The 115,343-nt window shown below is 39.4% G+C and carries 113 protein-coding genes, 4 tRNA genes, 3 rRNA genes, 1 pseudogene, 1 CRISPR repeat array and 1 riboswitch (2 of these 123 cut by a window edge); of the genes and pseudogenes, 84 read left to right on the forward strand and 37 right to left on the reverse strand.

Annotated elements, in window-relative coordinates:
- Positions 1-911, reverse strand: partial view of an anaerobic C4-dicarboxylate transporter gene (locus C3V42_RS04905; RefSeq protein WP_106013864.1) — the 5' portion only. Its footprint begins 412 nt before the window's first position; only the first 911 of its 1,323 coding nucleotides appear in the window; its start codon is at positions 909-911; its stop codon lies beyond the left edge, outside the window.
- Between the two features lie 158 nt (positions 912-1,069).
- Positions 1,070-2,119 carry an L-asparaginase 2 gene (gene ansB / locus C3V42_RS04910; RefSeq protein ID WP_106013865.1) on the reverse strand — a complete coding sequence of 350 codons (1,050 nt, stop codon included), beginning with the start codon at positions 2,117-2,119 and terminating at the stop codon, positions 1,070-1,072.
- A 220-nt stretch (positions 2,120-2,339) separates the two neighbouring features.
- On the opposite strand from ansB, the gene C3V42_RS04915 reads away from it, so the two are divergent.
- Both C3V42_RS04915 and secB read left to right on the forward strand, forming a co-directional pair.
- Positions 2,340-2,786 (forward strand): rhodanese-like domain-containing protein, encoded by a 447-nt coding sequence (locus C3V42_RS04915; protein WP_005635667.1) that lies wholly within the window; start codon positions 2,340-2,342, stop codon positions 2,784-2,786.
- Between the two features lie 13 nt (positions 2,787-2,799).
- On the forward strand, positions 2,800-3,309 hold the full coding sequence (secB, locus tag C3V42_RS04920) for a protein-export chaperone SecB (protein ID WP_005629412.1): 510 nt from the start codon (positions 2,800-2,802) through the stop codon (positions 3,307-3,309).
- A 67-nt stretch (positions 3,310-3,376) separates the two neighbouring features.
- On the opposite strand, the gene aphA is transcribed toward secB, so the two are convergent.
- Positions 3,377-4,084, reverse strand: coding sequence for an acid phosphatase AphA (aphA, locus tag C3V42_RS04925; RefSeq protein ID WP_048952901.1), 708 nt, complete (start codon positions 4,082-4,084; stop codon positions 3,377-3,379).
- A gap of 215 nt (positions 4,085-4,299) precedes the next feature.
- On the opposite strand from aphA, the gene hslV reads away from it, so the two are divergent.
- Both hslV and hslU read left to right on the forward strand, forming a co-directional pair.
- On the forward strand, positions 4,300-4,821 hold the full coding sequence (gene hslV / locus C3V42_RS04930) for an ATP-dependent protease subunit HslV (RefSeq protein WP_106013866.1): 522 nt from the start codon (positions 4,300-4,302) through the stop codon (positions 4,819-4,821).
- Positions 4,822-4,928: 107 nt separating this feature from the next.
- The gene (gene hslU, locus C3V42_RS04935) at positions 4,929-6,257 is read left to right on the forward strand and encodes an HslU--HslV peptidase ATPase subunit (protein ID WP_106013867.1); all 1,329 of its coding nucleotides are present in this window, start codon (positions 4,929-4,931) and stop codon (positions 6,255-6,257) included.
- A gap of 70 nt (positions 6,258-6,327) precedes the next feature.
- Here hslU and C3V42_RS04940 read toward each other — a convergent pair whose 3' ends face one another.
- Positions 6,328-7,380, reverse strand: coding sequence for an extracellular solute-binding protein (locus C3V42_RS04940; protein ID WP_106013868.1), 1,053 nt, complete (start codon positions 7,378-7,380; stop codon positions 6,328-6,330).
- A 141-nt stretch (positions 7,381-7,521) separates the two neighbouring features.
- Between C3V42_RS04940 and C3V42_RS04945 the strand changes: the two genes are divergently transcribed.
- The 9 genes from C3V42_RS04945 to C3V42_RS04985 all read left to right on the forward strand — a co-directional run bounded on the left by C3V42_RS04945 (position 7,522) and on the right by C3V42_RS04985 (position 26,149).
- Positions 7,522-8,817, forward strand: coding sequence for an FAD-binding oxidoreductase (locus tag C3V42_RS04945; protein ID WP_106013869.1), 1,296 nt, complete (start codon positions 7,522-7,524; stop codon positions 8,815-8,817).
- Positions 8,818-8,879: 62 nt separating this feature from the next.
- Positions 8,880-11,231, forward strand: coding sequence for an LPS assembly protein LptD (gene lptD / locus C3V42_RS04950; protein WP_065264910.1), 2,352 nt, complete (start codon positions 8,880-8,882; stop codon positions 11,229-11,231).
- Positions 11,232-11,398: 167 nt separating this feature from the next.
- On the forward strand, positions 11,399-12,916 hold the full coding sequence (locus C3V42_RS04955; protein ID WP_106013870.1) for a sodium-dependent transporter: 1,518 nt from the start codon (positions 11,399-11,401) through the stop codon (positions 12,914-12,916).
- A gap of 1 nt (position 12,917) precedes the next feature.
- Positions 12,918-13,013: a methionine/alanine import family NSS transporter small subunit gene (locus tag C3V42_RS04960; protein ID WP_080351522.1), complete on the forward strand. Its 96-nt coding sequence runs from the start codon at positions 12,918-12,920 to the stop codon at positions 13,011-13,013.
- 637 nt (positions 13,014-13,650) lie between these two features.
- On the forward strand, positions 13,651-23,019 hold the full coding sequence (locus C3V42_RS04965; protein ID WP_106013871.1) for an ESPR-type extended signal peptide-containing protein: 9,369 nt from the start codon (positions 13,651-13,653) through the stop codon (positions 23,017-23,019).
- A 128-nt stretch (positions 23,020-23,147) separates the two neighbouring features.
- Positions 23,148-24,734, forward strand: a complete 1,587-nt coding sequence (locus tag C3V42_RS04970; protein ID WP_106013872.1) for a DNA recombination protein RmuC — start codon at positions 23,148-23,150, stop codon at positions 24,732-24,734.
- A 146-nt stretch (positions 24,735-24,880) separates the two neighbouring features.
- Positions 24,881-25,432 (forward strand): TIGR00645 family protein, encoded by a 552-nt coding sequence (locus tag C3V42_RS04975; protein ID WP_065264898.1) that lies wholly within the window; start codon positions 24,881-24,883, stop codon positions 25,430-25,432.
- 139 nt (positions 25,433-25,571) lie between these two features.
- The gene (locus C3V42_RS04980) at positions 25,572-25,859 is read left to right on the forward strand and encodes a type II toxin-antitoxin system RelB/DinJ family antitoxin (RefSeq protein ID WP_240610336.1); all 288 of its coding nucleotides are present in this window, start codon (positions 25,572-25,574) and stop codon (positions 25,857-25,859) included.
- Positions 25,859-26,149, forward strand: a complete 291-nt coding sequence (locus C3V42_RS04985; RefSeq protein ID WP_106013873.1) for a type II toxin-antitoxin system YafQ family toxin — start codon at positions 25,859-25,861, stop codon at positions 26,147-26,149. The genes C3V42_RS04980 and C3V42_RS04985 overlap by 1 nt, the downstream gene beginning before the upstream one ends.
- A 203-nt stretch (positions 26,150-26,352) precedes the next feature.
- On the opposite strand, the gene C3V42_RS04990 is transcribed toward C3V42_RS04985, so the two are convergent.
- Positions 26,353-27,555 (reverse strand): aromatic amino acid transporter, encoded by a 1,203-nt coding sequence (locus C3V42_RS04990; protein ID WP_106013874.1) that lies wholly within the window; start codon positions 27,553-27,555, stop codon positions 26,353-26,355.
- Between the two features lie 185 nt (positions 27,556-27,740).
- Here C3V42_RS04990 and C3V42_RS04995 point away from each other — a divergent pair, with 185 nt between their 5' ends.
- Both C3V42_RS04995 and C3V42_RS05000 read left to right on the forward strand, forming a co-directional pair.
- The gene (locus C3V42_RS04995) at positions 27,741-28,604 is read left to right on the forward strand and encodes a YicC/YloC family endoribonuclease (protein ID WP_106013875.1); all 864 of its coding nucleotides are present in this window, start codon (positions 27,741-27,743) and stop codon (positions 28,602-28,604) included.
- Between the two features lie 9 nt (positions 28,605-28,613).
- Positions 28,614-29,453 carry a folate-binding protein YgfZ gene (locus C3V42_RS05000; RefSeq protein WP_106013876.1) on the forward strand — a complete coding sequence of 280 codons (840 nt, stop codon included), beginning with the start codon at positions 28,614-28,616 and terminating at the stop codon, positions 29,451-29,453.
- 51 nt (positions 29,454-29,504) lie between these two features.
- On the opposite strand, the gene trmL is transcribed toward C3V42_RS05000, so the two are convergent.
- Together trmL and rsmD are read right to left on the reverse strand one after the other, a co-directional pair.
- Positions 29,505-29,987, reverse strand: a complete 483-nt coding sequence (trmL, locus tag C3V42_RS05005; RefSeq protein ID WP_106013877.1) for a tRNA (uridine(34)/cytosine(34)/5-carboxymethylaminomethyluridine(34)-2'-O)-methyltransferase TrmL — start codon at positions 29,985-29,987, stop codon at positions 29,505-29,507.
- Between the two features lie 10 nt (positions 29,988-29,997).
- Positions 29,998-30,579 carry a 16S rRNA (guanine(966)-N(2))-methyltransferase RsmD gene (rsmD, locus tag C3V42_RS05010; RefSeq protein WP_046943119.1) on the reverse strand — a complete coding sequence of 194 codons (582 nt, stop codon included), beginning with the start codon at positions 30,577-30,579 and terminating at the stop codon, positions 29,998-30,000.
- A 96-nt stretch (positions 30,580-30,675) separates the two neighbouring features.
- Between rsmD and ftsY the strand changes: the two genes are divergently transcribed.
- The 31 genes from ftsY (at position 30,676) to rplQ (ending at position 47,667) form a co-directional block, all read left to right on the forward strand.
- Positions 30,676-32,019 (forward strand): signal recognition particle-docking protein FtsY, encoded by a 1,344-nt coding sequence (gene ftsY, locus C3V42_RS05015; RefSeq protein WP_164994221.1) that lies wholly within the window; start codon positions 30,676-30,678, stop codon positions 32,017-32,019.
- Positions 32,020-32,037: 18 nt separating this feature from the next.
- Complete coding sequence (gene ftsE, locus C3V42_RS05020; RefSeq protein ID WP_106013879.1) at positions 32,038-32,694, forward strand: cell division ATP-binding protein FtsE; 657 nt, start codon at positions 32,038-32,040, stop codon at positions 32,692-32,694.
- Between the two features lie 9 nt (positions 32,695-32,703).
- Positions 32,704-33,636: a permease-like cell division protein FtsX gene (ftsX, locus tag C3V42_RS05025; protein ID WP_106013880.1), complete on the forward strand. Its 933-nt coding sequence runs from the start codon at positions 32,704-32,706 to the stop codon at positions 33,634-33,636.
- 319 nt (positions 33,637-33,955) lie between these two features.
- Positions 33,956-34,267, forward strand: a complete 312-nt coding sequence (rpsJ, locus tag C3V42_RS05030) for a 30S ribosomal protein S10 (protein ID WP_001181005.1) — start codon at positions 33,956-33,958, stop codon at positions 34,265-34,267.
- Positions 34,268-34,283: 16 nt separating this feature from the next.
- Complete coding sequence (rplC, locus tag C3V42_RS05035; protein WP_106013881.1) at positions 34,284-34,910, forward strand: 50S ribosomal protein L3; 627 nt, start codon at positions 34,284-34,286, stop codon at positions 34,908-34,910.
- A 15-nt stretch (positions 34,911-34,925) separates the two neighbouring features.
- The gene (rplD, locus tag C3V42_RS05040; RefSeq protein WP_005625901.1) at positions 34,926-35,528 is read left to right on the forward strand and encodes a 50S ribosomal protein L4; all 603 of its coding nucleotides are present in this window, start codon (positions 34,926-34,928) and stop codon (positions 35,526-35,528) included.
- Positions 35,525-35,824: a 50S ribosomal protein L23 gene (gene rplW, locus C3V42_RS05045; protein WP_005625900.1), complete on the forward strand. Its 300-nt coding sequence runs from the start codon at positions 35,525-35,527 to the stop codon at positions 35,822-35,824. Before rplD ends, rplW begins: the two co-directional genes overlap by 4 nt.
- Before the next feature lie 17 nt (positions 35,825-35,841).
- Positions 35,842-36,663 carry a 50S ribosomal protein L2 gene (rplB, locus tag C3V42_RS05050; RefSeq protein WP_005625898.1) on the forward strand — a complete coding sequence of 274 codons (822 nt, stop codon included), beginning with the start codon at positions 35,842-35,844 and terminating at the stop codon, positions 36,661-36,663.
- Positions 36,664-36,688: 25 nt separating this feature from the next.
- Positions 36,689-36,964, forward strand: coding sequence for a 30S ribosomal protein S19 (rpsS, locus tag C3V42_RS05055; RefSeq protein WP_005539416.1), 276 nt, complete (start codon positions 36,689-36,691; stop codon positions 36,962-36,964).
- Positions 36,965-36,975: 11 nt separating this feature from the next.
- Positions 36,976-37,308 (forward strand): 50S ribosomal protein L22, encoded by a 333-nt coding sequence (gene rplV, locus C3V42_RS05060; protein WP_005625897.1) that lies wholly within the window; start codon positions 36,976-36,978, stop codon positions 37,306-37,308.
- A 17-nt stretch (positions 37,309-37,325) separates the two neighbouring features.
- Complete coding sequence (rpsC, locus tag C3V42_RS05065) at positions 37,326-38,033, forward strand: 30S ribosomal protein S3 (protein WP_005625894.1); 708 nt, start codon at positions 37,326-37,328, stop codon at positions 38,031-38,033.
- 13 nt (positions 38,034-38,046) lie between these two features.
- Positions 38,047-38,457 carry a 50S ribosomal protein L16 gene (gene rplP / locus C3V42_RS05070; RefSeq protein WP_005625890.1) on the forward strand — a complete coding sequence of 137 codons (411 nt, stop codon included), beginning with the start codon at positions 38,047-38,049 and terminating at the stop codon, positions 38,455-38,457.
- Positions 38,457-38,648, forward strand: a complete 192-nt coding sequence (rpmC, locus tag C3V42_RS05075) for a 50S ribosomal protein L29 (RefSeq protein ID WP_005625888.1) — start codon at positions 38,457-38,459, stop codon at positions 38,646-38,648. The genes rplP and rpmC overlap by 1 nt, the downstream gene beginning before the upstream one ends.
- On the forward strand, positions 38,648-38,905 hold the full coding sequence (rpsQ, locus tag C3V42_RS05080) for a 30S ribosomal protein S17 (protein WP_005625886.1): 258 nt from the start codon (positions 38,648-38,650) through the stop codon (positions 38,903-38,905). The genes rpmC and rpsQ overlap by 1 nt, the downstream gene beginning before the upstream one ends.
- A gap of 233 nt (positions 38,906-39,138) precedes the next feature.
- Positions 39,139-39,510: a 50S ribosomal protein L14 gene (gene rplN, locus C3V42_RS05085; protein ID WP_005548786.1), complete on the forward strand. Its 372-nt coding sequence runs from the start codon at positions 39,139-39,141 to the stop codon at positions 39,508-39,510.
- A 10-nt stretch (positions 39,511-39,520) separates the two neighbouring features.
- Positions 39,521-39,832 (forward strand): 50S ribosomal protein L24, encoded by a 312-nt coding sequence (gene rplX / locus C3V42_RS05090; RefSeq protein WP_005635734.1) that lies wholly within the window; start codon positions 39,521-39,523, stop codon positions 39,830-39,832.
- 17 nt (positions 39,833-39,849) lie between these two features.
- Positions 39,850-40,389, forward strand: coding sequence for a 50S ribosomal protein L5 (rplE, locus tag C3V42_RS05095; protein ID WP_005625881.1), 540 nt, complete (start codon positions 39,850-39,852; stop codon positions 40,387-40,389).
- 11 nt (positions 40,390-40,400) lie between these two features.
- On the forward strand, positions 40,401-40,706 hold the full coding sequence (gene rpsN / locus C3V42_RS05100; RefSeq protein WP_012055231.1) for a 30S ribosomal protein S14: 306 nt from the start codon (positions 40,401-40,403) through the stop codon (positions 40,704-40,706).
- A gap of 36 nt (positions 40,707-40,742) precedes the next feature.
- Positions 40,743-41,135: a 30S ribosomal protein S8 gene (rpsH, locus tag C3V42_RS05105; protein ID WP_005625877.1), complete on the forward strand. Its 393-nt coding sequence runs from the start codon at positions 40,743-40,745 to the stop codon at positions 41,133-41,135.
- A gap of 15 nt (positions 41,136-41,150) precedes the next feature.
- A complete protein-coding gene (rplF, locus tag C3V42_RS05110; RefSeq protein WP_005625876.1) occupies positions 41,151-41,684 on the forward strand; it encodes a 50S ribosomal protein L6 in 534 nt (177 codons plus the stop codon).
- A gap of 13 nt (positions 41,685-41,697) precedes the next feature.
- Entirely contained in the window at positions 41,698-42,051 is a 354-nt protein-coding gene (gene rplR, locus C3V42_RS05115; protein ID WP_005625873.1) for a 50S ribosomal protein L18, read from the forward strand.
- 14 nt (positions 42,052-42,065) lie between these two features.
- On the forward strand, positions 42,066-42,566 hold the full coding sequence (gene rpsE, locus C3V42_RS05120; RefSeq protein ID WP_046943115.1) for a 30S ribosomal protein S5: 501 nt from the start codon (positions 42,066-42,068) through the stop codon (positions 42,564-42,566).
- Between the two features lie 6 nt (positions 42,567-42,572).
- A complete protein-coding gene (gene rpmD / locus C3V42_RS05125; RefSeq protein WP_005543631.1) occupies positions 42,573-42,752 on the forward strand; it encodes a 50S ribosomal protein L30 in 180 nt (59 codons plus the stop codon).
- A gap of 3 nt (positions 42,753-42,755) precedes the next feature.
- On the forward strand, positions 42,756-43,190 hold the full coding sequence (gene rplO / locus C3V42_RS05130; protein ID WP_005625870.1) for a 50S ribosomal protein L15: 435 nt from the start codon (positions 42,756-42,758) through the stop codon (positions 43,188-43,190).
- Positions 43,191-43,197: 7 nt separating this feature from the next.
- Positions 43,198-44,523, forward strand: a complete 1,326-nt coding sequence (gene secY, locus C3V42_RS05135; protein WP_106013882.1) for a preprotein translocase subunit SecY — start codon at positions 43,198-43,200, stop codon at positions 44,521-44,523.
- A gap of 28 nt (positions 44,524-44,551) precedes the next feature.
- The gene (gene rpmJ, locus C3V42_RS05140) at positions 44,552-44,665 is read left to right on the forward strand and encodes a 50S ribosomal protein L36 (protein WP_005625868.1); all 114 of its coding nucleotides are present in this window, start codon (positions 44,552-44,554) and stop codon (positions 44,663-44,665) included.
- 141 nt (positions 44,666-44,806) lie between these two features.
- Complete coding sequence (gene rpsM / locus C3V42_RS05145; protein ID WP_005625867.1) at positions 44,807-45,163, forward strand: 30S ribosomal protein S13; 357 nt, start codon at positions 44,807-44,809, stop codon at positions 45,161-45,163.
- 16 nt (positions 45,164-45,179) lie between these two features.
- Entirely contained in the window at positions 45,180-45,569 is a 390-nt protein-coding gene (gene rpsK / locus C3V42_RS05150; RefSeq protein WP_005543603.1) for a 30S ribosomal protein S11, read from the forward strand.
- Positions 45,570-45,598: 29 nt separating this feature from the next.
- On the forward strand, positions 45,599-46,219 hold the full coding sequence (rpsD, locus tag C3V42_RS05155; protein WP_005625866.1) for a 30S ribosomal protein S4: 621 nt from the start codon (positions 45,599-45,601) through the stop codon (positions 46,217-46,219).
- Between the two features lie 31 nt (positions 46,220-46,250).
- Complete coding sequence (rpoA, locus tag C3V42_RS05160) at positions 46,251-47,240, forward strand: DNA-directed RNA polymerase subunit alpha (protein ID WP_005625865.1); 990 nt, start codon at positions 46,251-46,253, stop codon at positions 47,238-47,240.
- A 40-nt stretch (positions 47,241-47,280) separates the two neighbouring features.
- Positions 47,281-47,667 carry a 50S ribosomal protein L17 gene (gene rplQ / locus C3V42_RS05165; RefSeq protein ID WP_106013883.1) on the forward strand — a complete coding sequence of 129 codons (387 nt, stop codon included), beginning with the start codon at positions 47,281-47,283 and terminating at the stop codon, positions 47,665-47,667.
- Positions 47,668-47,802: 135 nt separating this feature from the next.
- On the opposite strand, the gene lpxH is transcribed toward rplQ, so the two are convergent.
- Positions 47,803-48,513 carry a UDP-2,3-diacylglucosamine diphosphatase gene (gene lpxH / locus C3V42_RS05170; protein ID WP_106013884.1) on the reverse strand — a complete coding sequence of 237 codons (711 nt, stop codon included), beginning with the start codon at positions 48,511-48,513 and terminating at the stop codon, positions 47,803-47,805.
- A 127-nt stretch (positions 48,514-48,640) separates the two neighbouring features.
- On the opposite strand from lpxH, the gene C3V42_RS05175 reads away from it, so the two are divergent.
- The 12 genes and pseudogenes from C3V42_RS05175 to C3V42_RS08715 all read left to right on the forward strand — a co-directional run.
- The gene (locus tag C3V42_RS05175; protein ID WP_106013885.1) at positions 48,641-49,363 is read left to right on the forward strand and encodes a 1-acylglycerol-3-phosphate O-acyltransferase; all 723 of its coding nucleotides are present in this window, start codon (positions 48,641-48,643) and stop codon (positions 49,361-49,363) included.
- 1 nt (position 49,364) lies between these two features.
- Complete coding sequence (locus tag C3V42_RS05180; RefSeq protein WP_106013886.1) at positions 49,365-50,774, forward strand: multicopper oxidase domain-containing protein; 1,410 nt, start codon at positions 49,365-49,367, stop codon at positions 50,772-50,774.
- A gap of 73 nt (positions 50,775-50,847) precedes the next feature.
- Positions 50,848-51,318 (forward strand): hypothetical protein, encoded by a 471-nt coding sequence (locus C3V42_RS05185; RefSeq protein WP_106014312.1) that lies wholly within the window; start codon positions 50,848-50,850, stop codon positions 51,316-51,318.
- A 112-nt stretch (positions 51,319-51,430) separates the two neighbouring features.
- Positions 51,431-52,042, forward strand: a complete 612-nt coding sequence (locus C3V42_RS05190) for a YigZ family protein (RefSeq protein WP_106013887.1) — start codon at positions 51,431-51,433, stop codon at positions 52,040-52,042.
- A 10-nt stretch (positions 52,043-52,052) separates the two neighbouring features.
- On the forward strand, positions 52,053-53,516 hold the full coding sequence (locus C3V42_RS05195) for a TrkH family potassium uptake protein (RefSeq protein ID WP_106013888.1): 1,464 nt from the start codon (positions 52,053-52,055) through the stop codon (positions 53,514-53,516).
- Complete coding sequence (gene hemG, locus C3V42_RS05200) at positions 53,516-54,031, forward strand: menaquinone-dependent protoporphyrinogen IX dehydrogenase (RefSeq protein WP_106013889.1); 516 nt, start codon at positions 53,516-53,518, stop codon at positions 54,029-54,031. Before C3V42_RS05195 ends, hemG begins: the two co-directional genes overlap by 1 nt.
- Before the next feature lie 334 nt (positions 54,032-54,365).
- Positions 54,366-55,905 (forward strand): 16S ribosomal RNA (locus C3V42_RS05205).
- Between the two features lie 79 nt (positions 55,906-55,984).
- A tRNA-Ile gene (locus C3V42_RS05210) sits at positions 55,985-56,061 on the forward strand.
- Between the two features lie 45 nt (positions 56,062-56,106).
- Positions 56,107-56,182, forward strand: a tRNA-Ala gene (locus C3V42_RS05215).
- A gap of 307 nt (positions 56,183-56,489) precedes the next feature.
- A 23S ribosomal RNA gene (locus tag C3V42_RS05220) occupies positions 56,490-59,386 on the forward strand.
- Between the two features lie 178 nt (positions 59,387-59,564).
- Positions 59,565-59,680, forward strand: a 5S ribosomal RNA gene (gene rrf / locus C3V42_RS05225).
- The 16S, 23S and 5S rRNA genes sit together here with 2 tRNA genes alongside, the layout of an rRNA operon.
- A gap of 327 nt (positions 59,681-60,007) precedes the next feature.
- Positions 60,008-60,187: pseudogene (locus tag C3V42_RS08715) on the forward strand (IS200/IS605 family transposase); the annotation flags it as partial.
- A gap of 258 nt (positions 60,188-60,445) precedes the next feature.
- Here the strand turns inward: C3V42_RS08715 and bioB are convergent.
- The 5 genes from bioB to C3V42_RS05250 form a co-directional block, all read right to left on the reverse strand.
- Entirely contained in the window at positions 60,446-61,444 is a 999-nt protein-coding gene (gene bioB / locus C3V42_RS05230) for a biotin synthase BioB (RefSeq protein ID WP_106013890.1), read from the reverse strand.
- Between the two features lie 120 nt (positions 61,445-61,564).
- The gene (gene thiQ, locus C3V42_RS05235) at positions 61,565-62,212 is read right to left on the reverse strand and encodes a thiamine ABC transporter ATP-binding protein (protein WP_106013891.1); all 648 of its coding nucleotides are present in this window, start codon (positions 62,210-62,212) and stop codon (positions 61,565-61,567) included.
- Positions 62,196-63,812: a thiamine/thiamine pyrophosphate ABC transporter permease gene (thiP, locus tag C3V42_RS05240; protein WP_106013892.1), complete on the reverse strand. Its 1,617-nt coding sequence runs from the start codon at positions 63,810-63,812 to the stop codon at positions 62,196-62,198. Before thiP ends, thiQ begins: the two co-directional genes overlap by 17 nt.
- A gap of 4 nt (positions 63,813-63,816) precedes the next feature.
- Positions 63,817-64,815, reverse strand: coding sequence for a thiamine ABC transporter substrate binding subunit (gene thiB / locus C3V42_RS05245; protein ID WP_106013893.1), 999 nt, complete (start codon positions 64,813-64,815; stop codon positions 63,817-63,819).
- Between the two features lie 51 nt (positions 64,816-64,866).
- Positions 64,867-64,954, reverse strand: a riboswitch (TPP riboswitch).
- A 38-nt stretch (positions 64,955-64,992) separates the two neighbouring features.
- On the reverse strand, positions 64,993-65,226 hold the full coding sequence (locus C3V42_RS05250; RefSeq protein WP_240610377.1) for a hypothetical protein: 234 nt from the start codon (positions 65,224-65,226) through the stop codon (positions 64,993-64,995).
- A gap of 116 nt (positions 65,227-65,342) precedes the next feature.
- Between C3V42_RS05250 and C3V42_RS05255 the strand changes: the two genes are divergently transcribed.
- Positions 65,343-65,720 carry a DUF305 domain-containing protein gene (locus tag C3V42_RS05255; protein ID WP_106013895.1) on the forward strand — a complete coding sequence of 126 codons (378 nt, stop codon included), beginning with the start codon at positions 65,343-65,345 and terminating at the stop codon, positions 65,718-65,720.
- Positions 65,721-65,748: 28 nt separating this feature from the next.
- On the opposite strand, the gene C3V42_RS05260 is transcribed toward C3V42_RS05255, so the two are convergent.
- From C3V42_RS05260 to murJ, 9 genes are all read right to left on the reverse strand, one after another.
- Positions 65,749-66,096 carry a helix-hairpin-helix domain-containing protein gene (locus C3V42_RS05260; protein WP_046942449.1) on the reverse strand — a complete coding sequence of 116 codons (348 nt, stop codon included), beginning with the start codon at positions 66,094-66,096 and terminating at the stop codon, positions 65,749-65,751.
- A 170-nt stretch (positions 66,097-66,266) separates the two neighbouring features.
- Positions 66,267-67,211 (reverse strand): 4-hydroxy-3-methylbut-2-enyl diphosphate reductase, encoded by a 945-nt coding sequence (gene ispH, locus C3V42_RS05265; RefSeq protein ID WP_005634483.1) that lies wholly within the window; start codon positions 67,209-67,211, stop codon positions 66,267-66,269.
- On the reverse strand, positions 67,208-67,723 hold the full coding sequence (gene lspA, locus C3V42_RS05270) for a signal peptidase II (RefSeq protein WP_106013896.1): 516 nt from the start codon (positions 67,721-67,723) through the stop codon (positions 67,208-67,210). The genes ispH and lspA overlap by 4 nt, the downstream gene beginning before the upstream one ends.
- A 69-nt stretch (positions 67,724-67,792) precedes the next feature.
- Positions 67,793-69,352, reverse strand: coding sequence for a phosphoethanolamine transferase (locus C3V42_RS05275; RefSeq protein WP_106013897.1), 1,560 nt, complete (start codon positions 69,350-69,352; stop codon positions 67,793-67,795).
- A gap of 76 nt (positions 69,353-69,428) precedes the next feature.
- On the reverse strand, positions 69,429-72,254 hold the full coding sequence (ileS, locus tag C3V42_RS05280) for an isoleucine--tRNA ligase (protein WP_106013898.1): 2,826 nt from the start codon (positions 72,252-72,254) through the stop codon (positions 69,429-69,431).
- Between the two features lie 26 nt (positions 72,255-72,280).
- Complete coding sequence (locus C3V42_RS05285) at positions 72,281-72,529, reverse strand: DUF2442 domain-containing protein (protein ID WP_005639170.1); 249 nt, start codon at positions 72,527-72,529, stop codon at positions 72,281-72,283.
- Positions 72,513-72,755: a DUF4160 domain-containing protein gene (locus tag C3V42_RS05290; RefSeq protein ID WP_106013899.1), complete on the reverse strand. Its 243-nt coding sequence runs from the start codon at positions 72,753-72,755 to the stop codon at positions 72,513-72,515. The genes C3V42_RS05285 and C3V42_RS05290 overlap by 17 nt, the downstream gene beginning before the upstream one ends.
- Before the next feature lie 2 nt (positions 72,756-72,757).
- Entirely contained in the window at positions 72,758-73,684 is a 927-nt protein-coding gene (ribF, locus tag C3V42_RS05295; protein WP_164994222.1) for a bifunctional riboflavin kinase/FAD synthetase, read from the reverse strand.
- A 46-nt stretch (positions 73,685-73,730) separates the two neighbouring features.
- Positions 73,731-75,305, reverse strand: a complete 1,575-nt coding sequence (gene murJ, locus C3V42_RS05300; protein WP_106013901.1) for a murein biosynthesis integral membrane protein MurJ — start codon at positions 75,303-75,305, stop codon at positions 73,731-73,733.
- 266 nt (positions 75,306-75,571) lie between these two features.
- Here murJ and rpsT point away from each other — a divergent pair, with 266 nt between their 5' ends.
- Entirely contained in the window at positions 75,572-75,835 is a 264-nt protein-coding gene (rpsT, locus tag C3V42_RS05310; RefSeq protein WP_005548279.1) for a 30S ribosomal protein S20, read from the forward strand.
- Positions 75,836-75,889: 54 nt separating this feature from the next.
- Here rpsT and bamC read toward each other — a convergent pair whose 3' ends face one another.
- Positions 75,890-76,891, reverse strand: coding sequence for an outer membrane protein assembly factor BamC (gene bamC / locus C3V42_RS05315; protein WP_065265470.1), 1,002 nt, complete (start codon positions 76,889-76,891; stop codon positions 75,890-75,892).
- Positions 76,892-76,977: 86 nt separating this feature from the next.
- Positions 76,978-77,874: a 4-hydroxy-tetrahydrodipicolinate synthase gene (gene dapA, locus C3V42_RS05320; protein ID WP_065265469.1), complete on the reverse strand. Its 897-nt coding sequence runs from the start codon at positions 77,872-77,874 to the stop codon at positions 76,978-76,980.
- 99 nt (positions 77,875-77,973) lie between these two features.
- On the opposite strand from dapA, the gene bcp reads away from it, so the two are divergent.
- The 4 genes from bcp to C3V42_RS05340 all read left to right on the forward strand — a co-directional run bounded on the left by bcp (position 77,974) and on the right by C3V42_RS05340 (position 80,281).
- Positions 77,974-78,441, forward strand: a complete 468-nt coding sequence (gene bcp / locus C3V42_RS05325) for a thioredoxin-dependent thiol peroxidase (protein ID WP_048952705.1) — start codon at positions 77,974-77,976, stop codon at positions 78,439-78,441.
- A 163-nt stretch (positions 78,442-78,604) separates the two neighbouring features.
- Positions 78,605-79,057 carry a TonB-system energizer ExbB gene (gene exbB / locus C3V42_RS05330; protein ID WP_048952706.1) on the forward strand — a complete coding sequence of 151 codons (453 nt, stop codon included), beginning with the start codon at positions 78,605-78,607 and terminating at the stop codon, positions 79,055-79,057.
- A 3-nt stretch (positions 79,058-79,060) separates the two neighbouring features.
- Complete coding sequence (gene exbD / locus C3V42_RS05335) at positions 79,061-79,498, forward strand: TonB system transport protein ExbD (RefSeq protein ID WP_065265468.1); 438 nt, start codon at positions 79,061-79,063, stop codon at positions 79,496-79,498.
- A gap of 9 nt (positions 79,499-79,507) precedes the next feature.
- Positions 79,508-80,281 carry an energy transducer TonB gene (locus C3V42_RS05340; protein WP_106013902.1) on the forward strand — a complete coding sequence of 258 codons (774 nt, stop codon included), beginning with the start codon at positions 79,508-79,510 and terminating at the stop codon, positions 80,279-80,281.
- Between the two features lie 85 nt (positions 80,282-80,366).
- Here C3V42_RS05340 and C3V42_RS05345 read toward each other — a convergent pair whose 3' ends face one another.
- The 7 genes from C3V42_RS05345 to mutY all read right to left on the reverse strand — a co-directional run bounded on the left by C3V42_RS05345 (position 80,367) and on the right by mutY (position 84,606).
- Positions 80,367-81,191 carry a class II glutamine amidotransferase gene (locus tag C3V42_RS05345; protein WP_048952709.1) on the reverse strand — a complete coding sequence of 275 codons (825 nt, stop codon included), beginning with the start codon at positions 81,189-81,191 and terminating at the stop codon, positions 80,367-80,369.
- Between the two features lie 102 nt (positions 81,192-81,293).
- On the reverse strand, positions 81,294-81,671 hold the full coding sequence (locus C3V42_RS05350; RefSeq protein ID WP_106013903.1) for a cytochrome b562: 378 nt from the start codon (positions 81,669-81,671) through the stop codon (positions 81,294-81,296).
- Between the two features lie 67 nt (positions 81,672-81,738).
- Positions 81,739-81,814: transfer RNA gene (locus C3V42_RS05355), tRNA-Asn, on the reverse strand.
- Between the two features lie 2 nt (positions 81,815-81,816).
- Positions 81,817-81,892 (reverse strand) — tRNA-Phe (locus C3V42_RS05360).
- A gap of 239 nt (positions 81,893-82,131) precedes the next feature.
- The gene (gene mltC / locus C3V42_RS05365; protein ID WP_048952711.1) at positions 82,132-83,205 is read right to left on the reverse strand and encodes a membrane-bound lytic murein transglycosylase MltC; all 1,074 of its coding nucleotides are present in this window, start codon (positions 83,203-83,205) and stop codon (positions 82,132-82,134) included.
- 14 nt (positions 83,206-83,219) lie between these two features.
- The gene (locus tag C3V42_RS05370; RefSeq protein ID WP_048952712.1) at positions 83,220-83,492 is read right to left on the reverse strand and encodes an oxidative damage protection protein; all 273 of its coding nucleotides are present in this window, start codon (positions 83,490-83,492) and stop codon (positions 83,220-83,222) included.
- Positions 83,470-84,606, reverse strand: coding sequence for an A/G-specific adenine glycosylase (gene mutY / locus C3V42_RS05375; RefSeq protein WP_106013904.1), 1,137 nt, complete (start codon positions 84,604-84,606; stop codon positions 83,470-83,472). The genes C3V42_RS05370 and mutY overlap by 23 nt, the downstream gene beginning before the upstream one ends.
- 173 nt (positions 84,607-84,779) lie before the next feature.
- Between mutY and rpmE the strand changes: the two genes are divergently transcribed.
- From rpmE to C3V42_RS05395, 4 genes are all read left to right on the forward strand, one after another.
- Positions 84,780-84,992, forward strand: coding sequence for a 50S ribosomal protein L31 (gene rpmE / locus C3V42_RS05380; RefSeq protein WP_005625828.1), 213 nt, complete (start codon positions 84,780-84,782; stop codon positions 84,990-84,992).
- A gap of 95 nt (positions 84,993-85,087) precedes the next feature.
- Positions 85,088-85,900 carry a glycosyltransferase family 25 protein gene (locus C3V42_RS05385; RefSeq protein ID WP_106013905.1) on the forward strand — a complete coding sequence of 271 codons (813 nt, stop codon included), beginning with the start codon at positions 85,088-85,090 and terminating at the stop codon, positions 85,898-85,900.
- A gap of 3 nt (positions 85,901-85,903) precedes the next feature.
- Entirely contained in the window at positions 85,904-86,875 is a 972-nt protein-coding gene (locus C3V42_RS05390; RefSeq protein ID WP_106013906.1) for a glycosyltransferase family 8 protein, read from the forward strand.
- A complete protein-coding gene (locus C3V42_RS05395; protein ID WP_106013907.1) occupies positions 86,872-87,618 on the forward strand; it encodes a glycosyltransferase family 25 protein in 747 nt (248 codons plus the stop codon). The genes C3V42_RS05390 and C3V42_RS05395 overlap by 4 nt, the downstream gene beginning before the upstream one ends.
- A gap of 38 nt (positions 87,619-87,656) precedes the next feature.
- Here C3V42_RS05395 and hemN read toward each other — a convergent pair whose 3' ends face one another.
- From hemN to C3V42_RS05415, 4 genes are all read right to left on the reverse strand, one after another.
- A complete protein-coding gene (gene hemN, locus C3V42_RS05400) occupies positions 87,657-89,024 on the reverse strand; it encodes an oxygen-independent coproporphyrinogen III oxidase (protein WP_106013908.1) in 1,368 nt (455 codons plus the stop codon).
- Entirely contained in the window at positions 89,024-89,470 is a 447-nt protein-coding gene (locus C3V42_RS05405) for a DUF2489 domain-containing protein (protein WP_106013909.1), read from the reverse strand. Before C3V42_RS05405 ends, hemN begins: the two co-directional genes overlap by 1 nt.
- A gap of 3 nt (positions 89,471-89,473) precedes the next feature.
- Positions 89,474-90,034, reverse strand: coding sequence for a Der GTPase-activating protein YihI (yihI, locus tag C3V42_RS05410; RefSeq protein WP_106013910.1), 561 nt, complete (start codon positions 90,032-90,034; stop codon positions 89,474-89,476).
- A gap of 120 nt (positions 90,035-90,154) precedes the next feature.
- Positions 90,155-91,681: a catalase gene (locus C3V42_RS05415; RefSeq protein ID WP_106013911.1), complete on the reverse strand. Its 1,527-nt coding sequence runs from the start codon at positions 91,679-91,681 to the stop codon at positions 90,155-90,157.
- 248 nt (positions 91,682-91,929) lie between these two features.
- Between C3V42_RS05415 and C3V42_RS05420 the strand changes: the two genes are divergently transcribed.
- The 13 genes from C3V42_RS05420 (at position 91,930) to C3V42_RS05480 (ending at position 109,554) form a co-directional block, all read left to right on the forward strand.
- Complete coding sequence (locus C3V42_RS05420) at positions 91,930-93,087, forward strand: EmrA/EmrK family multidrug efflux transporter periplasmic adaptor subunit (RefSeq protein ID WP_106013912.1); 1,158 nt, start codon at positions 91,930-91,932, stop codon at positions 93,085-93,087.
- A gap of 9 nt (positions 93,088-93,096) precedes the next feature.
- The gene (locus tag C3V42_RS05425) at positions 93,097-94,629 is read left to right on the forward strand and encodes a DHA2 family efflux MFS transporter permease subunit (protein ID WP_106013913.1); all 1,533 of its coding nucleotides are present in this window, start codon (positions 93,097-93,099) and stop codon (positions 94,627-94,629) included.
- Between the two features lie 125 nt (positions 94,630-94,754).
- On the forward strand, positions 94,755-97,046 hold the full coding sequence (locus C3V42_RS05430; protein WP_106013914.1) for a CRISPR-associated helicase/endonuclease Cas3: 2,292 nt from the start codon (positions 94,755-94,757) through the stop codon (positions 97,044-97,046).
- A gap of 48 nt (positions 97,047-97,094) precedes the next feature.
- Positions 97,095-100,655 carry an SIR2 family protein gene (locus tag C3V42_RS05435; protein WP_106013915.1) on the forward strand — a complete coding sequence of 1,187 codons (3,561 nt, stop codon included), beginning with the start codon at positions 97,095-97,097 and terminating at the stop codon, positions 100,653-100,655.
- Positions 100,656-100,740: 85 nt separating this feature from the next.
- Positions 100,741-101,415, forward strand: coding sequence for a type I-C CRISPR-associated protein Cas5c (cas5c, locus tag C3V42_RS05440; protein WP_106013916.1), 675 nt, complete (start codon positions 100,741-100,743; stop codon positions 101,413-101,415).
- Positions 101,412-103,190 (forward strand): type I-C CRISPR-associated protein Cas8c/Csd1, encoded by a 1,779-nt coding sequence (cas8c, locus tag C3V42_RS05445; protein ID WP_106013917.1) that lies wholly within the window; start codon positions 101,412-101,414, stop codon positions 103,188-103,190. Before cas5c ends, cas8c begins: the two co-directional genes overlap by 4 nt.
- A gap of 11 nt (positions 103,191-103,201) precedes the next feature.
- A complete protein-coding gene (cas7c, locus tag C3V42_RS05450) occupies positions 103,202-104,068 on the forward strand; it encodes a type I-C CRISPR-associated protein Cas7/Csd2 (RefSeq protein ID WP_106013918.1) in 867 nt (288 codons plus the stop codon).
- 14 nt (positions 104,069-104,082) lie between these two features.
- The gene (gene cas4, locus C3V42_RS05455) at positions 104,083-104,736 is read left to right on the forward strand and encodes a CRISPR-associated protein Cas4 (protein WP_106014313.1); all 654 of its coding nucleotides are present in this window, start codon (positions 104,083-104,085) and stop codon (positions 104,734-104,736) included.
- Between the two features lie 11 nt (positions 104,737-104,747).
- Positions 104,748-105,905 carry an HNH endonuclease gene (locus C3V42_RS05460; RefSeq protein ID WP_106013919.1) on the forward strand — a complete coding sequence of 386 codons (1,158 nt, stop codon included), beginning with the start codon at positions 104,748-104,750 and terminating at the stop codon, positions 105,903-105,905.
- 111 nt (positions 105,906-106,016) lie between these two features.
- The gene (gene cas1c, locus C3V42_RS05465) at positions 106,017-107,030 is read left to right on the forward strand and encodes a type I-C CRISPR-associated endonuclease Cas1c (protein ID WP_106013920.1); all 1,014 of its coding nucleotides are present in this window, start codon (positions 106,017-106,019) and stop codon (positions 107,028-107,030) included.
- A 3-nt stretch (positions 107,031-107,033) separates the two neighbouring features.
- Positions 107,034-107,327 (forward strand): CRISPR-associated endonuclease Cas2, encoded by a 294-nt coding sequence (cas2, locus tag C3V42_RS05470; RefSeq protein ID WP_106013921.1) that lies wholly within the window; start codon positions 107,034-107,036, stop codon positions 107,325-107,327.
- Between the two features lie 191 nt (positions 107,328-107,518).
- Positions 107,519-109,086: a CRISPR direct-repeat array (repeat unit 32 nt; unit sequence GCAGCCGCCTCCGCGCGGCTGTGTGTTGAAAC).
- A gap of 50 nt (positions 109,087-109,136) precedes the next feature.
- Positions 109,137-109,286 carry a hypothetical protein gene (locus C3V42_RS05475; protein WP_164994223.1) on the forward strand — a complete coding sequence of 50 codons (150 nt, stop codon included), beginning with the start codon at positions 109,137-109,139 and terminating at the stop codon, positions 109,284-109,286.
- A 7-nt stretch (positions 109,287-109,293) separates the two neighbouring features.
- Positions 109,294-109,554: a hypothetical protein gene (locus tag C3V42_RS05480; protein ID WP_046943276.1), complete on the forward strand. Its 261-nt coding sequence runs from the start codon at positions 109,294-109,296 to the stop codon at positions 109,552-109,554.
- Between the two features lie 446 nt (positions 109,555-110,000).
- Here C3V42_RS05480 and ligA read toward each other — a convergent pair whose 3' ends face one another.
- Complete coding sequence (ligA, locus tag C3V42_RS05485; RefSeq protein WP_106013923.1) at positions 110,001-112,019, reverse strand: NAD-dependent DNA ligase LigA; 2,019 nt, start codon at positions 112,017-112,019, stop codon at positions 110,001-110,003.
- A gap of 110 nt (positions 112,020-112,129) precedes the next feature.
- Positions 112,130-113,116 (reverse strand): cell division protein ZipA, encoded by a 987-nt coding sequence (gene zipA, locus C3V42_RS05490; RefSeq protein WP_065249929.1) that lies wholly within the window; start codon positions 113,114-113,116, stop codon positions 112,130-112,132.
- A 152-nt stretch (positions 113,117-113,268) separates the two neighbouring features.
- On the opposite strand from zipA, the gene cysZ reads away from it, so the two are divergent.
- From cysZ to C3V42_RS05505, 3 genes are all read left to right on the forward strand, one after another.
- Positions 113,269-114,087: a sulfate transporter CysZ gene (gene cysZ, locus C3V42_RS05495; RefSeq protein ID WP_106013924.1), complete on the forward strand. Its 819-nt coding sequence runs from the start codon at positions 113,269-113,271 to the stop codon at positions 114,085-114,087.
- Between the two features lie 98 nt (positions 114,088-114,185).
- On the forward strand, positions 114,186-115,136 hold the full coding sequence (cysK, locus tag C3V42_RS05500) for a cysteine synthase A (RefSeq protein ID WP_106013925.1): 951 nt from the start codon (positions 114,186-114,188) through the stop codon (positions 115,134-115,136).
- 154 nt (positions 115,137-115,290) lie between these two features.
- On the forward strand, positions 115,291-115,343 hold the 5' portion of the coding sequence (locus C3V42_RS05505; RefSeq protein ID WP_106013926.1) for an amino acid ABC transporter substrate-binding protein. Its footprint extends 721 nt past the window's final position; the window shows 53 of its 774 coding nt (coding positions 1-53); it begins with the start codon at positions 115,291-115,293; its stop codon lies beyond the right edge, outside the window.

Below are 115,343 nucleotides of genomic sequence, written 5' to 3' on the forward strand. Positions count from 1 at the left end.
ACTGCACGCATACCAGCGTGGAATACAGAACCTTTAGTGATTTCAGTGCCATCAGGTTTACAAGTTAAGATGATTAATGCACCAATCGCTAACATAATGATTTCGATAGTGTGTGCCATCCCCATTGGTTTACCATCAAATACTGGACGTAAAGATGGAACCGCACCCATGATTACAACAAGTAATGAACCAAATAAGAATAAAGAAACAGAAATTTTAGCGGTTTTGCTCACTTCTACTTCTTTAACTGAAGTGGTAGAACCAAAAGTATCAGCATATTTTGGATCATTTAAGCGACGTTGATATTCCGGATCATCTTTTAATTCTTTACCCATTTTGTTTACAAATAAACAAGCAATAAAAATACCTAAGATGGTTGAAGGAATAGTTACCATTAATACGTCGCCAAGATGAATACCTTGAGGTTCAAGGTAAGCCACGACCGCTACAACAGCTGCCGCAATAGGGCTTGCTACGATAGCAAATTGTGATGCGATTACCGCCATTGACATTGGGCGTTCTGGACGGATACCGTTTTGGCGGCTCACTTCAGCGATAACTGGTAATACAGAGTATGCCACGTGGCCAGTACCCGCTAAGAAAGTGAATAACCAAGTTACTGCCGGAGCAATAAATGTAATGTGTTTAGGATTACGACGTAAGATTTTTGTTGCGATTTTGATCATGTAGTCTAAACCGCCAGCTGCTTGCATTGCCGCCGCCGCTGACACTACAGCCATAATCATAAACATAACATCAATAGGTAAACCTGCTGGTTTTAGACCAAAGCCAAAAGAAAGAATAGCAAGGCCTAAACCACCAAATACACCTAAACCGATACCACCTACACGTGCACCTACAAAGATACACAATAATACGATGGCAAATTGTAGTAAGAACATTGCAGACATACTGCCCCCTAAGTTAATTAAAAGAACATCTTTGTTTTATTTGTTAAAACAGCGACTAATATAGCAACAAATAAGTATCGATTCCATAACATGGATCAATAAATTGTAGTCAAAAGTACAGTTATTTCTAACCGCACTTTTGTTTCTTACAATTGCTCTTAGAAGTCTTCGAAATATTGTTGAATTACTTTTGGATCTTTAGTTTGAGTTAAAGCTAATTGCAAGAGTACGCGGGCTTTTTGTGGATTTAAAGTACCTGATGCTACAAAGCCATATTTACTATCATCAACTTCAGCGTCACGAGTTGTATAGCCAGTTGGTACACGAGAAGAACGGACTACAATGACCCCATCTTTTGCGGCTTTTTCTAAGCGCTCTAAGTGTGCAGCATTAACATTTCCATTGCCAACTCCAGCAGATACAATCCCTTGATAGCCAGCATTGAGTAATGAGTTTAATGGTTCAACTGGTGCATTTGAATAAGCATAAATAATCCCCACTTTTGGTAGGCTATTTAATTTTTCTACATTAAACGGAGTGTTGATGGTGTGTTTGCTTTCTGGGGAACGTTCATAGTCCACTTTGCTGTTATGAATATAGCCTAGAGAACCATAATTTGGTGAATGAAAAGTTTGCACTGCGGTAGTACTGGTTTTTGTGACATCACGAGCACCTAGTACTTCATTGTTCATTGCGACTAAAACGCCACGACCACTCGATTTTTTGTCTGCTGCAACGACAACTGCATTGTAAAGATTTAATGGGCCATCAGCACTTTTTTCTGTTGCTGGACGCATTGCTCCTACTAGAACAACTGGTTTTTCACATTTTACGGTTAAATCTAAGAAATAAGCTGTCTCTTCCATGGTATCTGTACCATGGGTAATGACAAATCCATCAGTATTTTTACATTGAGTATTGATGGCTTTTGCAAGTTTTAGCCAGACTTCGTCATTCATGTCTTGTGAACCTATTTTTACAATTTGCTCACCTTTAATGTTGGCAATATTTTTCATTTCTGGTACAGCCTCAATTAAAGTATCAATACTTAATTGTCCAGCTTTATACGCAGAATTTACCGAACTTTGTCCGCTTCCTGCAATGGTACCACCCGTTGCTAAGATTGTAATATTTGGCAAGTTTGCTGCATTTGCTATTGAAATACCTAGACCAAATAAAGTACATAAGGCTAATTTAGTTAATTTCATAGATTTCTCCTAATGAATAAAAATTACTTTCTAATCATCTAACTAAATTGAGCTATTCTGAATAATGAAAATGTAAATTTATGATCCCGATCACATAATTTTTTGTTGATTGTATAACCTTTATACAAGTACGGAATTTAAGCATAATTTTTTTGAAAGATAACCCAAGTGCGGTTATACTTGAGCCCTATTTTGACGTATTTAATCAGTAGAGAAAACAATGCAAGAATTTATCCCAATGGCAACAGAGTTTGCTCAAAAACATACTCTTTTAGCGGTTTCTTGGTTTGCGATTTTCGTGATGGTGATTTATACCTTCTATAAAGGCGCAACGAGTAAATTTAAAGTAATCACTCACAATGAGGTGATTCGTTTAATAAATGCGGATGAAGCTATTGTGGTGGATTTACGTAGTATTGAAGAATTTCAACGTGGTCATATCATTGATAGTATTAATTTACTTCCAAGCGAAATTAAAAATCAAAACATCGGTAAAATTGAACAACACAAAGAAAAAGCAATTGTGTTGGTAGATATTAACGGTGTTTCCGCACCAGCTTCAGCTACACTTTTAGCAAAACAAGGTTTCAACCGTGTGTTTGTGTTAAAAGAAGGCATTTCTGCATGGGCAGCAGCAAATTTACCTTTAGTTAAAAAACATAAATAATAAGGAATAGAAAATGTCAGAACAAAAACAAGACGTTGCAGCAACAGAAGAACAACAACCCGTTCTCCAAATTCAACGTATTTATGTGAAAGATGTGTCTTTTGAAGCACCAAATCTTCCACATATTTTCCAACAAGAATGGAAGCCAAAACTTGGTTTTGATTTAAGCACCGAAACAACCCAAGTTGGTGATGACTTATATGAAGTGGTATTAAACATTTCTGTTGAAACTACACTTGAAGATAGTGGTGATGTCGCATTTATTTGTGAAGTAAAACAAGCGGGCGTATTCACTATTAGCGGTTTGGAAGATGTTCAAATGGCGCATTGTTTAACTTCTCAATGCCCGAATATGCTTTTCCCTTATGCGCGTGAATTAGTGTCTAACTTAGTAAATCGTGGTACGTTCCCTGCGTTGAATTTATCTCCAGTAAACTTTGATGCATTGTTTGTTGAATATATGAATCGTCAACAAGCAGAAAATGCAGAAGAAAAATCTGAAGAAGGTCAAACTAAACACTAATTAAGTGGTAAAACAAAAGGCAAGCTAGGAATCCTAACTTGCTTTTTTGTTGTTAAAGTGCGGTCAATTAATAGCTTGAATTGATTAACACTTCTTCACCATAGCCACCTAAAGTTGGCATTGGTTGATAAGTTGAGTTTGCTGCACGCATTAAACGAATACCACGAATACCCGCTTCTTTAGCTGCTAACACATCATCATCGCTGTCGCCATAGTGAATGCTAACTTTATGCGCAATAATGCCCGGGGTTTTGTTGTATTTAGTTGTGCGCTCACGTCCGCCCATAAATTCAACAGGGTGCATATTTTTAATATCAAACGCTTTTTGTAATACAGGTGTTACGCCATCCACGTTCCCTGCAGTACGACCTGTAATAAAATAAATTTGGTCTCCGCGTTCTTGGTGCATTTTGATCAAATCAGCAGCGATTTGTTTTGGAATGGAATATTTATCACAACCAGCGTTAACTTCATTCCAGAAATCTTGGTTTTTCAAATAGTCTTGTTTACCTGGAGAATATTTTTGTTGACCATAATAGAAACAAGAGCTGGTGAAAAGTACGGTATCATCAATATCAAAGCTGACATTAATTGGGCCTTTGCCTTCTAATTCTTTTTTAATTTGATCTACTGAAATCCAGTGAATTGGTTGCTCTTGCAACATTTCACGCGCATTTGTACCAGATTGTGTATAAGGTTCAGTTTTGCCAGCCATGGCGGGAATCGCTGCGGCAGTTAACAATGCCACTAAAGATAATTTCATTAAATTTTTCATAGAGAATCCTTCTAGGTTGGGTTTAAAATCTGCGTCATAATACGCTTTTTATTGCATCAATCAATTAGAAGCAATCGTTTTCGATGTTAAAATATGATCATGATCACATTTTTTAATTTCTTTTGATGAATAAATATGCAATATATATTTGTACTTGAATTCTGATAATTCATCACCATATAACGAAAAACTTTTCTTTAATAAAGGATAGAACAATGACAACGATTGTATGTGTTCGTAAAAATGGCAAAGTGGCAATTGGTGGAGATGGACAAGCAACACTTGGTAACTGTGTGGAAAAAGGAAGTGTACGTAAAGTGCGCCGTTTATATAAAGATAAAGTAGTGACAGGTTTCGCTGGTTCTACTGCTGATGCTTTTATTTTACGAGACTTATTTGAGAAAAAATTAGAATTGCATCAAGGACATTTAGTTAAATCTGCGGTGGAGTTGGCAAAAGAATGGCGTACAGAGCGCTCATTACGCAAACTAGAGGCCATGATGATTGTAGCAAATGACAGCGATTTTTTACTCGTATCAGGTTCTGGTGATGTAATTGAACCCGAGTTTGATGTGTTGGCTATCGGTTCTGGTGGCAACTACGCAAAATCTGCTGCACTTGCCTTACTTAGAACTAAAAATGATTTAACCGCAAAAGAAATCGTCGCGGAAGCGCTAAAAATAGCGGGTGATATCGATATTTACAGTAACTATAACCACGTTATTGAAGAAGTATAAACTTACTCATGTAGGTGTGAAAAGCGAATTTCATATACAAATATGAAATGGTGATCCATGTTAATAAAAGCATTTCTCCTACATTTTCATTATATAAAGGATAATTTATGTCAATGACCCCTCGTGAAATCGTTTCTGAATTAGATGCACATATTATTGGACAAAATGAGGCTAAACGTGCAGTGGCGATAGCATTGCGTAACCGCTGGCGCCGCATGCAGTTAACTGAAGAACTTCGTCAAGAAGTAACGCCTAAAAATATTTTAATGATTGGTCCAACAGGCGTAGGTAAAACAGAAATTGCACGTCGCCTAGCGAAACTTGCTAATGCACCATTTATCAAAGTAGAAGCGACCAAATTTACTGAAGTGGGGTATGTCGGTAAAGAAGTAGATTCTATTATCCGAGATCTTACGGATGTATCCCTGAAGTTGGTTCGCCAACAAGCGGTAGAAAAAAATCGTATGCGTGCACAAGATGCTGCAGAAAATCGTATTTTAGATGTGTTACTTCCTCCAGCAAAAGATCAGTGGGGAAATGTACAGGATTCTGATAATGCTAGTACGCGTCAAATCTTCCGTAAAAAACTACGTGAAGGGCAGTTAGATGATAAAGAAATTGAAATTGATGTATCTGCTGGAGTATCAATGGGGGTAGAAATTATGGCACCTCCAGGTATGGAAGAGATGACAAGTCAATTGCAGTCGCTTTTTCAAAATTTAGGTACCGAGAAGACTAAAAAACGCAAAATGAAGATTAAAGAGGCGTTGAAAGTTTTAATTGATGATGAAGCGGCAAAGCTCATCAATCCAGAAGAGCTTAAGCAACAAGCCATTGATGCGGTAGAACAAAACGGTATCGTCTTTATTGATGAAATTGATAAGATTTGTAAAAAAGGTGAGCACTCAGGTGGTGATGTTTCGCGTGAGGGCGTACAACGTGATTTATTACCGATTATCGAAGGTTCAAGCGTGAATACTAAACATGGTATGGTAAAAACGGATCATATTTTATTTATTTGTTCTGGTGCATTTCAAATAGCACGTCCATCTGATTTATTGCCAGAATTACAAGGTCGTTTGCCAATCCGAGTGGAATTAAAATCCCTGACGAAAGACGATTTTGAGCGTATTTTAACTGAACCAAATGCATCACTTACATTGCAATATCGTGAGTTAATAAAAACAGAAGGTGTGGAAGTTGAGTTTACTCAAGATGGCATTAGTAAAATTGCAGAATCAGCGTTTAGAGTGAATGAAAAAACGGAGAATATTGGTGCTCGTCGTTTACATACTGTATTAGAGCGTTTAATGGACGGAATTTCTTTTGACGCAAGTGAACGCGCGGGGGAGAAAATTGTGATAGATGAAAAATATGTTTCTGAAGCGTTAAATGACGTTGTTGAAAATGAAGATTTGAGTCGTTTTATTCTTTAAGTATTTTCTTTTCTGATACAAGAAGTGCGGTGAATTTTCACCGCACTTTTTTGTTTTCTAAATTGAGAAATTAATTGGTTTTTAATTTGCTCCAATATTTTTCATAAATATCGACAGCTTCACCAACATCACCTTGCATAATTCCTTTTTCTACTTCTGATGCTGGTGGAAATAGTTTAGGATCGTTGGCAATTTCTGGGCTGAGTAATGCTTTGACTCCTTCATTTGGCATAGAAAAGCCCATGCGTTCTACCACAACTTTGGCATTTTCTGGACGAAGTAAGAAGTCAATGAACTTATGCGCACCTTCAACATTTTTTGCTGTAGTTGGAATCGCATAGTTATCCATCCAGAAAATAGCCCCTTCTTTTGGATACACAAATTGGAGAGATGGATTTTCTTTATGTGCTAAATAAGCAGAACCATTCCAAATCATACCAATTGCAGCTTCACCTTGTACGTAAGGGACTTCTGGCGAGTCAGAGTTAAAGGTTGCTACATTTGGTAAAAGTTTTTCTAAACGCTCATAAGCTGTTTTGATGTCTTCTTCATTGGTGGTATTTGGCGATTTACCATCAAGCAATAATGCTACGTGGAACACTTCACGTGCATCACTGGTCATAAGAACTTTGCCTTTAAATTCAGGTTTCCATAAATCTGTCCAGCTTGTGATAGTTTTAGGATCAATCTCATCCGCATTAACTTCAATACCGGTAAGTCCGTAAACGTAAGGTAATGAATATTTATTTTCTGGGTCGAATTCTTTATTTAATAAATGTTTAGGAATTTGATGAATATTGGTCAATTTACTTTGATCAATCGGTTGAAGCATCTTTTCCTTAATCATTTTATTTACGTAGTAACTTGATGGAAACACCAAATCATAGCCAGAGCCAGTATTCTGAGTAAGTTTGAGTTTCGCATACATTTCTTCGTTGCTTTCAAAGGTAGAATAAATCACCTCAATGCCGGTTTCTTTAGAGAACTGTGCGACTAAATCAGAAGGTACATAGTCTGTCCAGTTATAGACGTAAAGTTTGTTATTGGCAAAAGCGGAAGCCGCGAAAAGTGCGGTGGTGGAAAGGAAAAGATTTTTGAGTGAGTGAGCAAAGAATTTTTTCAATTTATTGACCTCCGAGGGTTATCGTTCATCATAAAACGCACAAATTTTGCGCGCGCGCAGTATAGCATTTTTTTTGTAAAAGGTTTGACATATTTCCCTTTCGGGGTAAGATTTTGCCAATTTTTTCCTAAGAGATTTTTTATGCTTAATTTTGCCTATCAAGAACACGTTCGCTCTTATTATTTCGACTCTCGTAACCAAGATTTTCAATTCCCGCCGTTAACTCAAATTGAACATGCTGATGTATGTGTGATCGGGGCTGGATTTTTTGGTTTATCTGCGGCATTAGAACTGGTGGAGAAAGGAAAAAAAGTCATTGTATTAGAGGGCGCTCGAGTGGGCTTTGGTGCTTCTGGTCGTAGTGGTGGGCAGGCAATTAATGGCTTTGAAGAAGGCATTGATGAATACGTTAAACAAGTTGGCGAAGATAAAGCGCATAAACTTTGGAATATGTCATTAGAGGCCATTGATATTATTGATGAACGTATTGAAAAATATGGCATTCAATGCGACTGGAAAAAAGGCTATGCCACATTGGCATTAAATGAACGCCGAATGGATGACTTAATTGAAATTGAAAAAGAAAGTCATGAGAATTTTGGCTATCAGAATATGCAACTTTGGGATAAGGATAAACTAAAACAGCACTTAGGCAGTGATATTTATGTGGGCGGCTTATTTGATAGTAACTCAGGGCATTTACATCCACTTAATTATTGCTTAGGTTTAGCGAAAGCTTGTGTCGATCTAGGTATTCAGATTTTTGAACAATCTCCTGTAGTGGATATGGTTGAGAAAAATGGTTGCGTTGAGGTTAAAACAGATAAAAGTGCGGTTATTTCTCAAGACGTTATTTTAGCCACCAATGCTTATATTGATGCGCTTCCGAAATCTATTCATCACGGAATTAATCGTAAAATATTACCTGTAGAAAGTTTTATTATCGCCACAGAGCCGTTAAGCCAAGCGGTTGCTGATTCTGTTATTAATAATGGAATGTCGGTGTGCGATAATAATTTATTATTAGACTATTATCGTTTGAGTGCTGACAATCGTCTTCTTTTTGGTAGTGATTCTAGCTCAGAAAAAGATATGGTCGCGATTATGCGGAAAAATATGTTGCGCGTATTCCCGCAACTTGAAAATGTAAAAATCGATTATGGCTGGGCTGGCCCGATTGATATGACGTTAAATTCAACGCCACATTTTGGTCGTATTTCTCCGCACATTTATTTTGCCCATGGTTATTCTGGTCATGGCGTGGCTTTGACAGGTCTTGCGGGACGAATTGTAGCCGAGGCAATTTTAGGTGATGATGAACGCTTATCTATTTTTGAAAGTCTGAAAGTCCCTTCTGTTTATGGTGGTCGAATTATCAAAGATCTTGCAACAAAGATTGGTGTTCAATATTACAAATTTTTAGATCGTTATCGTTAATAATATTCGGAAACACATTTTTCCCGTATAATCGTAGATATTTTTTACAGCAGAACGGCATTATGAATAAAAATCAAACCTTAGTTTCTCTTGCTATTTTCACCGCACTTTACAGTCAGCAGAGTATGGCGGATTTACGTGATCAATGTTTAATGGGGGTACCACACTTTACTGGCGAAGTGGTACAGGGGGACTTAAATACCTTACCCGTCTATATTGAAGCTGATGATGCAGAGATTAATCAGCCTACACAGGCCGTATATCAAGGTAACGTAGATGTAAGACAGGGAAACCGCCACTTAATGGCAGATTCTGTTGAAGTGAAACAATTGGGGAATCATCAAGCCCCACAGCGTTTTGCCTATATACGAGGTGGATTTGATTATAAAGATAATCAACTTAATATGCTGGGGAAAAATGCTGATTTTAATTTAGATAGCCATGACGGCCATGCCACAAATGCGGATTATGAATTGGTTGGGCGACAAGGAAGGGGCAAGGCAGAACATATCAATTTACAAAATGATTATCGTGTAATGAAAAATGCCACATTTACCTCTTGTTTACGAGGTGAGAATGCCTGGGCGGTAGATGCATCAGAAATCCGTCAATATGTAAAAGAAGAATATGCTGAAATGTGGCATGCACGTTTTAAAGTGCATGGCGTGCCTGTTTTTTATACCCCTTATTTGCAATTACCAATTGGTGATCGCCGTCGTTCGGGATTATTGATTCCAAGTGGTGGCTCATCTAGCCGTGATGGCTTCTGGTATATGCAACCGATTTATTGGAATATTGCACCGAATTACGACATGACGGTTACGCCTAAATACATGTCGCATCGTGGTTGGCAATTAAATGGTGAATTTCGCTATTTAACCTCTATAGGGGAAGGAAAAGTTGCAGGAGAATATCTAGGCCGAGATCGTTATGATGAATATATTAGTGATAAACGTAAACGCCATTTATTCTATTGGAATCACAGTTCAAGCTTCTTAGAAAACTGGCGTTTTAATGTAAATTATACACGAGTGAGTGATAAACGTTACTTTAACGACTTTGATTCACAATATGGTAGCAGCACAGATGGCTATGCAGATCAGTATGCGCGAATTGCTTACTATAAACCTAATTATAATTTCTCGCTTTCAGCGCGTCAGTTCCAAGTTTTTGATGAAAATCTATCTATTGGTCCTTATCGTGCGATGCCACAAATGGACTTTAATTATTACAAACATGATTTAGCCAATGGCTGGTTAGATTTTAAATGGTATTCTCAAGCTGTACGTTTTGATAATGACAGTGATCTCATGCCAACGGCATGGCGTTTTCACATTGAACCAAGTTTAGCTTCATCAATGTCAAATGAATATGGTGGCTTGAAAGTAGAAACTAAACTTTATGGCACACGTTATGAACAGAAAAAGGGTTCTGGCGTGAATGCGGAAGAGGTTCAGAAAAACATAAATCGTGTCATTCCACAATTTAAGTTTGATTTACAAACTGTATTAGCTCGGGACACCACTTTCTTAAAAGATTACACTCAAACTTTTGAACCACACATTCAATATTTATATCGCCCTTATCGTGAGCAAAGCAATATTGGTTCAAAACAACGTACGAGTGATTATTTAGGATTTGGTTATGATTCCGCATTGGTACAGCAAGATTATTATTCGCTTTTCCGTGATCGCCGTTACAGTGGATTAGATAGAATCTCCTCTGCGAATCAAATGACATTAGGTGGAACAACTCGCTTTTATGATAAAGCGGGTGATGAACGCTTTAATTTATCAGCCGGTCAAATTTATTATTTAAATGATTCACGTATTGATGATAACCCCGCAAATAAAACGCCAACATCGTCATCAGCTTGGGCTTTAGAGTCTAACTGGAAAATGAGTGATCATTGGCGTTGGCGTGGCAGTTATCAATATGATACGAATACGCACGCAACATCGTTAGCGAATACATCATTGGAATATAATCCTAAAAAGGATAATTTAATCCAATTAAATTATCGTTACGCTAGTCAAAATTATATTGATCAAAATTTAGGGCGATCAGCAAATGCTTATCGTCAAGATATTCAGCAGATAGGGCTTGTTACTGCATGGGAAGTTTCAGATAACTGGTCGGTTGTGGGCAAATATTATCATGATCTCGCACTTAAAAAACCTGTTGAACAATATCTTGGTATTCAATATAACACTTGTTGTTGGGCTGCCGGAATTGGTGCAAGACGCTATGTGACAAGCCGTCAACATCAAGATGAGGACTCTGTGCTCTATGATCATGGTATTGGTTTTACCTTAGAGTTACGTGGTCTAGGTACAAATAATTACCAAAATGGCATTGATGATATGCTCGAAAAAGGTAAGTTACCTTACATCCGTGCATTTAGCCTTGAATAATCCATTCTAAAACCGATAGCGATTGCTGTCGGTTTTCTCATTTTTTTAAACGAAAGCACTTTCACCAAAAATTAGTATAAATTTCACCGCACTTTTATCTCTTTTATTGACTGATGTCAAGATTTCATTATATTGACAGCTTTCATTCTAACTTATAGGAACAATTTATGGCGCAATCTGCACCAAAGCGTGAAACCTTCTCTGGTCGTAACGCGTTTATTATGGCTGCCATTGGCTCAGCGGTGGGCCTTGGTAATATTTGGCGTTTCCCTTATACCACTTATGAAAATGGTGGGGGCGCTTTTATTATCCCTTATCTTATTGCATTATTAACTGCAGGGATTCCTCTTTTATTTTTAGATTATGCGATTGGGCACCGTCACCGTGGTGGGGCACCCTTGTCTTATCGTCGTTTTAGTCCACATTTTGAAGTGTTTGGCTGGTGGCAAATGATGGTGAATGTCATCATTGGCTTATATTATGCCGTTGTGCTTGGCTGGGCTGCAAGTTACACCTATTTCTCAATTAATGGTGCTTGGGGAGATAAACCGATTGATTTTTTCATTGGTGAATTTTTGAAAATGGGCGATATCAAAAATGGGGTGAGCTTTGAGTTTGTGGGAATGGTCACCGGCCCATTAATTGCGATGTGGATTATTGCCCTTGGTGTACTTTCACTTGGTGTACAAAAAGGCATTGCAAAAGTTTCATCGGTATTAATGCCGGTGTTAGTCATTATGTTTATGGCTTTGGTTATTTATTCCTTATTTTTACCTGGTGCGAAAAAAGGCTTAGATGCTTTATTTACACCAGATTGGTCAAAACTATCGAATCCAAGTGTATGGATTGCCGCATATGGACAAATATTCTTTTCTCTCTCAATTTGTTTTGGGATTATGGTGACATATGCTTCTTATCTTAAAAAAGAATCAGATTTAACCGGAAGTGGATTAGTAGTAGGTTTTGCAAATAGTAGTTTTGAAGTGTTAGCAGGCGTAGGTGTTTTTGCAGCATTAGGCTTTATTGCAACGGCACAAGGTCAAGAAGTAAGTGAGGTAGCAAAAGGTGGAATTGGTTTAGCATTTTTCGCATTTCCAACCATTATTAACAAAGCACCATTTGGTGAAGTATTAGGTGTTTTGTTTTTTGGTTCATTGACGTTTGCAGCATTAACTTCTTTCATTTCTGTTATTGAAGTGATCATCTCTGCTATTCAAGATAAGTTGCGTGTTCGCCGTGTGAAAGTAACCTTTATCGTGGGTGTACCAATGATGCTGGTTTCAGTGCTCTTATTTGGTACGACAACAGGATTGCCAATGTTGGATGTCTTTGACAAATTCGTGAACTATTTTGGTATTGTTGCTGTTGCATTTGTATCATTAATTGCAATTGTGGCAAACGAAAAATTAGGGTTATTGGGCGATCATTTAAATGAAACCTCTTCTTTCAAAGTTGGCTTTTTCTGGCGTTTATGTATTGTGTTGACCACAGGTATTTTAGCATTTATGTTATTTAGTGAGGGCGCCAAAGTCTTCTCTGAAGGATATGAAGGATACCCAAGCTGGTTTGTCAATATTTTTGGCTGGGGAATGGCTATCAGTTTATTAATTGTGGCGTTTATGCTTTCTCGCTTAAAATGGAAAAATGATACCCAATTAATCCTTGATGAAAAAAAAGGAGAGTAAAATGAGTTTGAGTGCAATTATTATGATGATTGTGGCTTTTGGCGTTATTTGGGGCGGTTTTATCTACGCCTTGATACGATTACCTAAAGAAAAATAAGTATAGTATTAACCGCACTTTAATCGTGCGGTTATTTTTTAGTTCGCTTGATAATTTAATAACATCAGTGTAACTCATATCATATTATTGGAAGGGGCATAAAATTCATTCATGCCGTAGGGGTTTATCTAAAAAAGCGAATCTTTACATTAATTTATAAATTTTTTATTCTCATTTCCATTAATATTATGTAGAATATGTACCCAATCTGATCTTTAACTTGCGCCCACCTAGTTTGGATTACTAATCGGCAGGTTAATTTGTTGGAGTAAAGTCATTGATTTTCTAGTTGTATTTATCTATGACAGAAAATTCCATTTTTTCTTTTTAAGAATAATAAAAATGTCTCATCCTAATAATGTAACATGGAATGTTGCCTATCATTTATTAACCACATATATTGCATTTAGCATATCAAAGAAAATACATTCATTTCACTTATTAACAATCTTAACGAGTTCTAGGTTTAGGTTTTAATCTTTCTTAAGATGGAATTTCAGAGTGGAAATTTAAACATTCTGTTATTTCTTATTTCCCTTAACAATATAAAGGTATTTATACGCTTTTCCTGAGCCTTTATTTTTTCACTTATCTCACGCCTGAGAGCGTGCATTTAAATTAATATAGGATTATCAATATGAATCATATCTATAAAGTTATTTGGAATACGATTACACAAACATGGGTTGCAGTTTCCGAACTTAGCCGCGCAAAAGGCAAAACAAAATCAAGTAAAACATTAAGTGCGGTAGTTTTAGCGGCAGTTTCTGCTGGGGCTATTATTGGGGATGCAGAGGCTGCAACGAACTTTGTACAGAATCAGACTGGCATTGCAATCACGAGAACAGGAGGTGATGCTCCAGCACAAGCTACAGACCGCTGGGCAATCGCTGTCGGTGATTCAGCTAAAGCAACTAATGAATACTCTATTGCAGTAGGCGGCCACACAAATGCGGCAGGTGAAAGTGCAATAGCTATTGGTAAACAAACTCAGGCTCATGAAACGGGAGCAACAGCAGTTGGACGAGTAACTTTAGCGAACAAACAGTATTCAAGTGCCTATGGTGCCCAAGCAAAAGCAACTGGAAATCAATCAACAGCATTAGGTTATGTAGCTAACGCAGCCGCCACAAATAGCCTGGCAGCTGGCGCCTTAGCTCAAGCTCAAGGTGAGAGCTCTGTAGCCTTAGGTAGAGACGCTCAGGCTTGGGGAAGCGGGGCTAGCGCAGTGGGTGAAGGCTCAAGAGCAAATAACTCGAATGCTTTTGCAGGAGGTAATGGCGCACAAGCAACAGGCTCCTGGGCAACTGCCGTGGGCCCCTCAACGCTTGCATCTGGTGAGGCATCAGTAGCCTATGGTGATAGCTCTCAAGCAACAGGTAAAAAATCTATCGCAACTGGTTCACATGCCTCTGCTTCTGAGGAGAATGCCATTGCCTTAGGAACGACAGCGAGTGCGACTAAAACTAATGCAACAGCAATAGGTAATAATTCAGAAGCTAAAGCTAACAATACGATTGCTATTGGTAATGGCACAAAAGCAACAGATAAGGCTGAAAATAGTTTAGTTATTGGTCAGGGGGCGGTAGTAACTGCAAAAGATGCTACAGTTGTTGGTCCTGTTGCTCAAGCAAATGGAGAAAACGCGACAGCGGTAGGGCGTGGTGCGGCAGCGAATGGCACAGAATCAACCGCTTTAGGTCGTGGTTCGGTAGCAACTGGCAACCAATCTATTGCATTAGGTAAAGGTGCTAACGCTAAAGTAGATAGCGGTGTGGCACTGGGTGATGATTCTGTTGCTGATCGTACTGCACGCAGTCAAAATGGAATTGTTATTAATACTAGCGATCCTAGCAAAAGCACAGGATTTAATACTGAAAACAGTGTTTATGCACCAGTACGTTTAGTGGATGCTCCTGAAGCATTAAATCTAATTAAAAATACTATAAAAGGTAACAAAGGTGCGGTTTCTGTAGGGGATTCTGGCAATACTCGCCAAATTATTAATGTTGCTGCGGGTAGCGCCGATTCTGATGCTGTAAACGTTGCACAATTAAAAGCTGTTGCTGGAGCGATTAAACATTATGATGTTGTTTCACCAAATGGCGATATTACAGTTACTCACCCAGATCCACATGATCCTAATAAAACCGTTTGGAATTTAAATCTTAATCCCGATCGTGTAAAAGAAATTACAAAATGGAAATTACGTGATGTGGAGGAAAATGGCAATCCAAAAGCAGGTCAAACTGATGCTTTAGTAAAAGGTGATGAAACCGTAACCTTTCAAGACACCGATACAATCGATGTGGAACGCGATGGCAGAACCTTAAAATTCAAAACGAAGAAAAATATTAAATATTTCTCTGTTAACTCTAGCGGTGGCACCAATGAAGATAATAAAGGTGCAACTGGGGATAATGCGATTGCGATTGGTAAAGATGCTTCTTCTACCGGCTCTAGTGCCGTAAGTTTAGGCTTAGGAGCTAAGGCTTTAGGAGCCAATAACACCGCCATTGGACCAGGCGCACAAGCAAAAGATGTTAGAACAACAGCTATTGGTTACAATGCTAACGCTTCCGAAGCAAGTGCGGTTGGTATTGGATACGCAGCTAATGCAGCCAAATCCCGTTCTTTGGCAATAGGTCAAGATGCAACCGCCTCAGCAAATAATGCTATTGCACTTGGCTCAAGTAAACAACACGGAGGAGATAAAACTACTGCGAGTGCTGAACATGCTGTTGCCATTGGCTCAGGCGCCGACGCAAACATCGCCAATGGTATTGCTTTAGGCTCAGAATCAAAAACAACTACAGATAAAGGTCAATCTGGCTTTGATGCATCTACACATGATGAGCGAGCAAATCACTATGATGGACTAAAGGGAAAAACGCTTACCTCTAACCTTGCTGGACTATCAATTGGTAATGGTGACAAAACCCGTCAAATCAACCACCTAGCTGCAGGTAAAGCAGATGATGACGCAGTAAACGTAGCGCAATTAAAATCCGTGAACCTTGCTTTCAAAGGTGATAACAACACAAAAGGTGATGTACGTTTACACGATCAACGTTTATCTGTTGTTGGGGTAGAAAATAGTTTTATTACAACCAAAGCAGGTGATAATAAATTAGAAATTGGTACTACACAAGGAACATTCTCTACGACGGATGGCAAATCATCAGCTCCTAAACAAGGTTTAGCTACAACTACCACTGTTGCTAGTGCAATCAATGACAGCGGCTGGGAGGTACGAGCAAAAGGTACAAAAGTTGGCCTTGTAAATCCAGGTGATAAAGTTGACTTCACCAATGCAGATAAAAGCATTGAAATCGAATCATTCGCCGAAGCCAACGGTTTATCTACAATTAAATTTAAAGCAGTCACGGAAACAATCCAAACGGAAGAAAAATCACCAATTACTCAAATTGATGTAAATGGCAGCACTGTTTCTAAAACAACAAAAGGGAAGAATGAGCCTACAGGTCGATTTGTTGTACCAACAGGAGACAAGGCTAATAAATATGCCTTAGCTACAGCTTATGATGTAGCAGATAAAGTGAATCAAACAGGTTGGAATTTATACACCAATGGAGGGGCTCGCTCTTTAATCAACCCAGGTGATTACGTCAACTTTAAGTCAGGCAATGCTACCAATGCCAAGGTTGTGACTGAAGCAAGCGAAGGGGCAACGATTAGCTATGATGTAAACGTAGATAACACCACAATAAAAATTGACTCTAATGGTAATAAGCTTACTGCAAATACCGGAGACGTAGATTCGGTAACAAATACCGAAGGTACTAGTAAAAAAGGACAAGTTACAATTCATAAAGACCCGCTAGAGCCGTCAAAAACTGATTCAGGTAAACTTGCTACTGTTGATACTGTAGTAAAAGCGGTTAATAACGCCAAATGGTTTACTATAGCAAAAGACTCAGATGACAAGGTTACAGGTGAAACTAAAACCAATGAATCTGAAGGTACTGCAATGGCAGCAGGTGAAACACTAGGTTTAAATGCAGGCAAAAACCTACGTTTAAAACGCGAAGCCAACACAAACAACTTTACTTTTGCTTTGGATAGCAATTTGAAAGACCTTGATAGTGTTCACACAAAAGAAATTAAGTTGGGTGAGAGCAATAACCCTATCAGCATTAAAAATGATGGCGACCGCATCACCTATACGACGAAAGGTGGAAATAACTCCGACGTAACGCACAAGGTAGCAAACCTAGAAGATGAGAAACACATCAAGCCAACAACAGATGGCAACGAATATACTGTTGATGCAAGCGGCAACATTACCATGACCTATGCGGACGGCAACAATAAAGATGTAACAAATACGAAAGCAGTAATCAAAGGTGTTGCTAAAAACGATTTATCCAATATTACTAATGATGGTAAAAAGGCTATTACTACTTTAGGCTCGGTAGTAAAAGCGGGTGACAATGTGTTAGTTGACGAGGATACTGATGCAATAACAGGTAAAAAAACTTACACCGTGAATGCAGTTACACCTGTGGTTTATACTGACAAGCAAGGCAATCGTGTTTACAAAGTGAAAGATGGTAATGGCTATAAATTCACTAAAAATGCAGATGGCACAGGCGAGGTTGTAAACAAATCAGACGTGATTGCATCATTCTACGATGGTAACAACAGCACTACTGCAGGCACCATGATTGTGAACAATATTGGTTCAGCAATTAATAATGCAGGTAATGCTGGTGATAATTACTTAACTAAATTAGAGGTTGCTGCATCAGCTACAGGTACACCAAATGCTGCGGTAAATGTTTCTGACTTACACAATACGGCTGAAGCATTGCGTAGTAATGAAATCCATATTGCCCCAACAACTGATAAGGCCGAGGGTAAAGAAGCAACTCACTACAAGTATGATGCCGATAAAAAACAAGTTGTTATGACTTATCAAGATGGTAAGGGTAATGACGTTGCAAACAAAAAAGCCGTAATTGATTTAAGCTCACTGGCTGATTCTGTTCATAATTATGGATTTAAAGCAAATGCAACAGGTAATGGCTCCACTGGTGCCTCCGCTCAAGATGTAGCCAATGGAACAACAGTCAACTTTGATGCAGGCAAAAACTTAACGGTGAAACAAACAGTTGATGCAACATCAAAAAATCACACTTATAGTTTTGCATTAAGCAATAACGTAGACCTAACCAGCGCAGGCTCTATAACAATGGGTGACACCAAAGTTGACAATAGCGGCATTACCATTAATGCAACCACTCCAGCAGCTGGCGAAACCAAAAAACCAGATGTCACCCTAACCAACACAGGTTTAAGCAATGGTGACAATCACATCACGAATGTGAAGGGTAATTTACCAAGCACTCAAAACAACACAGCGAGCGGTGATAACGCCCAAAGTAACGCGACAAAATCAAAAGAAGCGCCAAATATCACAGGTACAGGTGATAATGCTGTAAATGTTAACAATGCAGCTACTGTGGGTGATGTGCTAAATGCAGGCTGGAACCTTCAAGGCAATGGAAGTGAAATTGATTTTGTTAAACCTTACGACACCGTCAACTTCGCAAACGGCACAGGCACAACTGCAACTGTCTCCAACACGGATGGTAAAACTACTACCGTAAAATATGATGTAGCTGTGGGTAAAGGCTTGGAAGTAACCAGTGACAATAAAGTTACCGTTAAAACCGATGGTGACACCATTACCGTTGGGGAGGATGGCAAACTCAAAGCAAGCCTTTCAACTGAAAAAGTGAAAGCCGCTACAGGCGACGACAATATTGCCACCGTTACACCATCTACGACAGATACATCAAAATACGGTGAAAAGGGTGCAACCTATGAAGTCGCAGTGACAAAAAGTGCGGTGAAACAAGTCGCTAAAACAGCAGTAAAAGTGGCGGCAGGCGATAATGTGATTGTTTCATCGAAAGATGACGCAACGAATAATGAAACCACTTACACTGTAGAAGCGGTAACGCCTGTGGTTTATACAGACAAATCAGGTAAGAAGGTTTATGCAGTAAAACAACCTGATGGTAGCTATAAGTTCTATAACAAACCAAATAGCACAAATTCAGCAGATGAAGTTAATCCATCAAATGTTATTGCATCTTTCCTAGATAGCAATAATAGCACCACTGCAGGCACCATGATTGTGAACAATATTGGTTCAGCAATTAATAATGCAGGTAATGCTGGTGATAATTACTTAACTAAATTAGAGGTTGCTGCATCAGCTACAGGTACACCAAATGCTGCGGTAAATGTTTCTGACTTACACAATACGGCTGAAGCATTGCGTAGTAATGAAATCCATATTGCCCCAACAACTGATAAGGCCGAGGGTAAAGAAGCAACTCACTACAAGTATGATGCCGATAAAAAACAAGTTGTTATGACTTATCAAGATGGTAAGGGTAATGACGTTGCAAACAAAAAAGCCGTAATTGATTTAAGCTCACTGGCTGATTCTGTTCATAATTATGGATTTAAAGCAAATGCAACAGGTAATGGCTCCACTGGTGCCTCCGCTCAAGATGTAGCCAATGGAACAACAGTCAACTTTGATGCAGGCAAAAACTTAACGGTGAAACAAACAGTTGATGCAACATCAAAAAATCACACTTATAGTTTTGCATTAAGCAATAACGTAGACCTAACCAGCGCAGGCTCTATAACAATGGGTGACACCAAAGTTGACAATAGCGGCATTACCATTAATGCAACCACTCCAGCAGCTGGCGAAACCAAAAAACCAGATGTCACCCTAACCAACACAGGTTTAAGCAATGGTGACAATCACATCACGAATGTGAAGGGTAATTTACCAAGCACTCAAAACAACACAGCGAGCGGTGATAACGCCCAAAGTAACGCGACAAAATCAAAAGAAGCGCCAAATATCACAGGTACAGGTGATAATGCTGTAAATGTTAACAATGCAGCTACTGTGGGTGATGTGCTAAATGCAGGCTGGAACCTTCAAGGCAATGGAAGTGAAATTGATTTTGTTAAACCTTACGACACCGTCAACTTCGCAAACGGCACAGGCACAACTGCAACTGTCTCCAACACGGATGGTAAAACTACTACCGTAAAATATGATGTAGCTGTGGGTAAAGGCTTGGAAGTAACCAGTGACAATAAAGTTACCGTTAAAACCGATGGTGACACCATTACCGTTGGGGAGGATGGCAAACTCAAAGCAAGCCTTTCAACTGAAAAAGTGAAAGCCGCTACAGGCGACGACAATATTGCCACCGTTACACCATCTACGACAGATACATCAAAATACGGTGAAAAGGGTGCAACCTATGAAGTCGCAGTGACAAAAAGTGCGGTGAAACAAGTCGCTAAAACAGCAGTAAAAGTGGCGGCAGGCGATAATGTGATTGTTTCATCGAAAGATGACGCAACGAATAATGAAACCACTTACACTGTAGAAGCGGTAACGCCTGTGGTTTATACAGACAAATCAGGTAAGAAGGTTTATGCAGTAAAACAACCTGATGGTAGCTATAAGTTCTATAACAAACCAAATAGCACAAATTCAGCAGATGAAGTTAATCCATCAAATGTTATTGCATCTTTCCTAGATAGCAATAATAGCACCACTGCAGGCACCATGATTGTGAACAATATTGGTTCAGCAATTAATAATGCAGGTAATGCTGGTGATAATTACTTAACTAAATTAGAGGTTGCTGCATCAGCTACAGGTACACCAAATGCTGCGGTAAATGTTTCTGACTTACACAATACGGCTGAAGCATTGCGTAGTAATGAAATCCATATTGCCCCAACAACTGATAAGGCCGAGGGTAAAGAAGCAACTCACTACAAGTATGATGCCGATAAAAAACAAGTTGTTATGACTTATCAAGATGGTAAGGGTAATGACGTTGCAAACAAAAAAGCCGTAATTGATTTAAGCTCACTGGCTGATTCTGTTCATAATTATGGATTTAAAGCAAATGCAACAGGTAATGGCTCCACTGGTGCCTCCGCTCAAGATGTAGCCAATGGAACAACAGTCAACTTTGATGCAGGCAAAAACTTAACGGTAAAACAAACAGTTGATGCAGCATCGAAAAATCACACTTATAGTTTTGCGTTGAAAGATGATGTAGTGATTGGTGCTAAAGGCGAAAATGGTAAAGACGGCGTTGATGGATCTATTGGCGTAAACGGTAAAGACGGTTCTGCGGTTGCAATCAACGGTAAAGACGGCTCTATCGGCTTAAATGGTAAAGATGGTAAAAACGGTTTAACCATTAAAGGTCAAAATGGCAAAGTGGGTGTGGATGGCAAAGATGGTGAAACACGTCTAGTTTACGTTGAGAAAGCTGACCCAACTAAACCGGGAAGCTCTGATAAAACTCACGAATTGGCAACGCTTGATGATGGACAAAAATATGCTGGCGATAATTATGTGGCAGCAAAAGACAATCAAGCGGAAAGTAACGTGATTGCTAAAAAAGCAAATGAGCGTTTGGATATTGTAGGCGGTGCAAAAGGCAACTTAACTGAAGGCAATATTGGCGTGAATGCAAAAGATGGCAAATTACACGTTCAATTAGCCAAAGAACTGAAAGGTTTAACTTCTGCCGAGTTTAAAGATGGCGATGATAAAACCAAAACAGAAATTACCCATAATGGCATCACCATTACCCCAGTAAATCCAGTGAATGGCAAAACAGCAGTTACTTTAACTGATGAAGGCTTAAACAACGGCGGTAACAAAATCACCCATGTTTCAGAGGGTGAAAATGACACTGATGCTGTAAATGTGAAACAGTTGAAAGACTTCAAATCTGAGGTTGCTAAGGGCGGATTAACTTTCGCAGGTAATAGTGGTACACCTCATAAAGCGCAGTTAAACTCAACTGTTAATATTAAAGGCGGTGAAGGTAATACTGATGCTACAAAATTTGATAATGGTAAAAATGTAATGACAACAGTAAATGGCGATACTGTTACTGTTTCCATTAAGAAAACACCTGAAGTTGAGGGCATCAACATCATTGATGAAACTGGTACAGTAAAAGTTAAATTAACGCAGACAGAGAGAGGCTTGCAAGTCTCTGGAGCGGATGGTAAAGAAACTAATATTACCAATGTAAAAGCTGGTAAAAAAGATACTGATGCAGTAAACGTCAAACAATTAAAAGCCGCTAAAACAGAGGTTGAAGCTGGCGACGACCATATTGATGTAACATCAACTACAGGTGCTAATGGTCAAACTATCTATAAAGTGAGTGCAAAAGGTATTAATGATACTTCTGCAGCAGTTAAAGCTGGTTCTAATCACGTTGAAGTGACAAAAGCTGCTAATACGCATAAAGATGGTTCAACAACTGTTACTGACTATACCGTTGATCTTTCAGACGAAACGAAAAACACAATTCGTGACACACACAACAAAGTAACAAACGAAGGTTTAACCTTTAATGCAGATCACGGCACTACTGGTGTGAAAAAACTAGGTAGCAAGGTGGCTGTTAATGGTGATGGTAAAAACATTACCACGACTGCAGATGAAAACGGTGTGAAAGTATCGATGGAAGATAATATTAAAGTAAACTCTGTCACAGCAAAAGAAGTGAAAGTGGGTGATGTTAATATCAACGAAAACGGTATCAACGCTGGTGGTAAACGTATTACCAATGTTGCCCCAGGTAAAGATGGCACTGATGCTGTAAATGTAAACCAATTGAAATATGTTGCAGGTAATATCAGCAATCAAATCAATAATGTTGATAAAGGCCTACGTGCAGGTATTGCAGGTGCTTTAGCATCTGGTGGGTTATATCATGTTACGACAGCAGGTAAATCTATGGTGTCTGTTGGTGCAGGTACATATCGTGGACAAAATGCGTTAGCGGTGGGTTACTCTCGCTTATCAGATAATGGTAAAGTTGGGGTTAAATTCACAGTAAACAGCAATTCACAAGGCCATGCAGGTGCAAGTGCAAGTGTTGGCTACCAATGGTAATTAACTTGTAAGTAAAATAAAAACCCGGCGAAAGTCGGGTTTTTTGTTAATTGAGATTATCGCCTTCCAAGGAAGGAGATAGACGGATTTCTATGTTACAATTCAGGCCTTAAATTAAAGGGGGAGTTATGTGGGATATGTCGTTATTATGGGTGATGAGCGTTGTTTCTATTGTCTTGATTTTACTGCTGATTCTATTTCAGCAGAAATATGCTTTACTTCATAAAACACTTCATAAAACCACAGAAGACTATAATCAACTGGCATCAAAATTTGATGGGATAAATAGCCTTAAAAATCAATTAGAACAGCAAATTATTAAAGCTCAAACAGAAAGCCAAGGGTTACAAATTCGCTTGAATGAACGAGATGAAAAAATTTACTATCTTACCCAAGAATTAGATGAGGAGCAGGCTCGCCATTCCGCCATCGCGGAACAAATTACCGCATTAAAAGAACGTTTCGGGATCGCTTCTGCGCAAGCAGAAAGTTTGAATGCCCAGTTGCAACATAGCCAAAGCCAGTTATCTCGTAAAGAACAGGAACAACAACATTTAACCGAAAAATTGACCGCACTTTCCCAAGAGTTAACTGGATTAAAAACAACGTTAGCAGAGAAAGAAAAACATTTTTCAGAGCAACAACAGAACTTTGAACAATCCAAACAGCAGTTGGGCGTGGAATTTCAAAATCTAGCTAATCGGATTTTGGATGAAAAAAGTCGATCATTTAGTCAATCAAACCAAACTGCATTGGAAGCATTGCTCAAGCCTTTCCGTGAGCAAATTGAAGGTTTCCAAAAACGCGTTAATGAAATTCACTCCGAATCCGTGAAAGGTAATGCCGGCTTGGAAGCGGAAATTAAAAAAGTGCTGGAAATTGGTCTGAATATGTCGCAAGAGGCGAGTAATTTAACTTCTGCACTGAAAGGCGAAAAGAAAACTTTAGGTAACTGGGGCGAAGTGCAATTAGAACGAGCTTTGCAATTGGCTGGACTTGAAGAAAATGTGCATTACCGCGCGCAAGCTCATTTTAAGGACGAGCAAGGTGGACGCAATTACCCTGATTTTGTGTTGAACTTGCCTGATGAAAAACACTTAATTATCGACAGCAAAATGTCCTTAGTGGCTTACGAAAGTGCGGTGAATTCTGACGATGATTTTGAACGAGAGCGTTTATTAAAAGAACATATATCCGCATTGAAAAGCCATATTAATGATCTGCATAAAAAAGATTACAGTAATTTGATTGGCATGCGTAGCCCGAATTTTGTTCTTATGTTTATTGCGGTGGAACCCGCATATATTGAGGCTTTAAAATCCGATCCTGCTTTATTTAATTATGGTTATGAACGTAATGTCATTATGGTTTCTTACACCACCTTAATGCCGATTTTACGAACCGTAGCAAACCTGTGGCGTATCGAACGCGGTAATGCTGAGGCAAAAGAAATCGCTGAAAAAGCGGGTGAAATTTATAACCAAATTTGCTTGGTCGCAGAACGTTTAAGTAAGCTCGGCAATACGCTTTCCACCGTCAGCAACCAATACAACAGCACCGTCACCGCACTTGTTGGCCAACAAGGTTTAGTTGGTAAAGTTGAACGATTTAAAACCCTTTCCGCAAAAGCGAATAAAACGATGCCCGATGTGGAGTTATTGAATAATCAGATCGATTTGGCTAGGTTGACGACCTTAGAGCCGGGAGATGAATAAAGAATAGGATTACCCTGCGATTTGATATGACATATAAATAAAATAACAATAACTCGATTTCTTTATTGCTATTTTCAAAAAAACTGCTATCTTCCTGCAGTTTTTTTATTTATTTAACCAACTATTTAATTTAGGAATAAAATCTAATGGAAGAAAACAAATCTGTTGATCTTTATGCGAAATATAACGAACAATCGAATATTATAGCGAAAATAATTTTTGCTAGTCGCTGGTTGCAAGTACCGATCTATTTGGGTTTGATTGTCACCCTTGCGATCTACTCTTATAAGTTTATTAAAGGCTTATGGGCATTGGTGATTAATGTTAATGAGATGGATTCCAACACGATTATGTTGGGCGTGTTGAATTTGATTGATGTTGTGATGATCGCAAACTTGCTTGTGATGGTGACTATCGGTGGCTATGAAATTTTTGTATCCAAATTGCGTACGCGTAATCACCCCGATCAGCCGGAATGGATGAGCCATGTAAATGCGACGGTATTAAAGGTTAAACTTTCTATGTCTATTATCGGCATTTCATCTATCCATATGTTGCAAACCTTTGTGAACGCAAGCAATACACCAGAAAAAACGATGATGTGGCAATTGTTGTTGCACTTGGGCTTTTTGGTGTCAGCAATTGCTTTGGCTTATACGGACAAAATTTTGTATAGCACAAGCCATAAAACGCATTAAAAATTTAGAAGCTGATGTAGACTAGCATACTTGCTAATCTACGTCAGCCCTAATTTTATTCATAAGTAAACAATGTTTTACAATGTAAGACATTCTATCTATAATAATTTGTACTGCATTGTTAGACAGAGGGGTAATTATGGCAATGACACAAAATGCATCTTTTAGCTTTCGTTTATCAGAAAATTTAAAACATGAGGCTTTTAATGTAATTGAAAATTACGGTTTCACCCCTTCGCAAGTGTTTAATTTATTTTTAACAGAAATTGCGAATACAAAAACGATTCCAGTAAACCTTTCTTATTTGAAACCAAATGCTGAAACATTACGTGCTATGCAAGAAGCTGAAAATGGTGATATTGATATCATTAGTGAAGCAAATTTTGAAGCCGACATTATGGAAAATCTATTAAAATCAGTGAAATAATGGGTATGGAATCAGTTAAAACATTAAAAGTAACTGCAACTAAAACATTTCAACGAGATGTTAAAAAGCTCACAGCTAAGCAACAATTTTCAGTAGAGATGACTGAGGTTTTGTATCTTTTACAAAGAAATCGAACGCTTCCAAAAAAATACTTAGATCACTCACTACAAGGTGAAATGCAAGGTTATCGTGACTGCCATATTTTTAACGATCTTGTGCTGATTTACCAAATTATTGATAACGAAGAATTAAAGCTTATTCGTATTGGTTCACATTCAGAAATTTTCTAATAGTAAATATTTTTCCTTCATATTTTTTCATTTATCAGAAGTTATATCAGAGGATATGCCTTTATTGATTCAAATTCCTTGCCATAAAACATTCTGCTTTTAAATCCAAGATTATAAAAAATCTGTACCTTAATTAGTTAGTTATGTAGTACTAACTTTTGGAGTACAGATTAATTGAATGATGTTTTTTGATATTTATATTATTAACCCACAACAAATGGCAAATAACCGGCACGAATCGCAAATGGAATGGATGTAATGATTACGCCCAATACCAATACGATAATTAAAGTCAGATTTCCTCCCCATACTTTGTATGGCAAATTGGTGTGAGCTCGACGAGCTTTCCAAACAAGGCTAACTGGTAATACTACGGCATAGAATGCAAACATTTGACCTGCGTAGCCTAGCGCTAAAATAAAACCTTCAGGATAGAAAAGCGCAAAGACGAGTGGTGGAATGAACGTCATTAAGCCAAGTGAGATACGCCCTGAAGAAATATTAAAGGATCGTTTTAATAAATCTTCGATACATTCCAATAAGCCAAGCCCTACGCCTAAGAACGAAGTAACCAGCGCCAAAGTTGAGAATAATTTTACCGCACCTGCGATAATGTTACTGCCAGTGATAGCAAGCGTTGCTTTTACTAAGCCATTTAAGGTGGCATCTTCTTTTAAAATTTGTAAGAACTCATTTTGTGTGAGCAAGCCATGAGTGGACATTTGCCACAAAATATAAGCGAAAAGGGTAATTGCTGAACCGATCAAAATAGAAATGCGTAATGCTTTTACGTTGCCATCTAAGTATTTATTTAAACTTGGAATAGAACCGTGGAAACCAAATGCCGTGAAAAATACAGGGCTTGCAGAGATAATTAAAGCATTATCAATTGGTGTCGCCATTAAGTTATCAAATTTGATTTCTGGCAACATTAAGCTTAACACCACGGCAAAGGCCGCAAGCATTACAAAAAATAACACACGATTAATTTTATCTACGCTATGTGTACCGATGACGATAAATGAACCAAAAATCACGGTAAATAATAAGATGCTAACTTTATCGCCAAAACTTTCTGGTAATAAATCTTTTAGTAGTGAACCGCCACCGCTGACATAGGCGGCAATTAATGCGTATAAGAAAATAATTAGCACTGCCGTGGCAATAATGCGTCCTGCTTTACCAAAATATTGTTCAGCGAGTGTACCGATACCCGCATCACTTTCCGCAGTTTGATAGAGTTCAACGAATAAAAGAGCGCTAAAAGTTAATAATGCCCAAAGCCCTAATAATAAGACTAAAGTAAAGCCGAATCCGATACCAGCGGAAGTGAGTGGCATTGCCAACATTCCCGCGCCAATCATCGTACCGGCAACGAGAAGTGTGCTGCCTACAGTTTTGTTCATTTTAGCTTCCTTATGGTGTAATTTAAAATTTACACTGATTGTATTTTAAAATTTACATCATGTAAATAATAGAATACAAAATATCTTTATTATTCACCGCACTTTTCTTTTCCCTTTCTGTGTTCATCTCGTTAAAATACTTAGCGAATCAACTAAGACAAAGCTAAGACAAAATAGGAGAGCTTATGATTTACAGTATGACCGCCTTTGCACGCCTTGAAGTGAAAAAAGATTGGGGCGATGCAGTATGGGAAATTCGTTCCGTTAATCAACGTTATTTAGAAAACTTTTTCCGTTTGCCAGAGCAATTCCGAGGATTAGAAAACACGTTGCGTGAGAAACTTCGTCAAAGTCTTACTCGCGGTAAAATTGAATGTTCTTTGCGCATTGAAACAAAAAAACAAACAAATGCTGAATTGAATTTAAATAAAGAGCTTGCGAATCAAGTGATTCAATCTTTGCAATGGATTAAAGCTCAGTCTGGAGAAGGTGAAATTAATTTGACAGACGTGTTGCGTTATCCTGGTGTGGTGGAAGCGCAAGAGCAAGATTTAGATGCGATTAGTCAAGATTTATTGACAGCCTTTGATGATTTGCTGACAGATTTTATTGCAATGCGTGGTCGTGAAGGGGAAAAACTTAACGACATTATTCAACAACGCTTAGATGCCATTGCTGTGGAAGCGGATAAAGTGCGGTCACAAATGCCGGCAGTTTTACAATGGCAACGTGAACGTTTATTACAACGTTTTGAAGATGCTCAAATTAATCTTGATCCGCAACGTGTGGAACAAGAAATGATTTTACTGGCTCAACGTGTTGATGTGGCGGAAGAGCTTGATCGTTTACAAATGCACGTGAAAGAAACTACGAATATTTTGAAAAAAGGTGGTGCAGTTGGTCGTAAATTAGATTTTATGATGCAAGAATTGAATCGTGAATCGAATACGCTTGCGTCAAAATCTATTAATGCCGATATCACGGCTTCTGCGGTTGAGCTAAAAGTGCTTATCGAACAAATGCGTGAGCAAATTCAGAATTTAGAATAGGAAAGCAGAATGTCTCAATTTATTTCTCTTACTCAATATCAACTGATTGAGGCACATGGTGCGGATGCAGAAAAATATTTGCAAGGGCAGTTAACCACGGATGTTGTTCGATTAGCAAGTGGCGCAACAACACTTACAGCTCATTGTGATCCGAAAGGTAAAATGAATGCAATTTACCGTTTGTTTAAAGTGAGTAGTGAACAATTCTTTTTTCTGATTAAGAAAGATCTATTGCCAAGTGGGTTAGATGCCTTGAAAAAATATGCGGTATTTTCCAAAGTGAGTTTTGATTTACGTGATTGGCAAATTATTGGCGTGATAGGTGAAAAATGTGGAAAAATTACACCGCACTTTTCATGGGAAATTGATGGGCAACGTTCAATTTTATTGAATGAAACTGAATTACCTGTGAATTTTAATGGTGATGAAAAAATTTGGGATGTAGCCGATATTCAAGCTGGCTTGCCAAATTTAAGTCCGCAAACGCAAAATGAATTTATCCCACAAGCGCTAAATTTACAAGCTATTGAGCAAGCCATTTCTTTTACCAAAGGTTGTTATATTGGACAAGAAACGGTAGCTCGTGCGAAATATCGTGGTGCAAATAAACGTGCAATGTTTGTCTTTAAAGCACAAACCCAGCTGGAAGTAGAAATTGGCAGTGAAATCGAAATGCAGATTGAATCTAATTGGCGAAAAACCGGCACGATTACAAGTGCGGTCAATTTAGACGGTGTTTTATGGTTGCAAGTTGTGATGAATAACGACACGACAGCTAAACAGAAATTTCGCTTACTAAATGGGGTACCGCTGGAGTATGTTGTATTGCCTTACTCACTGGGTGAATAAGGCAGTTTAAAAAAACGGGTGATTGAGTTGATTTTATCGATCACCTATTTTTTATTTGGCTTCAGGTAAATTGATTGCGCCTTTATAGCCTAATTGTCGCCAAGCTTCATAAACCGTTACTGCGACCGAATTAGACAAGTTCATACTGCGGCTATTGGCTGTCATTGGAATGCGGATTTTTTGTTCCATGGGCATTTCATTTAAAATTGATATTGGAATACCACGAGTTTCTGGGCCAAACATTAAATAATCACCAAGTTCAAATTTTACTTGGCTATGTGCTGGACTGCCTTTTGTTGTGAGTGCAAAGAGACGTTTGGGTTTTTCGCTTTCTAAAAAGGCTTCAAAAGTCTTGTGGCGTTTGATTTCCGCAAATTCGTGATAATCCAAACCTGAGCGGCGTAAGCGTTTATCATCCCAGGTGAAACCTAGCGGTTCAATTAAGTGCAAGCGAAATCCTGTATTGGCACAAAGGCGGATAATATTGCCGGTATTTTGTGGGATCTCAGGTTCATATAAAACAATATCTAACATAATTTTTTCTCTAATTTTGATATAAACGATAACTCACCATTCCTGTCGTTTTTTCTTTCAATAACGTCCAGTTTTCAGGTGTGATGAGCGGTTTGTCTTTCTCTGTTTCTACGTAAATTAACGCATTGGGTTTTAGCCAATTATTTTCACAAAGCAAGTTAATTGCTTGTTCTGCCAAATTAAAATGAAAGGGTGGGTCTAAAAACACCACATCAAAGTGCGGTTGATTTTGAGGCTGTTTTAGAAAATCCAAACTACTTTGATTAATTACTTCAGCCTGTTCTGATGAGCATTTGAGCGTTTGTAAATTCTTTTTTAATTGATTGGCGACGATTTTATCTAGTTCTAAAAAAGTCACCTTTTTCGCTTGGCGAGAAAGTGCTTCAAAACCTAATGAGCCGCTCCCTGCAAAGCCATCTAAACATTCAGACTGGTGAATATAAGGCATTAACCAATTAAAAAGCGTTTCTTTCACTCTATCGCCAGTTGGGCGTAAGCCTTCTGAATTTAATACTGGAAGTTTTCGCCCTCGCCATAGCCCAGCAATAATGCGAACCTCGCCCTTTGCATTTGGCGTTTGTATTTTTTTCATAAAGATTCGATTTTTATTGAAAATTGTGCTTAGTTTAGACGATTTTTTGCTAGAATAAACGACATTTTTATCGGATTGCAGTTAAGAGAGCATTTTATGGCTGAAGAAAATAAAAAAGGCGGATTTTGGGCATCGTTATTTGGACGTAATAAAAAGCAAGATGAATCTAAAATTGAGCCGACAATTGAAGAAAAGATTAAAGATATCGAGCCATCTATTGAAAAACTTGAAACTTATGATTTAGTTGAAGAGCCGTCTGAATTAGAGACAGTAGAAAGTGCGGTGGAGTCTGAGCCGTTTTTAGCTGAAAGCATTGAGACGAATGAAATAGTTGAAGAAGAAAAAATACAGGAAATTTCAACCGCACTTGAGCCGGTCGAAGAAATCATCGAAGCGAAAAATTTAGAAGATGATCTTCCGATTACAGAAACTGTGGTTGAATCTGAAATTGTTGAAGATATTAAAGATGAGCTTCAGCCGCTTGTTGAAATTGAAACTCGTGAAAAGCCAAGTGAAGGGGGCTTTTTTAGTCGTTTAGTTAAGGGATTACTGAAAACTAAACAAAATATTGGTGCGGGTTTTCGTAGTTTTTTCTTAGGAAAGAAAATTGATGATGAGCTGTTTGAAGAATTAGAAGAACAACTTTTGATTGCGGATATTGGCGTGCCGACAACAAGTAAAATCATCAAAAATTTGACTGAACATGCAAGCCGCAAAGAATTACAAGATGCTGAGCTTTTATATCAACAATTAAAAGTAGAAATGGCGGATATTCTTGAGCCAGTAGCACAACCTCTTGTGATTGATACTACGAAGAAACCTTATGTGATTTTAATGGTAGGTGTCAATGGTGTGGGTAAAACGACGACAATTGGTAAGCTTGCTCGTAAATTTCAGGCTGAAGGAAAATCGGTGATGCTTGCGGCGGGCGATACTTTCCGTGCAGCGGCCGTTGAGCAGCTTCAAGTTTGGGGCGAGCGCAATCACATTCCAGTTGTTGCGCAAAGCACTGGCTCTGATTCTGCATCGGTCATTTTTGATGCGATGCAATCAGCGGCTGCACGCAATATTGATATTCTTATTGCGGATACGGCGGGTCGTTTGCAAAATAAAAATAACTTAATGGACGAACTGAAAAAAATCGTTCGTGTTATGAAAAAATATGACGAAACTGCACCACATGAAATTATGCTTACGCTGGATGCTGGCACGGGACAAAATGCTATTAGCCAAGCAAAGTTGTTTAATGATGCTGTTGGTTTAACGGGGATATCTCTGACAAAATTAGATGGTACGGCAAAAGGTGGCGTGATTTTTGCCATAGCCGATCAGTTTAAGTTGCCTATTCGCTATATCGGTGTAGGCGAGAAAATTGAAGATTTACGTGAGTTTAATGCGAAAGAATTTATTGAAGCATTATTCGTTCATGAAGAAGAATAAAAAGAATAAGGAAAAATTGTGATTAAGTTCTCAAATGTTTCTAAAGCCTATCATGGTGCAACGCAGCCAGCGTTACAAGGCTTGAATTTTCATCTTCCAGTGGGAAGTATGACTTACTTAGTTGGGCATTCAGGCGCAGGGAAAAGTACATTACTCAAGCTTATTATGGGGATGGAAAAAGCCAACGCGGGTCAAATTTGGTTTAACGGACACGATATTACTCGCTTGTCTAAATATGAAATTCCATTTCTGCGTCGCCAAATTGGTATGGTTCACCAAGATTATCGTTTATTAACAGATCGTACGGTGGTGGAAAATGTGGCATTGCCATTGATTATTGCAGGTATGCATCCAAAAGATGCGCATACACGTGCGATGGCATCTTTAGATCGTGTAGGATTGCGTAATAAAGCCAACTATTTGCCACCACAAATTTCTGGAGGGGAGCAGCAACGCGTTGATATTGCACGTGCGATTGTGCATAAACCTCAGCTCTTACTAGCAGATGAACCAACGGGTAATTTGGACGATGAACTTTCTTTAGGCATTTTTAATTTATTTGAAGAATTTAATCGTCTCGGAATGACCGTGTTAATTGCTACTCACGACATTAATTTAATTCAACAAAAACCAAAACCTTGTCTTGTACTTGAACAAGGTTATTTACGTTATTAAGGAATAATCATGAGCCGACCAACGGATGCATCCTTTTTTGTTCAAACAGCCTATACTTTGCGTGCAGTATGGGCGGATTTATGGCAACGTAAATTTGGCACGCTACTCACGATTTTGGTGATTGCTGTATCTCTGACAATCCCAACCGTGAGCTATTTAATGTGGAAAAATTTACATTTAGCGACCACACAATTTTATCCTGAAAGTGAATTGACGATTTATCTTCACAAAAATTTAAGTGAAGAAGATGCGAATTTAGTGGTAGAGAAAATTCGTCAACAAGAAGGGGTGGAATCACTGAATTATGTTTCTCGCCAAGAAAGTTTAAAGGAATTTAAAAGCTGGTCTGGTTTTGGCGAAGAATTAGAAATTCTAGATGATAATCCATTACCTGCTGTCGTTATGGTAAAACCGACGAGCGAATTTAATGTTTCAGAAAAACGTGATGAGTTACGTACCAATTTAACTAAAATTAAAGGGGTACAAGAAGTTCGCTTGGATAACGACTGGATGGAAAAATTAACCGCACTTTCTTGGTTAATCGCCCATGTGGCAATTTTCTGTACTGTATTAATGACGATAGCGGTATTTTTGGTTATTGGTAACAGTATTCGCTCTGATGTATATAGTAGCCGATCAAGTATTGATGTGATGAAATTGCTTGGTGCAACAGATCAATTTATTCTTCGTCCTTATCTTTATACAGGGATGATTTATGCCGTGTTAGGTGGGTTAGTTGCAGCAATTTTTAGTAGCTTTATTATCAGCTATTTTACTTCTGCAGTGAAATATGTAACGGATATTTTTGCCGTCCAATTCAGTTTGAATGGATTAGGCGTTGGTGAATTTGTATTTTTATTAGTGTGCTGTTTGATTATGGGATATGTTGGTGCGTGGATTGTAGCAAAACGACATATTACGCTATTAGATAACCATCATTAATTTTAATATGTGAAGTGCGGTGATTTTTCTAAGTGTTTTTTGATGAGAAAATACGGCGATAAATGACCGCACTTTTTATTTGCTTTGAATAAATCCCTTGCAATTTGTTTAACTTTTGTGTAGTATTTGCAGGCTTTCAATATGAAAGCCGTTTAATGTAATCATTTATTAAACGAGCATGACGATATGTCACGCTAAACAATGTTTCCGATTTGGAGACTATATAACAGGTAACTTGCACCTCCTTTTCTATTTTGAAGTTAGAATTGTGATTGGTGTTAGTTTTTTATTAGCTAAATTTTATTGGAGCTCTGGTCTAATGCAGAACCAAAGAATCCGTATCCGCTTAAAAGCTTTCGATCACCGTTTGATCGATCAATCTACTGCGGAGATCGTAGAAACAGCTAAACGTACTGGTGCACAAGTTCGTGGTCCAATTCCTTTACCAACTCGTAAAGAGCGTTTCACCGTGTTGATTTCTCCACACGTAAATAAAGACGCACGTGACCAATACGAAATTCGTACTCACAAACGTTTAGTAGATATCGTAGAGCCAACAGAAAAAACTGTTGATGCATTAATGCGTTTAGATTTGGCTGCCGGCGTGGACGTGCAGATCAGCCTAGGTTAATTAAGAGGTTATTACAATGATTGGTTTAGTCGGTCGTAAAGTTGGTATGACCCGTATCTTCAATGAAGACGGTGTTTCAGTACCAGTTACCGTTATCGAAATCGAAGCCAACCGCGTAACTCAAGTTAAAACTCTTGAAAACGATGGCTATACTGCAGTTCAAGTTACTACTGGTTCTAAAAAAGCGAATCATGTAACTAAACCTGAAGCAGGCCATTTCGTGAAAGCAGGTGTTGAAGCTGGTCGCGGTTTATGGGAATTTCGTACTGAAGGTGAAGAATTCACTTTAGGTCAAGAAATCAATGTTGACATCTTTGCAGATGTTAAAAAAGTAGATGTTACCGGTACTTCTAAAGGTAAAGGTTTCCAAGGTGGTGTTAAACGTTGGAACTTCCGTACTCAAGATGCGACTCATGGTAACTCTTTATCACATCGTGTACTTGGTTCTATTGGTCAAAACCAAACTCCAGGTCGTGTGTTTAAAGGTAAAAAAATGGCAGGACATTTAGGTGCTGAACGTGTAACTGTTCAATCACTTGAAGTTGTTCGTGTAGATGCTGAGCGTAAATTGCTATTAGTAAAAGGTTCTGTACCTGGTGCTATCAATGGCGATGTTATCGTTAAGCCAGCAGTTAAAGCATAAGTCTAGGAGATAGAGATGGAATTACAAGTTGTAGGTGCAAACGCACTAACTGTTTCTGAAACTACCTTCGGACGTGAGTTTAACGAAGCGTTGATCCACCAAGTTGTTGTTGCTTATGCAGCAGGTGCGCGTCAAGGTACTCGTGCGCAAAAAACTCGTGCTGAAGTGTCTGGTTCAGGTAAAAAACCTTGGCGTCAAAAAGGTACAGGTCGTGCTCGTGCTGGTGATATCAAATCACCAATCTGGCGTTCTGGTGGTATAACCTTCGCGGCTAAACCACAAGATCACAGCCAAAAAGTGAACAAGAAAATGTACCGTGGTGCTATCAAAAGCATTCTTTCTGAATTAGTTCGTCAAGACCGTTTGGTTGTTGTTGAAAAATTCGAATTAGATGCACCAAAAACTAAAGTTTTAGTACAAAAATTAAAAGATTTAGCAGTTGAAGATGCATTAATTATCACAGCAAGTTTAGATGAAAATCTATTCTTAGCAGCACGTAACTTATATAAAGTTGATGTACGTGATGTTCAAGGTATCGATCCAGTTAGCTTAATCGCTTTCGATAAAGTGATTGTTACTGTTGACGCTGTGAAACAAATTGAGGAGATCCTAGCATGAGTCAAGAACGTTTGCTAAGCGTGCTACGTGCACCGCATATCTCTGAAAAAGCAACTAACAATGCTGAAAAATCTAACACTGTTGTACTTAAAGTTGCTTTAGATGCGAACAAAGCTGAAATTGCTGCTGCTGTTGCTCAATTATTTGAAGTAAAAGTTGACTCTGTTCGTACCGTGGTTGTTAAAGGTAAAACTAAACGCCGTGGTAGCAAAATGGGTCGTCGCAGCGACTGGAAAAAAGCTTATGTAACTTTAGCCGAAGGCCAAAACTTGGACTTCGTGGACAGTGCAGAGTAATCGGAGGAAATTAGAGAATGGCTATCGTTAAATGTAAGCCGACCTCCGCTGGTCGTCGTCACGTTGTTAAAATCGTGAACCCTGAATTACACAAGGGTAAACCTTACGCACCTCTTCTAGATACTAAGTCTAAAACTGGTGGTCGTAACAACTATGGTCGTATTACTACTCGTCACATTGGTGGCGGTCACAAACAACACTACCGTTTAATCGATTTCAAACGTAACAAGTTAGACATCCCAGCGGTTGTTGAGCGTTTAGAATATGATCCAAACCGTTCTGCTAACATTGCTTTAGTGCTTTATAAAGATGGTGAACGCCGTTATATCTTAGCACCTAAAGGTCTGTCAGTAGGCGATCAAATCCAAGCTGGCGTAAACTCACCAATTAAAGTGGGTAACTCATTACCAATGCGTAATATCCCAGTTGGTTCAACAGTACATAACGTTGAATTAAAACCAGGTAAAGGCGGTCAAATCGCTCGTTCTGCTGGTGCTTATGTACAAATCATCGCACGTGAAGGCAACTATGTAACTTTACGTTTACGTTCTGGCGAAATGCGTAAAGTATTAGCTGAATGTGTTGCAACAATCGGTGAAGTTGGTAACTCAGAACATATGCTTCGCGTATTGGGTAAAGCGGGTGCTAACCGCTGGAGAGGTATTCGCCCTACAGTTCGTGGTACTGCAATGAACCCAGTAGATCACCCACATGGTGGTGGTGAAGGTCGTAACTTTGGTAAACACCCAGTAACTCCTTGGGGCGTTCAAACCAAAGGTAAGAAAACTCGTCACAACAAACGTACTGATAAATATATCGTACGTCGTCGTGGCAAATAATAGATTAAATTAAAGAGGATTAGCCATGCCACGTTCTCTCAAGAAGGGTCCTTTCCTTGACCTACACTTGTTGAAGAAGGTAGAGAAGGCGGTGGAAAGCGGGGATAAAAAACCAATCAAAACTTGGTCCCGTCGTTCAATGATCATTCCATCAATGATCGGATTGACCATCGCAGTCCATAATGGTCGTCAGCACGTTCCTGTTTATGTATCTGATGAAATGATCGGTCATAAGCTTGGTGAATTTGCACCGACTCGTACATACCGCGGTCACGCGGCAGATAAGAAAGCTAAGAAATAAGAGGTAAATAGATGGAAACTATCGCAAAACATCGTTACGCTCGCACTTCTGCCCAAAAAGCTCGCTTAGTTGCCGATTTAATTCGTGGTAAAAAAGTTGCGCAAGCATTAGAAATCTTAACTTTCACTAACAAAAAAGCAGCAGCTTTAGTGAAGAAAGTTTTAGAATCAGCTATTGCAAACGCAGAGCACAATGACGGTGCAGATATCGATGATCTTAAAGTTGCTAAAATCTTCGTTGATGAAGGTCCTAGCATGAAACGTGTTATGCCACGTGCTAAAGGTCGTGCAGATCGTATTTTAAAACGTACTAGCCACATTACTGTGGTTGTGTCAGATCGTTAATAAGTAGAGGAATAGCAATGGGTCAAAAAGTACATCCACATGGTATTCGCCTAGGTATTGTTAAACCTTGGAGCTCTACTTGGTTCGCGAATACACAAGACTTCGCTGACAATCTTGAAGGCGATTTCAAAGTACGCAAATTCTTAAATAAAGAATTAGCAAATGCTTCAGTTTCACGTATTACTATTGAGCGTCCAGCTAAAAGTATTCGTGTAACTATTCACACAGCTCGTCCTGGTATCGTAATCGGTAAAAAAGGCGAAGATGTTGAAAAATTACGTAACGCAGTGTCTAAAATCGCTGGCGTTCCTGCTCAAATCAACATTGCTGAAGTGAAAAAACCTGAATTAGATGCGAAATTAGTTGCAGATAGCATCGCTTCTCAATTAGAACGTCGCGTAATGTTCCGTCGTGCAATGAAACGTGCGGTACAAAGCGCAATGCGTTTAGGTGCTAAAGGTATCAAAGTTGAGGTTAGTGGTCGTTTAGGTGGTGCAGAAATCGCACGTTCAGAATGGTATCGTGAAGGTCGTGTACCTCTACATACTCTTCGTGCGGACATCGATTATAACACTGCAGAAGCTCATACAACTTACGGCGTAATCGGCGTTAAAGTATGGATCTTCAAAGGTGAAATTCTTGGTGGAATGGCTGCCGTTGCGCAATCAGAACAACAACCTGCCGACAAGCCTAAAAAGGCTCCTCGCGGTAAAGGTCGTAAGTAAGGAGAAACGCTAAATGTTGCAACCAAAACGTACAAAATTCCGTAAAGTTCACAAAGGCCGCAACCGTGGTATCGCGGGCGGTACTGAAGTTAGTTTCGGTACTTACGGTTTAAAAGCAGTTGGTCGTTGTCGTTTAACCGCTCGTCAAATCGAAGCAGCACGTCGTGCAATGTCACGTGCAGTAAAACGTCAAGGTAAAATCTGGATTCGTGTATTCCCAGATAAACCAATTACTGAAAAACCATTAGAAGTCCGTATGGGTAAAGGTAAAGGTAACGTTGAGTACTGGGTAGCCTTAATCCAACCGGGTAAAGTGCTTTATGAAATGGATGGTGTGTCTGAAGAAGTAGCAAGAAACGCATTTGCATTAGCAGCTGCTAAATTGCCAGTTAAGACCACTTTCGTAACTAAGACGGTGATGTAATGAAAGCTCAAGATTTACGTACAAAAAGTGTTGAAGAGCTGAATGCTGAATTAGTAAACCTTTTAGGTGAACAATTCAAGTTGCGTATGCAGACAGCCACCGGTCAGCTTCAACAAACCCATCAGGCTAAACAAGTGCGTCGTGATATTGCACGTGTAAAAACTGTATTAACCGAAAAGGCGGGTGAGTAATGACTGATAAAATTCGTAGCGTACAAGGTAAAGTTGTTAGCGACAAAATGGAAAAATCTTTCGTTGTTGCTATTGAACGTAAGGTAAAACACCCTTTATATGGTAAATTTATCCGTCGTACAACTAAATTACACGTACACGATGAGAACAATGAAGCCAAAGTTGGTGATACCGTAGAGATTCGCGAATGTCGCCCTCTATCAAAAACCAAATCTTGGACTTTAGTTCGTGTTGTTGAGAAAGCGGTAATCGCTTAATTCACAATGTAACAATAAAAGGCCAATGGTTAATTCCATTGGCTTTTTTACATTTAAAGTATTGTAAATTTCAACCGCACTTTTAGTAAATGGGTTTAGAGGATAAAGGTAAATTATCATTGCCTTTCTCTTTTTCTTTTGATAAAATCCGCTACCTATCCGCCGTTCTATCCGAGTAGTGCGGATGGGTTCGTCCCGAAAGGGTGTTTTTTTAATCTTAACGGAGCACTAATATGATCCAAGAACAGACTATGCTGGATGTTGCTGATAATTCAGGCGCTCGCAGCGTAATGTGTATCAAGGTTCTAGGTGGATCGCACCGTCGTTATGCTGCGATTGGTGACATCATCAAAATTACTGTAAAAGAAGCAATTCCACGCGGTAAAGTAAAAAAAGGTGATGTATTAAAAGCAGTTGTTGTGCGCACCAAGAAGGGTGTTCGTCGCCCAGATGGCTCAGTTATTCGTTTCGATGGTAACGCTTGTGTAATTTTAAATAATAACACTGAGCAACCAATCGGTACTCGTATTTTTGGACCAGTGACTCGTGAACTTCGTTCTGAGAAATTCATGAAGATCATTTCTTTAGCTCCAGAAGTACTGTAAGGGGAATGTAATGGCTGCTAAAATCCGTCAAAATGATGAAGTAATTGTTCTTACTGGTAAAGATAAGGGCAAACGTGGCAAGGTAACTAAAGTGTTACCAAACGGTAAAGTGTTTGTTGAAGGTATCAACATCATTACTAAACATGAAAAACCAGTTCCTGCATTAGGAAAAGCTGGTGGTTTAGTGAAAAAAGAAGCTGCAATTGACGCTTCAAATGTTGCGATTTTCAATCCTAAAACAAATAAAGCTGACCGTGTAGGTTTTAGATTCGAAGACGGCAAAAAAGTACGTTTCTTCAAATCTAACAATGAAATTATCTAACAAACTGGAGTAATGCGATGGCGAAACTGCATGATTACTACAGAGATCAAGTAGTAAGCGAATTAAAAAATAAATTCGGCTACAAATCTGTCATGCAAGTCCCACGAATCGAAAAGATTACCCTGAATATGGGTGTGGGTGAAGCATTGACCGACAAAAAATTGCTAGACAACGCAGTAGCGGACTTAGCAGCAATCAGCGGTCAAAAACCTTTAGTAACTAAAGCTCGTAAATCTGTTGCTGGCTTTAAAATCCGTCAGGGATATCCAATCGGTTGTAAAGTAACACTACGCGGTGAGCGTATGTGGGAGTTCTTTGAACGTTTAATTACAATTGCTGTTCCACGTATTCGTGACTTCCGCGGTTTAAGCGCGAAATCATTCGATGGTCGTGGTAACTATAGCATGGGTGTGCGTGAACAAATCATCTTCCCTGAAATCGATTACGATAAAGTAGATCGTGTACGTGGTTTAGATATCACTATCACAACTACTGCTAAGAATGATGAAGAAGGTCAAGCACTACTTGCTGCCTTTAATTTCCCATTCCGTAAATAAGGCAGGTTATAATGGCTAAACAATCAATGAAAGCACGCGATGTAAAACGCGTTAAATTGGCTGAAAAATTCTACACAAAACGTGTTGAATTAAAGAAAATCATTTCTGATGTCAATGCCTCTGATGAAGATCGTTGGGATGCAGTGTTAAAGTTACAAACTTTACCACGTGATTCTAGCCCATCTCGTCAACGTAACCGTTGCCGCCAAACTGGACGTCCTCATGGCGTTTTACGTAAGTTTGGTTTAAGCCGAATTAAGGTTCGTGAAGCTGCAATGCGCGGTGAAATCCCAGGCCTTAAAAAAGCGAGCTGGTAATATACCACTTTATTTTGGAATCGGAGAAAAAGTACAATGAGTATGCAAGATCCAATCGCAGATATGCTGACCCGTATTCGTAACGGTCAAGCTGCGAACAAAGTTGCAATCAATATGCCTTCTTCCAAGCTAAAAGTGGCAATTGCCAACGTATTAGCTGCTGAAGGTTATATCGAAAGCGTAAAAGTTTTAGAAGGTGCTAAACCTGAATTGGAAATTACTTTAAAATATTTCCAAGGCAAACCAGTTGTAGAAAGCATCCAACGTGTAAGTCGTCCTGGTCTTCGTATTTACAAACGTAAAGATGAATTACCAAAAGTTATGGGCGGTTTAGGTGTTGCAGTTATTTCTACATCTAAAGGTGTTATGACTGACCGCGCTGCTCGTCAAGCAGGTTTAGGCGGTGAGATCATCTGTTATGTAGCTTAATAGAGAGGTAGGAAAATGTCTCGTGTTGCAAAGGCACCTGTTAATATTCCTGCCGGCGTTGAAGTTAAACTCGACGGTCAGCTATTAACAGTAAAAGGTAAAAATGGCGAGTTATCTCGCAAAATTCATGAATCAGTTGAAGTAAAACAAGATAACGGACAATTTACGTTCACTCCACGTGAAGGTTTTGTTGAAGCAAATGCTCAATCGGGTACCGCACGTGCGTTAGTTAATGCAATGGTTATCGGTGTTACTGAAGGTTTCACTAAAAAATTAGTATTGGTGGGTGTAGGTTACAGAGCTCAACTTAAAGGCAATGCAATTGCATTAAGTTTAGGCTATTCTCACCCAGTAGAGCACACTTTACCGGCAGGTATTACTGCAGAATGTCCATCTCAAACCGAAATCGTGTTGAAAGGTGCAGACAAACAGTTGATCGGTCAAGTTGCAGCAGATATTCGTGCTTATCGCCGTCCTGAACCTTATAAAGGTAAAGGGGTACGTTACGCTGATGAAGTGGTACGTATCAAAGAGGCTAAGAAGAAATAATTAAGGTAACACTATGGATAAGAAATCAGCTCGTATCCGTCGTGCAGCTCGTGCACGTCATATGATGAGAGAGCAAGGTGTAACTCGTTTAGTTATTCACCGCACTCCGCGTCATATTTATGCACAAGTTATTGCACCAAACGGTTCAGAAGTGCTTGCCGCTGCTTCAACTGTTGAGAAAGCAATTCGTGAGCAAGTAAAATACACCGGTAATAAAGATGCTGCTGCTGCAGTAGGTAAAGCTGTTGCAGAACGCGCATTAGCAAAAGGCGTTCAAGCTGTTGCTTTTGATCGTTCCGGTTTTAAATATCATGGTCGTGTCCAAACTTTAGCGGACGCTGCACGTGAAGCTGGTCTACAGTTCTAATGAGGTAAATTGAGATGTCAAACATCGAAAAACAAGCTGGTGAACTGCAAGAGAAGCTAATCGCAGTAAACCGTGTATCAAAAACTGTAAAAGGTGGTCGTATTATGAGTTTCACTGCATTAACTGTGGTGGGCGATGGTAATGGCCGAGTAGGTTTTGGTTATGGTAAAGCACGCGAAGTTCCAGCAGCGATCCAAAAAGCAATGGAAAAAGCACGTCGTAATATGATTAACGTTGCTTTGAATGAAGGTACATTACAGCATCCAGTTAAAGGTGTTCATACTGGTTCACGTGTATTTATGCAACCAGCAAGCGAAGGTACAGGTATCATCGCAGGTGGTGCAATGCGTGCAGTATTAGAAGTTGCAGGTGTACGTAACGTTCTTTCTAAAGCGTATGGTTCTACCAACCCAATTAACGTTGTTCGCGCAACTATTGATGCATTAGCAAACATGAAATCACCAGAAATGGTTGCTGCAAAACGCGGTAAAACTGTTGATGAAATCTTGGGGTAATGAATAATGGCTAAAACTATTAAAGTAACACAAGTTCGTAGCTCAATTGCTCGTTTACCGAAGCATAAAGCTACCTTGCGTGGTCTTGGTCTTCGCCATATGCACCACACTGTTGAGTTAATTGATACGCCTGCAGTACGTGGTATGATTAACCAAGTTTCATACATGGTTAAAGTGGAGGAGTAAGAGATGCGTTTAAATACTCTATCTCCGGCTGAAGGTGCAAAGCATAGCGCTAAACGCCTCGGTCGTGGTATTGGTTCAGGTTTAGGCAAGACTGGTGGCCGTGGTCATAAAGGTCAAAAATCTCGTACTGGTGGCGGTGTTCGTCGCGGTTTCGAAGGTGGTCAAATGCCGTTATACCGTCGTTTACCAAAATTTGGTTTTACTTCAATGAAGGCTGCTGTAACTGCAGAAGTTCGTTTGAATGAGTTAACCAAAGTTGAAGGTAATGTAGTAACCTTAGAAACATTAAAAGCAGCAAATATCTTAACTAAAGATATTCAATTCGCTAAAGTAGTTTTAGCGGGTGAAGTGAAATCTGCAGTAACAGTTCGTGGTTTGCGTGTAACTAAGGGTGCAAAAGCAGCAATTGAAGCTGCTGGCGGTTCAGTTGAGGAATAATTAGCAAATGGCTAAACAACCAGGTTATCAAGCAAGAAGTACTAATAGCGGTAAAGGTGAATTAAAAAACCGATTACTTTTCGTTTTAGGTGCGCTTATCGTTTACCGAATTGGTTCTTTCATTCCGGTTCCTGGTATTGATGCGGCTGTGCTAGCTCAATTAGTTGAACAACAAAAAGGCACCATCATTGACATGTTTAACATGTTCTCTGGTGGTGCATTAAGCCGTGCATCTATCTTAGCATTAGGTATTATGCCGTATATCTCGGCATCTATTGTAATTCAGTTGCTTGCAACGGTTTCTCCTGCTTTAGCAGAATTAAAGAAAGAAGGTGCTGCTGGTCAACGTAAAATTTCTAAGTATACTCGGTATGCGACAGTTGTTTTTGCGACCATTCAGGCAGTAGCTATTTCAACAGGTTTACCAAATATGTTACCTGGCTTAGTGCCAAATGTTGGATTTGGCTTTTACTTCACTTCAGTTGTTAGCTTAGTAACTGGAACTATGTTCCTCATGTGGTTAGGTGAACAAATTACTGAAAGAGGTATTGGTAACGGTATTTCAATTCTTGTTTTTGGCGGTATCGTAGCTGGTTTACCATCAGCTATACTTCAAACTATTGAGCAGGCTCGTCAAGGACAGATGCATCCATTAGTGCTTCTTCTGATCGCAGCTATTGTATTTGCAGTAACTTATTTCGTTGTTTTTGTTGAAAGAGGGCAGCGCAGAATTCGCGTTGAATATGCAAAGCGTCAACAAGGTCGTCAAATTTTAGGTGGTCATTCGACACATTTACCATTGAAAGTAAATATGGCAAACGTAATGCCGGCAATTTTTGCCTCAAGTATTATTTTATTTCCAGCTACCTTAACTCAATGGTTTGGACAAAATGATAAGTTTGAGTGGTTAAATAACTTATCTATGTTGTTGAATCCTGGTCAACCTCTTTATTTACTTGTTTATGCTGTAGCAATTATTTTCTTTAGCTTCTTTTACACTGCAATGCAGTATAATCCGCGAGATACAGCAGATAATCTAAAAAAATCTGGTGCATTTATTCCAGGAATTAGACCCGGGGAACAAACCTCTCGTTATATTGATAAAGTTATGACTCGTCTTACACTGATTGGCGGTCTTTATGTAACGTTTGTGTGTTTAGTTCCTTATATTATGACATCGGCTTGGGATGTTAAATTCTACTTCGGGGGAACATCTCTTTTAATTGTAGTCGTTGTAATTATGGATTTCATCGTTCAGGTTCAGAGTCACTTAATGTCGTCTCAATATGAATCTGCGTTGAAAAAAGCAAACCTTAAAGGTTTTGGACAATAATTGTTCATTTAGTAGAAAAGGATAAGCAATGAAAGTTCGTGCTTCCGTAAAGAAAATGTGTCGCAACTGTAAAATTGTTAAACGTGAAGGTGTTGTACGCGTATTGTGCAGCGATCCTAAGCATAAACAACGTCAAGGTTAATTCATATTTTTTCTTGCAAAGAACCAGTTGAGCAGTTATACTGCTCAACTCATTTATGTCCTTGGTATTCTGTTTGAGTATCCTGAAAACGGGCTTTTCAAGATCAGAATACCAAATTAGTTAAAATAATAGGAGTGCATAGTGGCCCGTATTGCAGGCATTAACATTCCTGATCATAAACACGCTGTAATCGCTTTAACTGCAATTTACGGTATTGGTAAGACTCGTTCAAAAGCTATTTGTGCTGCAGCGGGTATTGCTGAAGATGTTAAGATCAGAGAATTGTCTGAAGAGCAGATTGACAAACTGCGTGACGAAGTTGGTAAATTTACCGTTGAAGGTGATTTACGTCGTGAAGTAACACTAAACATCAAACGTCTTTTAGACTTAGGTTGTTATCGTGGTTTACGTCACCGTCGTAGTTTACCGGTACGTGGTCAACGTACTAAAACTAATGCGCGTACCCGTAAGGGTCCACGTAAGCCGATCAAAAAATAGTCGGGGTAAATAAAGAATGGCTAAAACACCAGTTCGTGCACGTAAACGTGTAAAAAAACAAGTCGTAGATGGCGTAGCACATATTCACGCATCTTTCAATAATACAATCGTTACTATTACTGACCGTCAAGGTAACGCTCTAGCATGGGCGACTGCAGGTGGTTCAGGTTTCCGTGGTTCTCGTAAATCTACCCCGTTCGCTGCGCAAGTTGCTGCTGAACGTTGTGCTGAAATTGTTAAAGAATTCGGCTTAAAGAACTTGGAAGTTATGGTTAAAGGTCCGGGTCCAGGTCGTGAATCTACAATTCGCGCGTTAAACGCAGCGGGTTTCCGTATCACGAATATTACTGATGTGACTCCGATTCCTCATAACGGTTGTCGTCCACCGAAAAAACGTCGCGTTTAAGACGTATATAGGATAGTTGGAGAAAGAAAATGGCAAGATATTTGGGTCCAAAACTCAAGCTCAGCCGTCGTGAAGGTACTGATTTATTTCTTAAATCAGGCGTGCGTGCGATTGATTCAAAATGTAAAATTGATACAGCACCTGGTCAACATGGTGCTCGTAAACCGCGTTTGTCTGACTATGGTAGTCAATTACGTGAAAAACAAAAAGTTCGTCGTATCTATGGTATTTTAGAACGTCAATTCCGTAACTACTATAAAGAAGCAAACCGTTTAAAGGGTAACACTGGTGAAAATTTATTAGTGTTATTAGAAGGTAGATTGGATAACGTTGTTTATCGCATGGGATTTGCTGCAACTCGTGCAGAAGCTCGCCAATTAGTGAGCCATAAAGCGATTGTTGTAAATGGTCGTGTTGTTAACATTCCATCTTTCCAAGTTTCTGTAAATGATGTTGTTGCTGTTCGTGAGAAATCTAAAAAACAAGCACGTATTAAAGCATCATTAGAATTAGCAGAACAAAGAGAAAAACCAACATGGTTAGAAGTTGATTCTGCAAAAATGGAAGGTGTGTTCAAACGTGTTCCTGAACGTTCTGATTTATCAGCAGATATTAACGAACATCTGATCGTTGAGCTTTACTCTAAATAATAGTTAAGCTTAAAAGCAAAGAGAGGATAAAATGCAGGGTTCTGTTACAGAATTTTTAAAACCACGTTTAGTAGATATTGAACAAATTAGTTCAACTCATGCTAAAGTGATCTTAGAGCCGTTAGAGCGTGGTTTTGGCCATACTCTAGGTAATGCATTACGTCGTATCCTTCTGTCTTCAATGCCAGGTTGTGCTGTAACTGAAGTGGAAATTGATGGCGTATTGCACGAATATAGTAGTAAGGAAGGTGTTCAAGAAGATATTCTTGAAGTTCTTTTAAACCTTAAAGGTCTAGCGGTTAAAGTACAGAATAAAGATGATGTTATTCTGACACTAAATAAATCTGGAATTGGCCCTGTTGTTGCAGCGGATATTACCCATGATGGTGATGTTGAAATTGTGAATCCGAATCATGTAATCTGTCACTTAACTGACGAAAATGCATCCATCAGTATGCGTATTCGAGTTCAGCGTGGTAGAGGATATGTTCCAGCTTCAGCTCGCACTCATAGTCAAGCAGAGGAGCGTCCAATTGGTCGCTTACTTGTTGACGCTTGTTACAGCCCGGTTGATCGCATTGCATATAATGTTGAAGCAGCTCGTGTTGAACAGCGTACTGACCTAGATAAACTTGTTATTGAGTTAGAAACTAATGGTACGCTTGAGCCTGAAGAAGCAATTCGTCGTGCTGCAACAATCTTAGCAGAGCAACTCGATGCATTCGTTGATTTGCGTGATGTTCGTCAACCTGAAATTAAGGAAGAAAAACCGGAATTTGATCCGATTTTATTACGTCCTGTAGATGATTTAGAGTTGACAGTTCGTTCTGCTAACTGTTTGAAAGCAGAAACAATTCATTATATCGGTGATTTAGTACAACGTACAGAAGTTGAATTATTAAAAACACCTAATCTTGGTAAGAAATCTCTTACTGAAATTAAGGATGTGCTCGCTTCACGTGGCTTGTCACTTGGTATGCGCCTTGAAAATTGGCCACCAGCAAGTATTGCTGAAGACTAGTTTGGTCATAGGTTAAGATTTTTCTGAGAAGGATAAGATCATGCGCCATCGTAAGAGTGGTCGTCAACTAAACCGTAATAGCAGCCATCGCCAAGCGATGTTTCGTAACTTAGCAAGTGCTTTAGTTAGTCATGAAATCATTAAGACTACTTTGCCTAAAGCTAAAGAATTACGCCGTGTAGTTGAACCGTTAATTACATTAGCAAAAGTAGATAGCGTTGCAAACCGTCGTTTAGCATTCGCTCGTACTCGCAACGTTGAAACTGTTGCAAAATTATTCAATGAATTAGGTCCACGTTTTGTTCAACGTGCAGGTGGCTACACTCGCATCTTGAAATGTGGCTTCCGTGCAGGTGATAATGCTCCAATGGCATATATTGAGCTAGTTGATCGCCCAGAAGTTGTCGATACAGCATCTGAGGAATAGTAGTTGATATTTTAAGAAAAACCCACTTTATAGTGGGTTTTTTTATATATTTAGAGAATTAATGATATAAAGTAGAAGAGCGTTAGTTTCTAATATGTTTTATGGATTTTTAGAAAATTATATAATAGTCCATGATTATTTCTTAAAATGAATGAGAGAATCTTCTCTTAACTCTAAGATAGATGCATGTTCCTTGCGCCAGTCTCCCAGAACAATTCTAGTCATTCCCTCTTCTTTATGAATATTTTCTCTATGGGTATGTCCGTGAATTAGCAAATCCACATTAAACTCCTGCATTTTTTGTATAGTGAATGTTTTATTTACATCCATGATTTTTACTGATTTTTTTTGTTTATCTTGATTACTTTTAGAGCGGATTTTTTCAGCAATTTTTATTCTAAGTTTTAATGGTAAACATAGAAATATTCGTTGTAGCCACTTATTATTAACTTTGTTGCGAAATTTCTGATAGGCAGTGTCATCAATGCAAAGGCTATCACCATGACATAGTAAGATATTTTTTCCGTAAAGATTGATGAGCTTGTATTCTGGTAATAATTTAACTCCTGTTTCCTTTGAAAAACGCTCTCCAATAAGAAAATCGCGATTTCCATGTTGGAAATAACATTGTACTCCTTTATCATGCAAGGATTTTAGTAGGTTCTTTATTTTTATAATTAGTGGGGACTGTTCATCATCACCAACCCAGAAATCGAATAAATCACCTAATATATAAACTTGTTCAGTTTCTGGTTCGATGTTTTGTATAAAGCTTATAAAAAGTGCGGTTAATTCAGGTTTTGTTTCACTTAAATGCAAATCAGAAATAAAATAAGAATGTTTCATAAATATTCCATTAACCTCTTCTAGATAGACGTAAACTATAACTTAATTTGTTATAATTTAAAAAATATAACTATATTTTAGTTTATTAACTATAGATGTGAATTAAAAAATTAAATAGGATCAAGATATGTTAAAACTACTTAGAATTTTTATTGTTACAGTTTGTTGTATTCTGATTTGTGTATTGGGTACAGTTTATTCATTTATTAGATTTAAAAATCCGAGTAATGTAGGGATTATGGCTCGTTGGTTTGGGCGCTTACATCCTTTGTTTGGTTTGAAAGTAGAATATCGTTTTCCAAATTCTATCAATAAATTAAGTCCAGCTATTTATATTGGCAATCATCAAAATAATTATGATATGGTGACGATATCTTATATGGTTCGTCCGCGAACTGTGAGTGTTGGTAAGAAAAGTTTAATTTGGATTCCTTTTTTTGGGATCCTATATTGGATTACAGGTAATATATTTTTAGATCGTGAGAATCGGACTAAAGCTCATAGTACTATGGCACAACTTGCTCACCGGATTAATGAAGACAATTTGTCTATTTGGATGTTTCCAGAGGGTACTCGTAGTCGAGGCCGTGGGTTATTGCCTTTTAAGACAGGGGCGTTTCATGCAGCAATTTCTGCGGGGGTACCAATTATTCCGGTTGTTTGTTCAACAACACACAATAAAATTAATTTAAATCGTTGGAATAATGGAATAGTGATTTGTGAAATGTTAGATCCCATTGATGTTTCATGTTATAGCAAAGATAATGTGCGTGATCTTGCTACTTATTGTCATGATTTGATGGAGAAACGCATTGCTGAATTAGATATGGAAATTGCGAAAAGGAATTAAAATGCAAACTTTCTCTCGTCGTCAATTATTAAAAAATACTACTATTTCAGCTGCACTTTTTAGTTTACCAATGCCATTATGGGCTGCTGTACGTGATAAATTAATTGTTCCACCTTTGATAGAAGTTCGTCGAGGACGTCCAATAGTGCTTACTATGCAGGAAGTTAATTATGAATTAGATGGAAAGCATAATGTAACAGCATGGGGATTCAATGGCAATTATTTGGGGCCAACGATAAAAATCAAATCAACTAATTTTGCCAAACTAAATTACCATAATAATTTGCCGCAATCGATAGCTTTGTCCATTCAAGGGTTGCAGGCTTCAGGGGAGCTCTTTGGCGGTGCTGCTAGGGTATTAAAAAAAGACGAGGCTTGGGCTCCGATAGTACCGATTGAGCAAGCTGCGGCAACGTGTTGGTACCGTTCTTCTATATTAGCGAATTCGGCTTATCAAACATACCGAGGGCTTGTAGGAATGTGGTTAGTTGAAGATGATCAAAGTATTCAGGCGAATATTCCTCATAAATATGGTGTAGATGATATCCCTTTGATTTTACAGGATATGTCATTTAATAGTAATGGCCTTCAACTTTTTAAGCAAAATCAACCAAATTTTGTTGGAAATCGTTTATTAGTTAACGGTATAGAAGCACCCTATTTAAACGTTGTTCGTGGTTGGGTTCGTTTACGATTATTAAATGCATCTTTAGCGCGAGCTTATGATTTACGTCTAGATAATGAGCAGAATATGCTATTGATTGCTAAGGATCTGGGGTTTTTACCTAAGGCAAAAAGTATTCAGTCTGTGATTCTTGCTCCAGGAGAGCGAGTTGAAGTACTTATTAATATGAGTGAGGTTGATTCTGTTTCATTGATTGATGGTAAAAAACGAGGCGTATTAGATAAGGTAAAAAATATTTTTAGCAGTGGTGATGATTTACTGGATAACACAGTTATTGAGTTACGAGCACAAGGTGAAGCTACAGTTTTTAGCAAGACATTAAATCTTACTTTTGATACAGATGCACCAGAAATGTTAGTTCAACCTATAGCGCAAATTCGTGAGTTCAATATTGATGTGACGAATGGGCTAATTAATCAAAGACGTTTTGATCCTAGAAGAATTGATGTAGTGGTTCGAAAAGGTACGGTAGAGCGTTGGATTTTAAATGCTAATTTACCTGTGGGGTTTACTATTCAGGGCGCAAAATTTGTCGTAGAAAGTCAGGATGATCATATTTATCAAGCGGATGAGTTAGCCTGGAAAGATACTGTTTGGGTAAAAGGAAAAACACATATATTAGTTCGGTTTGATCAGGTTTCTTCAAATAATTACCCATTTTTATTTGGTGTATCGAATTTAATGTTAGCTGATATGGGATGTATTGGTGTTATGGTTGTTCAGTAAGTGAAATGAAAGTGCGGTAGATTTTTGTGCGATTTTTTGTATAATCAGTACCTCTATTAAGAGGGATATAATGATGAAAAAAGCTTTAATTATTGCTGCATTATCAGCAAGTCTAAGTGCTCAAGTGGCTATTTCTGAAACGCCAAATACTCAAGAACAACAATCTCGTCTTTATTTAGGTGTTTATGATGTATCAAGTAAACTGCCAGTTTTATTAGATAAATTAGAAATTTCACGTTCTTCCAAAAAACAACAATTATGCTGGCGAATAAATGGCTCATTTGGAAAGAAAGTTCAAGCCACAGAGATTTTTACATCTCCAGCTAAAGCAAATTTTTATATTTCATCTGATATAGGAATGGTAACTTCATCTGAAGATAAAAAAACACATACAATAACGAGTCAGCGCGATTCCTTAAACGATGGGAAATTAGTAATAAATTGTTGGAGTTTTGATCAAAAAGATCCTCGAGGTAAATATACTATCTTTATTAAGTTAGGAGAGATGGAATATGGTCCTTTAGCATTTACGGTTGTGAAATAATTAGACGATAACCCAGGTTTTACTGGGTTTTTTTATTACTGTGAATATATCGTATTTGATAAATTACTTGTTTTAGTGACGGCTGATGTAATCAAAAATGAACAAAAATAATATGTCTGCGTATCTTGTTCCTAAAAGTGCGGTTATTTTTGAAGAAGAAATTAAGAAAAGCCGTTTTATCACTTATTTACAGAGGACTACAGGGATCGCTGAAGCTAAAGCTTTTTGGAAAGAGATTAAACGAGAGCATAGAGCAGCGCGCCATCATTGTTGGGCTGCGGTAATGGGAAATCCAGTAGATTCTTTACAATTTGCTTTTTCTGATGATGGCGAACCATCAGGTACGGCGGGTAAACCAATGCTTAATGTTCTTCAAGGTAGTAATATTGGTGAAATTAGCGCTATAGTGGTACGTTATTATGGTGGAATTTTGTTAGGTACAGGAGGATTAGTTAGAGCCTATAGTAATGGAGTACAGCAAGCATTGAAATTATTAGAAACAGAAATAAGAGTAGAACGTTCCCTTTTTGGTTTAGATTGTCATTATAGTCAATTGAGTCTAGTACAGTTACTTTGTGATAAGTATGAAGTAGAAATATTAGCTCAAAATTTTCAGTCCCAAGTATTTTTAACATTGGGTATTAGTAAACAAACGGTTGAATCTTTTGTTAGAGAATTGAGAGATAAATCAATGGGAAAACTAGTGATTAAATCAATTGAATAGGCGAATAACTGTGCATATTTTATCTATAATACGAATTATTGGTATCCTGATTATCTGTTTTTCCGGAACGATGCTTATTCCGGCATTCATTGCATTGATTTATGGTGATGGAGGCGGAAAAGCTTTCATACAGGCATTTACTTTTAGCTTGACTGTTGGAGTACTGCTCTGGTGGCCTTGCCATCACTATAAACAAGAATTGCGTTCTCGTGATGGTTTTTTAATTGTTGTCGCATTTTGGTTTGTTCTGGGTGGTTTAGCGACGTTACCATTTTTATTATTTGATGCACTAAATTTAACAGTTGCTTCAGCAGCATTTGAAGCATTTTCTGGATTAACGACAACTGGTGCAACAGTAATGAGAGGATTGGATAACCTTCCAAAAGCGATGTTATTTTATCGTCAATTTTTGCAATGGCTTGGTGGAATGGGAATTATTGTACTCGCAATAGCTATCATTCCATTATTAGGTGTGGGAGGGATGCAACTTTATAGAGCTGAAATGTCGGGGCCAATGAAAGAACAAAAAATTAGACCAAGGATTACTGAAACAGCAAAAGTTCTTTGGGTGATTTATATTTCTTTAACTGTTTTTTGTGCATTAGCATATTGGTTGGCTGGGATGGGAGTTTTTGATGCTATAACTCATAGCTTTTCTACTGTTTCAATCGGTGGCTTTTCAACTCATGATGCGAGTATCGGCTATTTTAATAGTCCATTAGTTAATTTGATCACCGTATTATTTTTACTGATTTCCGCCTGTAATTTTGGATTACACTTTCGTGCGTTTTCGACCATTGGCCATGAGAATTTTTTTAAGATTTATCTACGTGACCCTGAATTTCGTTTTTTTATAAGTATCCAGACTATACTAGTAATAATCTGTACATTAGTGATGTGGAGTCATAATTATTTTACTTCATCCTGGAAAGATTTTGAGCAAGTATTGTTCCAGACGGTATCTATTTCAACGACAACGGGCTATACAACTTCTGATTTCACTGTTTGGCCTTCTTTTGTACCTGTTCTTTTAATATTGGCTTCATTTATGGGCGGTTGTGCTGGATCTGTCGGTGGTGGTTTACGTGTTGCGCGTATACTTGTACTGTATTTACAAGGGAAACGAGAACTTAAACGTGTTGTTCACCCTAATTTAGTTTACCCTATCAAGTGGGGAAGAAATGTGTTAGATGAAAGAGTGATTGGTAGTATTTGGGCATTCTTTTCAGCTTATCTTCTAGTGTTTATTATCTGTTTACTTGGTGTCGTTGCTTGTGGTGTTGAGCCTTTTAATGCCTTTAATGCCGTATTGGCAACCCTAAATAATTTAGGACCAGCACTAGGGGAAGTAAATAGTAATATGGTGAGTATACCCGATAGTGCTAAGTGGATTTTAATTATCGCAATGGTATGTGGGCGACTTGAAATTTTTACTCTTCTCGCTTTATTTACACCTACTTTTTGGAAAAACTAATGAAAACGTTAATATTATATTCAAGTCATGATGGACAGACGAAAAAAATTGCTGACTTTTTATCTAGATATATTGATGGAGAGGTTTATGTAGATGCATTAATGGAGAATTATACGATTGAGCCTTTTGATCGTGTAATAGTTGGTGCATCTATACGATATGGGCACTTTAATAAAGCGCTTTATCGCTTTGTTGAAAGCAATCGTTATCAACTTGAACAAAAAAGTGCGGTTTTTTTTGGGGTTAATTTAACTGCTCGTAAAGAGGGCAAAGATAATCCAGAAAGTAATACCTATGTACGTAAATTTTTACAACGTACAGAATGGAAACCTAAATTAGCCGCAGTATTTGCAGGTGCACTCTTTTATCCACGATACAGATGGATTGATCGTGTTATGATTCAGATTATTATGAAAATTACTGGTGGCGAGACAGATCCTAAAAAAGAGATCGAATATACAAATTGGGATAAAGTGAAGAAATTCGCTAATCAAATTAATGAAATGGGCGTTTAGCTTTGGAGAAAAATTTATATAAATTGATTGAGGTTTAATCAAAAGATCATTTTTTTAAATATTTTTACAAAAAAGTACTTGCAAGGGCTTTGAAAATCCCTATAATGCACCGCACACAACGACGCACTGTTGTGAAGTTTTTAAGTTTCCAAGTGCGTCGTTGTTTTTTGCTCTTTAACAATATATCAGACAATCTGTGTGGGCACTTGTTGATTGACTTGTTTTAAAATATTTTTAATTTTGAAGTCTTAATAGGTGCTTAACTGAAAATTCATAATTACTTTTTAAGTAGTGTTTTATTTATAGCTAAGCAGTTTATTGAGCGATTGAACTTGAATTGAAGAGTTTGATCATGGCTCAGATTGAACGCTGGCGGCAGGCTTAACACATGCAAGTCGAACGGTAGCAGGAGAAAGCTTGCTTTCTTGCTGACGAGTGGCGGACGGGTGAGTAATGCTTGGGAATCTGGCTTATGGAGGGGGATAACTACGGGAAACTGTAGCTAATACCGCGTAGTATCGGAAGATGAAAGTGCGGGACCGTAAGGCCGCATGCCATGAGATGAGCCCAAGTGGGATTAGGTAGTTGGTGGGGTAAAGGCCTACCAAGCCTGCGATCTCTAGCTGGTCTGAGAGGATGGCCAGCCACACTGGAACTGAGACACGGTCCAGACTCCTACGGGAGGCAGCAGTGGGGAATATTGCGCAATGGGGGGAACCTTGACGCAGCCATGCCGCGTGAATGAAGAAGGCCTTCGGGTTGTAAAGTTCTTTCGGTATTGAGGAAGGAGTGTATGTTAATAGCATACATTATTGACGTTAAATACAGAAGAAGCACCGGCTAACTCCGTGCCAGCAGCCGCGGTAATACGGAGGGTGCGAGCGTTAATCGGAATAACTGGGCGTAAAGGGCACGCAGGCGGTTATTTAAGTGAGGTGTGAAAGCCCCGGGCTTAACCTGGGAATTGCATTTCAGACTGGGTAACTAGAGTACTTTAGGGAGGGGTAGAATTCCACGTGTAGCGGTGAAATGCGTAGAGATGTGGAGGAATACCGAAGGCGAAGGCAGCCCCTTGGGAATGTACTGACGCTCATGTGCGAAAGCGTGGGGAGCAAACAGGATTAGATACCCTGGTAGTCCACGCTGTAAACGCTGTCGATTTGGGGATTGGGCTTAAAGCTTGGTGCCCGTAGCTAACGTGATAAATCGACCGCCTGGGGAGTACGGCCGCAAGGTTAAAACTCAAATGAATTGACGGGGGCCCGCACAAGCGGTGGAGCATGTGGTTTAATTCGATGCAACGCGAAGAACCTTACCTACTCTTGACATCCATGGAATCCTGTAGAGATACGGGAGTGCCTTCGGGAACCATGAGACAGGTGCTGCATGGCTGTCGTCAGCTCGTGTTGTGAAATGTTGGGTTAAGTCCCGCAACGAGCGCAACCCTTATCCTTTGTTGCCAGCGATTCGGTCGGGAACTCAAAGGAGACTGCCAGTGATAAACTGGAGGAAGGTGGGGATGACGTCAAGTCATCATGGCCCTTACGAGTAGGGCTACACACGTGCTACAATGGCGTATACAGAGGGCGGCGATGCCGCGAGGTGGAGCGAATCTCAGAAAGTACGTCTAAGTCCGGATTGGAGTCTGCAACTCGACTCCATGAAGTCGGAATCGCTAGTAATCGCGAATCAGAATGTCGCGGTGAATACGTTCCCGGGCCTTGTACACACCGCCCGTCACACCATGGGAGTGGGTTGTACCAGAAGTAGATAGCTTAACCTTTTGGAGGGCGTTTACCACGGTATGATTCATGACTGGGGTGAAGTCGTAACAAGGTAACCGTAGGGGAACCTGCGGTTGGATCACCTCCTTACCAAAGACGAGAGACAGCGAGTGCTCACACAGATTGACTGATAGTTGTAGACAAATGAGCAGAAGAAAACATTACCCTTGGGTCTGTAGCTCAGGTGGTTAGAGCGCACCCCTGATAAGGGTGAGGTCGGTGGTTCAAGTCCACTCAGACCCACCACTCTGAGAGTGAGTGATGTAAAGGCGTAATGATTTATGATGAAATGGGGATATAGCTCAGCTGGGAGAGCGCCTGCCTTGCACGCAGGAGGTCAGCGGTTCGATCCCGCTTATCTCCACCACTTATCATCGTTAAGTAAATTTATTCATTTAGTTTATTTAACGATGATAACTGAAAAGTTTTATCAACTGTTCTTTAAAAAATTGGAAACAAGCTGAAAACAAGAGATTTTCGAGAGAAAGTCTGAGTAGACAAGGCAGGGAAGTAAAAGGAGGGGACTGAGAAGGAAACTCTGAAAGCAAACCTGTTTTGTGATAAATCTTGATTGAACAAAAGCAATCAAGTGTTTAGTTGAATGAAAATACGCATCAAATTGACCGCACTTTGAAGTAAAAACTTAAAGTGATTGAAAACATTTGAGGTTGTATAGTTAAGTGACTAAGCGTACAAGGTGGATGCCTTGGCAATCAGAGGCGAAGAAGGACGTGCTAATCTGCGAAAAGCTTGGATGAGTCGATAAGAGGCGTTTAATCCAAGATATCCGAATGGGGAAACCCAGTAGATGAAGAATCTACTATCACTTACTGAATCCATAGGTGAGTGAGGCAAACCGGGAGAACTGAAACATCTAAGTACCCCGAGGAAAAGAAATCAACCGAGATTTCGTCAGTAGCGGCGAGCGAAAGCGAAAGAGCCTGTTAATGATAACAGTAGAGATAGAGGAATAAGCTGGGAAGCTTAGCGACACAGGGTGATAGCCCCGTACTCAAAATCCAGGCTGTGGTACTAAGTTAACGAGAAGTAGGGCGGGACACGTGATATCCTGTTTGAAGATGGGGGGACCATCCTCCAAGGCTAAATACTCCTGATTGACCGATAGTGAACCAGTACTGTGAAGGAAAGGCGAAAAGAACCCCGGTGAGGGGAGTGAAATAGAACCTGAAACCTTGTACGTACAAGCAGTGGGAGCCCGCAAGGGTGACTGCGTACCTTTTGTATAATGGGTCAGCGACTTATATTTTGTAGCGAGGTTAACCGAATAGGGGAGCCGAAGGGAAACCGAGTCTTAACTGGGCGACTAGTTGCAAGGTATAGACCCGAAACCCGGTGATCTAGCCATGGGCAGGTTGAAGGTTGGGTAACACTAACTGGAGGACCGAACCGACTAATGTTGAAAAATTAGCGGATGACTTGTGGCTGGGGGTGAAAGGCCAATCAAACCGGGAGATAGCTGGTTCTCCCCGAAATCTATTTAGGTAGAGCCTTGAGCGGACACCTTTGGGGGTAGAGCACTGTTTCGGCTAGGGGTCCATCCCGGATTACCAACCCGATGCAAACTACGAATACCAAAGAGTGATACTCAGGAGACACACGGCGGGTGCTAACGTCCGTCGTGGAGAGGGAAACAACCCAGACCGCCAGCTAAGGTCCCAAAGTCTATATTAAGTGGGAAACGAAGTGGGAAGGCTTAGACAGCTAGGATGTTGGCTTAGAAGCAGCCATCATTTAAAGAAAGCGTAATAGCTCACTAGTCGAGTCGGCCTGCGCGGAAGATGTAACGGGGCTGAAATATAGCACCGAAGCTGCGGCATCAGACGTAAGTCTGTTGGGTAGGGGAGCGTTGTGTAAGCGGAAGAAGGTGTGTTGAGAAGCATGCTGGACGTATCACAAGTGCGAATGCTGACATAAGTAACGATAAAACGGGTGAAAAACCCGTTCGCCGGAAGACCAAGGGTTCCTGTCCAACGTTAATCGGGGCAGGGTGAGTCGGCCCCTAAGGCGAGGCTGAAGAGCGTAGTCGATGGGAAACAGGTTAATATTCCTGTACTTGGTAAAGCTGCGATGTGGGGACGGAGTAGGTTAGGTTATCGCACTGTTGGATATGTGCGTTTAAGTTGGTAGGTGGGAAGTTTAGGCAAATCCGGACTTCCTTAACACTGAGAGATGATGACGAGGCTCTAAGGAGCTGAAGTAACTGATACCACACTTCCAGGAAAAGCCACTAAGCGAAAGGCTTTACTAAACCGTACTGAAAACCGACACAGGTGGTCAGGTAGAGAATACTCAGGCGCTTGAGAGAACTCGGGTGAAGGAACTAGGCAAAATAGCACCGTAACTTCGGGAGAAGGTGCGCCGGCGTAGATTGTAAGGGCTAGCCCCTGAAGGTTGAACCGGTCGAAGATACCAGCTGGCTGCAACTGTTTATTAAAAACACAGCACTCTGCAAACACGAAAGTGGACGTATAGGGTGTGATGCCTGCCCGGTGCTGGAAGGTTAATTGATGGTGTAATCGAAAGAGAAGCTCCTGATCGAAGCCCCAGTAAACGGCGGCCGTAACTATAACGGTCCTAAGGTAGCGAAATTCCTTGTCGGGTAAGTTCCGACCTGCACGAATGGCATAATGATGGCCAGGCTGTCTCCACCCGAGACTCAGTGAAATTGAAATCGCCGTGAAGATGCGGTGTACCCGCGGCTAGACGGAAAGACCCCGTGAACCTTTACTATAGCTTGACACTGAACATTGAATTTTGATGTGTAGGATAGGTGGGAGACTATGAAGATGATACGCCAGTATTGTTGGAGTCGACCTTGAAATACCACCCTTTAACGTTTGATGTTCTAACGAAGATTGCGGAACGCGGTCTCGGACAGTGTCTGGTGGGTAGTTTGACTGGGGCGGTCTCCTCCCAAAGAGTAACGGAGGAGCACGAAGGTTTGCTAATCACGGTCGGACATCGTGAGGTTAGTGCAATGGTATAAGCAAGCTTAACTGCGAGACAGACAAGTCGAGCAGGTACGAAAGTAGGTCATAGTGATCCGGTGGTTCTGAATGGAAGGGCCATCGCTCAACGGATAAAAGGTACTCCGGGGATAACAGGCTGATACCGCCCAAGAGTTCATATCGACGGCGGTGTTTGGCACCTCGATGTCGGCTCATCACATCCTGGGGCTGAAGTAGGTCCCAAGGGTATGGCTGTTCGCCATTTAAAGTGGTACGCGAGCTGGGTTTAGAACGTCGTGAGACAGTTCGGTCCCTATCTGCCGTGGGCGTTGGAGAATTGGTTGGGGCTGCTCCTAGTACGAGAGGACCGGAGTGGACGCACCACTGGTGTTCCGGTTGTGTCGCCAGACGCATTGCCGGGTAGCTAAGTGCGGAAGAGATAAGTGCTGAAAGCATCTAAGCACGAAACTTGCCAAGAGATGAGTTCTCCCAGATTTAAAATCTGTAAGGGTTGTTTAAGACTAAGACGTAGATAGGTGCGGTGTGTAAGTGATGTGAGTCATTGAGCTAACGCATACTAATTGCCCGAGAGGCTTAACTATACAACGCTCAAGTGTTTTTGGGAAAGAGCGAAACAGAAGACTAGACAAATAAATCAAATAAGAAGACTCAATAGAAAGAAAATCGGATTCAGCTTGTAGCCAATAAGAACGAGTGAAAGGTAGAGTAAGAGCTGAGTAGCGAAAGATAAAAGAGAAAGACAAGTTATCAAAGAATTATCCTGGCGGCGATAGTGCGGTGGAACCACCTGACACCATACCGAACTCAGAAGTGAAACGCTGTAATGCCGATGGTAGTGTGGGGCATCCCCATGTGAGAGTAGGGCACCGCCAGGTTACCAAATACATAAATAAAGCAGAGTAGAATAAAAGATAAGAACCCCAGTTGAAGGACTGGGGTTTTTGTTTATGGATTTTAACTAACAACTATTTATTTGAAGTAGATAAGATAGAATAAAGCAAAGCAGAATAGAGAATAAAATAAAAGATAAAAAAACCAGTCTAAAGGCTGGTTTTTCTATTTTTATAGTCAGATTTTCGTCTGGCTATAAAAAACATACGCTATGCGTATGGAGTCAAATAGCTTAAGCGATTAACAGGAAAAATCCTCGCTATATAATGAACAATTCTGACAACCAAAATTCAACATATAGGAGGATTATAATAGTAAGTAAAGTTAATGACGACTGGAGTCTATAACTTACAAAATGGAATGATAAGTATCATATTGTTTTTATTCCGAAGTACATAAGAAAAGTAAACAGGAGAAAACCAATTTATAGAAGGTGAAGATTAGATATAGGGCAAATATTCGAACGGTTATATGTCTATAAAAATATGAGATAATTGGAGCGTGTATAATGCCAGACATATATTCATATGTTTTTTGCTCTCTTTAAGGGAAGGTAAGAAAATAATTAGATAGATTGTCAATTCTCACAAGCCCTTTTAAGGGCTTGTGAAGTATAGGGCTTTATAAGAGAGCCTAAAAATTGACGTTTTGTGCGGATTGTTATTGGCTACTGGAAAAGTATTATGATATATAGAAATAAAGAAAAGAGTAGATTAATACTTAATTTCTCAGCTATCTAACGCAAACTACTACTTTTTATTTTCCGCATTTTCTGGCTCTAAATCTAATTTTGCCATTAATAACTGATCGCCATCTTCTTCTGGGTTGCCTGTGACAAGTAATTTATCGCCATAGAAAATCGAATTTGCACCCGCCATAAAACACATTGCTTGCATTTCTTCACTCATACCACTACGGCCTGCAGAAAGGCGAACATAACTTTTTGGCATGGTAATACGTGCAACAGCAATCGTTCTCACAAATTCCGTCCAATCTAATTCTTCCGCATCGGCTAACGGTGTCCCTTCAACCTTAACGAGTTGATTAATCGGTACTGACTCAGGTTGCGGATCAAGATTTGCAAGGCTCGCGATTAACCCTGCCCGTTCTTTGCGAGTTTCATTCATCCCCACAATGCCACCACAACATACTTTTAATCCAGCCTTGCGCACTTTTCCTAACGTACTAAGGCGATCATCAAAACGACGAGTACCAATCACTTCTGCATAATGTTCTGGCGCTGTATCAAGATTATGATTGTAATAATCTAAACCAGCTTCTTTTAAATCTTCTGCCATACCGTCTTGCAATAAACCAAAAGTACCGCAAGTTTCTAAACCAAGCGATTTCACTGCTTTAATAATTTCTGTGACTTTCTCAATATCTTTTGGCTTAGGGCCTCGCCAAGCTGCCCCCATACAAAAACGCCCTGCTCCACGCGCTTTCGCAATTTTTGCTTTCGCAACGATCTCATCAACATCTAATAACTGCTGATTTTGTACGCCTGTATGATAACGGGCTGATTGAGGGCAATAACCACAATCTTCCGGGCATCCACCCGTTTTGATAGACATTAACGTGGATAACTGAATCGCTCGAGGATTAAAATGCTTGCGATGAACTTGCGCAGCACGGTAAACCAATTCCAAAAATGGCGTTTCAAATAACGCCTCAACTTTGCAAACAGACCAATATTCAACGCTTGGATGTGGTGTAATGGAGTTAATTTGTAGTTTTTCAGTTAACATATTTTTCCTTTGAAAGTGCGGTGAATAATCACCGCATTTTTGTATCTTATATTCATTCAGTGTATAGGCTAGTATCGATAGCCATTGAATAAATCCATCGGTTATAAAATCTATATAATTTTACGTCTCTTTTTGCAATTGACTTATCTGACCATTTTCCACCAACAATACTCGATCTATCGTACCAATTAATTCCGATGGTTGGTGAGTAACAAGTAACAACGTCAGATGTTTCTCATCACAAAGTTTAGCGATCAAAGCTAGCATTTCTACACGAAGTTTCTGATCTAATGCGGAAAAAGGCTCATCTAATAACAAGATGGGTTTATCTCGCAACAAACAACGCGCCAATGCCACTCGCTGTTTTTGCCCCCCTGAAAGAGAATTCGGTAAACGTTGCAAATAATCGCCCAATCCTACAGAACAAGCGACCTGTTCAATTTTCTCTCGCTCAAGTGCGGTTAATTTTAAAGAGGGTTTTAAACCCAACGCAAGATTTTGCTGTACGGTTAAATGAGGAAATAAATTATTTTCTTGAAATAGCATGGAAACCGGACGCTCGTAAGGTGCGCTACGAGTATGATTTTTATCGCTTAACCAAATTTCTCCTTGATGAGGAAATTCAAATCCAGCGATTAAATTCAATAACGTACTTTTCCCCGCTCCACTTTCGCCAATAATTGCGACACGCTCGCCAGCATTTACGCTCAAATTAAAGCACATCGGTAAGGTTTTATCGTTCAAAATCACATTATTTAGATAAATCATCGGCATCCCTATGTGTGTGAATAAAGGCAAACAATATGCCACAAAGCAATAATAAAATCCCTGCCGTTACAGCGGCATCTTGATTACGATAATTACCTAGCTGCTGATATAACAAGTGCGGTAGAGAAGTAAACTCTTGATTGCCGAACAACGCAATAGCCGTAAAATCCCCTAAAGATAGCGCCAAGGCTAAAGCAAAAGCATAGCGCAATGGTGCACGTAAAGTTTGCCACTCAATCAGATAAAAACGTTGCCAACCCACAATTCCCAGACTATTACACAGATTTTCGTAATAACGCATATTGTTATGAAAAGGGGCGCTCAAAATACGTAAAACAAAAGGCATTGCACTTAATGCATTGCAAAATACAACGATGGCAAACAAATCAACATTCGAAAAATCCCGCTCTTGTAATAATAAAAATAATCCCATCGCAAGTACTAAAATCGGGATTGCCAAAATCACCATTCCAGCATTAATAATAAATTGAGCAATTTTCTGATAATGCAACCATTCTAAACGGCGTGATAAAAGTAGCAAGGAAATTGCCATCATTAATGCAATCAATGCGGATAATGGCGCGATAGAAAGAGAATAGCCTAACGCAAGCCAGAGCTGAGAATTATGCCAAACTGTGAGTAAACTTGGTGAATTCAATGCGCTAATAAGAATGTTCAATACAGGCGAAAAAAGGAAAAATACAAAAACCAGTAAGACAAAAACATGGAAAATTTTGACCGCACTTTTAGGTTTTTCAAACCAAGGATTACGATTACTCAAGCTATTTTGATTAGAAGGAGAAAAACGCGATGTTAAGCTAAATAAAACCAAGCAAAATACAAATTGCAACATGGCAAAAAGTGCTGCTTTTGGCAGATCAAATTCAAATAAAATCGCTTGGTAGATTGCTGTTTCTAAAGTTGTATATTGAGGCCCACCGCCTAGCGTAAGAACAACGGTAAAACTGGTGAAGCAAAGCATAAAAATCAAGCTGAATGTGGGAAAACATTGCTGACGAAAAATGGGCCATTCTACCAATTTAACGAATTGCCAACCTTGTAAATTGAGTTGCGCAGCAAGTTGACGTTGCTGATAAGGGATACTTTGCAAACTTTGTAAGAAAAGCTGCGCTGCGAGCGGGATATTGAAAAAAAGGTGCGCAATTAAAATTCCCGAGAGTCCGTAAATATGTCCCTGCCATGTCATTCCAAAAAGGTTAGCAAACCAAGCTAACCAACCGCTTGAACCATAAATGCCGATTAAACCAAAAATTGCCACTAAAACAGGTAAGACGAAAGTTAACGACATTAATTTTAATAGCCACTTTTTTCCTGAGAATGGTTGATAAAACAATGCTCGAGCGAGAAGCAGACCAAAAAAAATAGATAAAACGGTAGAAAGTAAGGCTTGTCCAAAACTGAAAAGAATCAGATGCTGTAGGTAATCATCCGTAAACCAAGTTTTCCATTGTAACTCATCGCCCAACGCAAATATCGAACTTAACGCGCTACCATAAAAAAGAGTAATAAAGATAATAACAACAACGCCGCCCACATAATGACGAGGGCGGAGTTGTGGATGATGAAATAACGACAACATCAAACTATTTTGTTAATGTAGTTTGCCAAGTGCTAATCCAATTTTTTAAGTGTTCCACATTCACCATTGGATTAATTGGAGTTTGAGTTTTTTGTTGAGCTTTAAGTGCATCAAAGTGAGGTTCAATTTCACCTTGAATGACTGGCAACATAATATTGGCTGTCACAATATGTTTTTGTGCCGTAGGTGAGATTAAAAATGCCATAAAATCATCCGCACATTGATTTGGATGGTTTGCGACTCGAGCCGCTAATTCCACTTGAGTGATATGTCCTTCCGCAAAATCTGTCGCTGCATAATTATCCTTTTTCTCAAAAAGCTGATGATAAAGTGGCGATGTGCTGTAACTTAATACTAAATCCGCCTCGCCTTTTAAGAATGCACCGTAAGTATCTGACCAGCCTTTACCCACTGTTACCGTATGCTTATCCAACGCCTTCCAAGCAGATTGAATTTTGTCTGTAGGATAAATCGCATTCATCCAAACCAATAAACCGCGACCAACACTGCTGGTGCGAGGATCTTGATAAATTACACGGATATCTTGGCGTTCAACCAATTCTTTCAAACTTTTCGGCGGATTTTGTAATTTAGTTTTATCGTACACAAAAGCATAGTTACCGAAATCAAAAGGCAAGAATGTTTTATTCGTCCATTTTGTTGGCAGATCAAGTTGAGTTAAATCTACTTTATTTGGCGTAAAAATACCTGTTTTTTCAGCTTGTTCTAAAACAAAGTTATCTAAACCTAGCACAATATCGGCTTTGGTTTTCTTTCCTTCCAAACGAACACGGTTGAGTAACACGCCACCACTTTCAAAAGGAGTAAAATTAATAGTGCATTGCGGATGTGCTTTTTCAAAATCTTGTTTTACTTTTGGACCTGCTCCCCACTCAGACGTGAAAGAATCATAGCTATATACGTTAACACTTTGCTGTGATTGAGCTAATGCTGCGGTGGAAAAAAGTGCGGTAGAAATTAAGGTTAATTTAAGAAGTTTCATTATTAAATCCTTATTTATATCAAAAGGCAGCAATAATGACGGGAAGGAGATAAGGTTATATTCCTAGTTTCCTACGTCAGTATTAACTGTTTCAGGTTCACGGGTATGATCTCAGCGTATTGCACCCCGACTAGGCTTTTTAGTGTATTAAAATTTATTAGGCTTGCCAACGGATTTTTAAAAAGAAATAAACTTTCTACATTTTCTGAAAAAAATAAAAAAGCCCTGTAAAACAGGGCATCCATAAGCTGTTTTAAAATTAAAAGGTGATTCGATTGGGCTTTCAATGCCTAAATCTGTCTGAGCAATGACTTCAAAACCAAAATCAGCTAATACATCTGCAATTTCTTTTACTTTGCCTTTATTGCCCGTGGCAAGTACAAATCTTTGCTTCGTAATTCTATCCCTCATATCAAACATTGTCTTATTTTAATATCTCACCAAAAATTTTCGGAATAAGTATTGACCTTAACCTTAGGTTAAGGTTTATGATTTGTGCTCATTCAGTTATTACATAGGAGAAAAACATGAAAAAACTTATGACTTTTATCACACTTAGCGCTGCTGCAGTTTCAATTTGTGCCCAAGCTAATGAACAACCGCATCAAGCACACATGAATATGCCAATGCCGACAGGTTCTGCAATGCAACAAGAATTAATGCAAGGTATGAATCAAATGCATCAAGACATGATGGTAGCCATGCAATATAAAGATCCTGATGTTGCTTTTGCAGCAGGTATGTTGCCACACCATATTGGCGCAGTAAAAATGGCGGAAGTTGAATTAAAATACGGAAAAGATCCTGAGATGCGTAAGCTTGCTGAGAATATTATTAACGCACAACAAGCGGAAATTGAACAAATGCAAAAATGGCTTAAAGTGCACAATAAAAAAGCCCTGTAAAACAGGGCATCCATAAGCGGTTTTAAAATTAAAAAGTGATTCGATCACGGTTTCTTTCAAGTGTTGCTTTACCAATTCCTTGCACTTCTAATAGTTGTTCAGCACTCGTGAAATTACCGTGTTTTTCACGATATTGCACTATCGCTTCTGCTTTTTTTGCACCGATTCCTGTTAAGGCTTTTTGAATTTCACTAACGGTTGCCGTATTGATATTCAATTTATCACTCACAGCAGTTGGTGCAACTTGAGCTTCAGTTTGAGTTGCTACAACAGGTTGAACGACCTGCTCTGCAGCTTTTTCCTCAGCAAAAGCCAAAGACGCACCTAGAGCCCCGCACAATACCACCGAAGTAAATAATGTTTTCATTAATTTCATAGAGGTTTCCTTGTAATATGAACATGTTGACGAGCATATCAACACAGTAATTTTTTATGCTTTCAAGAAAACGCTCAAGATTCTTACCGCACTTCTGCGATTCAGATCGCAAAAATTCTTAATTTGAATGAAAAAACAAAGGGCTTATCATTTACGACAAACCCTTAAGATTAGTTAACTTCTTTTATTCTCAGCTCTTTTGGAACTTCAAAGAACATATTTTCTTCTAAACCTTGTAGTTCTTCTATGGTATTCGCACCAAACTCTTTTAAGCGGGAAATAATCGATTGAACTAATTCTTCGGGTGCAGACGCACCAGCTGTAATCCCAATGGTTTTCACATCATTAAACCAGTCAGCTTGAATATCGGAAGGATCATCAAGAAGCTGTGATTTAACCCCCATACGAGAAGCCAATTCAGCTAAACGATTTGAATTTGATGAGTTTTTAGAACCCACTACCAATACTAAATCTGATAATTTAGCCAATTCTCGCACCGCTTCTTGACGATTAGTTGTCGCATAACAAATATCGTTTTTGTGTGGCCCTTGAATAGCGGGATATTTTTCCTTTAATGCAGCAATGGTTTCAGCTGTATCATCTAGCGACAAAGTGGTTTGCGTCATAAAGGTTAAATCATCATTTTCTTGCATTGGCAAACGTGCAATATCTTCTACTTTTTCAATCAAGAAAATTCCGCCATCTTCATTGCTATACTGCCCCATTGTGCCTTCAACTTCAGGATGCCCTTTATGCCCAATCAAAATCGCTTTTGTTCCCTTTCGACTTGCACGCGCAACTTGCATATGCACTTTAGTCACCAAAGGACAGGTTGCATCAAATACTTTGAGATTACGATCTTTCGCTTCTTGTCGAACGGCTTGAGATACACCATGCGCAGAAAAAATAACAATAGCACCATCAGGTACCTCGCTTAATTCTTCCACAAAGATCGCTCCACGATCACGCAATCCGTTCACAACAAATCGGTTATGCACCACTTCATGACGAACATAAATCGGTGCGCCATGAATTTCTAAGGCTAGTTCAACAATACTAATGGCACGATCTACACCTGCACAAAATCCTCGTGGATTCGCTAAAATTATCTTCATTTCTGACCGCACTTTTCTGCTTGTTTCTCTTGTACTTTTTTCTTTTCGCTCTTAAAAGCATCCAATGCCAACAAACCTGCGCCAATACAAATAGCAATATCAGCGATATTAAACACTGGATAATGGTAAATATCCCAGTAGAAATCAAAGAAATCCACGACGAAACCATTATAAGCACGATCCACCATATTCGCTAACGCCCCACCAATAATGAGTGCATAAGCAGAATTTTGGATTTTTTGTTCAGCATTATTTTTTGCTAAAAAATAAACCAACATGCCAGAGATAGCCAATGCTAACAAAATAAAGAAATATTGTTGCCAGCCACTATGATCCGCTAAGAAACTAAATGCCGCACCATAATTGCGAACATAGGTGAGATTGAAAACAGGCAACACATTAACACTTTCATACAAATCAAATTTTTGCACCACAATATATTTAGTGAGCAAATCAACCACAAAAGCTACCGCACTTAACCATAAAAATGAAAGCCCTGATTTTTTGGACATACTATTTCCCTTTTAAAAAAATTCCGCTAATTCTAGCATAAGCCGATAAATGATAAAGCACGATCTCATTTACTGAACGGCTTCGGGTAATTTTGCTGGATCATCAGCCAACTCTTTGACATTCACGACTTTCTTCCAATCGAATACCTTAATTTCCTGTTTTTCCGGACGGAAGAAATCGACGCCTTGTAAATGTTTTTCCTTAATCCCCATCCAATCAGCAAAACCATAAACAAAATTAAATGCAGATTGTGGCGTTTTTATTTTTTCTACCTTTTGGCTATCACTCGAAAACATAACGAAAGGAATTTCATAATCTTGTTTATAAAGATTATTTGGATGCAATGATAAGCCTTTAGAATCCTCATAATGAGCCAGCCCATGATCAGAAAAGTAAATCACCGAATAGGATTCATTTTGCGCCACTAATTGAGAATTTAATTTTTCTAAAAACTGATCCGTATATTTAATCGATTCTAAATAACAAGACATAGATTGATTAATAAAATAATTTTTAACCTCGTAAGGAAGACGCTCACAAAATGCAGGATGAGAGCCCATTAAATGAATCACAATTAATTTTGGATTCGTAATATTTTCTTTTAAGGCTTTATCTAATACAGGTAACATTTCATCGTCATAAACTTTTTTAGAGTTATAACCTAACGGCTTCATAAAAATCGTTTCATCCGCACTTTGACCAATACGAGAGGCCATCGTATCAAATTCACCAATTTTGCCTTGATTAGAAATCCAATAGGTTTTCACGCCCGCTTTTTTGGCTAAAGAAATAATATTATCTGTATAAACCGTTTCCCCTTTATCTGCTCGATATAAGGTGCGTTGTAAAGACGGTTGCGTATTTGGTGCTGCAGAATAATAATTTTCAAAAACTGTGCCTTTCACCCGCTCTAAAAATGGCGTGGTTTTCAATGGAAAGCCATATAACGACATATAATCTTTTCGCATGCTTTCACCGATAATTAAAATATAATTTTTATATTTTGGCGTAAAAGATTGAATATCCCATTGAGAAGGCGCGTTGACAGATTGATTTAGAAAATCTCGTTGTTCTAAATACAGATCATTCATACGATCAAATTCTGAGTAGAAAAGAACCGGATAAAAACGGAATTTATATGCATAGTTCCAATCAGAAAATTGATTGTAAGAAAAAACTAATAATATGCCGATAACTCCCGTATTCAGCCATTTAAATGCTTGTTGTTTAGCATGAAAACTTAATTTCATTAAAGCAACAAACAGGATGAGATAAGTAGCTTGAAATAAAAATATCCAAAAAGGAATGGTTGTATAATATTCCAAGGTTTCATTAATATTCGTTTCATAAACAGAAGCGATAATACCCAAAGATGGGATACCATAGAAAAAACCAGCAGAGCAATAAAATAGCGCGCTGAGGAATAATACAGTGATTAATATTCGCCCAATCCAAGGGGTGGAATAAAAAGAAATCGCCGTGATAACAAATAAAATTGCGTAATCTGAAACGGGAATATTCTCACTTAATACATTACCCAACCCCATATTAGTAAAAATGGAGAAAATAACCAATAAGAGATAAAACCACATTGTTTTTGAACGAATCATTTCTTTTCCTAACATCATCTCTACTTCCTTTTGTACAAAAGTAAAAAAGTGCGGTTAAAATAAACCGCACTTTTCTGTTTTACAACGAATTTAATTATGCAAAATGGCGTACTTCACCATTACCCGCCACATTTTCCACACAACGTGGACAAAGTGTTGGATGTTCTGAATTTACACCAATTTTGTCAGAATAATGCCAGCAACGCGGACATTTTTCACCGTTAGAACGAGCTACATTCACTGCAATACCTTCTAACTCACCCGCAGCTACATCTGCAGGTTTGTCAGCTAATGCTTTCACTTCAGCTTTTGAGGTGATTAACACGAAACGTAATTCATTGCTTAATTGTTCTAACAATGCACGATATTCATCGTTAGCATAAACGGTTACTTCTGCTTCTAAACCGCCACCAATCACTTTGTCGTTACGCGCGACTTCTAATACGCGGTTCACTTCAGAACGAACTTTAATCAATTGTTGCCAGTAAGCATCATCTAATTTTTCATTCTCCCCTAAACCGAACAAGCCTTGGTAGAATTCTTCAGTAAATACGAATTCTGCACGACCACTTTCGGTTTGTGGCAAGTGTTGCCAAATTTCATCGGCAGTGAAAGATAAGATCGGTGCCATCCAACGAACTAATGCTTCAGCAATATACCATAACGCAGTTTGGCAACTACGACGAGCAAGGCTGTCTGCTTTAGTGGTGTATTGACGGTCTTTGATAATATCTAAATAGAATGAACCCATTTCCACAGAACAGAAACGCATTAAACGTTGTACTACTGTATGGAATTGATAGTTATCGTAGGCATCTTTGATTTCTTTTTGTGCATCTAATGCACAAGCTACCGCCCAACGATCTAGGCTAATCATTTCTTCTGGTTTGACTAAGTCACGTTTTGGATCAAAACCATTTAAGTTCGCTAATAAGAAACGCGCGGTGTTACGAATACGACGATAGCTGTCCGCGGCACGTTTTAAAATTTCATCAGAAACGGTCATTTCACCAGTATAGTCGGTAGAAGCGACCCATAAACGTAAAATATCCCCCCCGAATTTATCCATCACTTCTTGTGGTGTCACGATGTTACCGATAGATTTTGACATCTTACGGCCTTGACCATCCACGGTGAAACCATGGGTTAATACTTGTTTATACGGCGCTTTACTGTCTGTTGCCGTAGAAAGCATCAAAGAAGACATAAACCAACCACGGTGTTGGTCAGAACCTTCCAAATACATATCGATATCTTGACCGTTAAATTCTGGGCGATTTGCGACAACAGAAGAATAGGTTGATCCTGAGTCAAACCATACGTCAAGGGTATCAGGTACTTTACGATAGGTTTCGGCATCCGCGCCTAATAATTCTTTTTCATCTAAATCCCACCATGCTTGAATACCGGCTTTCTCTACACGTTTAGCCACTTCTTCAAGTAATTCTAAAGTACGCGGATGAAGTTCTTCGGTTTCTTTGTGCACGAATAAGGTCATCGGCACGCCCCAAGTACGTTGACGGGAAATACACCAGTCAGGGCGGTTTTCAACCATTTTCTCGATACGTGCTTGACCCCAATCTGGAATCCAGCGAACTTGTTTGATTTCGCCTAACGCTTGTTGGCGTAAACCCTGTGTTTCCATGCCGATAAACCATTGCGGAGTCGCACGGAAAATAATCGGGGTTTTGTGACGCCAGCAGTGTGGGTAACTGTGTTTGATTTTCTCAACTTTTAATAAGTTGCCCACTTCTTGTAATTTTTCAATAACCAATGGATTGGCTTCAAATACACCTTTGCCTGCGAAGAATTCAGTCGTTGAAATAAATTTACCGTCATTCGATACAAGACCCGCCATTGGTAAATTATATTTTTGTCCAACAATAAAGTCGTCTAAACCGTGGTCTGGTGCGGTGTGAACTAAACCTGTACCGCCATCAGTGGTCACGTGATCACCTAAAATTACTGGTACCGTAAAATCATAGAACGGATGATGGAAACGGGTTAATTCAAGATCTGCACCTTTTACAGAACCCAGAATTTCAACGCTCTCAATCCCCACCGCTTTTGCCACAGACTCAACTAATTCAGCGGCTAAAATCACACGCTCATCGCCAAGTTGTACTAAGTTGTATTCTAAGTCTGAATTTACCGCAATCGCACGGTTAGATGGCATTGTCCAAGGTGTGGTGGTCCAAATGACTGCTGATAATTTGCCATGGCCTTTGCCTACTGCGTTAAATTTCTCTTCAATTTCGACCGCACTTACGGCAGGAAAACGAACGTAGATAGACGGAGAAACTTTGTCTTCGTATTCCACTTCTGCTTCCGCTAAAGAAGAGCCACAATCCAAACACCAGTGCACCGGTTTTGAACCTTTGTATAAATGACCGTTAGCAATCACTTTACCGAGTGTGCGGATGATGTTTGCTTCGGTATCGAAGTTCATCGTTAAATAAGGATTATCCCAATCGCCTAACACGCCTAAACGGATAAAGTCTTTTTTCTGACCTTCTACTTGTTCTGCAGCGTATTCACGGCATTTTTGGCGGAATTCAGCTGCGGTCACTTTCTCGTTTGGTTTACCCACCAAACCTTCTACTTTTAATTCAATTGGCAAACCATGACAATCCCAACCCGGGATATAAGGCGAATCAAAACCTAATGCAGTTTTAGATTTAATAATAATATCTTTCAGAATTTTATTAACGGCGTGACCAATATGAATGTTACCATTCGCATACGGAGGGCCATCATGCAAAATAAAAGATTTTTTGCCTTTGCTCGCTTCACGAATTTTTTGATAAAGATTTTTATCGTACCAATTTTTCAACATATCAGGTTCGCGCTTAGCTAAATCACCGCGCATTGGAAAGCTGGTTTCCGGTAGGTTAAGAGTGTTTTTGTAATCGACTGTCATTTTATTTTCCAATTTTTAAATTAAATTTAAGCAACTTTTTGTGGTTTATGTGTGACATCTCCACGTCCCGCAAGTAAACCATCGATAGAGATATCTTCATCAAGACAATCCCAATGAATGCCTCTACGACTCAACTCATAGTTTTCTAATTCACTTTGGGTAGCATGTAATAATTTAGGAAACCACACTAAGGGTACACCCAAAATACGCGCATCATTTAACTCCACCCACATAGTGTTTTCATCAAAGCGAATGCTTTTAGCTGAAATAGTCATACCACGCCTCCGTGAATTGCGTTCTATGTGTTTCAACAATAACAAAAATTTCTTTTAATTCTTTTGAATTAAATCCATCGTTTCTTGCTAAAGAAATATCGGATTCCAACCAAAATTTTGCTTCCGACTCCGCGTTGCGCACATGAATATGCGCAGGCTCAAGAGGATTTCCTTCATTAGAGTAAAAGAAAAAAATATAGCCTTTAAAACGTAAAATAACTGGCATATCTACCCTTTAAAAAAGCCTTTCGCTGTGTTTACATCCCGTTCAATTTGTTTTTTTAAAGTGTCAAAAGACGGGAATTTAATCTCGTTTCTAATCTTGTGGCAGAATTCGACTTCCACCATTTGGCCATAAATATTCTGAGAAAAATCAAATAAATGAACTTCTAATAATTGCATTAATCCATTTATAGTTGGGCGTCTTCCCATATTTGCCACGCCGTTAAAAATCTCACCTGATTTTAACCGCACTTTTACGGCATAAACACCTTTGATTGGATTTACTTGTCTATGCAAACGAATATTTGCCGTTGGAAATCCTATTGTTCTACCTAACTTATTACCATGGATCACACGTCCGAAAATACGATAAGGTTTACCGAGTAAATTTTCTGCAAGTTGTAAGTCATCATTCGCTAATGCTTCGCGAATTGCAGTGCTACTAATTCGCTGTTCATCTAGACAAAAACTACGGTTATCTTCAACAATAAAACCGAAATGCTTACCTGCTGCTTGCAACATTGCAAAATTGCCTTGGCGTTTTGAACCGAACTTGAAATCATCGCCAATGCTTAAAAATTTCACATGTAGATGATTAACAAGCGTTTGTTCAATAAAAACATCGGCTGGTTGCTCAGCAAAAGTGCGGTCAAATTTCGCCACAATTACGACATCAACCTTGGCCTTTTCTAGATAATAAATTTTGTCACGCAAACGCATTAAGCGCGCTGGTGCATTTTCTCCCATAAAATATTCACGAGGCTGTGATTCAAACAACAATACCGCCATGGGTAAATTTAATTCGTCAGCTTTTTGGCGCAAATGGCGAAGGACTGCTTGATGCCCTAAATGCACGCCATCAAAGTTGCCGATCGTTAGCGCACAACCTTGTAAAACACGATTTGCATTATGAAGCCCACGAATTAATTGCATGTCCTTATCCATGAAAATAAGAGAATTTTGGCATTATAGCGAGAAGTTAGTTTTTTGTCAGCAAATGGTGCTTGCGAACGCCTAATAAAATCAACGTTGCGCCATAAACTATTGCGGCTAATACAATCAACCAAACAAGCCAATAAACACGCATGAAGAAATCCATTTTCGCCCATTGGTTGATTTCAGGCACGTAATACCAAACTGCTGCGCCCATTGCGATTGCTGCCAATAAAACTTTTCCAAAAAAGACCGCACTTTTACGTGAAAAATGATAGACATCCGCTTTGGCTAAGCCGCGATAGAGTAAATAGGCATTAAGGGTTGCCGACATTGCTGAAGCAATGGCTAAACCCACATAACTGAAAGGAATTGCCAATAGGTTAAAGCCCATATTACTCACCATGGCAATAATGCCTATTTTTACTGGCGTTTTGGTATCTTGGCGGGCGTAATAGCCATTGGCGAGGATTTTAATCAACATAAAGCTAAGTAAACCTGCATTAAATGCCCATAAAGAATAAGAGGCGGCATGAACATCATTGAGCATGAAATTTCCACGCATAAAGAGCGTAAGTAACATCGGTTGAGCCAATACCGCAATACCAATGGCTGCAGGAACGCCAAGTAATAAAATCATTCGTACGCCCCAATCCATTGTATTACGAAAATCAACTGCACTTTTTGCTGAATCGCCTTCACGATTGACGTGGTGGCGGGCAAGCGTTGGCAAAATTACGGTAGAAATAGCAATGCCAAATAAACCGAGAGGAAATTCCAGTAAACGGTCGGAGTAATACAACCAGCTAATAGAGCCCGTCATTAAGAAACTCGCAATCACTGTATCCAGCAAAAGATTAATTTGACTTACCGATACACCAAATAAAGCAGGGATCATTAATTTACGAATTTTGGTTACGCCTTCATCCCGCCAAGCCCATTTGGGTTTCACCAATAAACCAGCTTGTTTCATAAATGGAATTTGGAATAAGAACTGTAATAATCCGCCTAAAAAAATACCGATAGCCAACGCAAGATCTGGGTTATCCATTTGTGGTGCAAGGAAAAGTGCGGTGGCAATCATCGCTATATTTAATAATACAGGTGAAAAGGACATCACGCCGAATTTCCCAATCGTATTAAGCACAGCTCCAGAAAGTGCGACAAAAGTGACAAACCATAAATAAGGAAAAGTTATTTTAAGTAAAAGAGAAGCTTGTTCAAATTTATGTGCATCAGGGCCATCATTCATCCAATCGGTGAACCAGCCCATCCCAAATAAAGCAGCAACGACAGGCGATCCAACCATTGCGAGGATTGTAACAATACTGACCAATCCCCCAAGGGTACCAGAAACTTTTCCAATAAATTCACGGGTTTTATTAATATCACCAGATTTTTGATATTCTGCGAGAACAGGTACAAAAGCCTGTGAAAAAGCCCCTTCAGCGAATAAACGACGAAGAAAATTTGGGATACGATTAGCAAATAAAAAAACGTCCGCTGCGGCGCCTGCACCAATGAGATGAGCGATAACTACATCGCGAACAAGACCTAACACTCTAGATAATAAAGTCATAGAACTAACAACAATGCTAGATTTTAAAAGTCGTTTACTCAAAATATTCTTCTCTACCCTAAAATTTTTGCCTAATTGTATAGAAATTTTGTTTTTACGCTATATTCCGTGAAAAAAAACTGATAAAATCCGCCGCACATCGTTTGTGTGAGCCCATATTGAAAGAGCTTGTAAAAATAACGATACTTACTTTCGGTTGTGTCTCACCGAAATCAACACAAATTTTTCATTGACAAAAGTATAAAAAATCGGCATATTGACGCCCTTTATTTTGTCTATCAATCAACAGAAATTTTAGGAGTTTGACCTTGGCTAATATCAAGTCAGCAAAAAAACGCGCGGTTCAATCTGAAAAACGCCGCCAACACAACGCAAGCCAACGCTCTATGATGCGTACTTACATCAAAAAAGTATATGCTCAAGTAGCAGCAGGTGAAAAAGCAGCAGCTGAAGCAGCATTCGTTGAAATGCAAAAAGTTGTTGACCGTATGGCTTCTAAAGGCTTAATCCACGCTAACAAAGCAGCAAACCACAAATCTAAATTAGCTGCACAAATCAAAAAATTAGCGTAATTTTTAGCTAGAAAAAATGAAAAATAAAACCGCACTTTAAAGTGCGGTTTTTCTTTATCTTGATATGATATTACTTATCGCCTGATAGATCTTTCTTGCATCATCTCCTGAAAGTGAATGCCCTTTTTCATCAGAGATAACCATTGAACTTTGTTTGCCATGATCTGAGATTTGCATATTGTAAATACCGTTATCTATTTTGGGGGATTCGATACCTAAGCGTAGCCAGTCTTCTTTATTTAAAGAGGAATATTTCAATTCGCGATATCCTCTGCCAGAGGTTTCAGATTTAATCGCAAAACCTACTTTAGGTAAGGCATAGCCTAATTTTTCCCATGCTTGGTTAAATGTCGTATTCATTGCTAAAGCGATTTGACCATTTAGATCTTGGATAATATGCGATGAAATAGCCCCTACAGAAGCGTTAGATAAATCTTGCTGTTGTTTTGTATAAGCTGATGTTAATGAATATATGAGACGATTCAGACGATCAGAGGTATAACGCTGTTTTTCAGACACACTTGGTGTGAAGATGATACCATCACGACGTGTTTGTAACACCGATACGGCAAGTGCACTAGAGCGGCGATCGGTAACATGCTCTATTTGATATTTAATTTCGACATTTTTATCTCCAATACGATCAGTTGGTGACCAATCCGTCGTTAAAACACTCCCCTGAACAGTGGATGAAATATTTTCTTCTTTCAGTAGACGTTCAACTTGCTTTAAATTATAGATGCTTGTTTGTTCTTCTGGATATACTATAAGGGCTCGTTCACCATCAAATTGTGTTAATGAATTTTGAATAATTGCTAATGGTGTTGATGGTGGACGAATATCGATATTTTCCCCTTTTTTGAAGGCAATATTAGGTAATGCATAAGTGTTGTCTGCAACAGGTAAGTTAACGCCTCCTGTTGCTAATGGAGAGAAACCTGGAATACTGGCTTCTGATTTTTGGAATGTATCATTAGCGGTTTTTAGCTTTTCTGGATCAGATGAACAACCACTTAGCACAACAGTTGCAGCCAAACCTAATATTATTTTTTTCATGTTTAGAATCCTATAAAATAAACGAAAAATCAATAATACTTTTGCGATAATAAAAATATGGGACAATGATCTGCCCCTTATTTTATTTATAGTAATCCCGCAAATTTTAATGCTTCTTCTACTTTGGGTTGAACGTTTTCGCTTAATATGGTTAGCGGTAAACGTAAGTGAGGAGATTTAATTAAACCTAAACGATAAGCTGCCCATTTAACTGGTATTGGATTGGATTCAATAAATAAATCATTATGTAAGCGCATCAGGCGAGCATTAATTTCTTCGGCTTTAGTAAAATCACCTGAAAGTGCATAACGACACATATCAGCCATATCTTTTGAAGCAAGATTATTAGTAACGGAAATAACCCCTTCAGCACCTAATTTCATTGCTTCTAAACTAGTTGCATCGTCGCCACTTAAAACAATGAAATCTTGACCTGCAAGTGCTTTAATTTTTGTTACACGACTTACATCGCCTGTTGCTTCTTTAATACCTACAATATTTTTAATCTGGGCTAAACGAGCAACTGTTTCAGGTTTCATGTCACTACCAGTACGTCCTGGTACATTGTAAAGAATTTGTGGCAGATCGGTACATTCAGCAATGGCTTTAAAATGTTGGTACATACCTTCTTGAGTCGGCTTATTATAGTAAGGAACGACAGATAAACAACCGGCGACACCACTATCGCGTAATAATTTTGTCATCGTTATTGCTTCACTAGTAGCGTTTGCGCCAGCCCCTGCAATAATTGGAATACGTCCTTTCGCAAATTCTACTGTCTTCTCAATAACCTTTACATTTTCTTCAATACTTAATGTGGCCGATTCACCGGTTGTTCCTACAGAAACAAGCGCATTAGATCCGGCATCAATATGATGCTCAACTAATTTTTCTAAACAAGCAAAATCAATTTCGCCATAGTTATTCATTGGTGTGACAAGAGCCACAATACTGCCAGAAAATAAAGGATTTTGAGCTGACATAGAACCTCCGTTTATCTTTTTGATTTTATTTTTGGTATAGTTCTCTATAGTCGCTAAAATGGCTTTAATTTGCAAATCTTTTTTTCAAAGGAGTCTTTTATGAATAGATTGATTGCGGGAAACCAAGCACCGGCTTTTACATTATTGAATCAACAAGAAAGTCCTATTTCTTTAAGTGATTTTAGGGGGAAAAAAGTGCTTGTCTATTTTTATCCTAAAGCACTTACCCCAGGTTGTACGAGTCAAGCATGTGGATTACGTGATAGCAAGTCTGAGTTAGATGAATTAGGGCTTGTTATATTGGGGATTAGCCCAGATATGCCGAAAAAATTGGCGCAATTTATTGAGAAAAAAGCACTTAATTTTACGCTACTTTCAGATCCTGATCATCAAGTCGCAGAAATGTTTGGCGTATGGGGGGAGAAGAAATTTATGGGAAAAACCTATGACGGTATTCATAGAGTCAGTTTTTTAATTGATGAAAATGGAAAAATTATGCATGTATTTGATAAATTTAAAACTACAGTTCATCACCAAGTTATCGTAGATTATCTTAAAAATCTTTAAACCTTTTTCAAAACTTACCGCGCTTTATGTAAAGTGCGGTAAAAAAGCATTATTTTTTAGTTCCATATTTACGTCTAATCCTAGCTTTGCTAAAATTTTCTACAATTGAAATTCATTCTCAATTATATTTCCAATAAAATTCTCAAATAATAAGGACAGAAAAATGTTACAGCTTTTTGATTTTTTACAACAATACAGTGATTTTATCATTATTGGTTTACTGCTACTGATGAGTGTGACGATGTTAGCAATGGTAACCGAGCGTTATATTTTTTTACGTAAAGTTAATGTTGCGCATTACTCAACTATTCATGAGTTAGATATTGATTTGAATCGTAACATGACCACGATTTCAACAATTGGAGCTAATGCGCCTTATGTTGGATTACTCGGAACGGTTATCGGAATTTTGCTTACTTTTTATCAAATTGGCCACGGTGGTGGTGATATTGATGCAGGCATTATTATGATGCATCTTTCACTTGCGTTAAAAGCAACAGCATTAGGGATTCTCGTCGCAATTCCTTCTATGGTATTTTATAACGGTTTAGGACGTAAGGTAGAAGTTAATCGTTTGAAATGGAAAGTGTTAAACGAACCAAAAGATAAGGAATAGTCTGTGAAAAAATTTGATGAAATCAACATTATCCCTTTTATCGATATTATGTTGGTGTTACTTGCTGTCGTCTTGATTACAGCATCATTTATTTCTCAAGGTAAAATTCAAGTAAATGTGCCAAAGGCGAGTACTGCTGTGGCATTCAAATCTGATGATCTCGCTAAATTATTAACGGTTACAGCGGATAAACAACTCTATTTTAATGATAAACCTATTTCGCAAGAGGCTCTTGAGGCTGAGGTTGCACGCTGGAATAAGGATCAGAAAGTCACCTTGAAGATTGACGCAGAAGCATCTTTTCAGGATTTTGTAACAATCACAGATATGCTTGCTAAAAATGATATTAAAAATGTTGCGATTGTTTCAATGAAAGACAAAGGGCAGGGAAAAAGTGGCCGGGCTCCCGTCTCTACTCAATCTATTTCTACCGCACCTTAAGGAATCATTATGCAGCAAACAAAACGTTCGCTCTTAGGTTTGCTAGTTTCTTTATTGGTACATGGCATTATTGTTGGTTTACTTTTATGGACTTGGAATAAACCAAGTGATAGCGCCAATAATGCCGCAGGAGACATTGCAACGAGCATTTCTATGGAAATGGTGCAGGGAATGGTTATGGAAGAGCCTGCACCTGAGCCTCAAAATATGCAGAAAGAACCTGAGCCGGAGAAGAAAGAGGTTGTGGAAGATCCCACAGTGAAGCCTGAGCCTAAAAAAATTAAAGAGCCAGAAAAAGAAAAGCCTAAGCCTAATGAAAAGCCTAAAGAAAAACCAAAGGATAAACCTAAGAAAGAGCTTAAACCTCAAGATAAGCCTATTAATAAAGATTTACCAAAGGGTGATAAAAATATTGATTCTACTGCGAATGCTAATGCAAAAGCGACAACAACGAGTACAGCTAATAGCAATGCTCAAGTAGCTGGTTCAGGGACTGATTCGAGTGAAATAGCCGCTTATCGTTCAGCAATTCGCCGTGAAATTGAACGTCATAAACGTTATCCAACTAGGGCAAAAATGATGCGTAAACAGGGTAAAGTCAGCGTATCCTTTAATGTTTCGGGTGACGGTTCATTAACTGGTGCACATATAACTCAGTCATCCGGTGATGAAAGTTTAGATAATGCGGCGCTTGATGCGGTGAATAGTGCGAGCCCTGTTGGTGCAAGACCTGCTGGATTTCCTTCGGGATTAAATGTGCCGATTAGTTTTACGCTTCAGTAATAAAAATAAAGGTATATAGGACAAAATAAAAGTGCGGTTAAAATCAATGAAACTTAACCGCACTTTTATTCTGACTAGAAAATAGTTAGATTGTTCTATTACCTAATGTGCCATCATCAATTGCTGCTTTGGGTGTACCGATGACTTCAGCGATTTTATCTCCATTTTTAAAAAAAACAAATCCGCCATTTTCCATTTTTGTCCAGGTTTCATCTTTGGTAAGTGGAAAGGTTGTAATGATGTTTACCTTATCGCCCTCTTTCGCATAATCGCTAAAATCAATGACGCCGTCGTCATCAATACGATGTGCTTTTCCAAAAGGCGCTTTTCGCATTAAATAATGCAGGTTAGTGGAGCAGTGAGCAATCATCCATTCACCATTGGATAAAATAAAGTTGAATGTACCGTGTTGAGCCAGCTCTTTTGTCACTTTTTGAATTGCCTCAAAAACTTCCATTTCGCTAGGTTTTTGGCGGTAGGTATTTTTGAGATATTCTGCTAAATAACAAAAAGCAGCCTCAGAATCAGTAGAACCAATAGGTTGTAAAAAGTAGTTACTCATATCAGGTAAATTTTTTAAATTACCATTATGCGCAAATACCCAGTTCTCCCCCCAGATTTCACGAATGAAAGGATGGGTGTTTTCGATATTAACATCACCTTGAGTTGCTTTACGAATATGAGCAATAACGTTTAGTGATTTAATCTTGTATTGTTTGACGCAATCTGCAATAGGCGAGTTACTTGCAGGATGATTATCACGAAAAACACGTACGCCACGCCCTTCAAAAAAAGCGATACCAAAGCCATCAGAATGGCAATCTGTTAACCCTGCACGACGACGAAATCCCTCAAAAGAAAAAACGATATCCGTTGGTGTGTTGCAGTTCATTCCGAGTAATTGACACATAGTTTAGATATATAACCCCATAATATGTATTGATTTAACACCATTATAGGGGGGATTTCAAGAGAAGTGCGGTGAATTTTTATAATAAAACGTTACATTTTATTACTTATATAACTTATGGTACATTTGTCGTAATTCTGACATTTCATATAGCTTTGTTTTAGCCCCGTCAAGTTTGCCTTCTTTAGCTAAATTGGAGGCTTCTGTGGCTACATCAATCACTTTTTGAATACCTTGTTGATAACCAGGAAATTGAGATTGATCTCCGTTCCATTTTGTCGGCATGGTTACTTTTGAGTGTTCGGCAGCATTAATAAATGCGCTTATGTTATTTTGGAATTCTTCTGATGAAGAGGCTTTTGATGCTAATACCAAACGTTGGGACATAATCATCATTTCGTCACGAAGATTAATAGGATTTGTTGCAAAAGTGGAAGAGGCAAATACAGCAAGACCTATAAATGCAAAAAATTTTTTCATTTGTATACCCTTAAAAAATAAAAGATAGCAAAAAGCCGCTAAATTTCTTTAGCGGCTTTCTAGAATTTGGCTCCTCCTGCGGGACTCGAACCTGCGACATATGGATTAACAGTCCACCGTTCTACCGACTGAACTAAGGAGGAAATGGTGCCTCGAGGCGGAATCGAACCACCGACACGGGGATTTTCAATCCCCTGCTCTACCGACTGAGCTATCGAGGCGTTATCATTATCGGCTGCTGCCTGACAACGGAGCGTATTAAACTATTTTTTCGAGAGTCGGTCAATAACTAAATTTAAAAAAAATGAAAAAACTGTTTTGTTTGGATAGTTAATCATCAAAGTGTTTATTAAAACAACTAAAATTCATAACTTACCTATTCATTTTACAGTCATCTTTTTATAAAAAAATGCTCGTTGAAATGGTTCAACGAGCATTTAGTTATGACTAAAGGGCTGTCTTATCGTCTTACACGGAATTTTTTCTGTGCTTGATCTACTTTTAATAGGTAATTTCGTGCTTGAGCAGATGGATGAGCTGTTGTCAGAATGCGGAAAACTTGTTCCGGATACATTTGATTGATTTTATAAATCGCTTCATCTTTATCATTATCAAATACACGCAACACCGCACCAGCACCACTATTATAAGCAGAAATCATAGCAAAGCGTTTTGATGTCGGATTGGTAATGCCATCTAAATATTGGTTTTGAAGAAGCCATAAATAAGAGACGCCCGAATCAATATTATTTGCTGGATCGTATAAATAACGCTCTGATGGCTGCCCACTTTTCCCTTTCATAGCAAATACATCACGGCCCGCAGTGCGTGGAACAACTTGCATTAAACCAATAGCATTTGCATAGCTAATTGCATAAGGGTTAAAGCTTGATTCTGTTTGCATAATACCTAAGATCAGGCTTTCATCAATGCCATAACGTTCAGAGGCTTTACGAACTAATGGTAAATATTTCTGAGCGCGGACTTCCACGTGGTTTGCAATCATAGGAATTGCAACAAATTGCACGGTATGACCATTTTGTAGGCGGCGTGTTTGTAATTTATTTTGGATCAAATAAGTTGCAAAATTACTTGCAATAAATTGGTTTGCAATTTGCTGACCTTGGTGGTCTACCACCTGTCCTAAAAGAAACGGACGAGAGCTAATGGGAACGTCACCTGAGGCAAATAAATCAATTCCTTTTGCATCTGCTCCCATTAATAAAGTATGAACAATTGCATTATGTAAACGATTAAGGTCTTGTTGTGTTTCAATGACAATATTACCTTCATCAAAACTTACGTGGCTACGTGTATAAAAAGAATCGGTATATTTTACGTAATCTTTACGGCTGGCCACTAATAATTCATTTACACCCCAAATACGATCAATATTATGTGAGAATTGTCCAGTAAGAATGTCTAAACCTTGTGTATCTTTTGCAAAGGCTTCATCGTAATTAATACTGCGGTTCGGAGAGTCGCTACAAGCATATAAAAAAGGCAGTAATGCTAATAATAAATACTTTTTCATTGTGTTACAGTCAATTAATTTGATGGTGGAACATAACCTTCAATATGCACATCTTTTCCTTCAAACAGAAAATTGATCATTTCTTGTTCTAATAATTTACGATGCTCGGTATTCATCATATTGAGTTTTTTTTCATTAACCAACATCGTTTGTTTTTTGATCCATTCTCCCCAAGCCTGTTTGCTGATTGAATCAAAAATACGTTTTCCGAGTTCACCAGGATAGAGCTGGAAATCTAAACCTTCTGCTTCTTTTTTAAGATATTCACAAAATACTGTTCTTGCCATAATGATTCCTTACAAATTGAATTAAAAGATTTTTTACCGGTTGAGCAAGCCCGATCTGTTCAGGATTTTGCGGATCATACCAATATTTGACCGCACTGGATAGATTTGATTGATATTCTTTTGGGTTTTCCGTGATTTTACGCCAATCATCGTTTTCTTGTTCAATATGTAAATTATCATTAACTTCTGCGTAAATTGGGTGAATATCTAAATGAAAATGACTAAAAGTATGTCGAAAACTTGGCCAGGATTGATAATGGGAAATACCTTCTTGTATGAGGTGGTTCAATAACGTTGATTTATCCTCAAATTGAGGAAAGCAAAATAATCCTCCCCATAACCCCGAATTTTCTCTTTGTTCTAACCAAACTTTTCCTTTGTTTGATAATATTAAAAAATAGGTCTCTTTTTCTGGTAGGGTTTTTTTAGGTTTTTTATTTGGAAATTGATCCCAACTTTCATGTTTATTCGCCAAACAATCCTCATTTAAAGGGCAAAGTTCACATTTTGGTTTTGTTCGTGTGCATACCATTGCACCAATATCCATCATCGCTTGGTTAAAGTCAGCAACGCGTGTTACAGGCGTGACTTGTTCAGTTAAATGCCACAGGTAATTTTCCACTTTTTTTTCACCCCTCCAGCCTTCCACCTCAAAGTATCGGGCAAGTACACGTTTTACATTACCATCTAAAATGGGGTAAGGTTGATTTAAAACGGAAGATAAAATAGCACCCGCTGTGGAGCGCCCTATGCCAGGCAATGCCCATACTTGTTCAAAATTAGTTGGAAAATTCCCATTAAATTCATCCTGCACTTTTTGGGCTGCTTTATGTAAGTTACGTGCACGCGCATAATAGCCTAAGCCTGTCCATAAATGTAAGACTTCGTCTTGTGATGCATTAGCAAGTGCGGTAATAGAGGGGAATATTTTTATAAATTGCTTAAAATAAGGTATAACAGTGGCTACTTGTGTTTGCTGTAGCATTACTTCAGAAAGCCATACGCCATAGAGCGTTTTATCTTGTTGCCAAGGCAAATTCTTACGCCCGAATTTGTCGTACCAAGCCAAAACAGATTTGGCAAAAGAAGTATGGATTGAAGATTGTGCTTGCATAAGGAAAAGCTTTGTTAAGAATGTTTTTGATTCTACACTAAAATGGGGCTTGTTTATCTATGTTTTTTCAGTATAATTCGCAGTCTATTTGGTGCCAAATATGGCGTATTATTCATTCACGCGGTGTAGGGAGAAAGTTCTTATAGCGGCGTGGCTTCATTTTGAGGTTTTCTATGAAACAAGGTATTCACCCAGAATATAAAGAAATCACGGCAACCTGCTCTTGCGGTAACGTGATCAAAACTCGTTCAACTTTAGGTAAAGATATCAACCTTGATGTGTGCGGTAACTGCCACCCATTCTACACAGGTAAACAACGTGTTGTGGATACTGGCGGTCGTGTTGAACGCTTTAACAGCCGTTTCAAAATTCCAAGCACAAAATAATTTGAACTTGCTTCGAAACCCTGCCAAACGGTGGGGTTTTGTTTTATCCGAAGAACGTATAAAATAGATAAATCTAAATTGAATAAGAAATACCTATGCATACCAATTATGTTATAAGCCTTTCATCTGCTTCTCAACGTCGTGAACATATCATCAAAGAATTTGGGAAACATCATATTCCTTTTGAGTTCTATGACGCTATAACCCCATCAGAGTGCCTTAATCAACTCATTCAAACTTATTTACCAAATCTTGCTCATGCTAAACTTTCAGAAGGGGAGAAAGCGTGTTTTATGAGTCATTATATGCTATGGAAAAAATGCATAGATGAAAACCTTCCTTATATATATATTTTTGAAGATGATGTATTGCTAGGTGAAGATGCTTATTCATTTTTGGCTGAAGATGAATGGTTAAAGGAGCGATTTACTTCAGATGATAGTTTTATTTTGAGATTTGAAACTTTTTTGAAGCCAGCCAAATGTGAAAATGTAAAGATCTCATCATTTAAGAGTAGATTGATTTTAAAATTAGTCGAAGAGCAGTATGGATTAGCTGCATACGTTATATCCAAAAATGCAGTTATCAGTTTGTTTAGGCAAATGTCCATGCTTACATCGGATGATATTGATGCGATTGATATTTTGGCATTTAGAGATTTTCTGAATTTAGATAATGTATATAGTTACCAAATGATACCAGCTATAAGTATTCAAGAATTACAATGGAAAAAGAGTAAAAGTGTTTTATATAGTCAGTTAGAAGATGAACGTTATAAAATATTAAAAGGTAATAAAGTTAAGAATTCAAAGAAAACATTAATAGAACATCTCTTTCGATTAATAACCAAACCTAAGAGACTCTTATATAAGAGAAAGAGAAAAAAATATATAGTACCATTTAGATAGATTATGTTTAGTAATATTAAATTAGTTAATAAAAGATTAGATTTGGTTATTAATCATAATAATAATCATAATAATATAGTATTCTCATCAGATTTTAAGTATTCTAAATATATCGGTATATCAATATTATCAATTTTAGAGAATAACATTCATGAGAAGTATAATTTTCATATATTTGTTAATGAGATTGATATATTAGATTTAAACAGAATAAGATCATTGCCATATAAAAATATAAATATTTTCTTTTACTGGTTAAACGATAGTATTGTTGAGGGGTTGCAAACGACTCAACATTTTTCAAAAGGTATGTATTATAGGCTGCTTATCCCTTATATTTTACATAGGAAAGTAGATACTTTTCTGTATTTAGATACAGATGTTATATGTGTTGGAGCTATATCTGAAATATTTTCTACTAATTTATCTAAAAAGGTTGTAGCAGCTGTACCTGATACAATAGAAGAATATCATTTATATAGGCTATATGAATTAGGATTTAAGAAAGAATCAACATATTTTAATTCTGGAGTAATGTATATAAATACTAGTGAATGGGTTAATAATAAAATCACAGAGAAATTTCTTAGTTTAATTGGTATGAGTTCTTATGTTTATCCAGATCAGGATGTACTGAATCTGATATTAAATAATAGTTCTGTTGTATTTTTATCAGAAAAGTTTAACTACCAAAAATGGTTAAAACTATCTAGGGAAGATTTTTATGAAGAATGTAAATTAGTTTCTTTAGTCCATTTTATTGGACCTCATAAACCTTGGTCGATATCTGGCTATAATAGAATCTATAATTATTATAAAAGTAGATCATTTTGGAAAAAGCAAGAATTTGAAAATATTGATACAACATTAGGGTTGAAAAAAGCATCTAAATACTTTTGGAAGGATGGTAATAAATTTATTTCAGTATGGTATCATGTCAGATATTTAATAAGAAAGTTAAAAAGACTAAAATGAAAAAATTACAGATCTATATTATTAACCTAGAAAAATCTACTGATCGTAAGGCTTATATGCAGGCTCAGTTTGATCAATTATTTTTGGATAACACAGAACAGGCTATTCATTTCTTTAAGGCAATTAATGGAAAAGAAAATCCGAATCACCCCTTATTCCAACGTTATAATGAGAAGAAGAGACTGAATGTGAAAGGGTATCCACTCACGCTCAATCAACTAGGGTGCTATGCTAGCCATTATTCAATGTGGGAAAAATGTGTTGAGTTAGATAGTCCAATTATTGTATTAGAAGATGATGCTAAGTTTAAAGATAATTTTTTAGACGTGCTTGATTTTATTAATAGTGAGAAAAATACCTTTGAATTTTTTTGGTTACAGCCTGATCGTTTAAAAAATAAAAGAAAATTAGTGGCGGATTTTGGGCATTTCTCTGTTTATCAATTTAGTAAAGGTTTTATTGGTGCGACAGGTTATTATTTAACACCTAAAGCGGCTAAGAAATTTTTAGCGCAAAGCCAAGAATGGTATTTAACTGTAGATGTTACAATGGATCGCTTTTTTGAAAATAAAGTCCCACCTTATGCAATTGTACCGTTTTGCTTAGAGGCAGATTATGAAATTGAATCAACTATTTTTGAAAAGCAGAAGAAAATTAAGACATTAAAAACAGTGATTGCAAGAGAGTTATTTAATATCAGTACAAGCATTAAAAGGAATATTTATAATTTGTTGCATCCATAAATGACAAAGTGCGGTAAAATTTTTACCGCACTTTTGTGTTATATTATTCTTGAAAATTGCTGACGTTTTGCTGCTTCACGTGAGTAAGTATCAAAACACAAACAGATGTTACGAATTAATAGCCTTCCTTTTGGCGAAACTTGGAGACCTGTATGCGTGAGTTTGATAAGCTCATCATCGATTAATGGTTTTAATAGTGCTAAATCTTCAGCAAAGTGAGTGGTGAATTGAATGTTATATTGCGCCTCAATCGGTGAGAAATCGAGTTTAAAGTTACAAATTAATTGTTTAATAACATCACGACGTAAGCAGTCTTCTTGTGTTAATGCTAAGCCTTTATGTAGAGCATTGCCTTGTTCTTCAATGAGGGCATAATAGCGCTTTAAGTCTTTTTCATTCTGTGCGTAAGTATCACCCAATAAGCTAATAGAAGACACGCCAAGCCCTAATAAATCACATTCTTCTTGCGTTGTGTAACCTTGAAAGTTTCGGTGCAATACGCCTTGATCCTGCGCAATGGCAAGTTCATCATGGGGTTTAGCAAAGTGATCCATACCAATAAATTTATAACCTGCATTACCTAGTGTTTCGATCGTTTTTTGCAAAATGGTTAGTTTTGTTTCTGGCGCGGGCAGTTGATATTCTTTAATTTTTGCTTGCCCAGGTACGCGACTTGGTAAATGCGCATAATTAAAGACACTTAATCGATCTGGATTGAGTGCAATTACTTTTTCAAGAGTGAACATAAAACTCTCTACAGTTTGTAATGGCAAACCATAAATTAAATCAAGGTTAGTTGATTGAAAGCCTAATTCTCTAGCGTGATCTAACAATGTATGAATAAAATCTTCATCTTGTTCACGATTTACCGCTTTTTGCACATCTTTATTAAAGTCTTGTACACCCATGCTCATGCGATTAAAACCAATGTGACGTAGATGATCAAGCATAGAAAGTTCAATTCTACGAGGATCGATTTCAATTGAAATTTCAGCTGTCTCAGATACTGTAAAATGTTTTTTTAGCATTGCCATTAAACGAGCTGATTGGATTTCACTCAGATAGGTGGGGGTACCGCCACCCCAGTGAATTTGGGTAACGAGACGATGCTTAAATAATGCAGAGCGCGCACTAATTTCTTTTTCAAGGTAATCTAAATAAATATCAGCCTTATGTTGATGGCGAGTGATCACTTTATTACAGGCACAGAAATAGCAGAGCTGGTGGCAAAAAGGAATGTGAACGTATAAAGAGAGCGGACGATTTGGGTAGCGTTTTACGGCGGCTTCAAAATCTTGCTCAGTATAATTTTCATTAAATTCTAGGGCTGTAGGATAGGAGGTATAACGCGGGCCTGATTGGTTGTATTTTTGAATAAGTGCGCTATCCCAAATAATTTCTGACATTAAATCACTCCAATCTGTTTAATATCGTCTAAAAACTGACGTAATTCTTCTTTAATTTCGTGTTCAAATTTGGCTTCGGCTCTTTCACGTGCTAAATCTAAACGCATTCTTTCTTTTTTTTCTAATTGTTTGCGAGCATCATGAGTTGGCATGTTATGTACGATTTCATGTAATTGCGCCATACTTGGGTATGGAGTAAGCGTTTTACCAAAGGGCATTAATAACATGGTAAGGCGAATTACACCTTCTGAGTGATTACATTCGCCAGACTGCATTGCTCGAGCAATGATTTCAATACTTTCCTTTAAGCGGGCTTCCCTTATCGCTTTGGATTTAGCTATCATAATGTTTTGTTGTTTTAGCTGTTTTAGTAAACGAATTGCATATCCACTTAACCCTATAACAACAATAAGTGCAACAATACTTAAAATAATGATCCAAATCATAGATTATCTAAATTGATTAATATCAATACGTTCAAAAGTGCGGTATAAATCATCTTCGTTTTCGTCTTCCTCTTCTATGCCTAGTTCTTCCATTAATTCGGCAATTCTTTCGAGACATTCATCCACAAATTGTTGATCTGCTTTGGTAATTGCTTTACCTTCATCTAAGGCATCTAATAATTCATTCAGAATCTCATTATTTTCAAGCTTTTCAAGCTCTTGCATTGGATCTAACTTTTTCGCCTGTTTTACGACAGGAATCGTTTGTCCTTTTTCTGGTTTATTAACAAATTCCACAATTAATGGTACTTTTTTCTTGCTACCAATTTTAGGATCTTTAATTTCTTGTTGGATTTTGTTCGTTTTGTCTTCTATTGCGCTATGACGAGAACCTGATGCTAAACCTTTATGTTTTCGTTTTTTCTTATCTTCACGTGCTTTGGCATCTAATTCATAACGCGTGAGTTTTTTTCCTGGACGAGAGTTGGAGATTTCGGGTTTCTTATCTGCTTTACGGATTGGCATAACATCAGTGATGCGACGTGTTTTTTTCTTACGAGCCATTCATAGTTCCTTTTTATAAAATTTTGCGGATTGTATCATTTTCATGTCTAAATTTATAGGCAAATAAAAAACGGAAGCACGTCACTTCCGTTTTTCTTTATCAGTAAAAACTGATTACAATTATAACAATCCACCTTGTCCTAATGCGGGATCAGTATCACGAGCTTTTAATGCATCTTCTACTGTTAATCCTAATGCTTTTGCAACACCAGCGCCGTATGCAGGATCACACCAGTGACAATTACGGATATGACGGTATTTGATGAAGTCAGGCGCATCCCCCATTGCCGCTGCAGTATTATTAAATAATGCTTGTTTTTGTTCAGCATTCATTAAGTTAAATAATGCACGTGGTTGGCTGAAGTAGTCATTATCATCTTGGCGATAATCCCAGAATGCAGCATCACCATTAATACGAAGAGGTGGTTCTGCAAAATCAGGTTGTTGTTGCCATTGGTTGAAGCTGTTTGGTTCATAGTGTGGTAAGCTTCCGTAGTTACCATCAACACGGCCTTGACCATCGCGTTGGTTGCTGTGTACTGGACAACGTGGACGGTTTACTGGAATTTGACGGTAGTTCACACCTAAACGGTAACGTTGTGCGTCGGCATAGTTGAATAAACGTGCTTGTAACATTCTGTCTGGGCTTGCACCGATACCTGGAACTAAGTTGCTTGGTGCAAAAGCGGATTGCTCTACATCAGCAAAGAAGTTTTCTGGGTTACGATTAAGTTCAAATTCACCTACTTCAATTAATGGATAATCTTTTTTCGGCCATACTTTTGTTAAGTCAAATGGGTGGTAAGGCACTTTTTCAGCATCAGCTTCAGGCATGATCTGTACAAATAGTTTCCATTTAGGGAAGTCACCGCGTTCAATTGCTTCATATAAATCACGCTGGTGGCTTTCACGATCATTTGCAATGATTGCAGCAGCTTCTGCATCGGTTAAATTTTTGATACCTTGTTGAGTATGAAAGTGGAATTTAACCCAGAAGCGTTCACCAGCTTCATTCCAGAAACTATAAGTGTGTGAACCATAACCATGCATATGACGATAGCTTGCTGGAATACCACGCTCGCTCATTACAATGGTAACTTGATGTAACGCTTCCGGCAATAATGTCCAGAAATCCCAGTTGTTCGTTGCTGAACGCATATTAGTGCGAGGATCGCGTTTTACAGCTTTATTTAAATCAGGGAATTTACGAGGATCACGTAAGAAGAATACCGGGGTATTGTTACCCACTAAGTCCCAGTTACCTTCTTCAGTATAGAATTTTAATGCAAAACCACGAATATCACGTTCAGCATCTGCTGCACCTCGTTCTCCCGCAACAGTGGTAAAGCGCGCGAACATTTCTGTTTTTTTGCCAATTTCACTGAAAATTTTTGCACGAGTATATTTAGTAATATCGTGTGTGACAGTAAAGGTACCAAAAGCACCAGAACCTTTTGCGTGCATACGGCGCTCAGGAATTACTTCACGCACGAAATCTGCTAGTTTTTCATTTAGCCATAAATCTTGTGCAAGTAATGGGCCGCGAGGTCCTGCTGTTAAGCTGTTTTGGTTATCGGCAACAGGGGCTCCGTTACCCATGGTAAGATTAGAGCCACTTAAATGTGAAAAAGGGCATTGAGAACTCATAGAATACTCCTTGTAAAGTAAATAATCGTTTGGTTGAAATAAATTTCTTGGGTATCATACAAAAAGGTTTTGACGATTGAAATCTATTGAATCAATTCAAAAAAACTATTTTAAACTTTATCTATATTGAGTTCCTTTTGATAAAGTTTCATAATGAAGCATTTCGATCTTTCATAGCGTTTAAAGATTAGCTTTAAATTTTTTTAATGAGTTAATTTTGAGCGCGATTCCTAATTTAGGATTAATTTATGGCTGAAATTAAACAATCTGATATTCCTAATCAGGCAAAACGTAAAAAAAGTCTCGGTATTTTTATCGTTATTTTACTTATTTTAAGTATCACTTGTACTTTGTATTGGTTTTTCTTCTTGAAGGATTTTGAAGAAACAGAAGATGCTTATGTGGGGGGAAATCAAGTGATGGTGTCATCACAAGTTGCTGGAAATGTAGCGAAGATTAATGCTGACAATATGGATAAAGTCCATGCAGGTGATATTCTAGTTGAATTGGATGATACGAATGCGAAACTTAGTTTCGAACAGGCAAAAAGCAATCTCGCCAATGCTGTACGTCAGGTAGAACAGTTAGGTTTTACTGTGCAGCAATTACAATCAGCTGTGCACGCTAATGAAATTTCTTTAGCTCAAGCACAAGGCAATTTGGCACGCCGAGTTCAACTTGAAAAAATGGGCGCAATTGATAAAGAATCTTTCCAACACGCAAAAGAGGCCGTCGAGCTTTCCAAAGCAAATTTAAATTCCTCTAGAAACCAATTGGCTGCTAATCAGGCTTTATTGAGTAATGTTCCATTACGTCAACAGCCGCAAATACAGAATGCAATGAATTCACTCAAACAGGCTTGGTTAAATTTACAACGTACAAGAATTAGAAGCCCAATTGATGGTTATGTGGCGCGTCGTAATGCTCAGGTTGGGCAAGCCGTTTCAGTGGGCGGCGCATTAATGGCGGTGGTATCTAATGAGCAAATGTGGTTAGAAGCTAACTTCAAAGAAACCCAATTAACGAATATGCGCATTGGCCAGCCGGTGAAAATTCATTTTGATTTATACGGTAAAAATAAAGAATTTGATGGCGTGATAAATGGCATTGAAATGGGGACTGGCAATGCGTTTTCTCTTTTGCCTTCACAAAATGCTACGGGTAACTGGATTAAAGTGGTGCAACGTGTACCTGTGCGAATTAAATTAGATCCACAACAATTTGCTGAAACGCCATTACGAATTGGTCTTTCTGCAACGGTAAAAGTGAGAATTTCAGATTCATCTGGCCCAATGTTACGAGAAAAAGCAGAAGCGAGAACTTTATTTGCTACTGATACACTTAAATATGATGAAAGTGCGGTAGAAGATTTGATTGAATCTATCATTCAGCAAAACAGCCATTAAGGCGGCGTTATGGACAATTCCGCAAAAAAATTTCCACCTATTCAAGGTGGTGCGCTGATTTTATTAACTCTGGCTTTATCTCTCGCCACCTTTATGCAGGTATTAGATTCTACCATTGCAAATGTGGCGATTCCTACTATTGCGGGCGATCTTGGCGCCTCTTTTAGTCAAGGTACTTGGGTAATTACTTCTTTTGGTGTGGCAAATGCGATTTCTATTCCAATAACAGGTTGGTTAGCAAAACGTTTTGGCGAAGTGCGGTTATTTTTAGTTTCAACTTTTTTATTCGTTGTCTCTTCTTGGCTCTGTGGGATTGCAGATAGTCTTGAGGCTTTAATTATTTTTCGCGTCATTCAAGGCGCTGTAGCAGGCCCTGTGATTCCTCTTTCGCAAAGTTTATTATTAAATAATTACCCGCCAGAAAAACGCGGAATGGCATTGGCATTTTGGTCAATGACTATTGTCGTTGCGCCTATTTTTGGTCCAATTTTAGGCGGATGGATTAGTGATAATATCCATTGGGGATGGATATTCTTTATCAATGTTCCGATTGGTTTATTAGTTGTGCTAATCAGCTGGAAGATTTTGGGTAGCCGAGAAAGTGAAATTGTTCATCAACCTATTGATAAAGTCGGTTTAATTCTACTTGTTTTAGGCGTGGGATGTTTGCAATTAATGCTTGATCAGGGGCGTGAGCAAGATTGGTTTAATTCTAATGAAATCATTATATTAGCCGTTGTTGCTGTCGTTTGTCTGATTGCCTTGGTTATTTGGGAATTGACAGATGATAATCCTGTAGTAGATATTTCGCTTTTCCATTCTCGTAATTTTAGTGTAGGGTGTTTATGTACTAGTTTAGCCTTTTTGATTTATTTAGGTTCTGTGGTATTAATTCCGCTCTTGCTACAACAAGTCTTCCATTACACTGCGACGTGGGCTGGGTTTGCGGCTTCCCCAGTTGGATTATTCCCAATTTTGCTTTCACCGATTATTGGGCGTTTCGGTTATAAGATCGATATGCGAGTTTTAGTGACAATAAGTTTTATTGTATATGCAATAACATTTTATTGGCGAGCGGTGACTTTCGAGCCATCAATGACTTTTGCTGATGTGGCTTTACCACAATTAGTGCAAGGTTTGGCTGTGGCCTGTTTCTTTATGCCACTTACCACAATAACGTTATCTGGCTTACCTGCGCATAGAATGGCTTCAGCCTCTAGCTTATTTAACTTCTTGAGAACTTTAGCGGGTTCTGTAGGAACATCTTTAACCACATTTATGTGGTATAACCGTGAAGCTGTTCACCATACTCAATTAACAGAACACATTAATCCTTATAACCCAATTTCCCAAAGTTTTTACCATCAAATGAATCAATTTGGTTTAAGTGATAGCCAAACTTCAGCTTACCTCGCCCAACAAATAACATCGCAAGGATTTATTATTGGTGCAAATGAAATATTTTGGCTATCAGCTATGGGATTCTTAGGATTGTTTATTGTAATTTGGTTTGCAAAACCACCATTTGGCGGGCGTCATTAGTATCATATTATTCAAAATTTGAATGATTTAACCTCAAAATGTATCAATGTAAACATTGTTGAATTAAAAGAGGATTAGGAGTAGATTAGGTTAAATAATAATCATAAATATAAAGGATTATTTTTATGCCTGCTAAGCCTTTGTACTACGCCCATTCCGCGCAAGACAAATTCGGCAATCTCTTGCCTTACGAACATTGGCAAACCTTGCAAAGCCATTCGGTCAATGTTGGGGAAATGGCGGCGGAGTTTGCGCGGGTATTTGGTGCACAGGAAATTGCCTGCCAGACGGGACAGCTTCATGACTTAGGGAAATATTCAGAAGCCTTTGACCGTCGATTACACGGCAGTTCCTCAGTCGATCATGCTACCGCCGGCGCCAAAATTGCAGTCGAGCGTTGGGGAGGTGTTATCGGCAAGCTGATGGCGTTTTGCATTGCGGGGCATCATGCGGGGCTTGCAAATGGAAACAGCGAAGGGGATAACCGCCGCACCTTAAAGCAGCGTTTAGCCTTGCAATTTGGTGCAGATATTCCCGCTCTTGATAACCTGTGGCAACAAGAAATCAAGCTCCCTCAAAACCTGTCCGCACCGCCACTCAAAGCCGACGCGCATCATCCTTTTTTCTCCTACGCCTTCTTCACCCGAATGCTCTATTCCTGCTTGGTGGATGCCGATTATCTCGATACCGAAGCCTTTTATTCAAACCTAGAAAACAAAGCCAGCGAGCGCGGCGGTTATCCCGATTTAAACGCCTTACAACACAATTTCAATCAATTCATCAACGCTTTCAGACGACGTATCGCCCAAGCTTCAGAGCAAATCGAAGCCGAAAAACGTAATGCCGCCTTAAACCGCCTGCGCAGCGAAATTCTCGATTACGCCGTAGAACAAGCGGCACAACCGCAAGGGCTGTTCACGCTCACCGTGCCGACTGGCGGCGGAAAAACCTTCACTTCCATGGCATTCGCGCTGGAACACGCCAAACGGCACGGTATGCGGCGCGTGATTTACGTCATCCCGTTCACCAGCATCATCGAACAAAATGCCGCCGAATTCCGCAAAGCCTTTGGCGAATTGGGCGAACAAGCTGTGTTGGAACACCACAGCACCTTCGACGACGGCAAACTACAAAACGAGGCCACCAAAGACAAATTGCGCCTTGCCTCAGAAAACTGGGACGTGCCGATTGTCGTGACCACTGCCGTGCAATTCTTCGAATCCCTCTTTGCCGACCGCTCCTCGCGCTGCCGCAAGCTGCACAATATCGCAGGCTCCGTCATCATCCTCGACGAAGCACAAATGCTGCCGCTCAATCTTTTGCTGCCCATCATGCAAGCCATCAAAGAATTGGCGCAAAACTACCGTTGTAGTGTCGTCATGTGCACCGCCACCCAGCCAGCCGTGCAAGCCAAAAACGGTTTCTATCGCGGCTTTGAAAATGTGCGCGAAATAGCCCCAAAACCGACCGCACTTTTCGACAAACTGCGCCGCACCACCGTGCAACACATCGGCACACAAACCGACGCCGACCTGCTCGCCAAATTTGGCGAATACCCGCAAATGCTCGTCATCGTCAATAACCGCCGCCACGCCCGCAGCCTGTACGACCAAGCCAAACACCTTGACGGCACGTTCCACCTGACTACCTTAATGTGTGCCAAACACCGCAGCCAAAAGCTCGATGAAATCCGAGGCCGTCTGAAAAAGGGCGAACCCTGCCGCGTTATCGCCACCTCCTTAATCGAAGCCGGCGTTGATGTGGATTTTCCGCTGGTGATGCGCGCCGAAGCAGGTTTAGACAGCGTTGCCCAAGCCGCAGGACGCTGCAACCGCGAAGGCAAAAGGCCGTCTGAAAACAGCTTTGTCTGGATATTCGCGCCCGAAGAACAATGGAAAGCCCCGCCCGAACTTGCCACCCAAGCCGCCGTTATGCGCCTGACCGCCGACAGCTTTTCAGACGACCTCTTATCTACCCAAGCCGTTGCCGCCTATTTTGCCGAGCTTTATCAATTAAAAGGCAGCGAACTGGACAATAAAAAAATCCTGAAAATGCACAACGATACAGGGCAAAGCCTCGATTTCCCATTCCAAACCATCGCCGACAAATTCCGCATGATCGAAAGCCACATGCAGCCGCTGATTATTCCATTCGATGGTGAGGCCGAAAACCTCATTAGCAGCCTGCACCACGCCGACCACATCGGCGGACTCTTACGCAAACTGCAACCCTACACCGTCCAAATCCCCGAAAAAGCCCTTGCCGCTTTATATAAAGCAGGGCGTATCGAACCGATTAACGAGAAAAACTTCGGCAAACAGTTTTATACGCTGATCGGGCTTGATTTGTATGATGACGTGGCGGGGCTTTCTTGGGAGGATACGGAGTTTTTGAAGGGAGAGAGTTTGGTGTTTTAAGGAAAATTATTTTGATTAATTGAGAAGATAATTACATAGGAATTCAGAATGGCTAAAGACATTACACAACTTGATGACTATACAAAATTAAAAAAACTTGCTTCTGCTCTTTGGCAACAAAATAACTCTTATCATGGTGCAGCTATTATGATAGGTGCAGGTTTTAGTAGAAGCGCTGCGACAACAGGAGATAGCAATAAAAAGCTTCCGCTTTGGTTTAATTTTTCTGAACTATTAACTAAAGAATTGAGTTCAAATAGCTCAGATCCATTACGACTAGCTGAAGAATACAATGCATATTTCGGTAAACAAGCGTTACATGATTTAATCAAGAAGGAAATTAATGATTCAGCCTGGATACCGGGGGAACTACATAAATCCTTATTAGAATTACCATGGTCAGAGGTTTTGACTACAAACTGGGATACTTTGCTTGAACGTGCTTCAGAAGAAATTCATCAGCCTGTATATAGTATTGTTTCAAAACAGGAAGATCTTTCAAGTGCAAGATCACCTCGTATCGTGAAATTGCATGGCACTATTGATGTAACTAAAGATTTGATTTTTACTCAGGAAGATTATCGAAAATATCCGCAACAATATGCAGCATTTGTGAATTTTGCTAGGCAAGTATTTATTGAAAATGAACTATGTCTAATGGGTTTCTCTGGAGATGACCCAAATTTCTTACAGTGGGCTGGTTGGGTTAGAGATCATTTAACTAGTCATTCTAGACGGATTTACCTCGTTGGAGCTTTAGGATTAAATTCTTCAAAACGGAAATATTTAGAGTCGCTCAATATCGCACCCATAGATTTATATAGTTTGGTTAAAGATTATGATGACGCAGATATGCGTCATTTTAAGGCCACAGAAATATTTTTTCAGACCTTGCAGGAACTAAAACCTAAGAATACATGGGAATGGGAGCCAAGTCAGCTACGTCGAACAGAAATGACAGAAGAAGAGCTAAATAGGCGTTATCAAGATCATGAGCATGCAGCTCATCTCCTTGAAAGGCAATTAGTTCCTTTGGAAAAGGATAGATTGTCTTACCCTGAGTGGTTGGTATGTCCAAATTTATTGAGATTTACCCTAAAGATGCAATTAACAGATCCTTGGCCTAATCCTGATAATTTGTCAAGAATGAATAAAGATTCAAGAGCTAAGCTGTTATATGAAATAGCTTGGCATTACAAAGTAACTTTTGAAATTCCTCCAAATTGGTTGGTAAATGAATTGCTAACCGTATGTGATCTTGATAAACCTTGTTTTTTAACAAAGAAACAACAATTAGATATTGCGCTTCTGTTATTGAAAAATACACGTTGGATGGAACAGTCAGAAAGTAAAGATATTATTCTAATAACAAGACGTATATTGGAAAAAGGAAAAGAATATTGGACAGAGATTGATAACGAATTGTCCTATTATTCCGCTATTTTAGCTCGTGATTCATTTGATTATGCGGCTTTAGAGAAATATGCAGAAGAAATTACCACTAATGATCCTATTTGGAAGTTAAAAAAGGCGTCCTTATTTGCAGAGCTTGGAAATTTTGAAGAAGGTAAACACTTAATAAGTGAAGCATATAGTGATTTACTTAAGCAGTATAGAAACAATCATGGTTCTATTTATTTGCTCTCTCGTCTAGCTTGGGCATACTGGTTAGCTAGAGGTGTTAACTTGAGTGAACTGGAAGAGAAAATTAGAATTTTCTCTTTTGATTATAAAGAATCTAAATGCGATCCTTGGGATTACATAGAACACATGCAGGAAAAAATCACCAAAAAATTAGCAAAGCAACAAGAACAAGAGATTGAGCCTTTATTTGAACCAGGACATTACAAAGATAACTCCAAGACTGTAACTTGGAGTAATGAATTGCACCCACTACTTCTACTAGAAGGTATATCTAATACTGTTGGACTACCATTACGTTGGCAGCATACAAATTTTCTTGTCGATTCAGCTGCAAAAATTGCTGAATTAACTGAAATTGATAATACTCAACGTTTCTCTCTTGCTATTAGAGCCGCCAGTAGTGAGACATCTAATGTCTTAAAAAGAGTATTTTCTAGAATTAAAATTGCGTGTTTATCTCAGGACGAGGCTAATTTTTTAATAGAAAAAATTATATCTTCAATTGAATATTGGTCTAAAAAGCTAGAGACTCAATCGAGCATAAGCGCTATTGCACGCCATGCAATTGACCGCTTACGTGTTTTTATTGAAGTATTAGCTAGAATTTCTGTAAGAGCAACATCTGAACAAGCTAAGCAAATTTTTCGCTTAGCAGTTTCTTTAGGGCAGAATAATAAACTACAACACTTATGGCTATTTGACTCAATTAAAGACTTAATTAAATTTTCTCTTAAAAGTATTCCTGACGCTGAGCAACATGAGGTGTTACTTGATGCATTATCTTATCCACTTGAAACAGAAATTCAAAAAAATGAATATGGTAAGTGGGCTAATCCTGTCATAGATAATCCGGGTGAGCGTAAGCAAAATATTGATATTGATAAACGCATTGGTGAAATTATAGACAGCATAGAAAAAAATTCTTCTAAAAATGCTCCAGCATTGTTAAGACTATTACCTTTAATAAAGAGTAAGTTTCTTACCGAAAAAGAATGCAGACAAATTGCATTAAATATATGGGGGGATAATCCTGATTATAAAAATATACCTGAAACAGGATTGCTTAATTACGTTCTACTTGAATTGCCAAACATGGATTCTTTGTCTGTAAAAGCATTAGTTAGGGAATACTTATTTGAACAGAAAGAAGAAAACTTTTTTAAATTGGATTTTTTAATGGATGTTGTTAATGCAGCACTTGGAAAAAATGTTAAGGAATTGCCAAGTGAAGAAGGAGCTCTTAATTATTTTGAAAAATTAACTTCTTGGAGATTGCCTGAAAAAGATAATAGTGAAATAGGATTTTCTAAAGATATAAATTCTGAAACGGCTGAATTAATTAGTGAAGTATTAGCACGTTCTATTGTTCCTGCATTATCAAAAGAAGCATTAACTGAAGAAAATTTCCAGAAGTTGTATGATATGCATATAGCACTTGATAAACCAGAAATTCTGATGGCGTATCCATATTTTGCTGCATCAGATGAAATGTTTGTTAGCAGAGTTGAAGGTTCTATAAAGAAAGGTTTTCAATCTATAGAATCTAATAAATTAGCATATACCTCTTATGCTCTTCTTACTTGGAGGAAGCTCCAAGATTCACCAGTTATAAACAAATTAATTAAGCGATTGATTTATATAATTGGTTCAAATCAAAAACAAGGATTAGCAGCACTTCTTTGGACGGCTAATCAAATGTATAAAAAAGAATATCTTTCAAACGAAGATATTGAATCGCTAAGTGAAATTCTTCCTGTTATTTTTGATAGTACGAGTTACGAGAGAATTCCACCATATAATCAAGAATCTGTAAGTATTTCACTTGTTCGCGCTGCTTGCGTTAGATTAGCTAGAGATATTTTAAATAAAGAACAAAATAATGATATGGAGTTAAAAAGAATATTGGAAATGGCAAAGAATGATCCACTTCCAGAAGTGAGATTCGCAGAAATTACAGATATATAAAAATATCATTCAAAAGTGCGGTCATTTTCGCTAACGTTTCAAAACGTCGTCTGAAACCGCACTTTCCAACCAAAAGGAGAACCAAATGAACCAAATCCGCCTACACGTTTGGGGCGATTATGCCTGTTTTACCCGTCCGGAGATGAAGGTGGAGCGGGTTTCTTATGATGTCATCACGCCGTCGGCGGCGCGCGGGATTTTGGCGGCGGTGCATTGGAAGCCGGCGATTCGCTGGGTGATAGACCGCATTTATGTGTTAAAGCCGATTCGGTTTGAGTCGGTGCGGCGCAATGAGTTGGGCGGCAAGATTTCAGCGGGTAAGGTCAGCGGCGCGATGAAGCGTAAAAGCGTTGCCGATTTATATACGCTGATTGAAGACGACCGCCAGCAACGCGCAGCGACGGTGCTTAAAGACGTGGCTTATGTGATTGAAGCCCATGCGGTGCTTACGGCAAAAGCAGGTGCGGGAGAGACCGTTACCAAACATATCGAGATGTTCAAACGCCGTGCGAAAAAGGGGCAATGCTTTCAGCAGCCTTGTTTGGGCGTGCGTGAATTCCCTGCCGATTTTGCGTTGATTGACGAGGGCGAGCCGCTGCCGCCGCCAGCGTTATTGGAAAGCGAGGCAAACCGCGATTTAGGCTGGATGCTGCACGATATTGATTTTGACCACGGCAACACGCCGCATTTTTTCCGCGCACAAATGAAAGATGGCGTGATTGATGTGCCGCCGTTTTACGCTGAGGAGGTGAAAGCATGATTCTTGCATCCCTTGCCCGCTATTACCGCCGTTTGGCAGCGGAAAATGATGACATGGGCAATCCGAAAGTGCCGCCTTATGGCTTTAGTGAGGAGAAAATCGGCTGGATTTTGGTGTTGGATAAAGAAGGTCGTCTGAAAACCGTTGTGCCGAATCTGACTGCCGATAAAAAGCCGCAGCCGAAGCTGATGAGCGTGCCGCGCCCTGAAAAACGCACATCGGGCATCAAGCCGAATTTTTTGTGGGATAAAACCGCCTACGCGCTTGGCGTGGAAGCCAATAAAAACAAAGCCGAAGCCAAAGAAAAACCGTTTACGCCGTCTGAAAAAAACTTTGACGCCTTTAAGCAATACCATCTCGATTTACTGCAAAACAGCGACGATGAAGGCTTGCAAGCCTTGTGCCGTTTTCTGCAAAACTGGCAGCCTGCACATTTTGCCGCCGCAAATCTGCCTGCCGAAATGCTGGATGCTAACATTGCATTTTCTCTTGAAAAACCGACCGCACTTATCCATAAACGCGAAGCCGCACAAACCTTGTGGGCAGGCTGCCTGAAAAGCGATGAGGCGCTTGAGGGCTTGTGCTTGATTAGTGGCGATACAGCCCCGATTGCGCGGCTGCATCCGGCGATTAAAGGCGTGTTTGGCGGACAAAGCTCCGGTGGCTCGATTATTTCGTTTAACAAAGAAGCCTTTGCCTCGTTCGGCAAGGAGCAAGGCGCAAATGCGCCTGTTTCCGAACAATCCGCCTTTGCCTACACCACCGCGCTGAATTATCTGTTGCGTCGCGAAAACAATCACTGCTTGACCATCGGCGATGCCAGCACGGTCTTTTGGGCGGAAGCGGATGATAACGCCACGGTGCAGGCTGCCGAAGGCTTTTTCGCGCACGTGTTCACGCCGCCGGATGACGAACAAGAAAGCACCAAAGTTTTCAACGTATTGGAACAAATCGGCAAAGGTCGCCCGCTGCAAGAAATTGCGCCCGAACTCTCTCCCAATACCCGTTTTTACATCTTAGGGCTTGCCCCTAATGCCGCGCGGATTTCTGTTCGGTTTTGGCTGGACACTGCATTTGGGCAGCTGGCGAAAAATTTGGCGCAGCATTGGCAAGATTTAGCCATCGAGCCTTGCGCATGGAAAACGCCACCATCTATTTGGCGACTCTTATTGCAAACCGCCGTATTGGGCAAAAGCGAAAACATCTCGCCCGTATTGGCAGGCGAAATGACCCGCGCCGTGATTTGCGGCACGCCGTATCCCTTAAGTTTGCTGTCGCAACTGATTACCCGAATTCGCGCCGACGGCGACGTGAACGGTCTGCGCGTAGCAATGATGAAAGCCGTATTAGAGCGGCGTTTTAGAAAAGGTTTTATCGAAGAAGGAGTTCCTATGAGTTTGAACAATGAAAGCCCGAATCGCGCCTATCTTTTAGGACGGCTGTTTGCCGTGTTGGAGCGCATTCAATATCAGGCGTTGGGCGAATTAAACGCCGGTATCGCCGACCGCTATTACGGCTCTGCATCTGCCGTGCCATTTTCCGTTTTTCCGCGTCTTTTGTCGGGTGCAAAACACCATTTGTCGCGTTTGCGTAAAGACAAAGCCGGCATGGCGGTGAATTTGGATAAAGATTTGGGCGAAATCATTGCCAAACTGCCCGAGATCTTTCCGCGCCATCTAAGCATTGACGAGCAAGGCCGCTTTGCCATCGGCTATTACCACCAAAAACAAAGCTATTTTGCTAAAAAAGAAACCGCTGAAATTATTGAAAACTAAGGAGCCAGAAAATGTCTGCCATTCAAAACCGCTATGAATTTGTTTACTTTTTTGATGTAACCAACGGCAACCCCAACGGCGATCCCGATGCTGGCAATATGCCGCGCCTCGATCCCGAATCCAGCAAAGGCTTGGTAACCGATGTCTGCCTGAAACGCAAAATCCGTAATTTTGTCGAAATCAGCAGCGAAAACGAAGCCGGTTACGAAATCTACGTCAAAGAAAAAAGCGTGTTAAACCTGCAAAACAAACGCGCGTATGAAGCACTTGGCATTGAATCTGAAGCCAAAAAACTGCCCAAAGACGAAGCCAAAGCCCGCGACATTACCGCTTGGATGTGTAAAAACTTCTTCGATATCCGTACCTTCGGCGCCGTGATGACCACCGAAGTCAACAGCGGACAAGTGCGCGGCCCGGTGCAACTGGCGTTCGCCCAATCCATCGACCCGATTGTGCCACTGGAAGTTTCCATCACCCGCATGGCGGTAACAAACGAAAAAGACTTGGAAAAAGAACGCACCATGGGGCGCAAATACATTGTCCCTTACGCGCTCTACCGCGTGCACGGCTTTATCTCCGCCAACCTTGCCGCCAAAACCGGTTTTTCAGACGACGACTTAGCCAAACTCTGGCAAGCACTGCAACTGATGTTTGAACACGACCGCTCCGCCGCCCGTGGCGAAATGGCAGCACGCAAACTGATTGTTTTCAAACACGACAGTGCACTCGGCAGCCAGCCTGCACATAAATTGTTTGACGCCGTGAAAGTCGAACGCGTAAACGGCGAATCAGGTACGCCGGCAAGCGGTTTTGGCGATTACAAAATCAGCGTGGTTTCAGACGGTCTCAATGACGTGAGTGTGGAAGAATATTTGTAAAAATGTCTGAAAAGATGACCGCTTGTATTGTAGAAGCAGAAAAGGAAAATCAGGACACGCGCCAGATTCCCCTTTCCGCCCTGCAACACTACGCCTTCTGCCCGCGCCAATGTGCGTTGATTCATAACGAGCAGGCGTGGGCGGAGAACTATCTGACTGCGCAGGGCAAGGCGTTGCATGAGCGGGTGGATTCGGGCGAGCCGGAAACGCGCAAGGGCGTGCGCTTTGAGCGAACGGTGCATGTGTCGGCGGAGAAACTGGGCATCAGCGGCGTGTTGGATTTGGTGGAAGTGGACACGAAAACAGGTCGTCTGAAACCCGTGGAATACAAACGCGGCAAGCCCAAACCCGATCCGATGGACGAAATCCAGCTTTGCGCCCAAGGTTTGTGCTTGGAAGAAATGACGGGGCAAATCGTCTCTGAGGGCGCGCTGTGGTATATGCAAACTCGCCACCGCGTCCCCGTCGTATTTTCATACGACCTGCGCGCCCAAACACTCGCCACCATCGCCGCCGTGCGCGAACTCCTAAACAGCGACCAAACCCCGCCACCCAACTACAGCAAACGCTGCAAAGCCTGCTCGTTGATGGATATTTGCCAGCCGGAGCTGTTGGGGAAGCGGGATAGGAGTGTAGGGTATGTGGCGGGGTTGTTTACCAATGATTAAAGGATATAAACATGAATTGCATATATTGTAGGGAAGAGAAACAAATTGATGAATTCAGCTTGGAGCATGTTGTCCCACAGTTTCTTGGTGGAAATTTTGTATCAGATAAATTTAAAATAAGAAATGTGTGTAAAAAATGCAATAACAATCTAGGACTTTTTGTTGATGCTGCATTTGAAAAAGATTGGTTGGTATTTAATCATTTAAAGGATCAGGCACACGCATTTTTTGATCCTGTTAAACCAACATCTCTTCCTTTACGCTATATAGGGTCTAACGTACTAAATCCACCACATATGACAGATGGAGAAATATGTGAGTATTGGCTAGGACCACTAGGCGAGCAAATCTTTTGGATTAGACCGAATGATGAAAAATTATATTGGTATGCAGGAGGAAATCCACGTACAGTTAAAAAACAGAAAACAAGAGCATATTTTATTTTTGCGGAACGCTCTTTAAAAAATCTTAATTTAGCATTATTGTCATTTAAAGATGCTTTTGAGGGTAAACCTGTCAGAAAAATTATGTGTACTGCTTGTCAAGACGAAGAAAGTATCTTACCCAGAATAGGCTTTTCAAATCCTGATAACATAGATAAAGAAAGAATAAAATTCTTTTTAGAAAGTGTAAGAGGTAGAAAAGAACAGCATTGTCAGTACCCTAAAAACATATTTGCTGAAAATCGATTTCTTGCCAAATTAGCATTAGGTATTTTACATTGTTTATTTAATAAGAGTAAATTTTCTAGTGAGTACATGGAGGAACTTTATAAGGGATTGTGGTATAGAACGGGAGATAATAGCCCTAAAATTCACGGTTCAGGGGCATTTCACGAAGGTAAGGATTTGAAAACGTTATTAGGTGTTCCGTATGGTACAACTATATCTATTTTAAAGAATAATAATCTAATAATTATGAATTTAAATATTAGTATGGAACTGAATTATTCTATTCAATGTGGAGAAATTGAAGAGTTAGATAGTCAAGAGGCAGAAATATTTGATCAAGGCGGATTATGTATTGTTATTTATAAACCTTTACAACGTTTCATTGAGTTGGGACTGTATGAATTTATAGCACATAAAAGTGGAGATTATATTAATGATGACTTATCTGAGATTGAAAGTATGCTCCACAATAATGAGGATTATTTTAAGAATTTATAACTGAGAGTTGGTTAGGTTATGGAGTTCTTCTTAACCCAACATACCGTCTTCAAGTAGTCTGTATGCGCCGTTATCCCCAAAAGTACGGTCAAACCCCAAGGAGTTTCCCCCATGCGCAAACTGCAAAACACGCTCTATATCACCACCCAAGGCAGCTATCTGCATAAGGAGCGGGAGACGCTGGTGGTGGAGCAGGAGCGTAAGAAAGTGGCGCAACTGCCGGTGCATTCCATCGGGCATATTTTTTGTTTTGGGAATGTGCTGGTGTCGCCGTTTTTGCTGGGGTTTTGCGGCGAAAATAATGTGAATTTGGCGTTCTTTACCGAGAACGGACGTTTCTTGGGGCGGCTTCAGGGGCGGCAGAGCGGCAATGTGCTGCTGCGTCGGGCGCAGTATCGGGTGTCGGAGCAAAATCCCGTGCCGATTGCGCTCAATATCATTGCGGCGAAGATTCAGGCGAGTAAGCGGGTGCTTCAGCGGCAGATTCGCAATTACGGCGAGAATGCGGTGATTCAAAGTGCGGTTGATTCTTTAAATATTTCGCTGCGGCAGTTGAAGGGCGCGGCGGAGCTGGACGTGGTGCGCGGCATTGAAGGCGATGCGGCGGCGCGTTATTTCGGCGTATTCGGGCAGCTTTTGAGCGAAAAAAGCGGTTTTACTTTTGACGGGCGCAACCGCCGTCCGCCCAGGGACAGGGTAAATGCGCTGTTGTCGTTTGTGTACAGCATTCTGGGCAAGGACATCAGCGGCGCGCTGCAAGGCGTGGGACTGGACCCACAGGTAGGTTTTCTACACGCCGACCGACCGGGTCGCGACAGTTTGGCGCAGGATATTTTGGAAGAATTCCGCGCGTGGTGGGCAGACAGGCTGGTGTTGTCGCTGATTAACCGCGGGCAAATCAAACCGCAGGATTTTGTTACGGAAGCAAGCGGCGCGGTAAGCTTGAAAGCCGATGCGCGTAAGCTCTTGTTCCAAGCCTTGCAGGCGAAAAAACAGGAGAAAATCGTTCATCCGTTTTTAGGCGAAGAAATGGAAATTGGACTACTACCGTATATTCAGGCGATGCTGCTGGCGCGACACTTGCGTGGGGATTTGGCGGAATATCCACCGTTTTTGATGAGATAAACCATGTTAATGTTGATTACTTATGATATTTCTTTTGACGATCCAAACGGGCAAGCGCGATTGCGCCGCATAGCAAAACATTGCTTAGATTACGGTGTGCGGGCGCAATATTCAGTATTTGAATGTGATGTCACTCCTGACCAGTGGGTTGTGTTGAAAAACAAACTGTTGGAAACCTACGACCCGACATGTGACAGTCTGCGTTTTTATCATTTAGGCAGCAAATGGCGTAATAAAGTGGAACATCATGGAGCAAAACCGGCAGTGGATGTATTTAAAGACGTGCTTATCATTTAGTTCGCTAACCTGTTGTTCTCATTAAAACTCTGATAGGATAGCGATCTTCGTTTTCTTTAACAATTTGGATGAATTAATCTATTTGTATAACGATAATGTAGTCGTTATACTGACTAAACTCCTTATCATAAAATCCGTTAGCGAAATACGGTGTTTAATCTGCTGATTTTTCTTGCTTTTTTATGTAGGGAGCAGCCGCCTCCGCGCGGCTGTGTGTTGAAACACGTTTAAACTCCGCAATCAACTCCTCTAGCACAAGCAGCCGCCTCCGCGCGGCTGTGTGTTGAAACACGAGAATTATTACAACGTTTAGGTAGCTTGCCAACGCAGCCGCCTCCGCGCGGCTGTGTGTTGAAACCGTGGAAACACGCCCTTTTGGCGTATATAAATGATCGCAGCCGCCTCCGCGCGGCTGTGTGTTGAAACATCCGCAGTAATTACACCGCCTAATTCATCGGGGAAGCAGCCGCCTCCGCGCGGCTGTGTGTTGAAACTCTTACGCAACGAGCAAGTGCGGTCAAATTGCCAGCAGCCGCCTCCGCGCGGCTGTGTGTTGAAACGGTTAGTTAAAGGTGATGGGAGATTTATTCGAAGAGGGCAGCCGCCTCCGCGCGGCTGTGTGTTGAAACCTTATGTGTTGTGGTGACAATAAGGGCTTGAGCCGCAGCCGCCTCCGCGCGGCTGTGTGTTGAAACACCCAAAAGGAAATAGAAAATTCCCGCTTGTGTTGCAGCCGCCTCCGCGCGGCTGTGTGTTGAAACAACACCTCCGAAAAAGAGGTCGGTGTTGGCACCCGCAGCCGCCTCCGCGCGGCTGTGTGTTGAAACAATTACTCGATAAGCCGATTAAAAGTATTTCAAATGCAGCCGCCTCCGCGCGGCTGTGTGTTGAAACAGTACGAGCACTAGTCTCTGATGATATAGCTCGACTGCAGCCGCCTCCGCGCGGCTGTGTGTTGAAACCGCAAACATTTAACGGTATTAGCAGGTTTTTACGAAGCAGCCGCCTCCGCGCGGCTGTGTGTTGAAACTCATCATTCGCCCTTCGGCGCATTTTGAATAGACAGCAGCCGCCTCCGCGCGGCTGTGTGTTGAAACTGAAGCTTGGTACTCTGATATTAGATTTACCAACGCAGCCGCCTCCGCGCGGCTGTGTGTTGAAACAATCGATTACAAAGTAAAGTTTGTGTTTTGTTGTGCAGCCGCCTCCGCGCGGCTGTGTGTTGAAACGCCTTGGATTGAGCCAGTTTTACCATCGCCACCCGGCAGCCGCCTCCGCGCGGCTGTGTGTTGAAACAGTTACTTAATGCCAATATCGTTAATGGCGCACAGCAGCCGCCTCCGCGCGGCTGTGTGTTGAAACCCATTCTGTTTTATCTGCCGCCCAATGGTTAAAAGCAGCCGCCTCCGCGCGGCTGTGTGTTGAAACAATTTTAAAGTACAGTGGGGGATGCCATTAGACTTGCAGCCGCCTCCGCGCGGCTGTGTGTTGAAACAATGGCGTGAAGAAAATGGAGATTGGCAGCCAAGCAGCCGCCTCCGCGCGGCTGTGTGTTGAAACTATTGCTTGCGCAGTGGATGATGGAGAGGTTGTTGCAGCCGCCTCCGCGCGGCTGTGTGTTGAAACCTAAAATGCTTTTTGCTGTGGCTGGATCAATCCATGCAGCCGCCTCCGCGCGGCTGTGTGTTGAAACTAAAAAATTCAGACCAGACAAACGCAAATAAAGCGCAGCCGCCTCCGCGCGGCTGTGTGTTGAAACAAATGAAATCCGCAAAAGACTCAAAAGAAGCTCAAGACTTAGGTAATGCAATGAATACACAAATCGCATTATTGCAAACGGATAAAATTGCTATGGATTTAGCATTAAGTACTGAGCAGTACAACCGTACGCAAGCTGAAAAGCAAAGGGAAGATGAAATTAAAAAAATCAACTCTAACTTTAAATATGAAATCAAGTAGGTAAATTATGGAAAATTTAATTAGATTATCTTTATTGGCTTTATTCTCTATTACTCTCTTTGCTTGTAATGAAGAAAGTAAGGAAATGACGGTTTATGATTATCTTGTGAATAAACCTTTGCTAGATAGTGATATGCAGAATTGTATTAGTGGAAAAGAAAATAATGTGCATAAGTGTGATATAGTAAAATCTGCTTACAACAAATATAACTTCTTTGAAAAAGGTCTTTATTCAGAAAAAGACTTAAAAGAATTAGGCAAAAAATAACTAATAAAAAGGGAATTGTATGGGTGTTTTTACTTATGTAGATAATGCTGTGTCTACTGTATTAAGCAGCCGCCTTCGGGCGGCTGTGTATTGAAACACTGCAGTGCTTATGTCATTTGTATTGCTACGCCGCAGCCGCCTTCGCGCAGCTGCGTGTTGAAACATCATCAGCGGAATAGTTGGTTTAATCACTTTGAGCAGTCGCCTTCGCGCGGCTGTGTGTTGAAACTTCTTCAGCCTTCGCTTCTTCCGTTGTACGTTGGTAGCCACCTTCGGGTGGCTGTGTGTTGAAACTAGCTGAAACTCAAACTCTCCTTATCGCCAACATCGCAGCCGCCTCCGTGCAACTGTGTATTTAAGTGAGGATAAATTAACATCTAAATACAAAAGAGCGGTCAAAAATATGATGATTCTTGGCCGCTCTTGTTTATAGGATTTAAATCCTACTAATTTAAAACATTAATCTGCTCTAAAAATTCTTCTTCTGTTAATACTGTAATATTTAGTTCCTGCGCTTTGGCGAGTTTAGAGCCAGCTGCGTCACCTGCGATCACAAAGTCCGTTTTGCTGGAAACTGAGCCACTTACTTTTGCGCCTAGCTGTTGTAGTAATGCTTTTGCTTCGTTGCGACCCATTTGAGTGAGAGTGCCGGTGAGGACGACGGTTTTATCTTTGAATAAGTTTTCACTGGCTTCTTTTACTTCCACAGTTTCCCAATGTACGCCTTGTGCGATTAAATCATCAACGACGGCAACATTATGCGCTTCACGCCAGAATACAAAAATTCTGTTTGCTACAACTTCACCTACATCAGGCACTTTTTGAAGCTCTTCAAGATCAGCGGCTTTAAGCGCATCTAAAGTTTTGAAGTGATTCGCAAGATTTAATGCAGTGGCCTCACCTACTTCACGAATGCCTAAAGCAAAAATAAAGCGAGCAAGAGTCGTGCTTTTGGCTTTCTCAAGACTATTGAGAGCATTTTCTGCAGATTTTGTGCCCATTCTTTCTAAGCGTGTGAGCGTAGTTAAATCAAGTTTAAATAAGTCCGCAGGTGTATGAATCAATTCTCTATCGACTAATTGTTCTATTAATTTTCCGCCTATACCATCAATATCCATTGCTTTACGAGACACGAAATGTTTTAAAGCCTCTTTGCGTTGTGCCGCACAGAATAATCCTCCTGTACAGCGTGCTACTGATTCGCCTTCAATACGAATAATTTGAGAGTCGCACACAGGGCAATTTGTCGGGAAAATAATTGCTTTAGCATTATCAGGGCGACGTTCATGTAACACACCGATAATTTGTGGAATTACATCGCCTGCTCGACGAATGACAACAGTATCGCCAATAGCAATATTTAAGCGTTCAATTTCATCACCATTGTGTAAGGTGGCATTGCTTACTGTAACACCTGCAACAAATACGGGTTCTAATTTAGCGACTGGTGTGATTGCACCCGTTCGGCCAACTTGGAATTCAACATCATTCAACACCGTTAATTCTTCTTGGGCTGGGAACTTATAAGCAATTGCCCAACGAGGTGCTTTAGAAATAAATCCTAACTCATTTTGTAAGGCTATATCATTGATTTTTAATACTGTTCCATCAATGTCATAACCCAGCGAGCTTCGTTTATTTTGAATATCTCGGTAAAAATCTAAAACTTCATTCGTACCATTACATAAACGAATTTCTGGATTCACTGGAATACCGATAGATTTTAGCCATTGCAAACGAGCATAATGAGTACTTGGTAGTTCAACGCCTTCAGCAATTCCAATACCATAAGCATTTAATACCAATGGGCGTTTACTTGTAATATTAGGATCAAGTTGACGCAAAGAGCCTGCTGCAGCATTACGAGGGTTAGCAAAGGTTTTTTCACCATGTTCTAGCGCATATTCATTTAAACGCTCAAAGCCTGCGTGTGGCATAAAAACTTCGCCTCGTACTTCTAAACGAGCTGGAGGATTGTCTGTTAGAAGTTGTAATGGAATATTACGAATAGTACGGATATTGGCTGTAATATCTTCGCCTGTTGTGCCATCGCCACGAGTAGCTGCTTGGGTGAGAACGCCATTTATATACAAAATACTCACTGCTAAACCATCAAGTTTAGGTTCACAACAGAAGGTAAGCGGTTTAGGTAATACGATTAAACGATCTTCAATGCGTTTTACAAAGGCATAGAATTCCTCATCAGAAAAAGCATTATCCAAAGAGAGCATGGGAATTTCATGACGAATTTGGCTAAACCCAGAAAGTGGTTTTGCCCCAACACGTTGAGTTGGGGAATCTGAAGTAAGAAATTCTGGATGTTCTAGTTCTAACGCTTTTAGTTGATGAAAGAGACGATCATATTCGCTATCAGGTACTGTTGGATTATCTAGAACGTGATATTCGTATTCATATTGACGCAAGGTTTTGCGTAGATTGTCTATTTGAGTTTGAATATTTGTCATAAAATTCTCGGGGAAACATGACCGCACTTTTTGTGTGTTTAGAGTGAAAATAGACAGGCATAAAGCCTGTCTCAATAAAGATAAAAGTGCGGTAAATTTAAGGTATGAATTTACACGCGAGCAAGATATGTTTGCTCTGCATTTTCATCAAAGATTTCTTGTTCTTCAGTAAGCACAATGCCTTGTAAATCTTCAGCTAATGTATGCGCTGCGCGAATCATCATTCGTAAATTAGCGAGATTATTACCTGGTGATGGTAGTTGCATAAAGAATACAATTCCCATGGTGCTAAAATCTACTAAGTTGTAAGCATCAAATGTTCCAGGCTGTTCTAAATTTGCCACGCTAAATAGAACTGGACTTGCCACACTTAAATCTAAGTGGCGGTGATACATTTCATCCTCACCCAAGATAAAGCCTAAGTTTTCAAGTGCTTGTACTAATTTCGCACCATTGAATTGGTCACTAGATTTTGGAATAAGATAAAGTTGAATATAACCACTTGTTTGTTTAGGTTTAGCTGTCTTTTCTGATTTTGGTTCATTAAAAGATACGTTGTAGTCCACTTGACGTTCTTCGTGAGCTAATTCTGCAAGTTGCGCTCTTAATTCTGGTGATGACGAATTAATTCCATCGAAACTAGCATTTTGGCTTTGTTCTTCAATTTGTTCCAATGTCATATTCGCAACGCTATTTGATGTCGGCATATCATATTGTGGTTGAGTCGGCTTTAACGGCTCAGAACGATGATTTCCCATATCATAAACAGGTTGAACATTTGGAATTGAAATCTTAATGTCATCGACACTTTTTTCACTTTGTCTATAATCAACAGGTTCTTGAGCCACTGCAGCATTAGGCATGACTTGATGACGAATTGGTGCATTTGCTTGCACTGTAGTTGCACGAGACAAATTAGCATTTGTTGGTTGCGTATCTTCTTGCGTATGGGATCTTTGCACATGAGAAGTGCGGTCAAATTTATTGGCTTTATCAAAATATTTTGATTTCTCACGACGATTTGACCATAATCCGTGCACGATTAAGGCAACAAGTGCCAAAATGCCCACAATAATCAAAATTGTATTTAAATCCATCTTTATTCCTTACGCGTGCTAGTCCTGCGAGAATACTATTAATGGCGCTAATCCTACCATATTTCAGTAGGTGAAAAAATACTTCAATGCGTGGAATTTTAGGGGAAAAGAGCGGTCTGTTTTAGGCGTATTTTTATTGAAAGGAAAGAAAAATGTTGAATCCTAATGAATTAAAATCGGGTTTCCATTATTTTGTAATGGGCTGGCATTACATCACACAAAAAGGTTTGCGTCGGTTTGTTATTATTCCAATTTTGCTCAATACCGTTTTACTTTGTGGTTTGTTTTGGCTTTTTATTAGCCAAATCACTGGCGCTATTGATTGGGTGATGAATTTTATTCCAGACTGGCTTAGTTTTCTCAGTGTAATTTTGTTAACCCTGTCGATTTTAACTATTTTATTGCTCTTTTATTTTACCTTCACCACACTTTCTGGTTTTATTGCCGCACCTTTTAATGGTTTGTTGGCAGAAAAAGTAGAAAAAATGCTGACAGGTGAAAATATTAATGATGATAGTCTCGTGGATGTAATGAGAGATGTGCCTCGTATGCTTACTCGAGAGTGGCAAAAATTACGTTATAACCTACCAAAAATTATCGCCTTGTTTTTACTGAGTTTTATTCCTTTGGTTGGGCAAACCATCGTACCAGTACTAACTTTCTTGTTCACTTGTTGGATGATGGCCATTCAATACTGTGATTATCCTTTTGATAATCATAAAGTTTCTTTTGATATCATGAAAAATGCGCTTGGCAATCAACGAACTCAAAGTTTAACTTTTGGTGGATTAGTAACTTGTTGCACATTTGTACCTGTGATTAATTTATTAATCATGCCTGTTGCAGTATGTGGTGCGACTGTGATGTGGGTGGAAAATTATCGTAATGACTTACGTTTTAATATGAATAGCGATTCTTCATCTCAAACAGGGTTTGAGGTTCATTCACAAAATACAGGGATTGTTAAATAGCTTACGGTTATAAAATAGATCAAATAACTATTTTTTTAATCTAAAGTGCGGTGCTATAAATAAACTAACATTAACAAAGCCTAACAAAGGGAAATATTATGACAATTTATGCAGATAACTCTTATTCTATCGGAAATACGCCACTTGTGCGTTTAAAACACTTTGGTCACAATGGCAATGTGGTGGTGAAAATTGAGGGGCGTAACCCAAGCTACAGCGTAAAATGCCGTATTGGAGCGAATATGGTATGGCAAGCAGAAAAAGATGGTACGCTCACGAAAGGAAAAGAGATTGTAGATGCAACGAGCGGTAACACTGGTATTGCTTTGGCTTATGTTGCAGCAGCTAGAGGTTATAAAATCACGCTCACCATGCCGGAAACAATGAGTCTTGAAAGAAAACGCTTATTGCGCGGATTGGGTGTGAATTTGGTGCTTACTGAAGGCACAAAAGGAATGAAAGGCGCGATTGCGAAAGCAGAAGAAATTGTTGCTTCTGATCCAAACCGCTATGTCATGCTTAAACAATTTGAGAATCCAGCCAATCCACAAATTCATCAAGAAACCACTGGTCCTGAAATTTGGGAAGATACGGATGGTAAAGTCGATGTTGTTGTTGCTGGCGTAGGAACAGGCGGTACGATTACGGGTATTTCTCGCGCGATTAAATTAGATTTTGGTAAACAAATCACTTCTGTTGCGGTTGAGCCAGTGGAATCTCCCGTCATTACTCAAACTTTAGCGGGCGAAGAAGCAAAACCAGGTCCACATAAAATTCAAGGAATCGGTGCTGGTTTTATTCCAAAAAATTTAGATTTATCTATTATTGATCGTGTAGAGACCGTTGATAGTGATACTGCACTTGCCACAGCTCGTCGCTTAATGGCGGAAGAAGGCATTCTTGCAGGTATTTCATCTGGTGCAGCTGTCGCGGCTGCAGATCGCATTGCTAAATTACCAGAATTTAAAGATAAATTAGTTGTGGCTATTTTACCTTCGGCATCAGAACGTTATTTAAGTACCGCATTATTTGAGGGAATTGAGGGATAGGTTATATTACGGGTAAAGTGCGGTAAAATTTTGCTGCACTTTTAATGTTTTTCTTATAACTAAAAAATCTAACTCATTACATAATCGTCTTGTTTTTCTATTAATTAGACTTTTATAATCAAGCTAATTCAAACACTATATAAGGAATACAATTATGAAAAAACTATTTTTTACAACCGCACTTTTGGCTGCGGGTTTGACATTTTC

Origin of the sequence: Haemophilus sp. oral taxon 036, from assembly GCF_002998595.1 — a bacterium.
Classification (GTDB): Bacteria; Pseudomonadota; Gammaproteobacteria; order Enterobacterales; family Pasteurellaceae; genus Haemophilus; species Haemophilus haemolyticus_K.

Excerpts from the sequence above, each read along its gene's own strand:
- bamC (WP_065265470.1), bottom strand. The coding sequence starts at position 76,891 with ATGAAAAAAATAATATTAGGTTTGGCTGCAACTGTTGTGCTAAGTGGT.
- rpsQ (WP_005625886.1), top strand. The coding sequence starts at position 38,648 with ATGACTGATAAAATTCGTAGCGTACAAGGTAAAGTTGTTAGCGACAAA.
- C3V42_RS05255 (WP_106013895.1), top strand. The coding sequence starts at position 65,343 with ATGAAAAAACTTATGACTTTTATCACACTTAGCGCTGCTGCAGTTTCA.
- C3V42_RS05260 (WP_046942449.1), bottom strand. The coding sequence starts at position 66,096 with ATGAAATTAATGAAAACATTATTTACTTCGGTGGTATTGTGCGGGGCT.
- secB (WP_005629412.1), top strand. The coding sequence starts at position 2,800 with ATGTCAGAACAAAAACAAGACGTTGCAGCAACAGAAGAACAACAACCC.
- ftsX (WP_106013880.1), top strand. The coding sequence starts at position 32,704 with ATGAGCCGACCAACGGATGCATCCTTTTTTGTTCAAACAGCCTATACT.
- mutY (WP_106013904.1), bottom strand. The coding sequence starts at position 84,606 with ATGCAAGCACAATCTTCAATCCATACTTCTTTTGCCAAATCTGTTTTG.
- rplN (WP_005548786.1), top strand. The coding sequence starts at position 39,139 with ATGATCCAAGAACAGACTATGCTGGATGTTGCTGATAATTCAGGCGCT.
- thiB (WP_106013893.1), bottom strand. The coding sequence starts at position 64,815 with ATGAAACTTCTTAAATTAACCTTAATTTCTACCGCACTTTTTTCCACC.
- rplV (WP_005625897.1), top strand. The coding sequence starts at position 36,976 with ATGGAAACTATCGCAAAACATCGTTACGCTCGCACTTCTGCCCAAAAA.
- hslV (WP_106013866.1), top strand. The coding sequence starts at position 4,300 with ATGACAACGATTGTATGTGTTCGTAAAAATGGCAAAGTGGCAATTGGT.
- thiP (WP_106013892.1), bottom strand. The coding sequence starts at position 63,812 with ATGTTGTCGTTATTTCATCATCCACAACTCCGCCCTCGTCATTATGTG.
- cas8c (WP_106013917.1), top strand. The coding sequence starts at position 101,412 with ATGATTCTTGCATCCCTTGCCCGCTATTACCGCCGTTTGGCAGCGGAA.
- rpmD (WP_005543631.1), top strand. The coding sequence starts at position 42,573 with ATGGCTAAAACTATTAAAGTAACACAAGTTCGTAGCTCAATTGCTCGT.
- rsmD (WP_046943119.1), bottom strand. The coding sequence starts at position 30,579 with ATGAAAAAAATACAAACGCCAAATGCAAAGGGCGAGGTTCGCATTATT.
- ligA (WP_106013923.1), bottom strand. The coding sequence starts at position 112,019 with ATGACAAATATTCAAACTCAAATAGACAATCTACGCAAAACCTTGCGT.
- rplP (WP_005625890.1), top strand. The coding sequence starts at position 38,047 with ATGTTGCAACCAAAACGTACAAAATTCCGTAAAGTTCACAAAGGCCGC.
- rplQ (WP_106013883.1), top strand. The coding sequence starts at position 47,281 with ATGCGCCATCGTAAGAGTGGTCGTCAACTAAACCGTAATAGCAGCCAT.
- C3V42_RS05425 (WP_106013913.1), top strand. The coding sequence starts at position 93,097 with ATGGACAATTCCGCAAAAAAATTTCCACCTATTCAAGGTGGTGCGCTG.
- C3V42_RS05350 (WP_106013903.1), bottom strand. The coding sequence starts at position 81,671 with ATGAAAAAATTTTTTGCATTTATAGGTCTTGCTGTATTTGCCTCTTCC.
- C3V42_RS05180 (WP_106013886.1), top strand. The coding sequence starts at position 49,365 with ATGCAAACTTTCTCTCGTCGTCAATTATTAAAAAATACTACTATTTCA.
- C3V42_RS05385 (WP_106013905.1), top strand. The coding sequence starts at position 85,088 with ATGCATACCAATTATGTTATAAGCCTTTCATCTGCTTCTCAACGTCGT.
- rplO (WP_005625870.1), top strand. The coding sequence starts at position 42,756 with ATGCGTTTAAATACTCTATCTCCGGCTGAAGGTGCAAAGCATAGCGCT.
- rpmC (WP_005625888.1), top strand. The coding sequence starts at position 38,457 with ATGAAAGCTCAAGATTTACGTACAAAAAGTGTTGAAGAGCTGAATGCT.
- C3V42_RS04985 (WP_106013873.1), top strand. The coding sequence starts at position 25,859 with ATGGGTATGGAATCAGTTAAAACATTAAAAGTAACTGCAACTAAAACA.
- C3V42_RS05345 (WP_048952709.1), bottom strand. The coding sequence starts at position 81,191 with ATGTGTCAATTACTCGGAATGAACTGCAACACACCAACGGATATCGTT.
- C3V42_RS05000 (WP_106013876.1), top strand. The coding sequence starts at position 28,614 with ATGTCTCAATTTATTTCTCTTACTCAATATCAACTGATTGAGGCACAT.
- C3V42_RS05175 (WP_106013885.1), top strand. The coding sequence starts at position 48,641 with ATGTTAAAACTACTTAGAATTTTTATTGTTACAGTTTGTTGTATTCTG.
- C3V42_RS05405 (WP_106013909.1), bottom strand. The coding sequence starts at position 89,470 with ATGATTTGGATCATTATTTTAAGTATTGTTGCACTTATTGTTGTTATA.
- secY (WP_106013882.1), top strand. The coding sequence starts at position 43,198 with ATGGCTAAACAACCAGGTTATCAAGCAAGAAGTACTAATAGCGGTAAA.
- cysK (WP_106013925.1), top strand. The coding sequence starts at position 114,186 with ATGACAATTTATGCAGATAACTCTTATTCTATCGGAAATACGCCACTT.
- cas1c (WP_106013920.1), top strand. The coding sequence starts at position 106,017 with ATGCGCAAACTGCAAAACACGCTCTATATCACCACCCAAGGCAGCTAT.
- rpsN (WP_012055231.1), top strand. The coding sequence starts at position 40,401 with ATGGCTAAACAATCAATGAAAGCACGCGATGTAAAACGCGTTAAATTG.
- C3V42_RS05475 (WP_164994223.1), top strand. The coding sequence starts at position 109,137 with ATGAATACACAAATCGCATTATTGCAAACGGATAAAATTGCTATGGAT.
- rpsH (WP_005625877.1), top strand. The coding sequence starts at position 40,743 with ATGAGTATGCAAGATCCAATCGCAGATATGCTGACCCGTATTCGTAAC.
- lpxH (WP_106013884.1), bottom strand. The coding sequence starts at position 48,513 with ATGAAACATTCTTATTTTATTTCTGATTTGCATTTAAGTGAAACAAAA.
- C3V42_RS05480 (WP_046943276.1), top strand. The coding sequence starts at position 109,294 with ATGGAAAATTTAATTAGATTATCTTTATTGGCTTTATTCTCTATTACT.
- rpsE (WP_046943115.1), top strand. The coding sequence starts at position 42,066 with ATGTCAAACATCGAAAAACAAGCTGGTGAACTGCAAGAGAAGCTAATC.
- C3V42_RS05290 (WP_106013899.1), bottom strand. The coding sequence starts at position 72,755 with ATGCCAGTTATTTTACGTTTTAAAGGCTATATTTTTTTCTTTTACTCT.
- ispH (WP_005634483.1), bottom strand. The coding sequence starts at position 67,211 with ATGAAGATAATTTTAGCGAATCCACGAGGATTTTGTGCAGGTGTAGAT.
- dapA (WP_065265469.1), bottom strand. The coding sequence starts at position 77,874 with ATGTCAGCTCAAAATCCTTTATTTTCTGGCAGTATTGTGGCTCTTGTC.
- zipA (WP_065249929.1), bottom strand. The coding sequence starts at position 113,116 with ATGGATTTAAATACAATTTTGATTATTGTGGGCATTTTGGCACTTGTT.
- C3V42_RS04960 (WP_080351522.1), top strand. The coding sequence starts at position 12,918 with ATGAGTTTGAGTGCAATTATTATGATGATTGTGGCTTTTGGCGTTATT.
- bioB (WP_106013890.1), bottom strand. The coding sequence starts at position 61,444 with ATGTTAACTGAAAAACTACAAATTAACTCCATTACACCACATCCAAGC.
- C3V42_RS04965 (WP_106013871.1), top strand. The coding sequence starts at position 13,651 with ATGAATCATATCTATAAAGTTATTTGGAATACGATTACACAAACATGG.
- hemN (WP_106013908.1), bottom strand. The coding sequence starts at position 89,024 with ATGTCAGAAATTATTTGGGATAGCGCACTTATTCAAAAATACAACCAA.
- rpmE (WP_005625828.1), top strand. The coding sequence starts at position 84,780 with ATGAAACAAGGTATTCACCCAGAATATAAAGAAATCACGGCAACCTGC.
- C3V42_RS05370 (WP_048952712.1), bottom strand. The coding sequence starts at position 83,492 with ATGGCAAGAACAGTATTTTGTGAATATCTTAAAAAAGAAGCAGAAGGT.
- C3V42_RS05415 (WP_106013911.1), bottom strand. The coding sequence starts at position 91,681 with ATGAGTTCTCAATGCCCTTTTTCACATTTAAGTGGCTCTAATCTTACC.
- rplF (WP_005625876.1), top strand. The coding sequence starts at position 41,151 with ATGTCTCGTGTTGCAAAGGCACCTGTTAATATTCCTGCCGGCGTTGAA.
- cas4 (WP_106014313.1), top strand. The coding sequence starts at position 104,083 with ATGACCGCTTGTATTGTAGAAGCAGAAAAGGAAAATCAGGACACGCGC.
- rpoA (WP_005625865.1), top strand. The coding sequence starts at position 46,251 with ATGCAGGGTTCTGTTACAGAATTTTTAAAACCACGTTTAGTAGATATT.
- C3V42_RS04955 (WP_106013870.1), top strand. The coding sequence starts at position 11,399 with ATGGCGCAATCTGCACCAAAGCGTGAAACCTTCTCTGGTCGTAACGCG.
- cysZ (WP_106013924.1), top strand. The coding sequence starts at position 113,269 with ATGTTGAATCCTAATGAATTAAAATCGGGTTTCCATTATTTTGTAATG.
- C3V42_RS04995 (WP_106013875.1), top strand. The coding sequence starts at position 27,741 with ATGATTTACAGTATGACCGCCTTTGCACGCCTTGAAGTGAAAAAAGAT.
- rplX (WP_005635734.1), top strand. The coding sequence starts at position 39,521 with ATGGCTGCTAAAATCCGTCAAAATGATGAAGTAATTGTTCTTACTGGT.
- C3V42_RS05435 (WP_106013915.1), top strand. The coding sequence starts at position 97,095 with ATGGCTAAAGACATTACACAACTTGATGACTATACAAAATTAAAAAAA.
- rplW (WP_005625900.1), top strand. The coding sequence starts at position 35,525 with ATGAGTCAAGAACGTTTGCTAAGCGTGCTACGTGCACCGCATATCTCT.
- C3V42_RS05185 (WP_106014312.1), top strand. The coding sequence starts at position 50,848 with ATGAAAAAAGCTTTAATTATTGCTGCATTATCAGCAAGTCTAAGTGCT.
- cas2 (WP_106013921.1), top strand. The coding sequence starts at position 107,034 with ATGTTAATGTTGATTACTTATGATATTTCTTTTGACGATCCAAACGGG.
- hemG (WP_106013889.1), top strand. The coding sequence starts at position 53,516 with ATGAAAACGTTAATATTATATTCAAGTCATGATGGACAGACGAAAAAA.
- C3V42_RS05285 (WP_005639170.1), bottom strand. The coding sequence starts at position 72,529 with ATGACTATTTCAGCTAAAAGCATTCGCTTTGATGAAAACACTATGTGG.
- rpmJ (WP_005625868.1), top strand. The coding sequence starts at position 44,552 with ATGAAAGTTCGTGCTTCCGTAAAGAAAATGTGTCGCAACTGTAAAATT.
- C3V42_RS05340 (WP_106013902.1), top strand. The coding sequence starts at position 79,508 with ATGCAGCAAACAAAACGTTCGCTCTTAGGTTTGCTAGTTTCTTTATTG.
- ftsY (WP_164994221.1), top strand. The coding sequence starts at position 30,676 with ATGGCTGAAGAAAATAAAAAAGGCGGATTTTGGGCATCGTTATTTGGA.
- C3V42_RS04970 (WP_106013872.1), top strand. The coding sequence starts at position 23,148 with ATGTGGGATATGTCGTTATTATGGGTGATGAGCGTTGTTTCTATTGTC.
- C3V42_RS05430 (WP_106013914.1), top strand. The coding sequence starts at position 94,755 with ATGCCTGCTAAGCCTTTGTACTACGCCCATTCCGCGCAAGACAAATTC.
- yihI (WP_106013910.1), bottom strand. The coding sequence starts at position 90,034 with ATGGCTCGTAAGAAAAAAACACGTCGCATCACTGATGTTATGCCAATC.
- cas5c (WP_106013916.1), top strand. The coding sequence starts at position 100,741 with ATGAACCAAATCCGCCTACACGTTTGGGGCGATTATGCCTGTTTTACC.
- C3V42_RS04945 (WP_106013869.1), top strand. The coding sequence starts at position 7,522 with ATGCTTAATTTTGCCTATCAAGAACACGTTCGCTCTTATTATTTCGAC.
- C3V42_RS04915 (WP_005635667.1), top strand. The coding sequence starts at position 2,340 with ATGCAAGAATTTATCCCAATGGCAACAGAGTTTGCTCAAAAACATACT.
- cas7c (WP_106013918.1), top strand. The coding sequence starts at position 103,202 with ATGTCTGCCATTCAAAACCGCTATGAATTTGTTTACTTTTTTGATGTA.
- C3V42_RS05250 (WP_240610377.1), bottom strand. The coding sequence starts at position 65,226 with ATGAGGGATAGAATTACGAAGCAAAGATTTGTACTTGCCACGGGCAAT.
- C3V42_RS04990 (WP_106013874.1), bottom strand. The coding sequence starts at position 27,555 with ATGAACAAAACTGTAGGCAGCACACTTCTCGTTGCCGGTACGATGATT.
- exbB (WP_048952706.1), top strand. The coding sequence starts at position 78,605 with ATGTTACAGCTTTTTGATTTTTTACAACAATACAGTGATTTTATCATT.
- rpsK (WP_005543603.1), top strand. The coding sequence starts at position 45,180 with ATGGCTAAAACACCAGTTCGTGCACGTAAACGTGTAAAAAAACAAGTC.
- C3V42_RS04975 (WP_065264898.1), top strand. The coding sequence starts at position 24,881 with ATGGAAGAAAACAAATCTGTTGATCTTTATGCGAAATATAACGAACAA.
- aphA (WP_048952901.1), bottom strand. The coding sequence starts at position 4,084 with ATGAAAAATTTAATGAAATTATCTTTAGTGGCATTGTTAACTGCCGCA.
- ileS (WP_106013898.1), bottom strand. The coding sequence starts at position 72,254 with ATGACAGTCGATTACAAAAACACTCTTAACCTACCGGAAACCAGCTTT.
- ansB (WP_106013865.1), bottom strand. The coding sequence starts at position 2,119 with ATGAAATTAACTAAATTAGCCTTATGTACTTTATTTGGTCTAGGTATT.
- trmL (WP_106013877.1), bottom strand. The coding sequence starts at position 29,987 with ATGTTAGATATTGTTTTATATGAACCTGAGATCCCACAAAATACCGGC.
- rplE (WP_005625881.1), top strand. The coding sequence starts at position 39,850 with ATGGCGAAACTGCATGATTACTACAGAGATCAAGTAGTAAGCGAATTA.
- lptD (WP_065264910.1), top strand. The coding sequence starts at position 8,880 with ATGAATAAAAATCAAACCTTAGTTTCTCTTGCTATTTTCACCGCACTT.
- C3V42_RS05420 (WP_106013912.1), top strand. The coding sequence starts at position 91,930 with ATGGCTGAAATTAAACAATCTGATATTCCTAATCAGGCAAAACGTAAA.
- mltC (WP_048952711.1), bottom strand. The coding sequence starts at position 83,205 with ATGAAAAAGTATTTATTATTAGCATTACTGCCTTTTTTATATGCTTGT.
- rpsD (WP_005625866.1), top strand. The coding sequence starts at position 45,599 with ATGGCAAGATATTTGGGTCCAAAACTCAAGCTCAGCCGTCGTGAAGGT.
- rplC (WP_106013881.1), top strand. The coding sequence starts at position 34,284 with ATGATTGGTTTAGTCGGTCGTAAAGTTGGTATGACCCGTATCTTCAAT.
- rplD (WP_005625901.1), top strand. The coding sequence starts at position 34,926 with ATGGAATTACAAGTTGTAGGTGCAAACGCACTAACTGTTTCTGAAACT.
- C3V42_RS05190 (WP_106013887.1), top strand. The coding sequence starts at position 51,431 with ATGTCTGCGTATCTTGTTCCTAAAAGTGCGGTTATTTTTGAAGAAGAA.
- rplR (WP_005625873.1), top strand. The coding sequence starts at position 41,698 with ATGGATAAGAAATCAGCTCGTATCCGTCGTGCAGCTCGTGCACGTCAT.
- rpsJ (WP_001181005.1), top strand. The coding sequence starts at position 33,956 with ATGCAGAACCAAAGAATCCGTATCCGCTTAAAAGCTTTCGATCACCGT.
- rpsC (WP_005625894.1), top strand. The coding sequence starts at position 37,326 with ATGGGTCAAAAAGTACATCCACATGGTATTCGCCTAGGTATTGTTAAA.
- hslU (WP_106013867.1), top strand. The coding sequence starts at position 4,929 with ATGTCAATGACCCCTCGTGAAATCGTTTCTGAATTAGATGCACATATT.
- C3V42_RS05390 (WP_106013906.1), top strand. The coding sequence starts at position 85,904 with ATGTTTAGTAATATTAAATTAGTTAATAAAAGATTAGATTTGGTTATT.
- bcp (WP_048952705.1), top strand. The coding sequence starts at position 77,974 with ATGAATAGATTGATTGCGGGAAACCAAGCACCGGCTTTTACATTATTG.
- lspA (WP_106013896.1), bottom strand. The coding sequence starts at position 67,723 with ATGTCCAAAAAATCAGGGCTTTCATTTTTATGGTTAAGTGCGGTAGCT.
- C3V42_RS05395 (WP_106013907.1), top strand. The coding sequence starts at position 86,872 with ATGAAAAAATTACAGATCTATATTATTAACCTAGAAAAATCTACTGAT.
- rpsS (WP_005539416.1), top strand. The coding sequence starts at position 36,689 with ATGCCACGTTCTCTCAAGAAGGGTCCTTTCCTTGACCTACACTTGTTG.
- C3V42_RS05275 (WP_106013897.1), bottom strand. The coding sequence starts at position 69,352 with ATGATGTTAGGAAAAGAAATGATTCGTTCAAAAACAATGTGGTTTTAT.
- ribF (WP_164994222.1), bottom strand. The coding sequence starts at position 73,684 with ATGCAATTAATTCGTGGGCTTCATAATGCAAATCGTGTTTTACAAGGT.
- C3V42_RS04980 (WP_240610336.1), top strand. The coding sequence starts at position 25,572 with ATGGCAATGACACAAAATGCATCTTTTAGCTTTCGTTTATCAGAAAAT.
- thiQ (WP_106013891.1), bottom strand. The coding sequence starts at position 62,212 with ATGATTTATCTAAATAATGTGATTTTGAACGATAAAACCTTACCGATG.
- rplB (WP_005625898.1), top strand. The coding sequence starts at position 35,842 with ATGGCTATCGTTAAATGTAAGCCGACCTCCGCTGGTCGTCGTCACGTT.
- C3V42_RS05460 (WP_106013919.1), top strand. The coding sequence starts at position 104,748 with ATGAATTGCATATATTGTAGGGAAGAGAAACAAATTGATGAATTCAGC.